Raw genomic sequence first — 115,343 nt, forward strand, 5'->3', positions numbered from 1 at the left:
TCCATGCAGTGCGCGGCGAAGGCAACTCGTCATTGTTGGGTTAACAAACTGTTTACGAGAACAGGTTGCTTTCGTCACTATAAATCAAATAATCACACACTTCATTCTAACGTGAATTTGTGATGACTGYCRCCTCGCCGGACTGATGTAAAAATCCATGCAGTGCGCGGCGAAGGCAACTCGTCATYGTTGGGTTAACAAACCAGGCAAGTAACATCCCGATGCACTCACCAAAAAATGCATACATTTCATCTTTACCAGGGACACATGTGATGACTGCCACCTCGCCGGACCGATGTCCACTTCATGCAGTACACGGCGGAGGTAACAGGTCATCGTTGGGTTAACACTAGCTACAGGATTATTCGGTACTTGAATATCTAAACAGAATAATATCATAATCATAAAGACATAATTTTATCAGTTATTATCTAACGAGTAGTTTTAAGTTCAATAACAATTAACTATCTGAAATAACCCATGCATACATACCACCTTTTCTGATTTAATGATAACCGCCTTACTGCCATACACAGCACAACATACTACACACAGTAAGGCGATACATCACTACTGGGCTAACAAAAGTTAATACTATAACTACAAAGACTATACGTAGTATGAATGGGACTATCACACATAACACTTCCCAATTCGCAATCCACTCAACGAATTAACTACAATGGTAATGGCATGAACATCACTATCACACATAGCACTTCCCTATCCGCGAATCACTCAACGAATCAACTACCGCAGTCACGGCATAAACATCACTATCACACATAGCACTTCCCTATCCGCGATCCACTCAACGAATCAACTACAACGGTCACGGCATGAACATCACTACCACACATAGCACTTCCTATCCGCGAATCACTCAACGAATCAACTACCGCAGTCATGGATATCCTACCTTATCAACGACAAGCACTATAAGCAGTGTATACCGAAAACTTTTGGATAGTCACCCATCAACTATGAAATGCTAACTTGATGATATCAGCCCTGGCTACATCTATACACCAATCCTTACCACATGCAGCACAGGGCTACACATCATCGTTGGGTTAACGAGGTCAAGTTGTTTAAAGTCAAATAATCTAAATACCGTGACAGTATTAATACAGTGTCTTTCTTTCTAAGTATTTTCATAACAATTATTTACATAGCTTTCATCAAGCCTGGCCTACGGGCTTCGCTAAATTTCCGGTCTTTCAAATGTAAAGAGATCCTCTTATTACGCTTGCTCAGCGTAGACTCATTCAGGCACTAAAAGGTGCTTGATAACTGGTCGATCAGGATACTTCCATACCACCTCATAATTTGATTTTGGTTGCATTAATTGCATTTTCGACAGATTGTACATTAAATTTTCGCCTTTTTTGGGTTACAAAAGCGCCAGAATACATATTCTTCTGAGGCTATCTATTATACTAAATTATGTCAGATCAATTACCTAACAATAATTTCAGGGATACGCTACTTTTTCGCCAAGGTTAACAAATGTCATACAACAACTACCTCTCCTTCCGTATCAGTAAGCGTAGCCGAACAGCCTACCTTACTAATATTTCCAAATGGCGTCTACAATAACGCTAACTATTCCATTTAGTTCACAATATCAATTTTCACGTCAACGTTAGTTAAGTTATTCCTTGATACGCATTCCCTATCAACCCAAAAAATATGATCAGATTTCTCTTCCCACGGCTCGTTTCAATGAGTCGAAAAAATATACAAACTACTTCCAGGTTTCCCTTTGGTTTGTCTGATACACATACATTGGCTAGCTGATGGAATGCTTGCTGCGATAAGAGCTTTGTCTTAAAAGCTCGCAGAATACAGGAGAATAAAAGATTATTCTCGTTTTTTATTGATGAGCGAAATTATATTTTTTTTCAACAAAACAAAAAACTTATAAAAAAATATTTCTCACCACAGACTATCCACACGATAAAAACCCAATACAGAAAAGGATTTCACAAGTATAAAAAAATATTTAAAATTTCAATAAAAGAATATTATTTAAAAATTTTAGGTAGGATTCTTAATTATTTTTTTTGAAAATAAAATTATTTACCTAATTTCGATTACATGTTTGTTTCCCAAACAACCATATCCTCTCCCAAAGAAATCCTCAAGCCTGTTAATCATCAAAACATGACCATATTCACGAAAACAACTGTATCTGTAGGAACGCAACAATTCGAACAATTCCAATTTCTTCACCTAAAACAATCCATGACAACGCATCATGAATTTGAACTGGGCATTGGATACGACTGGCTGTTCCAACAAGGATCAAATCCAATAGCAGCGGGAAAATCACTGCTTGGAAAGGAAATCAACATCAGCATTCAACCGATTGAAACTACCTTACATGTCAAACCGCTTTCATTCAACGGCATCATTACCAACGTAAGCGCCGGCAAAGAAAAAGATGGCATCACCGGTAGCTGTATTTTACGGGGAAACAGCCCAACTATTCTGCTTGCAGGGAATCCACATACTCAATCATTTGAAGAGCAAACACTATCAACGATTGTTCATGCCGTTTTTAAAACCAGCTACCCCGTACCAATGAACCCACATGTCAATCCTGTGATCATTCATCCACTAAAGTATACTGTACAATACAAAGAAACAGGGTTCGACTTCCTCCATCGCCTCTCCGCACGCTATGGAGAGCCATTCTTCTATAACGGGCAACAAATTATATTCGGACAATACAAACCTAAACGAACACTACTCACTCACCAGGAGGATCTCTCTGAATTTCAACTCGAATGCAAAATATTACCTGGTAAGCAATTACTTCATGCCTATGAATACAGGCTACAACAATTCCTGGAAGAAGAATCAGACAAACTTGATCTACCCTCCTGCAATACTTACTCACAACAGGCATATGATCTAAGTAATAAATTCTTTGCGCAACCTGGCTATTACAAAGTTCCGTTCGCGGTTTCAGGTAATGCCAGCGCCGAACTGACAGCGATTGCCAAACAATATCAGCAATCACGCCTATCTCAAATGGTTTTTATAAAAGGGCGTAGTAATAACACCAGTTTACAACCGGGGAACATCATCAATATACGCGAGAAGTGGATCACCAATGAAGACCACGGAGAATTTGTACTGACCACACTGGAACATCATTGCAATGGAAACGGGAACTACTACAATACCTTTGAAGGTATTCCTGCGGATGTAGCCACTCCCTCCATGCACCTGCATAATACACCTTACTGCGAAGCACAAAGTGCGATAGTAACCGACAACTTCGATCCTAAAGGACTTGGACGAATCCGGGTAAGATTCCAATGGCAAAACGGTGCTACACCCTGGATCAGGCTACATCAACCGCATGGTGGGCAAGACAAAGGCTTTTACTTCATTCCGGAAATAAATGAAGAAGTATGGGTCGACTTTGAAGGAGGAAATCCGGAAGCGCCCTACGCTACCGGTTGCGCCAGCAATGGAAACTCCAGGACCAATTATGGAGATGACATGAATAATGTAAAAGTAATTAAAACCCGTAGTGGCCATACTATTCGCCTTGATGACACCAGCCAGCAGGAACACATCATCATTTCCGACAAAGGAGGTAATACAATCACGATGGATACCCATGGCCAAAACATTTCCCTCTCCRCACCAGAAAATATTAAAATAACAGCGCGGAATATCAGCCTTTGCGCCCTTGAAAACATGGATGCTCAAGCCGGCTTTCACATGACACATACCGCCGGGCAAAATATGACCCACTGCGCGGGCGATTGCTTAAGCCAATATACCGTAAATGACTATCGGCTAACTGCTACTAATATCACGAAAACAGCACTGGAAAACATAAACATACAGGCTAGAGAAATAGAGAAAAATGCAGCAGCCATAACGGTAGCAAGCACCAAAGATGATATACTACTCCACGCGGAGCAAACTGTCAATATTCAAAGTAGCGAGAAATCTAAACTTTTCTAATCCCCAACATCATGCACCACAACCCCACTGGCAACATACTCGTAATCTGCAAAAATTATACAGAAACGGGTAGAAACATCCGCTGGCATAGCAGCGGAGAACTCTGTATTCATTCCGGAAAATCGGTTATCGTGAATGGCAGAAAGAATGGAATACGATTCCGAAAAAAACACCAATAATCCATTCTGTAAACTAACCATATCGTCATACTAATAACCTGTAAAATGGCTGATAAACATTTTGTAGTACAGGGAGCCATCTGTAAATGTAGTTTCGGCGACACCAGCAGCCAACTACAGGTGACTACTGCCACGGAATATATCAACGACTATAGCGGTACCACTAAAGCCGTTGCCAGTACTAAAGAAACGGGCCATCCGTTCCTGCCTCCCACATTTGGCATGTGTAAGCTGTCTCATAATACCTGCATCCCTGCTATCACAAAATGGCTGGATTATTCCTCCAATATTACACTTTCCAATAACGGACAAATACTCACGGAAGACAGTAAAGCCGTTTGCGCCGTATCCGGAAGTCCCTGTATCAGCATCCGCCATCACGGCCAAACCGTTACTGTAGACACGCTATCCGGACAAGAAACATCCAATGAAAGCACATCTGCCCTTAATCCACTGGTGCCGGTAAAAGCACCCGTACAGGAGCTGCCAGGAATACGCAGCATTAGCCTGGAACTGAAAAATCGTACTCCAGCAAATACTTATAGCAGTTGCAACATAAAAGACAACACGCCCCCGGAAGTCATCGTAAGAATTAACGAGTCCTTATTCTTCTATGTAAGCCAATATGATAATCCGGGGAAAGCGGACGAATCTTTGGTTAGCTGGAAAGTATACAACGATCATAACAACAATACCACATTACTTTCCTTTGAAAAGCATGGCCCCTCGTTAAACCTTACGCTAGACAAAGCAGGTAAATATCGTGTTACTGCTTACGGCGAAGAACAAAAAGGTAATAAGGCCTACCTGGATATTACTGCAACCCTTAATCACCTGAAAGATGAATTGATAATAACAGGCGGGATGTCAGATATACCGACAGACAAAACACATCTGTTGAAAAAAGGTACGCCGGTGAAAATAGCGGCGGTATATGAAATAACGCCTCCTATTCGGTCGGAGCGCCAAAGTGTTTCATTTCAGATTGCCGATACCTGCAACAATATCATCGCTATTTCAGCTACAGATAGTATAAATTTCACACCTCCCAATACCACTGCAACTTATTTCGTGAGTGCTATGATGTGTAGTGCTCAGTATACACAAACAATTACCCATACTTTAACCCCCGAAAAACAAACAACCATATCGAAAACCAATCATTTGATCAGACCCAGGACATCCCTTCAATTGCATGTCGATGCAGTTATACCTGGTCCCTTGCAATGTTTGGGTAACACTGCATCCACTCAATGGACGCTGAACGGAAAAAAACTAGGCATCGGTTCTTCCATCACAATGGACGGCGATACTCATTTTACTCTCCCAGGCAAATATCTTGTCGAAGCCCGTTTAAGTTACCCAACATCAGGGACTTGCTCCACCGAAATCGTAAAGCAAGGTTCCTGGAAGCTGGAAGTGAAAAACAACGAACTACTATCCATCAAAGTAATCAACGGTACGACCAACTGGATAGTCGGTAAATGCTATCAACTCTCCGTCAAAACATTAATGCCTTATGATGATACACTGGATGGTCCTATTATGTGGACACCATATGGTGCAGGTAGTACCATACTTCAAAATGCGATAGCTACGCAGCCCGGACATTTCTCCGTAACTGCGAGCCTGGGCGCGTCAAAACAATCACTGGAAATCAACGCCTGCTATGCCACCATCAGCCGTTGGTGCTTCGCAGATCTGGAAGGAATTTACAAACCATCCGCAGGATGGCGTGAAAATATCAATATTACGATTAGCGCCCCTATGGCCGCTAATGAAAAGATACGTATACATCTGCTGCAAGCCAATCTGGCCAACAGCATATACCACATCAAAGACCTTGGATCGGTCTCCTTTGATGGAACTGGCGAATTGAAACTGAATATCAGCATCTACAGCCTGAAACCATTACTAACCACACTGAGTTTTGAATGGGACACTTTCAACTTACTGTTTGCTATCGAACAGGTAGCAAACAGTATCCAGTTTTCTAATATGAAAACCATCCAATGCAACAACAAAAAGTACTGGTTTCCTGAAATACAGAGCAATAAACGAAATGCGGAAACAGGAAAATCCCTTCGCATAAAAGCGACGAAAGAAGTCATTGCCGTAACGCTATATGATAGTCATAACTATCCTGCCTATAAAGTATACAAATATGGAGAAAAGATAAAAATACATATACAAACCAGTAATCTGGCAGGTGAGAAACTACTATTACAAATATGGGAAAACAAATTTCTCGACGAAGACCAGTGCCGATACAGCAATAACATCACAATAAACAACGATGAGTTATGTAATGCTGTAATAGATACAGGCATACTAAAAACCGGCAACCCATTAGAAGACAATTTCTATCGTTGCTTCTATGTGGTAATCAAAACAACCGGCAGCAAATTCTTATATCCCGCCGAAATAGCGGATGCCAATATGTTAAACCCTAATAGTGTCAGCTTTTATMAGCATATTAAGCTGTCTGACAGGTTGGATCGACTTCTGAATCAACTTAGCCGGAAGAATGCACCAGCTATACTCGGGGAATCTTTAGCAGCGGATACGCTCCTCAAAGAATGTCCCGCATGTAATGAAAACATCACATTGGCACAATTGAAAACCATGTTTCCACAAGCTAACAATACAGACCTGTTAATGGTAGCAGATACTTACAACCGTTATATGAAAGCTACAGGAATGAATACCTGCTGGAATAAGGCGCATTTCTTTGCCCAGGTAGGTGTAGAAAGTGGTCGGGCACTTCATATCAGGCATGGAGAAAATTTCAATTGGTACTGGGAAGATTTATGCAAACATTTTTCCCCATTCAACACCGTCGAAGGAAAAAAGAAAGCGAAAGAATGGGGGAGGAGTGTAAGAAAACCAGCTATTCCCGGCGTAAGCGATGTAAATCAGGAAAACATCGCCAACTACGCATATGGCCCCGATACAGCTACCGGTAAAATGCTGGGTAATACCTCCAAAGGAGATGGATGGCATTTCAGAGGCCGTGGACTTATACAGATCACGGGTCGCGATGCCTATGCTTTTGCAAATACTTATACCAATAAAGAAGAAGCAGATATCATCAGACACCCTGATCTGGTATCTACAGACATGAAAATAGCAGTTCTTTCTGCCATGGCATTCTGGAAGTGGAAAGGCATACAACATCTGGCTAACCGCCAAAAAGAATCGACAGGAAAAATCAGCCAGGCAGTTGGCAAGAGAATTATATCAGGGGGAAAAAGCAATTATGAGGAAAAAAACGAGTTCTTCAAAAACAGTACTGCTATTGTGTTCCGGGTAAGGTCATGCCAGTTTTCAGAAGCTGCCGCAGGAAATTTGAACCGCTATGTTATACATGCGGATACCTTCTTCTATAAATGTGTCGAAGCTAATCCTGACAGCAACAAATATCAATACGATGTATACCAATCCAATCGCTTGATAAAATCATTCCATCTGGAGAAGAATAAACATGGTCTTCTCCCATTTCCGGAAACCGGCCCTAATTGGGGACGATATGGCGACAGAGATAGTGGTGGTGATAACTATATCGCTCCGCACATAGCAGCGCCACTGTTTGGATTTTTTTATTCTTTACCCAAAAACGGATACAAGGAAATGCTATATTACAATGATATTTCCGCGAGTAATAAACGGAATATTGGACACATAGGGCATATTGATGGCAATGATATTGATATTAGATATCCTGGCAGTAGCAACAGGAGAGGAGAAGTGCTATGGAGCGAAGCCAGGAAAGCGTACGGTTCCAAACAGGAGTTTATTAATGTTCTGGAGAATATACTTTCAATTGCTAAAAAATGGGATTTTGAAAAGAATTATGCCTTTACTGAAAAAATTAAAAATACTTTAGGTAAGTCAGTGGAAGTACACCAGAACCACTTTCATTTAGGGCTAAGAAAAACTACAGCAAAATGAAGTCATTACAAACAACGTTTACTTTTCTTGTAATATTCCTTTTAACTAATTGTCAACTGAGGAATAAAAAGGCTCCTGAAGCTATTGAGAAAGGAAATATTGCAATCCCCGAAACAACATACAGTATGAATATTGATACCATCAAGTCTCATATGGAGTTCCAAAAGCATATCGAAGCTACAGAAGATGGAAATCCTCCAACATACGTTTATACAGATAAGGATGTTGACATTGCATTTCCTATCATCTCTCAGGGCCTGAAAGATAATGGATTTAAAGTTCTGGACGACTCTAGCTTTCAAAATAAGATAATCAGCATTTTCKGAGATATTTTCAACCATAAAAATTCGTTGATTAAATTCCATAGCAGTTTCATAACAGTATTAGACACTACAGAAACTACTACTGGAGGGGAATTCGATTACACAGTCGAAAACATCTTTATTTCTCCGAAACATAAATGCCTAACGTGGGTTCCGCTTCTAGGCGACTTTGTAGAACTCACCGACAGTAATCACTATAAAATTGATCTTCATCCAAACATTATTGCCCGCAACAAATACCTTTTCAACAACAGTCAACCCGATCTTGCTCAACTCCTGCATGAAGACACATACTTCCTCAAAACACTGGTCAAATCATTCGGCTACACCAAAGAACCTAAAATCAACGACCTCGTCATGAAAGATTACCTCGACCTGGACGAGGATCGCAGGAGCTTCGTAGGAGAAATCATCTTTGTAAAAAACGCGGCCGGTGTACTGGAAGTAAAAGAAGAACTCTTACAATGGATTACAGATCATACTAGTATTAACGACAATAGAATGGCAGATGCGCTGAGTTCATATGCTATTGCACTATACGATGAGTCTTATAATACTTTTCTTAAAGTTAACGCCTATCATTTTTCCCGGGACGAAAAAAGAAAAATTGCTGCTTACATTGCCAATACATACGATCCGCTCTATCGCCGATTCGTAGTTCAAAACCCAAGAATATGGCCTGCGGATGGCGTATTAAACAGCTTCTTGATAGATGATAGCGGAATGGCCGACTACTTCAAACAACACGATTACTTCTCGTTACCTGCATTAAAAATGGAAATGGAATTACTGAATAATAATATTACGATTGATGCTACCCAATGATATAGCAGTTTCCGGTGCAAAGCAATACAGGGCGGAATAACAACGTCGTAGGGTAAAGAGCAATTGGTATCGGTTTAGTACATACTGCTGGAGCAACTGCGTGTACAGCGTAACAATCGAATATATAATTATATGTATTAGAAGTATATACAATACATTATAAACAAGTACGCCACGCTAATATCGCGTGGCGTAATTAATTTCTTTAAGGTTCCTTCCTGGCAGCTTTCTCTTTCTGATAAGTTTCAAACGACTGCTTAATATATAACATCAGGTCATATTCTGAAGCACTATTAAGAAACTGGTACCCCGGTCGGTATTTATACATAAAGGAATCCAGCTCGGGACTTTGTAATTTGGTCATTTTTTCCACTAATTCAGGAGAATAGCGATAATCAATATATTTTTCCTTCTCCCAATAAAGCAACTGCTCATGAAATTGCTCCTTCCGTTTACGGACCTTACTGGGCACCAGATAGGTCAATGCTGTAATAGGATTAGCTGGCAGGGTTTTCAATACATCCACAGCCCCCGGCTTGTGATAGTTGAAATAACGCCCATATTCATCACGTAAAGCCATCGAGTCATTACGATAGYTTTTTCMCCTCACATTTACCCCTTGTAACTCAAACAATCGCTTCTCCATGTATACGTTCTGCGTGGAAGATAACATCGGTACGATGATTAGTTTAGTCGCATAACTTAACATGGAAAACTCCAATGTATCCCCTGGGATAGCTTCCATATAATAACGGCCACTTTCATTACTGAGTGCTCCCGTCATGGTCCTTTTGTTTACGATGGAAACAAAAGGCAATCCCGTTTTAGTCTCTTGATCCGCCACCATACCAGACAACCGCACCTGTGCGACAGTGACCTGCATGCCAATGAAAAAGAAAAAAAACAGTGCTCCGATATATACTGTAAAACGAATCATGAATATAGTAATCCTTCAAATTTAATGTTCCACCCGCTAATGAAAAGTTAAAAAACAGGGGAAACGACAGTGCTCATGGACAAAAATATTAATTATCAACGTTATAAATATCCCTTCAATCACTTATTTTTACCATTATCACAGATATATCTGTAAAAGTCATGCCACAGAAGATCATTTTTGCCACACAACATTACCAGTATCTAAAAAACAAGATCCTGGCTATCACAGGAAATACCTGGGAAAATGGGGAATTAGAGATACGTGATTTCCCCGATGGGGAACATTATCACCGTATACTGAGTAATGTCAGCAATAAAGAAGTGATTTTAATTGGTGGTACTATTGACGATCAGGCTACCCTGGAGTTATATGATCTGGCCAGCGGATGTGTACAACTAGGTGCCTATTCGCTCACTATCATCATTCCTTTCTTCGGGTATTCTACTATGGAAAGGGCAGTGAAATACGGAGAAATCGTAAAAGCGAAAACGCGCGCCGTATTATTTTCTTCTCTTCCCAATACCTCACGGGGCAACAGGATCGTGATGATCGATCTCCATGTAGATGGCATCACCTGGTATTTCGAAAACGATGTACGCCCGGTTCATTTATATGCAAAAGAATTTGTCATGAATGCTGCATTAGAACTGGCTGCAGGCAACCCTTTCGTCCTCGCCAGCACAGACGCCGGCAGAGCAAAGTGGGTAGAATCTCTCGCCAACGATATGCACGTTCCTGCCGCCTTTGCTTTTAAACGCCGTCTTTCCGGCGACGAAACAGCCATCACCGCCATCAGCGCCGATGTGAAAGATAAAACGGTGATCATTTATGACGACATGATCCGCACCGGTGGCTCACTCATTCATGCCGCACAATCTTATCATGACGCTGGCGCCGCAGATATCTGTGTAATTACCACCCATGGCATATTTGCAGGTAATGGATTTGAAAAAATCAAACAAAGTGGCCTCATTAAAAAAGTCATTTGCACTGATACACATCCCAACGCACTCCGTATAAACGACGACATGTTACAGGTAAAATCAGTAGATCAACTCATTGTCAGCTACTTTAACTCCCAACATCCCTGATTCCCTGTTGGCAAGCTATTTGTCTTCCCGACAATTGTAAGTAAAGTACTGTAGCAAATCAACTACTCACTTTGTAATTGATTAAATTTCCGTACATAACAATAACAAAAAAATATGCTTGATTTTCGTATACTCGAGTACGGTAGTTGTGACTATCATACCATGCTGGATCTTCGTAATGAAGTACTCCGAAAACCACTGGGACTCAGCTTTACAGCAGAACAATTGCAGCAGGAAATAAATGATATTTTCATTGCAGGGTTCACTACCCTCAATGACAAAGAGATCCTGGCAGGTTGCTGCATACTTACACCAATAAGTGAAAACACTGTACAGCTGCGCCAGATGGCCGTTTCACCAGCCCTACAAGGAAAAGGAACCGGCAAAGAAATTATCTTGTTCGCAGAAGCATATGCACGTAAAAACAACTTCGATATACTTACCATGCATGCCCGCAAAGAAGCCACAGGCTTCTATCAGAAGCTTGGATACGATTTTTGTGGAGAAGAATTTACAGAGGTGGGCATTCCGCACTACGAAATGAGGAAAAACCTGAAATAATATTTTTTTTGCTTTTGCAACCCATTGTAGAAGCCCGTTTGATTGTATTGTTATATTGATGATCAAGCAATATAACAATAGACAGTATAGGATTCCTGTCAAAAAATTTTGTAACCAAATCTTTAATTATACAATGAGAAGCCATGTACTAGCCTGGTCGGGGCTGTGCTATGCCTTTTTCTGCTATACCTCCAGCAGCGCATACGCAAAACCCGAAGGGTATCTATCCGCCAAACTGCCAGCTGATACCACCGTTCCGGTAGTGATTAAGCCTGCTGCAGCTGATACCAGTGTAAAACCCAGGCAAGATACCGCTGCCAAAGCGGCTCCTGCACAGGATACCACTAAACCTAAACAGGACACTTCCAGCAAATCTGTTCCTGATACCACTAAAACTACTACTGCTAAACCGAAAGAGGATACCGCCCTCATCCTCCCTCCAGACCCAGCTACCGCAAAAAGTGAAGTGGGAAAATTCTCCCTCAGCGGAACTGTGAAGGATGATAAAGGCACCCCGATTCCAGGCGCTATTATCCGCAATAAAACAACTAAACTCAACGCACAATCAGATCCTGCAGGTAGCTATACTATCAAGGCGGGTATCAAAGATACCATCCTGGTAACAGCTCCCACTTTCGGCGAACAAACAATTCCCATCGAAAAAAGAGGCGAACTGAATATCACCATGGTGCCTTCTAATGCCACTAAAAAAGTGTTGGGAGAAGTAGTAGTCACCGCCCTCGGCATTAAAAAGAATCCCCGCTCAGTAGGCTATGCCATACAGGAAGTTAGCGGCAATGCGGTACAGGAAGCCAAAGAAGTCAACTTCGTCAATGCCCTTACCGGCAAAGTTCCTGGCGTACAAATCAGTAGTAACACCGGATCTATGGGTGGTGCCAGTAAAATCACTATCCGTGGCGTAAAGTCCATCCTGGGCGATAACAACGCCTTCTTCGTACTCGACGGTGTTCCCATGATGAATAACGTTACCAATGATCCCGGCCAGCAAAACGGTGGCGGTGGCTACGATTACGGTAGCCCCATGCAGGATATCAATCCGGAAGACATTGAAAATATCTCTGTCCTCAAAGGTGCTGCTGCGACAGCACTCTATGGAAGCCGCGGCGCCAACGGTGTGTTACAAATTACCACCAAAAAACGCCCGGATGTGGAAAAAGGAATTGGTGTTACCTACAGCCTCAATGCTCAAATTGACCAGGTAGCTGTTCTTCCAAAGTACCAGAATATGTACGGCGGTGGTAATGCCGGAAAATTCGATACCCTGTATTATAACAAACACCCTGAAGGGTTCCTCAATGAACAAAGCGCTACTTACGATGATAACAATGGCAAAGGACGTTATGACCTCATGCCACAATATGCAGTAGATGAATCTTGGGGACCAAAACTGAATGGACAAATCATCCGTCCTTATTGGTCATGGGATAAAAATAAAAACAACCCGAACTTCGGTAAAACCGATACCTGGTCAGCACATCCTAATAATGTAAAAGACTTTTACAAAACAGGTTTTACACTTACCAACAATATCGCTATGGCTGGTAGCAACGATAAAGGAAGCTTCCGCCTGTCATACGGTAATATGGATCAAACATTTGTTTTGCCGAACGCTACCAACAAAAGAAATAATCTTTCCTTCAATGGTAGCTACGAATTAACGAAAGGCGTGAGGGCAGTTGCCTCCATGAATTATACCTCCTTAAAGGTAAAGGGCCGCCCCGGCACCGGTTTTACTGGGCCCAATCCAACTTTACAATTTACCATGTATGGTCAACGCCAGCTGGATATAGCAAAAGAAAAGAACTACCAATACAGTGATGGTTCCCAGATTAGCTGGAACCGTCGCGCATGGGATGATCCAAGTATTTCATCCAGCAACGGTCCATACTGGAATCGCTACATGGATTACGAAACAGATAGTCGCAACAGACTGTTTGGATCTGTCGGCCTGGATGTAGATGCGACCAAATGGCTTTCCTTCTCCGGCCGCGTATTTATGGATGACTACAATACACTCGAAGAAGAAAGAACCGCAAAAGATTATTCAATTGGTGGATATATCAAACGCGTAAGAGGCAACCGCGAAATGAACTACCAGTTAACAGCAGATATCAAAAAAGACTTTGGTAAAGATTTCCAACTGAATGCTACCGTCGGCGGAAATATTATGCATCGTCAATGGACGGTTACTGGTGGTAGCACAGTCCAGGGCCTGATCACCAAAGGTGTGTATAACCTGCTCAACTCTGTACAACCAGCACAGGCGATTGATCAATTCTACGAGAAACAAATCAATTCCGTTTTCGCTACGGCCAACCTGGGATATAAAAATCTGCTGTTTCTCGACCTGACAGGACGTAGTGACTGGTCATCTACACTGGTAAAAGGTAATAACCAATATTTCTATCCTTCTACCTCCCTCTCTTTTGTTTTCTCAGACCTGTTGAAGGACTGGAAGTGGCTGTCATTCGGTAAATTAAGAGGTAGCCTGGCTGCAGTAGGTAATGATGCGGACCCTTATCGTATTTACAATACCTACGATTTCGTTCCGCCCTTCGGTAGCAATCCAATTTCTCAGTTCTCATACACTTTGTATAATCAGGATCTGAAACCAGAACGTACTACGGAAGTGGAAACCGGCGTAGAGTTGAAGTTCCTCGACAATCGCATCGGACTTGATTTAACTTACTACAGACGTGTCACTAAGGACCAGATCATTACATTGGCGTTACCCACCGCTACCGGATTCACGGGTGCTTATGTAAATGGTGGCAGCGTGGAAAACAAAGGAATTGAATTAGGCTTAAACCTAAATCCCATCCGCCTGAAAAATGGCTTCCGCTGGGATATCAATGCCAATATTGCCCGCAACAGAAACAAGGTGCTGGACCTGAATATCGCACAGTACAATACTTCCCTTTCCTTCCTGACCATTGGTACCGACCGTCGTACACAAAAGGTATCAGTGGTAGGACAGGTTGGGGAGCCACTGGGAACTATTCGCGGTACTGATTATACTTATCTCAACGGACAAAAAGTAGTGGATGCACTTGGACGTTATGTACCCAGTGCAATCAAACCTATCGGTAACGCCTATCCGGACTATGTAGGTGGTGTTACAAATACCTTCTCGTATAAAGGTATTTATCTGTCTGCGCTGGTTGATTTCCAACACGGAGGCGACTTCTTCTCCTACACTAACCTGTACGGAAACAAGTCAGGTTTGCTGGAATCTACTGTTGAAAACGGGATTCGTGAAAACGGGATTATCGTTCCGGGTGTAACCGCCGATGGTCATCCTAATACCACAAAAATTACAGCGCAGGATCATTTCAACTATAACGGAGGAAATGTAATTAGCAAGGCTAATTTGTATGATGCCAGCTATATCTACCTGAGAGAAGCTAAAATTGGTTATAACCTGCCGGAGTCATGGTATAAGAAAATTGGCGCTCAGGCGGCACGTCTTTCTGTATATGGCCGTAACCTTTGGTTAATTAAATCCAATGCACCTAATGTGGACCCGTCCAACATCCTCAACTCTGCATCTAATGTGCAGGGTATTGAAGGAGGGGCGTTGCCTTCACTCCGGTCTTATGGATTAAACCTGAACGTATCATTCTAAATTTTGTGACGATGACTAAAAAGATTTTAAAATATAGCAGCTTAGGAATCCTGATGGTTTCACTGGCAGTCACTGGTTGTAAAAAACTGGATGATATGAACCATGATCCTACCAAACCAACTACCGCTGAACCACAATATTTGCTCACCGGCGCGCAGAAAAGCACCATGGATATGCTTTATAGCGGATTACAGAATGGCTTCATCGCCATGAACTATGCGCAATACTGGACGGGCAATTCCAGAACCAATGATAGCCAGTTTAATCTTGATGAAGGTAACAACGCTGCTTTCTKGAACACATTGTACCGCGTATCATTGCATAATTTGGACGATCTGGTAAAACAAAATAATGCGAAAGCAGACCAAACCGGTGTGCCAAATCAGAATGCAATCGCCAAAATTACCAGCGCTTGGATTTACCAGATCCTGGCAGACACCTATGGTAATATTCCATATTCGCAGAGCTTCCAGAGTACTACGAACATTACGCCTAAATATGATGACGCTAAAACCGTTTATAGTGCCCTGATCGACACGTTGCAGGCCCAGATAAAAGTGCTGGATATTGCGCAGATCAGCTTCAATTCCGGAGATATTATTTACAAGGGAGACGTAGGAAAATGGAAAAAACTGGCTAATTCACTGTTGCTCAGAATGGCCATTCGCATGGTAGATGCCAACCCGGAAAAAGCCAAACAGATCATCGAAGCGCATTATAAAGATGCTTTCAGCAGCAACGATGATAACGCACAATTCCAATACCTGGATGCAGCGCCCAATCAATTTCCTTACAATGAGTCTGCTCGTGCTATTATTGATTTCTCTGTAAGTGCCACCCTGGTTAATTACATGAAAAGTGTAAACGATCCGCGTCTCAGCATTTACGCGCGTCCTTCTAAAGACGACAAAGTTTATAATGGAATGCCATACGGCTGGGCTGCATCAGATACCAACAGGCTTTCACAAGGTCGGTACTCGTTTCCTGGCACGCAGATCTATAGCGCTACAATGCCGGGTATCCTGATGGCCTATTCGGAGGTGGAATTCATTTTGGCTGAGGCTGCTGCAAGAGGCATGCAAGTAGGAGATGATGCTGCTACTCACTATGCAAAAGGTATCCGTTCTTCCATCAATTACTGGCGCCTGCTCTCTAACAACAAGGACATTACCGACGCGGCTGTTGAAACATATATTGCTAATGTGCCTTATGTAGCAGCTGACTGGAGAAATGTAATTGGTACGCAGAAATGGCTGGCGCTTTATCCGCAAGGCTTTCAGGCATGGTTTGAAAGAACCAGGCTCCATTTCAGCAAACCAGGCGGTCAACCCTTATTCATTGCACCTGTGTCTGGCTCACTGGACCCAAGTGTCACCATAGTGCCCTATCGCTTAACTTATCTGATATCTGAGCAAACACAGAATAAAACTAGCTACGACGCGGCGGCGGCAGCTATCGGAGGCGACAAAAAAGGGACAAAACTGTGGTACAATAAATTTTGATACAACAATCAACTATAGCTAAACAACAATCTATCGGCGCCTGCATCTGCAGGTGCCTTCTTTTTTTAGCCCCGGTTTGCTTATCTTTAACCCCTACCTATATTCAGCGATTATGAGGAAAGTACTGCTCACAATGGCTCTGATGGCCATTGCCCGTTTTGTATCAGCACAGGATGTCACACATGCCTACCAAAACTGGTATACCTATTTTGGTACCGCAAAAATCAACAGTAAATGGGCAGTTCCATTTGATGTACAGCTGCGTATCAGAGATGGTATCAGCAACAAAGGTCAACTCTTGATACGGGGAGGATTACAATATGCTGTCACCAAACAGGATTATATGCTATTAGGCTATGCCTATGTGCCCACTTATAATGGGGTTAGCAATACCTGGTTACCAGAACAGCGGATCTTTGAACAATATATTCATAAGGCCCAACACCTTGATATGACCCATCGCGTACGATTAGAGCAACGCTGGGTGTCTCAACCTTCCAAACCCGGCGCCCATGGTGCTATCGGCGATTGGAAATATGGTAACCGCGTCCGTTATTTCAACCGCACACAATTTGCTATTAAACATAAAAAGGAAACAACGCCCTTTTATGTTGCTCTGCAAGATGAAATTTTTCTGAATCTGTGGGGAAATGATATCAGCAACCTGTTATTCGATCAGAACCGCTTCCTGGCGGCATTCGGATATCAGTTTAATACCAAACTAAAAGCGGATATCGGGTATATGAATCAATTGGTACAAGTCACTTCCGGTGCCAAAACAATGAATCACATCCTTCATTTCAGCGTGTTTCAAACAATTGATCTATAACTTTATTTTAAAAATTTAGGGAGATGGATAACGCGTTTTAGCGAATCTTCCGCCGCAATCAGTTATCCATCTTTCTAAATTAAAAAATAAAAAATCAGTATAATCAGTCTGATTCTGTACAAAGACAAAATCCGCGCTGATCATCTACCATAATAGCTTTCTGCTTATTTGTAATTACTGAATTTGCCCTTTAGCATACCAATGAAATGCTGATACGCCTCCTCAGTGGGAAAGGCACTGATGGGAATCAAAAAGAAAGTTTTTTTGTCCCTGTATAGAAAGAAGAATTTCCTGGTTTCCACTACCTGGGAAAAATTGCTCCAACTAATGGCCCGCTGGTGCTCACTCGCACGCGTAGATATTAACAGTCCTTCGTCAGAATAATTAAGTTGTATACGGTCTTTAAAAGTAGCTGCTTTATTATAAATGGAAACGGGTAGGAGATACCAGAATACCCATCCTAATATTAGGATCATGAGTACAATACCTGTAAGGGCGCTGGGAGTTACTACGCGAAAGAAATAACCGGTTAAGGTGGCTAGCAGTAGTATAATGAGAGTATTGCGGAAGACTTTAATCTCTCCTCTCCGCATAAAATGATAGCGCAATGCATGCAGTACCTCCCTCTTATCGTAATTAAACTCTAAATGCATTATCGCCTGGCAAAACGATTTTATCTGTTAACTGAAATCGACATAGGATTATCCATTTCATCACGCACAGTAACAGGTGCTTCTTTCTTCCGGCCGCGTTTTACATTAGACAGGTCGTCTTCGCCGAAACCAGGGAAGTTTTTCTTGATGAACAGAAAATATTGTTGCAAGGTCTTGGGATCTACCTTAAAAGGGAAAGCCAATTCCTTACCGCTTCCTTTAAGGAAGTCGTTAGTATTTAATTTGGTTTCGTTTTGTAAATACCATTTGTACAAATCCACAATAGCTTTTTCCAACTCTCCCTCATCAACTTTCTCCGCTGTTTCAACCCGTGGAAACATTAACACAAATTCTTCTACCCGTACAGGCTTAGAGTTACTAGTGTTCTTAGAGTTATTCCGGTTATCGTTGTTGTCACCGTTTTTATCTCCGTTCTTATCCCCGTTATTGAAACCAGTGTTGGCATTTGCTGATGTGACTGCGGCCAAAACAACCAACAGCATTAACAACAGCTTTTTCATAAGGTGTCAAATTTTCGAGTCTAAAAATACAATTATATTTTGAGATTTCTAGCAGATAAAAAAATATGCGTAAAAACACGCAAAACCTCTTAAAAAAACAAAAGCAATGGGCKAACCATTGCTTTCGAGAGTCATTTACAGTGCATGAGGAGTCATGCGGTGTAGGAATATTTGGTTTTTCATAGGACAGTAACCATAATAAAAATTAATACAATAACAAATATAATAAAATTATATCGTGAGGTGGTAAAAAGTATAAATATTAGAAAAAATCAAATATTTGAGCGCGTAATTATAAAAGCTGCAACAAAATCGACTTAAACAGAAAAATATCAAATGAGAAATATGGACAGTGAAAATTAGAAGAGCTTCTTATGTCCAAAAAAGAGAGATAAAATCAGGTGTTTTCTAAAAAAAGTAAGGGCGCCTAGAAAAGCGCCCTCAATTTGTTACTATCCTATGAAAACCCTATTTGAATACAAAGGTAAGGGCATGTTATTTTTCTTTGAAATTTTAAAGGCACAATAACATATCATTAACAAGAAGTTGCAACATCAATCAGCTACAACCCATGCTGGTACCGCAATTCAAACATTTATAACAAGTTCCGGATCGCACTGTAATATGTCCGCAAGTATGACATGCAGGCGCATCGCTTTGCATACTTTTCAGATAATCCTGTGTAGTATTCTCCTGCTGAAACCCACTGACAGCCTGAGCTTTGGCTACACGCGGCACCGCTCTTGCGGCATTGTTTACCGGCGGTGGAGCAGGCGCGTCCTCCCCGTCATCTTCCCCCGTATTACCAGGTGCATCTAACACATGCACCAGATCCGTACGTCCCAGATACTCGTAGCCTAACACCCGGAAGATATAATCGATCAGTGAAGTAGCCGATTTAATATTGGGATGATCTACCATGCCAGCCGGCTCAAATCGGGTAAATACGAACTTGTCAACAAATTCTTCCAGCGGAACGCCATACTGCAGTCCCACAGAAACCGCTATTGCAAAGCAATTCATCAAACTACGCAAAGTAGACCCTTCTTTCGCCAGGTCAATAAAGATTTCTCCCAACGTACCATCGTTATATTCTCCGGTACGCACAAAAATTACCTGTCCACCTACATTCGCCTTCTGTGTAAAGCCGCCACGCTTCGACGGTAAAGCCTGCCGCTCCACAATCCTGGATAACTGACGTTTCAAGGTGGTATCTCTGCTGGCCAGCATCCGCTTATTCACTTCTTCCAACAATTCATCTATACTCAACTCATTCAAATCGGTCACTGTAGCGGATGTTGTCACATCTACCTTCTTTTTCTTATCACTCTTATTACTCAGTGGCTGACTTAATTTACTGCCATCCCGATATAATGCGCAAGCCTTCAACCCCAGCTGCCAGCTAAGCTGGTAAGCATCAGCTACCTCTTCTACCAATGCTTCATTAGGTAAATTGATGGTTTTGGAAATAGCTCCTGAAATAAAGGGCTGTACCGCCGCCATCATCCGGATATGCCCATGCGGGTGGATATAACGCACGCCATGCTTACCACATTTGTTGGCACAGTCAAACACCGGCAAATGCGCTTCTTTTAGATAAGGAGCGCCTTCTACCGTCATCGTACCACACACAAAGTCGTTGGCAGCATCCATTTGAGCATCTGTAAAACCAAGCTCATGCAGCAAACTGAATTCCAGGTTATAATATTCTTCCGCTTTGAATCCCAGCCGCTGCAAACATTCCTCCCCAAGGGTATAAACATTAAAAACAAAGGCGATATCAAAGGAAGAAGTGACTGCCGCATCCAGCTTCTTCAGCTCTTCTCCCATAAATCCCTTTTCACTGAGCGACTGATGATTAATATAAGGCGCTCCCGCGAAACTGCCGGTTCCCCTGGCATAATCCACAATCGCTTTGATTTCATGCGCCGTATAGCCCAGATTCTGTAAAGCAGTGGGGATAGATTGGTTGATAATTTTAAAATATCCACCACCAGAAAGCTTTTTGAACTTCACCAGGGCAAAGTCGGGCTCTACACCGGTAGTATCGCAGTCCATCACCAACCCGATAGTACCTGTAGGCGCTATAACAGTTGTCTGCGCATTGCGGTAACCATACTGTTCTCCCAGCTTCACCGCCTCATCCCAGGCTTTAGTGGCTGCTTTCAGCAAATAATCTGCACAATAGCGTGCGTTAATGCCTTTGGGCTTTATTTCCAGCCCATCGTAGGCCTCTACGGCATCATAAGCGGCTGCCCGGTGATTACGCATTACCCGCAACATATCAGCTTGATTGGCGGCATATTCCGGGAATGTACCGAGGTGTGCGGCCATCTCCGCAGAAGTAGTATAAGCCACACCGGTCATAATAGCGGAAATAGCGCCGGCGATCCCCCTTGCCTCCTCACTGTCGTAGGCAATGCCACTCACCATCAGCATAGAACCGAGGTTAGCGTAGCCCAAACCCAACGTGCGATAATCATAACTGAGCTGCGCTACCTCTTTAGATGGGAATTGCGCCATCAACACAGAAATCTCCAACACCACTGTCCACAATCTCACCGTGTACTCAAATCCGGGAACATCAAACAGGTTGCGCTTATCATCAAAGAATTGCCGCAAATTCACGGACGCCAGGTTACAAGCCGTATTGTCCAGAAACATATACTCTGAACAGGGATTAGAGGCATTAATACGCCCTCCCTGCGGACAAGTATGCCATTCGTTAATAGTCGTATCATATTGTGTACCTGGGTCAGCACAGCGCCACGCGGCGTAGGTAATCTGATCCCACAAATCCTTTGCCTTCACTGTTTTAACGGGTTTCCCGTTAGTGCGGGCCCTGAGGTCCCAGTCGCTGTCCGTTTCCAGCGCACGGAAAAAGGAATTAGGAACACGAACTGAATTATTTGAATTCTGGCCCGACACTGTTTTATACGCTTCTCCCTCATAATCGGCGGAATAGCCAGCTGCAATCAGTGCTGCCACTTTCTTCTCTTCTTCCACTTTCCAGTTCACAAAGTCCATGATCTCCGGATGATCCAGGTCAAGGCACACCATTTTAGCGGCACGCCGGGTGGTACCACCTGATTTAATAGCACCAGCTGCCCGGTCTCCTATCTTCAGAAAACTCATTAATCCACTGGAAGTTCCTCCTCCACTTAATTTCTCTCCATCAGCCCGTACCTGGGAATAATTGGTACCCACCCCGGACCCATATTTAAAAATACGTGCTTCCCGCATCCAGAGATCCATAATGCCACCGTCATTCACCAGGTCATCATTTACACTAAGAATAAAACAGGCATGCGGCTGAGGGCGCTCATAAGCAGAGGTAGATTTTTCCAGCTTTCCAGTGTGTTGCTCTACATAATAATGCCCCTGGGGCTTGCCTTTTATACCGTAGCTCTCAAATAATCCCGTATTGAACCATTGTGGGGAATTAGGCACACAAGATTGGTTCAACATGCTAAAGCTTAATTCTTCATAAAATATCCGGGCATCCTTTTCAGTAGCAAAATAACCATATCTCTCTCCCCAGGCACGCCAGCAGTTGGCCATCCGATGTACCACCTGCTTTACAGAAGTTTCCCGCCCCGATGTGCCATCGGCCTGCGGTACACCCGCTTTCCGGAAATATTTTTGCGCCAGAATATCAGTAGCTATCTGCGACCATGCCGCCGGGACTTCCACGTTGTTCATCTCAAATACAATGTCGCCACCAGGATTACGTATAACAGAGGAGCGGAGCTCATACTCAAATTGATCGTAAGGACTCACACCTTCTTTAGTAAAATGACGGGAGAACGCGAGACCACTAGTACTATTGACTGGATTTTTCATGCCCATGACTTTTTCTTAAGTGATACAAATGAGTTAGTAATGCGGAGTACTCTAAAATTAATTTTTAAATGTGGGGCTCATTCCATTTATTTTGCACAGATTGTGGATAATTGCTCAAACAGTTTGCCAACACGATTGTTATACCCTCAAAAGAAATCCGGCTTAAAATTTGCCCTTAACAAAAAAATTTGCAGTTGTATAACATATATGAAGTTCATGAATAGATAATGAATTGAATGCTTATTTATATAGCACTGTGTGTTATTAATAAAAATATTATACATTTGCGACAACCGGAACAATGCGCTATTGATGTACAATAACATATACACTTCGTTCATCGAAAGAAAGGCTAAAAAGGAAAAGGCATTCGCGGTTTTAATTGATCCGGATAAGGTTACACCTGCCGATATCATAGAAATTGCTGCCAAATGCACTGCTGCCAAAGTCGATTATATCTTCCTTGGAGGCAGCTTGGTGATTTCCGATCATCTGGATGAATGCGTACAACAGCTGAAAGCCAGCTGCGATATACCCGTTGTATTATTTCCCGGTAGCCCCTCTCAGGTATCAAAATATGCTGATGCCCTGCTTTACCTGTCTGTTATTTCCGGCAGAAACCCCGAATTGTTGATTGGCCAGCATGTGGTATCTGCAGCTGCCGTTAAGAAAAGTGGACTGGAAGTAATTTCCACCGGCTACATGGTAATCGATGGGGGAGCACCTACTACCGTATCTTATATCAGTAATACCACTCCCATTCCGGCAGACAAGGCAGATATTGCCATGTGTACCGCCATTGCGGGTGAAATGCTGGGAATGAAAGTAATATATATGGATGCTGGCAGCGGTGCCCGCGTACCCATTACCGAAAGCATGATTAGCCGCGTAGCCAGCCAGGTACAAGCCCCCATCATTGTAGGTGGTGGTATCAGAGACGCCGAAAAAGCCTACCTGAACTGCAAAGCCGGCGCCGATGTCATTGTGGTAGGTAACGCCATTGAAAAAGATCTCTCCCTGATAAAGGAACTTGCTGACGCCGTACATTCTGTAAGCAGAAAGCAGAAAGCGTAAAGCAAAAAGCTATTAAAGCGAATGACCAGAGCGGATAAGTATTCACAAATACTCGCTCTGGTCATTCGCTTTAATAGCTTTTTGCTTTACGCTTTCTGCTTTTAGCTCTTTTTAAAGACTCATCATTTCTTTGAACTTTACCGCCTGTCTGCGGCTCACTTCAATTTTTTCTCCCCCACGCATTTCCAACAGTAAGCCGCCATTGAAGTAAGTATCAATCTTTTCGATCATCCGCAGATTCACGATATGCTTACGGTTGGCACGGAAAAAAGTACGTTCATCCAGTCTTTCCTCCAGTGCATTCAGTGACTTCAGGATCAAAGGCTTGTTGGTTTCGAAATACACACGGGCATAGTTCCCTACGCTTTCAAACAAACGTATCTCCTGCAGTTTCACAAACCAGCAGCGATCCCCGTCTTTCACAAAAACCTGGTCATTTTCAGACAGTAAATTGCGAATTCCCCCGGTAGCAGCCAGGCGGTCCTTCTCATCCTGCTGATGCAGCTTATGAATGGCATCCGCTAAACGCTTGGGCTCTACCGGCTTTAACAGGTAGTCCAGCGCATTGTACTCAAATGCTTTCAAAGCATACTCATCATAGGCGGTAGTAAAAATCACCTGCGGTGTTTTCTCCAATTCTGCTAACAAGTCAAAACCAGTCTTGTCAGGCATCTGGATATCCAGAAACAGTAAATCAGGATGCAGCGTTTCTATCTTTTCTATACCATCCTTCGCATTCACAGCTTCTCCYACCACCACTATTTCCGGGTGATCTGCCAGCAATTTCTTCAATTCACTCCTGGCCAGGCGTTCATCATCTATTATCAATGCTTTTTTCATTGGCAATATGAAGTTTGGTTGATGATTTAATTAGTTAAATAATAATAGCCATATCCGCTTTGAAGCAGCTACAGCCGGTTATAACAAGTGATTTAGAGCAAAGGCATGACTACTGTAGCTTCTACCGTCCGCTCATCTTTATTCCTGATTTCAAAAGAGGCCCTGTTGCCAAACAAAAGACTTAACCTTTGCCGGGTGCTCTGTAAACCAAAGCCATGGCCATTGATACTATTTTCTACTATTTGCCCGGTATTCTCTATGGTAATGATATGATGCATACCCTTCAAAGAAGAGTTAATGTACACCGATCCTCCCATAATAACACGGGAAATCCCATGCTTAATGGCATTTTCCACCAATGTCTGTAACATCATCGGCGGTACCTGCAACTCCAACGTATCCGGATCAATCTCATACTTTACATTTAAACGCTCCTCAAAACGGATATGTTCCAATGCAAGGTAATCCTTTACAATGTTTAATTCGTTTTCCAGGCTCACCGTCTCCGCTTTCTCCGTTTGCATTGAACTCCGCAATATGTTGGAAAGCTCTGTAATAGCCGTTCTGGCACGTTGAGGGTTCTCATCTACCAATGCCCGGATACTATTCAATGCATTAAAAATGAAGTGCGGGTTCATCTGCGCCTTGATCGTTTTGAGTTCCAGTTCCTTCACCGTTGTTTCCAGCTTCAGCTGATCTACCTGCGCACTCCGGTTCCGCTCTATGTAATGCCAGATGTAATAGATCAACCACCAGATAAAAGAAACAAAGAAAGGAGACACCACCCCCTTGATAATACTGGAGAAAAGATCTTCCAGCTTATAGTTAAGCATAAAATACATCAGTGCATTAAATGAAATAAATAATGTCACTGCAGTACCGGTCACCATTGTAAAAAATAGAAAAACCTGCTGCTCAGAACTATAGGTTACCCAATTGCGCCTGTTAATTAATGTGCGAAAAAGATGTGTTATCAAAATCCCTAACGTTGTAAAAATCAACAGGTTAACAAAATCAATAAGCTTAACTATCGATTTGTCCTGGGTATAGTAGATAAAACAATTTAATACGCAATAGGTCATCCAGCCCAAAATCTGACACCACCAGTATTTGTTTATATGCTTAAACATTAAATCAAATTAGTAAACTTCACCTATATTCCAAAAATACCCTACCATACCCCCTGTTGAAACCTAAATGTTATAAATGGTGAATCAAAACCGGTAAATGGCAGATGCCTGTATCTGAATGGCGGGATATCACTTATCTGTACTACTTTCCTGAGCCGGGATCACTATTTACCACATATTTTTATGTATTTTTGTTACTTCATATAAACCCTGAGCCCAATTATGAATATAAAGGCAGGTCAACTGTTGAGCCAGATAGAATATCCCGCTGATTTGCGAAAGCTGAGTAAAGAACAGCTTCACCAGGTATGTGAGGAGCTGCGTCAGTATATTATTGACGTAGTAAGTGTGCATGGTGGCCACTTTGCGGCCAGTCTTGGTGTAGTTGAGCTTACAGTGGCTTTGCATTATGTTTTTAATACCCCGTACGACCAACTGGTATGGGATGTAGGCCATCAGGCATATGGCCACAAAATCCTGACCGGGCGCCGGGAAGCATTTCCGACCAACCGGAAATACAAAGGACTCAGTGGATTCCCTAAAAGAGACGAGAGCCGGTACGACACCTTCGGTGTAGGACACTCCTCTACCTCCATCTCCGCTGCACTGGGTATGGCCATGGCCTCCCATTACAAAGGCGAATTTGACCGTCAGCACATTGCCGTAATCGGCGATGGCGCCATGACAGCAGGTATGGCCTTTGAAGCACTAAACCACGCCGGCGTAGCCAATGCCAACGTACTGATTATCCTGAACGATAACTGCATGTCCATTGATCCTAATGTGGGCGCGCTGAAAGAATACCTGACAGATATCACCACTTCCCCCACCTACAACAAGGTAAGGGACGATGTGTGGAACCTGCTCGGAAAACTGCCGGTAGGCAAGAAATTCACCCGGGACATGGCCTCCAAACTGGAAGCCAGCCTCAAAGGAGTGGTATCCAAATCCAGTAACCTCTTCGAAGCACTGAAGATGCGCTATTTTGGCCCCATCGATGGCCATAATATCACCAAACTGGCCGATACCCTGCAGGACCTGAAAGATATCCCCGGTCCAAAACTGTTGCATATCGTTACCACGAAAGGTAAAGGCTATGCCCTCGCAGAAAAAGACCAAACCACCTGGCACGCACCAGGCCTGTTCGATAAAATCACCGGCGAAATATTCAAGAAACCAGTCACCAGCCCTCAACCTCCTAAATACCAGGATGTTTTTGGACATACCATCATCGAACTGGCGGAACAAAACGATAAAATCATCGGTATCACACCTGCCATGCCTTCCGGCTCCTCCCTCAAATTTATGATGGAGAAAATGCCGCACAGAGCCTTCGATGTAGGCATCTGTGAACAACATGCCGTTACCCTATCTGCGGGAATGGCTACTCAGGGTATGCGCGTATTCTGTACCATCTATTCCTCTTTCTTCCAACGCGCCTTCGATCAGGCGGTACACGATGTATTGATTCAGAAACTGCCCGTAATATTCTGCCTCGACAGAGCCGGACTGGTAGGAGAAGATGGACCAACACACCATGGTGCGTATGATATCGCCTATATGCGCGGTATTCCAAACGTCATCATCAGTGCGCCTATGAATGAGGAAGAATTGCGGAACCTGATGTACAGCGCACAATTACAGGAAAATGAGATGCCTTATGTAATCCGCTACCCACGCGGACAAGGTGTAATGCCTGAATGGCGTACTCCGTTTAAAGCAATCAAACCAGGTACCGGCCGCAAAATCCGCGATGGTAAGGACATAGCGATCCTTTCCCTCGGACATACCGGTAACTTCGTAACAGAAGCCTGCAAAGAATTAATAGGAGATGGGCTCCAACCCGCTCATTACGATATGCGCTTTGTAAAACCACTGGACGAAGCCCTCCTCCACGAAATATTCCAGTCTTTCGACAAGGTTATTACAGTGGAAGATGGTACCATAGTAGGTGGCTTCGGTAGCGCCGTAATAGAATTCATGGCCACCAATGGTTACAGCGCACAAATAAAAAGATTAGGCATTCCTGATAAATTGATAGAACATGGTAAACCGGAAGAACTCTACCGCGAATGCGGCTACGATGCCGCCGGTATTGCCCGCACTACCCGGGAAATGCTGAAAGAAAAAATTACGGTAACCATTTAGGAATTTAGTTATTTAGCTTAGCTATCTGAGTACTTCGTTTCTTTCGGAAACCAGGTGTACAGGTAGCTAAATTTTTTTATACTATGTACTTTCAGCTCAGGATTACGGATATCATACGCGAAACACCAGGTACTTACACCTATAAACTGGAAAATACCACCCCGGAACCACTGGAATACCACGCAGGCCAATTCCTGACCTTTCTCCTTACCCTTAACAACAAAGAATACAGACGATCCTATTCCTTTAGCTCTACTCCGGGCATAGATCCGTTTATGTCCGTGACCATCCGCGAAAAGGAAAACGGCGAAATATCCCGTCACCTGATCCACACCTGGAAAAAAGGAGACATCGTAACAGCACTGGAACCCTCCGGACGCTTCACGTACGAGCAACCGGTCATAGCGGAGAGAGATATCTTTCTGCTCGCAGCCGGCAGCGGCATCACGCCTGTATTTTCTCTGCTAAAACATATCCTGAAAAACGAGCCTGGCGCACATGTTAAACTGATCTATAGCAACCAAACACCGGCAACCACCATCTTTTACCAACAGCTACAACAATGGCAGGCTCGATATCCGGAACAGCTACAAATCCTCTTTCTTTTCAGTAATGATCCGGATAGCGATCATACTTACAGAAGACTCAATAACATGTTACTGGAGCAACTGGTAACAACACACCTGCGCTACGCCCGTAATGCTGCTGCATTCTTCCTTTGCGGCCCTCCTGACTATATGCGCATGATTCTGCTCACCCTCACGTTTATGGGGTTTCAGGAAACACAGCTGCACAAAGAAAACTTCGTGGTCAATACGGATGCACGCATCGCTAAAACGCCACCTCCACCTGACCACCAACCCAAAAAGGTATTGATACGATACCGTAATGAAGAACATCATCTCGAAATACCCGGAAATCAAACGATCCTGAGCTATGCGCTGGAAAATGAAATATTACTGCCTTATAGTTGTAAGGGAGGAGTATGTGGCTCCTGTACAGCACAGTGTGTAAGTGGCAAAGTATCCATGTCCGTAAATGAAGTACTCACCGATAAAGAACTGGCAGAAGGCCTGGTGCTGACTTGCGTTGGATATCCCGCCAGCGATAACATCATTCTCGAATTATAATCACTTATAATACAAAAAATACTACCAATCATAACTCCTTGAGATAATTTTTTCTGTTGCTCAAAATTTAGGTAAATTATCTGAAAATCAGGTCATGCGGAATGCCCCTTTAAAGATGGCTTGCTTAGTTTTATTATTCATTGTCATTGTAATTAACAGCTATCTCCTCATAAAAACCGATCCAGGCCAGCACACATTCTTGCTTGCCGGGAGCATCTTATTATCTGCTGGTATCTTCATATTATTCTTCTTCACTACTGGTTGGCGTAATTATCGTTCCCTTCAATTCGAACATCTGTTCAACGAATATCCCATTCCCATGTGGATTTACGAGAAAGCTACCATGCGCTTTCTGTCTGTAAATAATGCCGCACTGGAAAAATATGGTTATTCCAGGAAGGAATTCATGGCACTAACGCTAAAGGATATACGCAACAAGGAAGATATACCCCTGCTCATAGAAAATGTCCATGAACGCTGCAGCAGCGGTGAATACAGAGGAATATGGCGCCATCGCAAAAAAGACGGCAGCAACTTTTATGTAGAGATATATTCGTTGCCGGCCATTTACTACGGGAAAAACGCCCGCTTTATTATGTCGAAAGATGTAGATGCTGAAGTAAGAGCCAGCAAAGAAGCACAGGAATTGGGCATGCGTTATGAATTGCTGGCGCAGGCCACCAATGACGCCGTGTATGATAAAAATATGGCGACCAATAAAGTCACCTGGAACCACGGACTCGCTAATCTATTCCAGTATAACAATATTCAGGAAACTGATCTCGTACTATGGTGGCAGGCAAATATACATGCCAATGACCATGCAAGGGTAACAGCATCTCTCGCAGCCTGTATATCTGCCGGCTTTAACTATTGGTCTGAAGAATATCGCTTCCAATGCGCCAATGGCGAATACAAATATGTGGTTGACCGCGCTTACATTATTTATGAAAATGGCCAACCCCATCGTATGGTAGGCACCATACAGGATATCGACAAACATGTTAAACAAGCCATGTTACTGGAAGATCAAAACAGAACACTGAGAGAAATTGCCTGGATCAATTCACATGAAATACGTCGTCCAGTAGTATCCATACTAAGTATTACCGGGCTATTCGATAAAAGCAACCAGGACCGGCGTCTCAACTCCCAGCTAATGGAATGGTTGCATGAATCCACACAACAGCTGGACAGTATCATTCATAAAATAGAGCATAAAGTCAAGACCCTCGAATAATCATTTATGGCTCACAAGGCATAAAATGATTGAAGTCTTCCTTTAATGCCACATATAATTTCTGGAATATTTCCATACGGGTTTGTATGGTATCAAAGTCATCAACCGGACGGTCGTCATGCACTACAGTGACAGGCGTGTCTGCTAACTTTTTGGCACATTGCTTAATGTCGTGATGCATTTCATCTGCTACTTCCCGTTGGCGTAGTAAACGGTTTTCAAAGTGTTCTACTTTAGTCATTACTTCCCTGGAAGCTTTACTAAGACTAATCTGTTCCAATCTCTCGCGCATCATCTTCACTTCATTTCTTACCTCATTTACTTCTTCTTTCCAGGAATTAAGCTGCTGGTGCAGTTCTTCGGTGGGAGTTGTCATTTCCATGGTGTATTGATTTATCAATTTAAATGATGATTGAAAAGCTATTCATCATACCAAACGCTGTTGTCAATATCCATATCAAATTACTTGCAAAGACCTATTCTAAGGTACAATCTTTTTCTCTTCTGCCCATCATTTTTCACCCTTCTTTTTGCAGATAAATACCGAATTCCGGGAAATATTCCATCGCCTCCAGAATGCCACCGGCTCCTGCGCGCTGTGCCTGTAATACATGCGCCATGGCAGCAGTTTGCTTCACTAATTCGGGTTCCGAATCACCTACTACAACGCCTTTAAATCCAGTAGCATACATGGAATAATCATTCATGGAATCGCCGGCTACTAATACCTCTTGATGTGGCAATGCCAGCACTTCCAACAACTGCTGTAAGGTATATCCTTTGTTTACACCAGCAGGTAATACATCCAGGTATTTACCGGCAGACAATACCAGATCGCATCGCAGGGAGGTAGCCAGCAGTCGCGCGCCGTCAATATCTGTTCCCTCATCATAGTAGTAGGAACAACGATACTGCTGATGCGCTTCCTGGTGTAATAAACCCCTCACTGTTTTAAGCGTTTCTCTTACATGATCACCCGGCCATTTGGCTGCAATATTGGCCTGTACCGGTTCTACAGCGGAAAGGGTAGGAAGGTGGGTAACCGTGGCGCCTACATCGCAAATGATATACTCGGGACGGGGCAGTGCCTTATCTTCCAATAACTGTAATACGCTTCGTATACCCCTGCCTGTTACAAATACCAGCTGTATCTGCTTATTATGATGCAACAGGTTATATAGGCGATTCTTATCTTCCGGTGTACCTCCCAAAAAAGTACCATCCAGATCGGTGGCTAATAGCATGATGATTCCTCTGTAGTGGCTGTTAAATAATGACGTCAATAAAAATATAAAAAAAAGACCAGCCTTACCAGCTGATCTTTTATATAACGGGTTAGTATATAGTGATGTGTATGATTAGCCCAACATTGCTACATCTAGCAGCAAAAACTCTGCCGGTTTAATCACTTCGATGGTAGCTTTATCATAATCAGACAATCCAATAGCATCACGGGTTTGCAATACTTCACCGGCTATCTTTACTTCTCCGCTCAATAAAAACAAATAACTGCCTATACCTGCTGCTTTGGGTGTGATGTCCAGCGTTTTACCGGCATCAAATTTACCCAATGAAAACCAGGCATCCTGGTGCAACCACAGCCCATCGCCATTTTTATCCGGCGATACAATTACCTGCAACACATTTTCACGGGACGCAGGATCAAATGTTTTCTGATCATACCGCGGTGTTACGTTCCGTTCCGCCGGTATTACCCATATCTGCAGGAAACTTACATCTTCCGTTTTTGAAGCGTTAAATTCTGAGTGTATTACGCCGGTTCCGGCACTCATAATCTGTACATCATTCTTGCGAATAACTTCCTGTTTACCAGTATTATCACGATGCTCCAATGCACCATCCAATACAATAGACACAATCTCCATGTTATCATGCGGATGCGCACCAAATCCCATTCCTCCCTTCACTACATCATCATTCAACACACGCAACGCGCCGAAGTGAATTCGGTTAGGATCATAATAATTAGCAAAACTAAATGTATGATGACTCTTCAACCATCCATGGTTAGCATAACCTCTGGTATCTGCACGATGAATAACTTTTTTCATAACTACATCTCCTTTTTAATACCTCACAAATATCGCTATAAACACGCCGCCAGAGAATGGATCAACCGTTGAAAAGGATGGACAAAAAGCAAACAGCCTGTTGTATTACTACAACAGGCTGTCTGCAATATGCTATAGACTTAATTACACCAACTTCGCGTCAGTAGTAATAGCAGCATTCAGTACTTTGCTCACAGGGCAGTTAGCTTCTGCATCTGCTACAAATTCAGCAAATTTTGCTGCATCCAGTCCTTCTACGCTGGCAGTTACTTCCAGGTGACTGGTGGTGATAGCGCCATTTTCCAGGGTGATAGTGCATTTGGTATCAATGTTACCAGGCGTAAAACCAGCACCAGTGATTACAAAGCTCAGTTTCATGGTAAAGCAACCAGCATGTGCAGCTGCAATCAGTTCCTCAGGGTTAGTACCAATACCATCTTCAAAACGGCTGCTGTAGGAGTACTGAGTTTTGTTCAATACAGTTGACTGAGAAGTTAAAGTGCCTTTACCTTCTTTGCCGGTACCTTGCCAATTGGCAGATGCAAATCTTTTCATGTTAAATTTTTATTTTTTCTTGTTAGAAAAATCAGTGTGGAGGCCCAAATTACAAATTAATCGGCAATAAAAAACGCCGGAGCTTCCTGCAGTCAAAACCAGCTCACTTATTTCCACAAAAAAGCCGCGCAATCTCTTGCGCGGCTCTATACCTGTTTTCCTGTCAATTGATCCTTATATCGTTTCTACCAATTCTGCTATTGGCTTACGTACTTTCTTAGCATGTTGCATCACATCATCCGCCGCTCTGAATCCTACTGCAGCAATGACTACGGTAGCAAGTCCTTTATCTTTCAATCCTAAAATTTCATCGTATTTAGCTGCATCAAAGCCTTCCATTGGACACGCATCTACATTTTCAACGGCTGCGGCAGTGAGCAGGGTACCTAATGCCAGATACGCCTGTTTGGCGCTCCATATGGCAGTTCCAGCTGCTCCCAGGCGATTTACGGTACCTTTCATCATACCCGAAAAACCTTCCAGTTGCTCCTGGTCTATCTGACGTGTAGTAGCGATATTACTCGTATAATCATCCACGTGAGAGTCATTCAGGTCTGTATATCTCGCAAAAACAATCAGGTGCGAAGCATCTGTTATCTGCGACTGATTATTCGAAGCCAATTTCAGTTGCTCACGTACTGCKGGATTTTCCACAATCAGTATCTTATAGGGTTGTAATCCATAAGAAGACGCCGACAGTCTCGTGGCTGCAATCAGTTTCTCCAGTTGGGCTTCACTTAATTGTTTAGCCGGATCAAATTTCTTAACGGCATAACGCCATTCCAGTTTACTCAGAATATCCATTCTCCTCATATTGTAATCCAGATATGCTGTTCAGGATACAGGGCTGTAAATAAACAGCATATCTGAATAATTGTATAAAATGCTTATTGTTTAACCATTTGCACACTTGCCAGTAACTTCACTTCATCACTCAGCAATATGCCGCCGGTTTCAGTAGTGGCGTGGAAAGTAAGACCGAAATCTTTACGGTTAATTTTACCGGTTAATTCAAATCCGGCTTTAGTTTGACCATAAGGATCTACTACTTCACCACCAAATTCTACGCTCAGTTCTACCGGACGGGTGTTGTCGCGGATCGTTAAATCGCCTATCAGTTTATAATTCTCTGCGTCTACTTTCTTTACTTCTTTTGACACGAATGTGAGCTTAGGATATTTCTCTGACTCAAAGAAATCAGCTGCCTGCAGGTGTGCATCACGCTGCGCATTCTGTGTGGAAATACTGTTGATGTCTGCTTCGAAAGAGATGTTAGCAGTACTGAAATCGTTGTCAGTGGTCTGCATGGTACCTTCAAATTTTGCAAACTGACCGGTTACGGTCGTAATCATCAGGTGTTTCACTTTAAATTGTACATCACTGTGTGAAGGATCAATTTTCCAGGTTGTCATATAAATTTTAGTTTTAGTATTATTAATAAATGTGAGTGTGATTAGTGTAATTCGCCCATTTTACCGGCGTTGTAGTCGTTGATAGCTTGTCTGATATCCTCTTCCGTATTCATTACAAAAGGACCGTAAGCGAAAATGGGCTCATCTATCGGCTCTCCGCTCAATACTACCATACTGGTATCTTTCAGCGCAGTAATGGTAATTTCAGTGCCTTTGCGTTCGAATAAGGCCGTTTCTACGGCTTTCACCGGCTGACCATTAATATCCACTTCGCCCTGAAATACTACCGCTACGGTATTGAAATTTTCCGGTACGGAGAAGGTGATGCTGTCATCTTTCTTCAAACGCACATCCAGTACATTCACCGGAGAAAAAGTAGTAGCAGCGCCTTTGGTATCATTATACGTTCCGGCAATTACTCTTACATAACCTTCTTCGCTCACTTTTACTACCGGGATATCTGCTTTTGCCAGATTCTGATAAGACGGTGGATTATTTTTAAATGCTTTAGGAAGATTTACCCACAGCTGGGCAAATTCTGCTTTACCCCCTGTTTTGGTGAATGCTTCACTATATTTCTCTTCGTGTAAAATTCCGCCTGCTGCAGTCATCCATTGTACATCGCCAGGATACAGGAATCCATGACTACCGGTAGAATCCCGGTGTTCCAGTTCGCCCTGATACACGATGGTAACTGTTTCAAAACCTTTGTGCGGATGTTCGCCTACACCACGCGGCCTTGGGCTCGGTGGAATATAGTTAGGGGCCGCATAGTCCATCATAATGAATGGGCTGATCACGTTATTTTCAGAACGGGTACCACCTGGTAAGGTACTTTGTACCCGGAAGCCATCACCCACCATGTGGGGAGCAGCTGCTATAACTATCTGATTTACATGTTTTTTTGTGTTCATATTGTTTGCCTCCTTAAGACAACACAAAAATACATGTTGCAACACCATTCAAGAATGGATAAAACGTCGGTAGTGATGGACTTTTTTCAAATTCCGGGAAAAATCAGGCAGAAGGGCTCATAGAAGAGCGGGAAGCATCCTTAAACTCAGACGGGCTCTGGCTGGTATACTTCTTAAAAAAGCGGCTAAAATAATGGGGATCATCAAATCCCAGTTTATAAGCTATTTCTTTCGCGGTGAGATCAGTATTATATAAATAGCGCTGGGCTTCCAGGATCACCCGGTTACGGATATGTTCTCCGGCTGTAATGCCAGACAATTGCTTGCTGATTTCATTCAGCAACACGGGTTTAATATGCAGTAATCCGGCATAGTCAGACACGGTTTTGAGTGTCTGGTATTTTTCCTCTATCAGATTTTTGAATTTCAGGAAGATGGAACTATTGTGCATCGCATGCTGTTCAGGAGAAATGGCCACATTCTCTCCTTTAATGCGGGATGCCAGCACCAGGAAATAGCGGAGCAGTCCATGGATGGCCATTTCATATTCCGGCTCCTGTGTAGTCAGTTCCTTCATCATGAGGCGCACCACGGCGTCAATATCTTTCTCCTGCTCATCATTGAGATGTATCACGCTGCTGAACTGGCTGTTAAAAAACAAGCCGGAATTAATACCTGATACCTGCGTCTGATCTTTCAAACACATAAAAGCATCCCGGAAGGCAATCATATAACCTTCAATTCTCTCGGTTGCCTGTATATTATGCACCTGGCCAGGCGCAACAAAGAAAAGCGTATTCTGGGTTACTTCATAAGTAGTAGCATCAATGGTATGCAACAGCTTACCACTTTTGATCCAGTAAATGGTATAGAAATCATGTCGATGCGGCACACCAATCTGATCGAAAAAGGGATTGCCTAATTCGCAAAGACCAGATACCACAAAACTGGCATCCACCTGCGCGTATTCCGGTAAGGACACAATGCCTATATTTTCACGTTTCTCAGCCATCTATTAAGGTTCCTGCGGGTTCTTCCTCCCTCTCGGAAGGATCAATATACTCAATAATAAAGTTGTTTCTGCCTTCTCCCACCATAATACCCATATGCTTCATTTGTACCAGTTCCAACATACTCAGAAACAGGAAAATAGCATGTACTCTGTCTTTACAGTGATCGAATATTTTTTCGAAAGATAGGGTTCGCTCGGCTCTTGCTAATTCTTCCATATACATCCTGGAGCCTTCCATCGTGTAATCATATTTATACACTACGTGCTGGGGCTTATTATCGCGCTCTTTCATGCGCTGCATCACCTTTTCAAAGGTTTTGGTCAGCTTAAAGAGGGTAAGGGTTTGCACCTCCGTACCTTCACTCGTCACTTCTCCAATTTCCGCCAGTTCTTTTGCTATATTACCCCGTTTAATCTGCAGCATCCGGTCGGCCTCCATTTCGGCGAGTTCCGCTGCTGCCAGCTTATAACGCTTGTATTCCAGGATTTTGTCTATCAGCTCCATACGTGGATCAATCTCGTTACCTTGCTCATCCAGCTCCTTGCGTGGCAACAGCATCTTGGCTTTGATACGCATGAGGGTGGATACAAAGAGAATGAACTCACTGGCCAGTTCAATATTCAATGACTCTATATGGTGGATATATTCCAGGAAATCCTGCGTCAGACTATTGATAGGGATATTATAAATATCCAGCTCATCACGCTCAATGAAGAACAGCAACAGGTCGAAAGGACCTTCAAACTGCGGTAACTTAATTTTATATACAGGTGCTTGCTCGCTCACGTATTGCGTTTAATAGTTGTTTAAAAAAGAATTCGCACAGAGGCACTACGGAAAACGAATAACCGATGCTTTGTGACCGGCTTCTTTTACACAAGGTGCCTGTGTGCGATATCAAAAATAACAAAAATCCGGCGAATCAGAACTTCGCGGCAAAACCCACCCCTATAATCTGCTTAATCTGCAAACGGGGGCCCATTACGCCAGTCTTCTTATTCTCAAATACTTTTACATCATCATCATAAATCATATCTACCGTCAACATGGCTGAAATCCACTTATTTACTTTAAGCTCCAGCGCATTGTTAAACATCACATCAATATTTTGTGGATTATGTCTGTAGTCGGAGAAAAGATCTAACCGGCCTTTGTAGGTCATATTTTTCGCGAAAGTCTTCACATAATTAGCAGACAGATAAGCGCCTATTTCATACTTAAAATGACTACCGGTATCTACCCCATAAGCCCCTTGTTTGGAAAGAAAATCATCCATCACAAACACAAAACGGGAGGTAATAGGAGAGAGAAATAAAGAAAATGAATTATTCGGTTTATAGTCAAAACCCGGTGATACCAACACATACGCAGGTGAAAAGAACTTAGACGACAGCTGTTTCGACGTATCAGAAGGATACAGGAAACCATTTGCAAACTGTGTACGCAAGTTGAGTAATCCGCTTAAATACCAATGTCTGCCAATATCATAGCCATATTTGGTAGTGAGGTCAATACGGTCATCACTTTTACGGCCACCTAAACTGGTGGTATTGAGGTAACCATAAGCCAGGTCAGCTACGTTGTCCCAGGAGTTTCTTCCTTTTTTATAAAAAGCCCAGGCATAGAGGTTAGAACCAATAGAGAATGAAAAATTATCTCCACCGGCAGCCCAGTTGCTCAATGATCCCTGGTTAATATTCACATTGATGTTCATCCCTTTTCTCCATAGTTTGGGGATGGTGTCGCTATCATCTTTTTTGATTTTACCAGCAACTTCATCTCTCGACTTCTTCATCCAGTCATTTTGCGCGTGTACAGCTGTAAACAATAGCATACAGCAGGCAATGGATAAAGTAAATTTTTTCATCAATTTATTATTTAAGGTGAGTATACATATATACCATTCACCTATTACCTCCCGGTGGGAAGAAATAGGTGAATGGGGATTTTAGAGAAGATATACTTATCTGGATTTTTTAAGTTCGTCACGAATTTCCGTGAGTAATTTTTCTTGTGTAGATAATTCTGCTGGGGCAGGGGCTTCTTCTTTCTTCTTCGTCAGTTTATTCATGAATTTTACCAGCACGAAAATACAGAGCGCAATAATCAGAAAATCGATGATGCTTTGAATAAATGCACCATAAGCAAATACTGCGACACCCTTTGCTTTCGCATCGGCCAGCGTGGTCACTACTCCCTTGCTATCATCCAGTTGATAAAAGATGTCATTAAAGTTTTTTCCCTTGGTAAATATGCCCACAATCGGCATCAGAATATTATCAACCAAAGATGTAACGATCTTTCCAAACGCACCTCCAATAATCACACCCACAGCAAGATCCATTACATTGCCTTTCATGGCAAACTCTTTAAACTCTTTGATGAACGACATAATGCAAGGTTTTAGTAGTTAGAATTAAGTGAGCAAAATTAAAACATAATCCCCGAAGGCGTTAATTATTAATTGATTATTTCTTTAACCGGGGATATTTCATATCCAGTGATTTCAGTGTATCCCTTAACGTTAGCGCAATCAGGTACTCTTTATACCAATTTTGATCAGCCGGTACAATGAGCCATGGTACGTAGTTACAATGATTAATAGCATCTTCGTAAGCTTCCATATACTTATCCCATAGCTTCGCTTCTTTCAGATCATTCTCATTATACTTCCACATCTTGCGCGGATCTTCTGTTCGTTCAACCAAACGTTGTGTTTGTGCGTCTTTCGATACATGCAAATAACATTTGATGATGTGTGTATTGTTATGTACGGTCAACAGTTTTTCAAAATCATTGATGGCTTCCATTCTTTTATGCACCATCTTGTTATCAATCCATTTGTGTACACGCTGTATCAGGATATCCTCATAGTGGGAGCGGTTAAAAACCTGGATCATTCCTTTACCGGGCGCATGCTGGTGTACCCGCCATAAAAAATCATGTTCAGATTCTTCTGTGCTGGGCGCTTTAAAAGAGTGTACCGTACAGCCCTGTGGGTTCAGCGTACCTGTTACGTTTTTGATCACCCCATCTTTACCACTGGCATCCATTCCCTGCACTACCAATAGTATGCTGTGTTTGTGCTGCGCATATAGCAGGTTTTGCAGTTCGTCCAGTTCCTGCAATATCTCCTGGGTTTGGGCTTTTACTTTCTCTTTATCCAGCTTCTTAGGGGCTGCGGTGCTGATCGCGGACAACTTGATTTTACTCATGAAAATTGCATTCTTATAAATAAATTTAACAAAATCAAATCATAACTGTTGCAATAACACGATTTATATTTTGTTGAATGCCCTTGATACCTGCACCTTTGTAGTCGAAATTTGTAGTTATGCATCAACGTTTTGCCCATTGGGGAGTTTTTATTTTACTCTCGCTTACCTGGGGCAGTTCCTTTATATTAATGAAGATCGGACTGGAATCATTCACCTCCTACCAGGTAGCCAGCTTGAGATTGGTGGCCGCGGGTATTGCTTTAGCGCCCTTTTTACCTAAAGCATTACAACAAACCCCACGCAACAAAATACCCATCATATTGCTTTCGGGTATCCTGGGTAACGGGATTCCTGCCTTTCTTTTTTGTTTGGCAGAAACGGAAATAGACAGTTCCCTGGCGGGCATCTTAAATGCGCTTACCCCGCTGATGGCGCTATTATCTGGGATTATCCTCTTTAAAAGTCCTTTTAAAAAGGCGCAGCTCACCGGTATCTTCGTAGGGCTGTTAGGGGTAGTATTGTTATTCACATCCAAAGGCATTAATACCAATGGCCATTGGTATTATGCACTGCTGGTTATCCTGGCAACGATTAGTTATGGGGTTAATATCAGCCTGGTACATCACCAATTGAAGGGATTTTCTTCCCTGCAACTGGGATCTATTGCGATGGCCTTTTGTGGTATTTGCACATTTCCAATTCTGTGGTGTAGTAATTTCTTTCCACAGTTTACTCAGCCTAATGCGCCATGGCGGTCCCTCTCAGCGGGTTTAATATTAGGTGTGATGGGTACTGGTATTGCGGCGGTATTATTTTTTCTCCTAATAAAACGTGCCGGGTCTATGCTGGCTTCCATGGTAGCATATGCGTTGCCGTTAGTAGCAGTAGGTTGGGGGTTATTGGCGCATGAGTCTATTACCTGGATACAAGTGTTATGTATGGGGATTATTTTGGTGGGTGTATACCTCGTAAACCGTGCCAGTCAGCCTCCGGCAGAGAAGGCAGTGGAACAGGCCCGCTAAAAACAGGCATAAAAAAGCGGAGATATCAACTGGAACGCATCCAATGATATCTCCGCTTTAATTTTTAATGGCAATTGTGTCAGGCTGCGCCTGATATCACTAAATCGCCATGATTTCCTTCTCTTTCACTTCGCAGTGCCTATCGATCAGGAGAATATGCTTATCGGTCATGGCTTGAACATCTGCTTCGGCATCCTTAGCAGTATCTTCACTTAAACCGTCTTTTTGTAATTTTTTTACAGACTCAATGGCATCGCGGCGAATACTTCTCACTGCTACCTTTGCCTGCTCACCTTCGTTATTTACTCTCTTCACAAATTCCTTTCTGCGTTCTTCTGTTAACGGAGGGAGGAATAAACGGATAATAACACCGTCGTTTTGTGGGTTGAGTCCAATATTAGATGCGATAATAGCCCTTTCAATAGGCTGCAGCATGTTTTTTTCCCATGGCTGAATAGTGAGGGTACGTGCATCTGCAATGCTCACGTTAGCTACCTGGTTAAGTGCAGTTGGCGCACCATAATAGTCAACGAAAATACCATCCAGTATTTGCGGATTAGCTTTTCCCGCTCTGATTTTTGTAAGCTCCAATTCCAGGTGCCCGATAGCTTTTTTCATTGTGTCCGCTGCGTCATCAATGATAAGCGTTAGATCATCTTGCATAACATAAATAGTTAAGTGCGTGCAAACCTACAGGTTTTCTTTTAATCGTCAAAGTAACGCCCTGATAATAGCAGGAGAAATGCCTGTAATATGCCTTAGCAGGAAATTATCGGGTGATAATTACTTATCCTGCAACACACCATCTGTTGTAACACGCAATATTTTGGTGGATTCTTTTCCAGGAACAGCTGTGGCAATTGGCTGAATCACCGGCTCAGGTATAGCCTTGGTAGCCAGTTTCTTTCTGCGGGCAAGGTATAACATGCCGGTAAAGAAGGTAGCAGAGCCAATCACCGCCATCAATAATAAGGTAGCTCCCATTCCCTGTAAAACAAATGCTCCCAGTATATAGGAGGCGTTAATGCCTACTGATACAAGCGTAGTTTGTCTGTGATTCAGTTTCAGGTCAAGCAGGTAGTGATGGATGTGATTTCTGTCGGCCGAGAAAGGAGATCTTCCTTGCAACATGCGCACAGCAAATACACGCAGGGTATCGAATAACGGAACTATCAGGATGGCAAAGGCCACTGCCGGAGTAGCTGCCACTGGCATCTTACCAACAGGATTTCCTGCCACATCAATAAACTTAAGTATCAATACCGCATTTACCAGCCCTATCAGTAAGGACCCCGTATCGCCCATGAAAATACGGGCCGGAGAAATATTATAAATCAGGAAACTGGCCAAACCACCTGCCAGTGCGAAGCCTATTACCGCATAGGTAATTTCACCCACATGCAGGAAGTAAGCACCCAATACTGCACTCACCAGTAAACCAATGCTACCGGCATGCCCATCTACACCATCAATCAAATTAAAAGCATTAATGACAACAATGAAGGTGAAGTAGGTCAGCATAAGGCTGATATTGGGAGGAAGTGTATAAATTCCCATGAATCCATACATACTGGTAATCTGCAAATTGCCCAGGTAGATAATTGCAAAAGAAGCTGCCAGTTGTCCAATCAATTTTTTGAGTGGCGACAAACCAACAATATCATCTTTCATACCCACCATGAAAATGATGAAGAACGCAGCCATCATATACTGAAACGGCGAATTGGCCATTGCGGGCACACAAATAGCCGATGCAATAATAAATCCGGAGAAAAATCCAATTCCTCCGAGTGTGGGTATGCGCTGCTTATGCGTTTTTCTTTCGTCCGGTTCGTCGTAAAGATGCTTTAATTCCGCGACTCTGATTAGTATTGGAATCGAAAAATAGGTAACCACAAAACTTAGGACGGTAGCAATTAATACATTCTCCATTAGTGGGGCTTAATTGTGCAAAGATATTAATTTCAACGAAATGTGAAAAGAAACGTTAAAAAAATCAAGTTTTTTAATACATTGGAACCGCAAAAAAAACATTCAACAACCACAAATTCTACGAAATTCGATTAGTTTTGCGGTACAAAAATTAACAACTATCATGCCACAGCTCAAAGATATTGCTACTCAGGTCAGAAGAGATATTGTACGGATGGTACACGGGGTTCAAAGTGGACACCCCGGAGGTTCGTTAGGTTGCGCAGACTTTTTAACTGCACTGTATTTCAAAGTAATGGATCATACACCAGTACCTTTTGATATGGATGGTAAAAATCAGGATCTGTTTTTCCTTTCCAATGGTCACATATCTCCTGTTTTCTATAGCGCCCTGGCTCGTTCAGGATACTTCCCGGTACAGGAACTGAGTACTTTTCGTAAGCTGAACTCCCGCTTGCAGGGCCACCCCACTACACACGAACACTTACCAGGTGTACGTATTGCATCCGGCTCCCTCGGCCAGGGAATGAGCGTGGCCATCGGCGCAGCACTCGCAAAAAAATTAAACAACGATAAAAACCTGGTATTCTCTCTCCACGGCGATGGCGAACTGGAAGAAGGTCAAATCTGGGAATCTGTGATGTTTGCTCCACACCACAAAGTGGATAACCTCATCATCACTGTGGATCTTAATGGTCAACAAATTGATGGGACTACTGATGATGTGGCCGGACTCGGCGATGTAGGCGCAAAATTCGAAGTATTCGGATGGCACGTACTGCACATGAATGGTAATGATATGGACGATGTTGTTGCTACACTAGAAAAGGCTAAAGGTCTCACCGGTCAGGGCAAACCAATCGCCATTATCATGAAAACCGTAATGGGACAGGGTGTTGACTTCATGGAAGGGCATCACGAATGGCACGGTATCGCTCCAAGCGATGAACAATTAGCCAAAGCATTGGCACAATTACCGGAAACTTTAGGTGACTACTAATATTGTCAGTCTTTAAAAAAACTTAAAAAGGGAATGCTTAATTATTAAGCATTCCCTTTTTAAGTTTTTTTAAAGACTGACACCTCATATCAATATCCTAGGTAGATTTCAGCGTTATTCCTTCCACAGCCGCTCTCCGCGCAGGATACCAGCTGGCTGCCACGCCAATAATCATGATCGTAATAAATACCAGTAGAAAATCTTCTACATGCATACTTACTGGATAAGTATCTACCAGGAAAGAGGTTCCTTCCAGCTTAATAATCCCAAAGTGCTGCTGTAACAAGCAAAAAGAAATACCTAAGCCCAACCCGATCAGTGTACCAATACCAGCTATAATTAATCCCTCTGCCAGGAAAATGCGCATGATCAACGATCTACGCGCTCCCATAGCTTTGAGAATAGTAATATCTTTCTGCTTCTCCATCACCAACATATATAAAGACCCTATCATGTTGAAGGCTGCAATAATCATAATGAAACTCAGTATAACATATACCGCCCATTTCTCCGTTTGCATGATGGCATACAACGATTGATTTTGCTCATAACGCGTCTGCACCTTATAATCCTTCCCTAACAGTTGTGTCAGTTTCTCCTTCAGCAGCTTTTCGTTTACGCCTGCCCGTGCTCCTATCTCCAACGCCGACATTTCATGATCCCCCAGCTCCAGCAGCTTACGCATGAATTCAATATTGGTAATTACATATTTGCTGTTAAACTCCTGCTGGATAGCAAAAGTACCTGCAGGATACAATACCCCGTTATTCAGGGCATCTTCAGGTGTTACAAACGCATTGGCATTCCTGCGTGGCAGATATACTGTTACCGGCGCCAGACTATGTACTACATCCACTCCCAGCGCACCTTCCAGCTCCAAACCAAGTACAGCACGGTAAGCCACGCTATCGCCAGTATCAAAACGCCCTCTTACAATATTATTTTTAACATCCGTTACTTCGTTATAATTATCATCTACCCCTTTTAGAATAGCAATCGTAGGCTCATCACCGTAGCGCAACACTGCTTTTTCTTCTATAACTTCCGAAAAGTGGGCTACACCGGATATTTTCGATATCTGTTGTAACTGGGCAGGAGTGAGGAGAATTGTTTTCCCACTGGCGGGGGCAATTTTTATAGCAGGATAAAAAGAAGAGTAAAGGGATTTTACCAGGTCTTCAAAGCCATTAAATACACTTAATATCACAATCAGGGCGCCTGCCCCCACTGCAATGGCTACCACACTTACCCAGGCAATGATATTAATCGCATTGGTAGATTTTTTAGCCCGGAAGTAACGGGAAGCAAATTGCCAAACCATGTTTCTTTAATTACGGATTTTCAGATTTTTTGATGTTGGAGTATAGTTTTCGGGAGATATTAAACTACCGGGAACAACTGCCAACATCAAAAAATTCGCGGGTCCGGCATAATTTATTTATTGCCATCCTTAATATTTGCATCATCTTCCTTGATCTTTTTAAACAACTCCTCCATCTTGAAAACATAGTCCAGTGTGTCGTCTAAAAAGAAACTCAACTCAGGGATTCTGCGCAGTTGCTTGCCCAGTCCCATACCCAGGGCTTTCTTTATTTCACCCATTCTTTCCTTGATACGCTCCAGCATCTCTGCAGGCGCTTTTATCTGAAACATGCTCAGGTATACCTTCGCTTCCAACAGATCCGGCGTCATTTTTACGGCAGCAACAGATATCATTCCTCCTTCTACCACATTAAACCCCATCCGCTGAAGAATACCACTTAGTTCCTGTTGCACTAATTGTCCTATTTGCTTCTGCCTTTTAGTTTCCTGCATCTCATTCAATTTTAATCGTTAATAAAATGGGGGCCCCTGTACGATAATAACGTTTTTACAGCACAGCGCCAAACCATAACGGGCTGCCCAACAGCCCGCTAAATGCGAAATTAACCTTTTCCTGCAAAGAATCGTGGCAATTAGCCACCGGCATATAGTATTTATACTATTTTTGCAGGCAGTTTAAAAGCAAGAAGAATGAAGACATTCAAGCGATTATTGAAATTTGCCACCCCATTACATCATTATTTACCTGAATATGTTATATATACTTTGATCGGTATTATATTCGGTATGGTCAATTTTGCCATGCTGATACCACTATTGACGGTTATTTTTAACCAGGTAGACGAAGTCCCCAAGGTAGTAGCACAGCCACATTTCACCTTTTCCATCAATTATTTTATAGACCTGTTCTACTACTATTTCTACGACTTTATCAAGGCCAGCGGCTCAAAACTAAGCGCTTTATACTTTGTATGCGCAGTGATTGGCGTATGTGTGATCATTGCCAACTTTGGCCGGTACATGAGTGCCCGGGTAATGGTACGCCTCAAAATGGTGGTGCTGTCCCGGTTACGGGTGCGCTTATACGAAAGATTTACAGAGCAGTCTCTTTCTTTTTACAGCGAACAGCAAAAAGGAGATCTGTTGTCTTCCATGACCAACGATGTGCAGGAAATTGAAAACAGTGTGATCAATGCCATTCAAACCCTCCTGCGCGACCCTTTTATTATCATTGGTTACTTCGCTGCATTATTTTATATCTCCGTAAAGCTGACACTGTTTACCATCGTTTTTTTCCCTATTTCCGGTTTACTGATTTCCTATGTTTCCAAAAAGCTGAAGTTAAAAGGTAAGTTCAGCCAGGATCTGTTGGGAAAAATTCTTTCTGTTACGGAAGAAACACTCGGCGGAATAAGGATTATACAGTCTTTCACAGCAGAACGGTTTATGAAAAATAAATTCGGAGACGTCAATAACCGGTTCGTAAAAGTCAGCAAATCCATGTACAATCAACGGGAACTGGCATCTCCTATCTCTGAAATACTGGGAGTAATAGTGATTATCATCCTGGTGATTTATGGCGGATCATTGGTACTTTCCGGCAGCGAACTACTTACTGGCGCTACTTTCATGACTTATCTGGTTTTCTATTCCCAGATTATGACACCCGCTAAAAACGTATCCACCTCCATTACTACCATACAAAGAGGAATGGTATCCAGTGAACGGATATTCAAAATACTGGATGCACCCGTAACCATTGAAGAAAAGCCTCAGGCGCAGTCTATCGGGGAATTTAACAACAGCGTTGAATTCGATAACATCTCCTTTAAATACGAACAACAGTATGTGCTCAAAGACATTCAACTTCGCATTAATAAGGGACAAATGATTGCACTGGTTGGACGTAGCGGTGCAGGGAAATCCACGATGGCCGACCTTTTACCACGTTTTTATGATGTAAATAAAGGCGCCATTCGTATAGACGGTAAAGATGTACGCGATCTCAAAATAAAGGATCTCCGTGGCTTGATTGGCGTAGTATCACAGGAAGCAATTCTGTTTAATGATACCGTGATCAATAATATTGCATTTGGTCAGCTCAACCCCGACAGAGAGGCCATTATAGCCGCTGCTAAAATTGCCAATGCCCACGAATTCATTGAACAACTGGAGCAGGGTTATGATACTTCCATTGGCGATCGCGGGCTGAAACTCAGTGGGGGGCAACGTCAGCGGCTTACCATTGCAAGAGCGATCTTCAAAAATCCACCTATCCTCATTTTGGATGAAGCTACTTCTGCGTTGGATACCGAATCTGAAAAACTGGTACAGGCGGCACTGGATAAATTAATGCAAAACCGCACCACTATTGTGATTGCGCACCGTTTAAGTACCATACAACATGCCAATGAAATCATTGTCATGGACCAGGGAACAATCAAAGAACGCGGCACTCATGAACAATTGTTGCAGCAGCACGGCATCTATCACAAACTGGTGGAAATGCAGGAATTCAAATAAAGGAATCCTAACGTTTAAGCATATACGTAAACGAAGAAGGTCCCGCCAATGTGCGGGACCTTCTTCGTTTCGGGCAGTCTCCACGGGCGTTTCCAAAGTATTATCATTTCGAACTGCTCCGGTAACAGGTATGGTTTTTGTTATTATTGCGCCCTGACATGCCAATACCAGCTCTTTGCAGCACTATTTCTTAACCTTTTAACATAGCGAACTCCTATGATATCTATCGTAATTCCTGTATTAAACGAAGGTGCTACCATACGCCAGGTTATTAAAACCGTAAAAAAAACATCCCGCAAAATTGAGATCATCGTAGTGGACGATAATTCCATTGACAATACTGTAGAAGAAGCCATGAAAGAGCAGGTAAGAGTGATTACCAGCAGCCAGCGCGGCAAGGGGATTTCCATGCGCGAAGGAATGATGGCGGCTAAACATGATATTATCGCTTATGTTGATGGTGACATTCTCACCTACCCCGACAATATTGTAGACCTCTTAACTGGTCCTATTGAGAAAGATGAAGCTGACTTCGTCAAATCCTATTTTGAACGGCAGGCAGGCAGGGTCACCCAATTGGTGGCCAAGCCACTGCTAAGTATCTTATACCCGGAGTTGTCGCACTTTCAGCAGCCACTCAGCGGTATGATTGCAGCGCGAAAATCATTTCTGTCGCGTGTGCATTTTGAAAATGATTATGGTGTAGATATCGGCCTGTTGATAGATATGCATCACCTGGGTGCACGCATCACAGAAGCCAATATCGGCAAAGTAGAAAACGCCATGCAAACGTGGGAACAGCTGAGCAAAATGTCGAGAGAGGTATCCCGCACTATTCTTCGCAAAGCAGAAAATATACCGCAGGAAAACCTGGAAACACTGGGGAATATCAACCTGATACGGGAACAAATGGAATATTCCATCCTGGAGTCTATTGATAAGTTACAGAAGATGGTCATCTTTAACCTGGACCACGCCGTATTTACGCAGAGCTATTTGCAATGGGCTGCTATTGCATTTGACCAGGAAGATGCGCTGCAGCAGATATTAGCGGAACGGCATGATGACGTTACCCGTATGCAATTAACCGCTACACTATTTGAAGGACGCAATATTGCTGAAATGCTGGAAGTAGCAGATGCCATTCCACTAGTACCTGGCATCCGGGAAATTGTACGGGAACTGAAGAAGCGGGGATATGCCTGTGGCCTTATTACAGAGGGTTATGGCACGGTAGCTCGTCATATAAAAAATAAGCTGGGAATGGACTTCGTATTCGCTAATAAACTACACCTGGTGAATAGCGTAGCTACTGGTGAATTTTCTGTTGCTGATTATTTTCTGAAAGAAGGAGTGTACAGCAAAAGCCATATGTTCCCGCATATTGCACAGCAATATCAAATTAACCGGCAAAATATCATTTATGTGGGCGATGGAAAGCACGACAGCAACTTGTTAGCGGAAGCAGGTATCGGCGTTGCGTTTTGTCCACAGTACCGTGGTGAAATTGTAGAAAAGGTTGCCGATAAGATTATCAGTGGGCTATCGCTGGCGCCATTGCTGGATATTGCACAAGCGGGTCCTGGTAAGTTCAGGTTACCGGCTATCAGTAAAAAACAAGCAAGGAAAATTGGGGTCGGTAGTTTGGTGGGGCTGGCAGGTGCGGGGTTGATTTACCTGGCCGTTCGTCAGTTGCGCAACAAAAAGCAGGCGGCCTGCTGAAACCTGATTACAGTGAAATAAAAAAGGCGCCCCTGCAGTTCGCGGGAGCGCCTTTTTGTTAGGTCTTATGCAGACTATTTACTTTTAGCCAATTTAGCTTCGATGCTCAATGTAGCGTGAGGAACAGCTCTGAGACGCGCCTTGTCTATGAGTTTACCGGTTACACGGCAAATACCATAGGTTTTGTTTTCAATACGCATCATAGCTTTTTCCAGGTGGTCGATGAACTGAATCTGACGGCTGGCCATTTGGTTCAGCTGCTCTCTTTCCTGGGAGCCGCTACCATCTTCCATGCTCATGTATTTGTTTTCAGTATCATCAGTACCAGCTTCATCTTTACGAGTGATTAAGCCTTGCAGGTAGATGAGCTCCTTTTTAGCTGATTCCAGCTTCTTTTGGATCAGTTCTCTAAATTCCTGAAGGTCAGCATCACTGTATCTGTATACTGGGCCGGTGGGCGTAGCTGGTTGATCCAGCACTGATTTGGTAAACTCGGGTTGATAAGTTACCAAAGTAGCTTTTCCACCTTTTTTCTCGGTTTTTTCCGTTTTTTCGGGTTTATCGGCTTTCTCGGGCTTCTCGGATTTTTCAGCTTTTACTGATTTCTCAGCTTTAACAACTGGTTTTTCAGCTGCTTTTTTTGAGGATTCTTTTTCCTTAGCAACTTCTACCTTAGTATCTGCTTTCTTTACTGCCATCGTTTTAAGTTCTTTTTCTTCTGACTTAGAAATAAATGGTTTCTTTTTTTCAGCGGAAACACTTTTCGTAACCACTTGCTGCTTTACAGCAGGCTCTTTTTTAACGGTCGATTTTGCAGGTACAGCAACGCTCTTGACGGATGTTAATTTACTGTTTGGTAAGGCAGAAGCCTTTTTTACGGCTGCTTTAGGCGCCACGGGGGCGACTTTTTTAGCGGTACTTTTGGCTACCACGGCTTTTCCGGCTGCTGGTTTTGCTGCTGCTTTAGGGGCCGCCTTTGCAGGGGCGACTTTTTTCGCAGCGGCTTTCTTAGGCGCTGGTGCGGCTTTTTTTGCGGGAGCAGGTTTAGCAGTTTTTTTTGCTGCCGGAGCCTTTGCCACCGTTTTTTTCACCGGAGCGGCCTTTTGGGTCGTTTTACTAGCAACCTTCTTTTTTGTTGCCATGGGGGATTAGCTTTTTTTGTTAACTAATACATTAAATTTAAGGTCATTCACCTCTATTTCTGTACCATCGTGCAATCTCTCCACTAATTCCAGGCTATCTGCCAAAATTTCCGTGCAAATATAGTCATTATAGTTCACAATGGCCGATTTGAGCGTCTCCACGCTTTCAACGGCAACACTGATTCTATCTGTTAAAGCAAAGTCACTATCCTTACGGATTTTCTGTATCCGGTTTACCAGTTCGCGGGCGTTTCCTTCGTCCTGCAACTGAGGAGTAATAGTAATGTCAAGCGCTACCGTTAAAGCGCCTTTATTAGCTACTGTCCATCCCGGAATATCTTCGGAAATGATCTCAACATCAGAGAGTTGAATTTGCACTTGCTCTCCTTCTACAACCAGGTTGAAATGGCCGTCGCGTTCTATGGTGGCAATATCTGTCTCCGTGAACCCGCCGATAACGGCAGCTACAGATTTCATCTTTGCACCCATTTTACCACCAAGCGACTTGAAGTTCGGCTTAATCTTTTTCTTGATAAAACCTTCCGTTTCCGTAAGATAATCAATCCCTTTGACATTCACCTCACTTTTTATCAAGTCTGCTACCTTTTCCATTTGCTCCTGTATCCGAACATTGGTTACCGGAATTAAAATTTTCTGTAACGGCTGACGAACCTTGATATTCACCTTCTTACGCAAGGATAATACCAGTGATGAAATATCCTGGGCCAACTGCATTCTTTCTTCCAGATCTGCGTCAATAGCTTTCTCGTCGGCTACCGGGAAATCAGTATGGTGGATAGAAGCCGCCTTGTTACGCCCGCTTACACTGTTCAGGTTATTAAATAACCAATCGGTGAAAAATGGGGAAACCGGGGCCATCAATTGTGTAATTTTTTCCAAACATTCATATAATGTCTGGTAAGCGCTGATTTTATCGTGCTCATATTCTCCCTTCCAGAACCGGCGACGGCAAAGACGCACATACCAGTTGCTCAGTTGCTCATCCACAAAACGTTCGATCGCTCTGCCCGCCTGGGTAGGCTCGTAATCATCGAAGCTGGCAGTAACATCCTTCACCAGGGTGTTTAATACCGAAATGATCCAACGGTCAATTTCCGGACGCTCTTCTAACGGAATATATGCCTCCTTGAATGTAAAGTTATCAAGATTGGAATACATAGCAAAGAAGTTATATGTATTGTACAGGGTACCAAACAACTTACGCTGTGCTTCGCCAATACCTTTTACATCAAACTTCAGACTATCCCATGGAGACGCATTGGTGATCAGGTACCAGCGGGTAGCATCTGCACCATATTGCTCAATGGTGTCAAATGGATTCACCACGTTACCGAGGCGCTTACTCATTTTATTACCATTGCTATCCAATACTAAACCATTGGATACCACAGTCTTATATGCAACTTTATCAAAAAGCATTACACCCAGTACATGGAGGGTGTAAAACCAGCCACGGGTCTGGTCTACTCCTTCTGCGATAAAATCAGCAGGGAAAGATTCCCCTTTTTCTATTAATTCTCTATTCTCAAACGGATAATGCCACTGTGCATAAGGCATGGCACCACTGTCAAACCAAACATCCACCAGATCAGGTTCACGACGCATTGGTTGGCCGGAATCACTTACCAGTATGATCTCATCTACATAAGGTTTATGCAAATCCAGAATACCTTCGTGCAGGTACGACTTATTCACATCTCCTCCTAATACTTCACTTGCTTTGCGGATCTCCGCATTCAATTCCTCAATTCCACCAATACATTTCTCTTCGCTGCCATCTTCTGTACGCCAGATCGGTAACGGTGTTCCCCAATACCGGCTGCGGCTGAGGTTCCAGTCGACCATATTTTCCAGCCAGTTCCCAAAACGACCGGTTCCGGTAAACGCCGGCTTCCAGTTAATAGTCTTATTTAATTCCACCATTCTATCCTTCATGGCGGTGGTTTTAATAAACCACGCATCCAGCGGATAATATAAAACTGGTTTATCAGTACGCCAGCAGTGAGGATAAGTATGTTCGTATTTTTCTACTTTGAAGGCACGGTTTTCTTTCTTCAGTTTTACCGCAATATCCACATCCACATCTTTATACTCAGGATCATCCTTGTAGTTCTTCACGAATCTACCGGAAAACTCACCCACGTTATCTGTGAACTTACCTTCTCTATCTACCAGTGTTAAAATACCGATGTTGTTCTTTTTACCTACGCGGTTATCGTCCGCACCAAACGCAGGCGCCGTGTGTACGATACCAGTACCATCTTCAGTAGTGACAAAATCTCCCAGGATAACACGGAAAGGATCTCCCTCTTCAGGCTGTGCAAATGGCAACAGTTGCTCGTAGCGGATATTTTCCAGTTGGCTGCCTTTAAAGCTGCTCAGTATTTTCCATGGAATTACTTTATCGCCTTCTTTATAGGCATCGAAGTCTGCATTTTCTCCTTCAGGCTTAAAATACTTACCCAGCAATACTTTCGCCATTACTACATTCACCGGAAGGTGAGTGTATTGGTTGAAAGTACTTACCAGCACATATTCTATATTAGCTCCAACGGTTAATCCCAGATTGGAAGGTAATGTCCATGGGGTGGTAGTCCAGGCGAGGAAAAACACCTCAATGCTACCGGCAGCATCAAAAAGGAATTGAGAATTATCCGCCTGTAACGCTTTAAACATGGCCACTATAGTAGTGTCCTTTACATTCTTATAGGTACCTGGCTGGTTTAATTCTGCCGAGCTCAAACCTGTACCGGCAGCGGGGGAGTAGGGTTGGATACTCACGCTTTTATACAGCAAACCTTTTTTATACAGGGTTTGCATAGCCCACCATAAGGTTTCTATGTATTTATTCTCAAAGGTGATGTAGGGATCTTTCAAATCAACCCAGTAACCCATCTTACGGGTCAGGTCATCCCATTTATCTTTATATTTCAGTACTTCTTTACGGCAGGTTTCATTATAGTCTGCAATAGAGATTTTGGTACCAATATCTTTTTTAGTAATTCCCAGCATTTTTTCCACGCCCAGTTCAACCGGCAACCCGTGGGTATCCCAGCCTCCTTTACGTTTTACCTGGAAACCACGCATGGTTTTATAACGGCAAACGAGGTCTTTTAACGTACGTGAAATAACATGGTGAATGCCCGGCAAACCGTTGGCGCTTGGGGGACCTTCATAAAACACAAAAGGAGTGGCGCCTTCGCGCACTTCCACACTTTTTTCAAAAGTCTGGTACTGCTCCCAGTGCTGGAGTATATCTTTCTCGATCTGAGGTAAATTCAACTGGTTATATTCCTGATATTTGCTGGACATAAAACAATTCCCCGCCCTTTGATGTTATTTAGACAATAATTGATTAAAATTGTGCGAAGTTAAGAAAATACACTGGCTCCTAAAGGGAGAAGTTTACTAAAAACAAGCCTTTTTGAATATTTTTTATTGTTTTTTTCGTAATTTGCAATAAAGAGTATATAAATTACGTTTTTGGCATTGTTTTAGCGTATTTGCCAGGAAGATTAGAAAAACCTAGTAGTTAAATTTAACCCAACGGAAAAAACCATATCGAATATGAAAAAGTTGACGTTAATTTTTTGCGCGGTTCTATTCACTTCCGGCATAACTTTTGCACAGCAAAAAAAATCAATTAAAAAAACAAAAGTAGTTGCTAAAACGGTGCAAGCACCTGAAGCAGTTAAAAGTTCTTTTGATCAGAATTTTGCGGGAACAACAGCTGCCAAGTGGACGAAGACAAGTGCAGGACATTGGACAGCAAGTTTCCAAAAAGACAATATAAACACTATTGCAGAGTATGATGCGGATGGCAAATGGATTGCCACAAGAAGCGCTTATGATGCTCAAACTCTTCCGGAATCAGTGTCTGGTACACTGAAAACAAAATATCCGGCAGCAACCATAAAAGATGGCTGGAAAATTGAGAGATCAGATGTAGCTTCATACTACAAAATAAATATTCAGGACAACGGTACAGATAAAGCAGTGTTATTGAACGAAGCAGGTACCATTACTGAATAACACAAACACGTATTTCATAGGTATAGGGATAAATAGGACAGACCCTGCTCTTTTGGGCGGGGTTTTTCATTTTATATCTTCATCACGTCTTCCCTGGGACACAATAGCTCTGCCATTTTGCACCTGCTGTCATGAAAATATTTCACAAAAAAAAGTCGCCCGCAAAAGCGAACGACTTTATAAAAATCTGGTAGAAACTTTTCTGGCAAGATGCACTTAACTTCAATGGTGTTTGATATTTCATGCAAGTACATTTATGGCTTTACTTACTTTTGCCAGCAAAGCTTCTCCCATGGTCAAATCTAATAAGGAAGCTTATAGGAAGTGCAAATGGATATTTGCTTATCGTGCTACAAAGAAACACCTATATTTTATCTTCCACTTTTCAAATCGGGAAAACAAATGATCGAAAAAGGAAAATACATAAAGTTCCTTTACAGCAGCGGATTTACCGATACCATCTCCCTATAAATTATTCAGAAAAGTAAACGAATAGCGGCGTATTAACGCAACAGCAATTCACACGGCTTCAGACCGGTGTGCTTTTTAAAAGCAGTAGAGAAGTGAGAAATACAGGAATACCCCATCAACATAGCTACCTCTGAAACAGACATGCCTTTTTCATACAAGAGGCCTTTGGCTTTTTCCATTCTTTCTTTCTGGAAGTAGTCATATATAGTAGTACCATACATGGCCTTAAAACCTTTTTTCAGGTAACATTCATTCATAGCCACCCGACGCGCCAGATCCCTGATGGTAATAGGCGAATCCAATTGTTCCAGCAGAATGCTGCGGGCATTTTCTATTTTTTCGCGGTCTTCCAGGTGAGTCAGGAAGCGGCAACCATAGCGTTCATCGGTATCATTCTGCATAAACTGGTCGGAGCTGTATAACAACAGATCCAGCGCCCGGCTTTGCAGGAATATATTTTTCAGAATGCCCTCATAATCGTGATGCACCATGGTTTCCAGTACAGACTTTGATTTTGTACATGGTTGAATGGTTTTCACGAAAGGCTTTTGCGACTGATTTTCGAACAAAGAGAAAGTAGTGGTGCCTTTCTGCAATGATTGTATGAAGGCTGGCTGGAAACGCACACTGATAACGTCTACAGAGGGAACCCGATCTACGCAGGCCTCTTTATTGCCTTCTACACAAAGTTGATCCGTACAGGACGGATTTTTACAATATTTGCTGCCGGCCACACAGTACCGCAGTTCGATAGCAGCAGACTGGCCTCTTTTGGCGGGTTGATATATCACCATCGCCACATCTTCTACGGGCAACGGCTTATCATAGGTAAAACGCTGTAAAGTAAAGTCCAGGCAATCAGGGACCAACACGCTATCCTGCTCCGCCAGTTGTAGCTGGTCGCTCATCGCTGGCTGCGGAATGGCTAATGACAATATTTCCTGTATTTCTTTCACTTTAGCTATTTTTTTAATGCCGTGCTGTTATCGAAGTCACAAATTTAGGGATTCATTTTTTAAACAAATACGTTTTTGACAATACACTTACAATGCCACTGGACCATTTAATGCCTGCCAACCGGCTGCAGTGCCCCATAGCAGAACTTATTGGTATAAATTTCGTTTATGCTTTACAGATATGGCCCTAAAAGGATTTAACATACGCAGACTCCTAAAAATCGTGTTGATCACGTTCGGTATACTGACTTTATTGGTGATGGCCACCGGCTGGTACCTCAACCGTTATTGGAACAAGCTGTTGAAACAGGAACTACAGGGCTATGTAACGGATCTATCTGATAGTCTTTATACCATCAAATTCCAGGACCTTCGGCTGGACGTACTCTCAGGTAGCCTCGTGCTGGAAAAGGCGGTCATGATGCCCGACACCACTATCTACCAGCGGCTGCTAGCTCAACAACGGGCCCCATCAGCGTTGTACACCATTAGTGTAGACAAAATAGCCCTCCGGTATTTCAAACCGTGGCGATATTTCATCGGAAAAGAATTCAATGCCGCCGTTCTTACAGTGAGTAGCCCCAGCATCGTGATGGAGCAAAATGCCACTGTCAGAGATACCAGTGCGCCTAAAACGGCGTATGAACATATATCAGCCAAGATGAAGTCCATTTTCATCGGCAAGCTAACATTGGACAGTACCAATTTTAAATACATTTTTACGCGGAAAGATTCTTCCCGCGTCATTCACCAATTTCACAATCTCCGCGTGCGCGTCAATGATTTTCTGATAGACTCCCTGGCGCTGGATGATCCTACCCGCTTTTTATATGCCCACAACTACGAAATCGGGATGAAAGATTATATGAATCGTACCAGGGACAGCCTTTACTGGTTGAATGTACGGGGAATCCGCTATGATGCGGCGTTACGTACCCTGCATATTGGCAGGTTTGAAGTGCAGCCCCGCTACGAAAAGGCCAACTTTCAACAAAAAACCGGGGTACAACAAGACCGCTTTGATATAGTATTGAATGATATCAGCCTGTACAACCTTAATCCGCGCCTGCTATTGCAGGAACAGCAAATATGGGCGCAGCGGGTCAACATCAGGGGAGGCAGTGTGGAGATATACCGGGATCGTACCTTGCCCATGCCACCAGGCAATAAGTTGGGCCAATTTCCCAGCCAACTGCTCCATAAGCTGAAGATTCCAGTGAGCTTAGATAGCCTGGTGGCCAATAACGTTAATTTACAGTACCTGGAAATGAATCCTGTTACCGGCCAATCCGGTCATATTAACTTCAGCCATGTACATGGGCTGTTCACCCATATTACCAATGTAGATAGCCTGGTGGCTAAAAACAGGCATATGGTGGCCAACTTTGACGCTGTTTTTATGCAAAGCGGGAAGCTCACCGCCAGGTTTGATTTCACGCTGAATGATAACGCCGGACACTTTGCCGTGTCGGGAGCACTGAAAAACATGAACGGCAAAGACCTGAATGTGGTGACCCAACCGCTTGGAAAAATCGAAATCCGTTCCTGTGATATCCAGGAATTACTCTTTCATATTAAAGGAGATGAGCGGAAAGCAGAGGGGCAGATAAAAATGCGTTACCAGCACCTGAAAATAGCCGTGCTTACACAAGATAAGGAGCAGCGACAATTTAAACGGAAAGGCCTGGCCAGTTTCCTTGCTAATACACTGATTATCAGAGAATCTAATCCCCTGGAAGGTGAAAAAGAACGTACGGCAACGGTGGTTTACCAACGGGACGTGCAGCGATCTTACTTTCACCTGGTGTGGAAAACTTTATTTACCGGGGTAAAAGACATAGCCGGCGCCGGAAATCTATAAAGATAAAATTGGCCTGTCCTCACCTCTTAAAAACAGGCATTCTTTTGTGGAAATAAGGCTTATTTTTCGTATTTTTGCATGATTGTCTACCGTTTTTATTTCTAATAGATTTTACACCAACATATGAGCGAAGAATTAGTGCAAGCACCCAGCCCCAGCAGCAACGGATATGATGCAGGGAGTATTCAGGTATTGGAAGGACTGGAAGCCGTACGTAAGCGTCCAGCCATGTATATCGGCGATATCGGCATTAAGGGACTTCACCACCTGGTTTATGAGGTGGTAGATAACTCTATTGATGAAGCCCTTGCCGGATACTGCAAAAACATTGACGTAACTATCCTGGAAGACAACTCTATCCGGGTAAAGGATGATGGACGTGGTATCCCCACCGGCATTATCCCTAAGGAAGGTCGTTCTGCACTGGAAGTTGTTATGACTGTACTCCACGCCGGTGGTAAATTTGACAAGAATACGTATAAGGTATCCGGAGGTTTGCACGGTGTGGGTGTAAGCTGCGTGAACGCCCTGAGTGACAAGTTATATGTAACAGTAGAACGTGAAGGCAAGTTATTTGAACAGGAGTATCACCGTGGCGTACCACAGTATGCTGTTCGCGAAATAGGCAACAGCGAAGTCACCGGCACTACTGTACATTTCAAACCAGATGGTGAAATTTTCAAGGAAACGACTTACAACCGCGAAATCCTCGCCGGCCGTTTACGTGAATTGTCTTACCTGAACCGTAAGATCAACATCACCCTGACCGATGAACGCGAAAAAGATGAAGCAGGCAACTTCTTCACCGAAAATTTCTATAGCGAAGGCGGTATCAAGGAGTTTATACAGATGCTCGATAAAAATGGTCGCCGTAACCCACTGTTACCAGCGCCTATTTATGTAGAAACACATGATCCTGCTTCCAACGTAGCAGTAGAAGTGGCATTGGTATATAATGATGCTTTCAGTGAAAACATCTTCTCTTATGTAAATAACATCAACACCATTGAAGGAGGTACGCACGTAGCTGGTTTCCGCCGTGCTATTACCCGCGTATTCAAATCTTATGGTGATAAAAATAAGATGTTTGAAAAATCGAAGGTAGAAGTTACCGGAGATGACTTCCGCGAAGGATTGAGCGCCATTATCAGCGTGAAAGTACCTGAGCCTCAGTTTGAAGGACAAACCAAAACCAAACTCGGTAACTCCGATGTAATGGGAGTGGTAGATAGTTCTGTAGCAGCTGTATTAGATGCGTTCCTGGAAGAAAATCCACGCGAAGCTAAAACGGTGATCAACAAGGTAGTATTGGCAGCGCAGGCACGTGAAGCAGCCCGTAAAGCACGGCAGCTGGTTCAACGTAAAAGCGTGATGACCGGTAGCGGTTTACCAGGTAAACTGGCCGATTGCTCCGACAACGATCCTACCAAATGTGAACTGTACCTTGTCGAAGGAGACTCCGCGGGTGGTACTGCCAAACAAGGCCGTAACCGTAACTACCAGGCTATTTTGCCATTACGTGGTAAGATCCTGAACGTAGAAAAAGCCATGGAGCACAAAATCTACGAGGATAACGAAATCAAAAACATCTTTACTGCATTGGGTGTAACCATCGGTACAGAAGAAGATGATAAAGCACTGAACCTTTCCAAACTGCGCTATCACAAGCTCATCATCATGACGGATGCCGACGTGGATGGTAGTCACATTGCGACATTGATCCTGACCTTCATTTTCCGTTACATGAAAGCGATGGTAGAACAGGGTTACGTGTACATTGCACAACCACCACTGTACCTCGTGAAAAAAGGAAAGGAACAAGTATACGCCTGGACAGAAGAACAGCGTAAAGCTGCTACTGTGAAATTAGCTGGCGGTGGTAAGGAAGACAGCGTTACCATTCAGCGTTATAAGGGTTTGGGAGAGATGAACGCAGAGCAACTGTGGGATACTACCATGAACCCTGAACATCGCACCCTGAAACAAGTAACCATTGAAAGCGCTGCAGAAGCAGATCGCGTATTCAGTATGCTGATGGGTGACGAAGTTCCGCCACGCAGAGCATTCATCGAATCTCACGCGAAGTATGCAAAGATCGATGCTTAATTACGTATATACGTTTAGGTTATAAACAGAAAAGGCTTCCGTAAACCGGAAGCCTTTTCTGTTTATAACAGCTTTTTTTATTTTTCTTTCGTCAGTATAAAATTCGCTAAAATCTGGTAGCCGAAGACGCCTATCAACATAACGGTAACGAATATATTAAATGGTTCGTTTGTCATAAAAGTAAAGCAGGTTCCCAATACTCCCAATGCCGCAAGTGCCAGCACATACCACTTTGTGAAATTACGGTACTTCTTTCCTTCGGCTACATATAGCCCGGCGGAAGGTAATAACATTACGCCGCTGCAAATACACAAGGCCAACAATCCGTTTATACCAGTGAGCAGGAATGCAACGCCTGTGAGTAGCGTGGCGCCCAGCAGGATACCTACAATATTGGATACCTTGGTTTGTTCCGGGCTCAAAGCATATCTGCCGTAGGGGTTCAGGCGAAGAAACAGGTTACTCACCGGTGTAATCAACCACGTAGAAACAGCAATCAACGCCAGTATTACATATAGCGGGAAATAATACTGATTAGCCACCTGCGTGAGCACAAAAATCGCAATGATAATTCCCCACTGCGTGCTTGCTTTCTGGCGACTCATAAAGAAAGAGTAATTCAGGAACTGCCGGTATAGCCAGTATTTTGCCTTCATGGCCTGTACCATGCCGTTGCGGGCCAGTTCATTATTGGGATCTATCTTCAAAGACTCTCTAAAATGCTCCAGCGCTTTGCGGTGATCGCGTACTTCCAGCCATTTCCAGCCAAGATTGGCGTGGGTATAGGCATTTTCCGGATTATGCTCCAGGGCTTCATGCAAATTGGAGAACGCTTCTTCTTTTCTGCCCAGGCTAAATAGTGCATGGGAGCGCAGATTCAAACAAACTTCATCTTCCGGATTCAATGCCAGGCCTTCTTCTGCTTTTTGCAGCGCCGCCTCATACTCCTTTTTATTCAGCAGTATCTGGCTCCACATGGCAAAATAATGCGCATAGCCGGGATTGATAGCTACCGCGCTGCTAATAGCACGGATAGCCTCGTTATATTGATTTTTAATGAAGGCAATTCTTGACTGCAGATACAAAAACCGGTCGTCGTAAGGGGCGAAGCTAAGGGTGTTAGCCGCTACCTGTTCTGCTTCCACGATATTGCCTGTTTCCAGGTAACAGATGGTAAGCAGGTAAAGGCCTTCCGTATCATGTGCATTGGTGCTCAGGTGCTGCCGCAAGGCAGTAAACGCATCATCGAAGCGACCTTGTTGTAACAAAATATGAGCGCGCTGAATTAATACAGCCATAAACGTTATTTCTTAATATCCAGATATTTCAGAACATCATCATAAAGACCGGTTTCATTTGAATACAACGCGTAGTTACGGGCGGTATTAAACCATTCCCTGGTGGTAGGCTTATGTATTTTAGCGGCTTTTAATAATTCTTTCTGTGTGATGGGTTGTGGTGCGCCTTTCTGCAATGCTTCGAGCAGTTTTTCTTCTATGGCAATGTCTACAATGGCTTTGAGATCGGCGCCGGAATAGCCGGCAGTAACTTTCGCCAAAGCGTTGTAGTTGATATCGCTCACAGGTTTATCCCGCAGTTGCAGCTTCAGTATTTCTTCGCGGCCATCTGCTTCCGGAGGCGCAACAAAAATGATTCTGTCGAAACGGCCGGGGCGGCGGAATGCCGGGTCCAGGCTCCAGGGGGCGTTGGTAGCGCCAATGATGAGAATGTTTTCATTGTTGGCGGCGATGCCATCCATTTCAGCGAGGAACTGGTTAATAATATGCGTTGCGCCGGACTGCCGGAGTGCGGAACGATTAGCGCCTAATGCGTCTACCTCATCAAAAAACAACACACAGGGCTTACTTTGCCTGGCCAGTTCAAACAGGCTGTGGAGGTTCTTTTCACTGGTGCCTACCCACATATCCAACACATCATGGATGCCAACGTTAATGAACTCTGCCTGTATTTGTCCGGCAGTAGCTTTGGCCAGATAGGTTTTTCCACAGCCAGGAGGACCATATAATAAGATACCACCACCTGCTTTTTTACCGTAGGCTTTATAGAGATCCGGGAATTGCAGGGGCTTAATGATCTTCAGATCTATTTCCTGCTTTTCTCTTTCCATACCACCTACATCAGAGAAATTGATTTCCGGTTTTTCCAGCATGAACAGGTTTTCGCTTTCTTCGTCTTCTTCGTCGTCATCGTTAAATGAAACAGGAGCGGACTGAGCAACGCGGAAAAGGCTGTCCAGGGCTTCATCGCGGAAACCGGGGTTTATTTGTAATAAATGCTGATAGATCTCTTTTGCGGGTGGCATGGATTGTTCCTTCACCAAAATGCGGCAATGTAACAGCAATGCGTCAAAGTGGTCTGGTTCGCGGTGTTCCAATTGTTCCAGTACTACGATGGCTGCAGAGAATTTCTGCTGGTGATAAAAGGTACGCGCCAGGCCAAGCTGGGCGGCAGTATTAGTGGAAGAAAGCTCTAGTACTTTCCTGTATTGCTCTTCCGCTGCTATATATTCATAGTCTTGCAGTAATACCTGCGCCAGATGCATACGTAAGGGCACATTCTCTGGTGAAAACTGCACCGCCTCCTGTAATTGCTTGATTACTTCCGATGACATAATGTGCTTTTAAATATTCAGTAACGCCGTAATAATACGTAATTCGGGCCCAAAAAAATTGTTAATTATGGTGTGTAGTCCGTGTTACATGATACCAGGACGAAAAAAACATCTCCCAGAGATAGTAATATATTAAAGGTGTAGGTTCATGATATGTTGAAGGAGAACAATTTCCCGGTTTACTTTCCGGGGAAATAGCCTGTGTTGGTGGAGGGAATGTTTTGAAGGCCATCTCACCATATATACATTTTTTTAATTCGTATTTTTTTATATATATTGCACCCACATTATCCCTATGCCAACAGTCTTGACCAGTATCCTATGTTAATTTAAATTATCGCTGGCCGCCACCATAGCGGCCGGCACTGGTTTTCCTGATAAAAAGCGGCATACCAAACAAAAACAATTACGTAATGCGTATTACATTATTATTGGTAGCCATCATTACCGTATTGGGCTTTAGTGCCTGCAATCCTAAGAAAGAAGACGTAAAACCTAATGGTAGTTTTTCCTTTAAGCTGGATAAGGATACTTATCAATCCAACGCTACAGAAGCTTATGTTACCGACACTGTATATGCAGGAAAGAAGACCCTGGTAGTAGACGGCGTTACCAACAACTTCGGTTACCACATGGAACTGATGATTACCTTTCCCAAGGATAGCCTTACCACTGGCGCATTTGACGGCGTAGAAATGTCGCTCATGCAGATCCAGCAAAAGGCAATGGGATACACCAGTCAAAATATCAAAGTAAATATAACGAGCATTAATAGTAAGCATGCAGAGGGTACATTCTCTGGTGTATTATCAAATGGTGATACTGAAAAACCTTTAACGGACGGGACTTTCAAAGTCGAAATTAATTAACATCATTTTCTGATGACATTTCACATCAGCCCTGCCTTTACAGGCGGGGCTTTTTCGTATATACATTAAGGTTATATTATGTTGTTTATTGTTTACCGCCAGTTAACAATTAATTTGTACCCCCTTTTTCCGGCGCTGTTAACATTAAGGTTAAATTGGAGCGCAAAACCAATGTTATTTTAACCCAAAAAACAAACACAGCCCTTTTTTAAGCTCACTTTATGCACTCCTTAACAATTCCGTAATAATCTGTTAACATTCTGGTTGTTTTAGACTGTTTCCTTTGCACCTGTAAATACTTACAAAACAGTTTATGAAATCATTCTTTACGCTATTAGCTAGCTTTCTTGTAATTCTTTTTTACAACAACGCGCAGGCACAGGTAACTACTTCCGTTATATCGGGTAAGGTATCCGATCCGGGTGGTCAGGCTATCCCTGGCGTTACAGTAGTAATAGTAAACAACAGTACCGGCGCAAAATCCGGCGTTCAGACCAACACAGACGGCCGTTATATCTTGCCGAACCTGAATCCAGGTGGTCCTTATACCATCACTGTTTCATTCATTGGATATAAAAAAGAAATTAAATCAGACGTTAACCTCGGATTGGGTACCACCAATTTCAACTTTAAATTAGCCGAAGAATCTACTGCACTGAGTGAAGTAGTAGTAACCGGAACGCCTGGTGCTGGTAAAGCCGGCGGTACAAGAGTAGGACAAGAGCAAATCAAAACGCTCCCTTCTATGAGCCGCAGCCTGCAGGATCTGACGAAAGTAACCCCACAGAGCAACAACAACTCTTTCCTGGGTACTAACTATCGTTATAACAACGTAACCCTGGATGGTGCTATCAACAATGACGCGATTGGTTTCAGCCCTTCCTTAGGTGGACAGAGCAGCACCAGCGGTCAGCCAGGTAGCTCTACCCGTACTAACCCCGTATCTCTGGATGCGATCCAGGATGTACAGGTATTACTGGCTCCATTTGATGTGAAAGTAGGTAACTTCCTCGGTGGTAGCGTAAACGCTGTAACCCGCAGCGGTACCAACGAAGTACACGGTTCCGTGTATGGTTTTGGCCGTAACGCTTCTATGATCGGTAAAAACAATGCCGGTGATGGTTCTAAATTGCCTAGCGACTTCCACGAATACCAAACAGGTGTACGTGTTGGTTTCCCTATCATCAAAAACAAATTGTTCTTCTTCACCAACGAAGAAATCACCCGTCGTGTAGATCCGGTTATCCTCGGTGCAGGTTCGGCTGATAACGGTGGTATCTTAACTGAACAAGATGCTATTAAAATCACCGATTTAATGAAAACCTACGGCGTAGACGCAGGTACTGCAGGTAACACCAGCATCTATTCTAATTCCAACAAATTCTTCAACAGAATTGACTGGCATATCAACGCGAAACATCAGTTATCTGTTCGTAACAATACCATTACTTCTGAAGCTACCAACCTGGAACGCGATCAACAAAACTTCCGTTTCAAAGGTATCGACTTCAAACAGACCAATAACCAGTCTTCTACAGTAGCAGAACTGAAGAGCAACTTCAACAACACCCTGTCTAACAGCTTGATCCTGGGTTATTCTTCTGTGCACGATTTCAGAGATCCATTGTCTGACCCTGCAACACCACAAATTCAGATTAAAGGAAGAACCCCGGGTTCTACTATCTTCCTCGGTACTGACCGTGAAGCAAGTATCTTTAATATGAAACAAAAGACGTTTGAAATCACTGATAACGTCACTATATTCAAAGGTAACCACACCATCACTGTAGGTACACACAACGAGTTCTACAACATCACTTACGGTTTCGTAAACTCATGGAACGGTCGTCTGGATTACGACAGCATCCAGGCTTTCCTGGATAACAATCCTTCCCGTGTACGTGGTAACTTCAACTACGCTAACAACTCACGTGATAACATCATGGCTAATCCGCCAGCACAGTTTAAAGTAAACCTGCTGAGCTTATATGGCCAGGATGAAATTCAACTGACTGATCGTTTCCGTATCACTCCAGGTTTACGTTTAGACTACACCGGTATTCCGAACAAACAACCACTGAGCGATAAAACTATCAAGGCACCAGAAGATCCTAACTACGGAACTACTTATACCTACACTAAACCAAAGGATATCAAAAACGATTTCCTGAATAACGTACAGTTCTCTCCACGCTTAGGTTTCAACTACGATATCAAAGGTGATAACAGCCTGGTATTACGTGGTGGTAGCGGCTTGTTCACTGGTCGTATTCCTTTTGCATGGATTGGTTATGCTTACTATAATAATGGTGTTACTTACGGTGCATATGATAACAAAGCATCCAGCAAACCATTCGTAAACGGTCCGTTACCTGCAGCTAAACCTTCTGCAAATGGTATCGCTGATTTCGCCAAACAAAATGGTGTAGACGTTAATAATGCAACTGGTCCTACTCAGGTAGATATGATCGACAACAACTTCAAAATGCCACAGGTATGGAGAAGCAGTCTCGCCCTGGATTACACCACTCATGATCAGTGGAAATTCAGCATCGAAGGTATCTATACCAAAGTAGTAAAGGATCTGCAGTTCCAACAGGTGAACCTGGTAGATAACCCTACTTACTATGCTTACGACGTAAACAAACAACAGCCGATCTTCTCCGGTAAAAAAATCAACCCGTCATATACTAACGCTTACCTGCTGTCTAACACCGACAAAGGTTACCGTTACAGCATCACTGGTCAGATCTCTAAATCTTTCCCATTCGGTCTGAACTTCATGACGGCTTATACTTATGGTCAAGCTAAAGATATCACCAATGGTATCCGTAACTCCATGGAGTCTAACTGGCAGCTGAACCAGGCCCTGAATCCTAACAACCCAGGTCTGGCTTACTCTAACTTTGATGTTCGCCACCGTATCGTAGCTACTGTTAGCTACAAACAAGATTGGGGTTCTAAAGGTAAATGGGTATCTACTTTCTCTGCCTTCTTTAATACCTCTTCCGGTTTACCATTCACTTACGGTTTCGTAAATGCTACTGTACAGGGTACTCCACAGCAGGTGAGCCTGGCTTACATCCCGAAAGATGTAGCTGAAGCCACTAACTTCTTCGCTGATAAAGGTGGTGTTACTGCCGCTCAACAAGCAACTGCTTTCATGGATCACGTAAACAGCGATAAATATCTGAGCAGCCGCAAAGGTGACTTCACTGAGCGTAACGGTGGTCGTACTCCGTGGAATACTCAAGCTGACTTCCGTTTTGCACAGGACTTCAACATTAAAACACACAAGAGAGTACACACGATCACGTTTACTTATGACATCGTGAATGTTACTAACCTGTTGAACAAAAACTGGGGTATCCAATACTTCTCACCAAACACTTTCAACTCTTCTGCGAGTGTTGGTCTGACACCTACTGGTAAAGCGGTTAACAATTATCCAACTTACACTTATACCAACCCAGGTACTCCTTATTCCAAAGACTTCTTTGGCTCCCGTCATCAAATGCAGATGGGTCTGAGATACAGCTTCTAATTTAACTGGATCTTTATAAACGAAAATCGCCCCCCGCTATATAGCAGGGGGCGATTTTTTTTTATTACATCTCCAGTGTAATTATTTTATCTCAAATACTGCTCTTACTTCTGCACGCACTTTAATGGTTTTGAATTCGATATCAGAACCCGCATCATCCGCAGCAGCTGCAGATTTAAAGTTAGCCATCATCATCGGACGTACATCGGTGTAGTTATCAGTATTCATTTCCTGGATTTCGATCACACTATATACTTTGTTACCGATAGCCGCCAGCATATATTCAGCTTTTTCTTTTGCGGCCAGCAATGCTTTAATTTTTACTTCTTTACGGTATGCTTCCATTTTGCTGGAAGAGTAAGAAGCCACTCTGGTATTTTCAATTCCTTCCGCATCTACTGCACCCAGGATTTGATTGATTTTATCCAGCTTGGTTAATTTCAGGCGATACTGTTTGCGCGCCATAAATTCCTGTGGATCTTTCTTTTTACGTAATATCTCAAAGTTGTTACCATACACGTTTTCAACAGTCAAATCATTTTTGGAGATGCCTGCTTCCGCTACTGCTTTTTCCAATTGTTTTTCCAATGTGCTGATGTCTACTTTGGTTTTACCTTTCAGGTATTCACGGAGAGAGATGTCGAAATAAATTTCATCTGGTGTTATTTCTATTTCTGCAGAACCATTTACTTCAATCTTTTTTACCGGTGGTTTATTATCGGCCTGTTGTGCAAAAGTGCTCAGGGCAAAAAATAAACTAGCTGCTAATAACATTACCTTTTTCATGTGTCGATGTTTTTCTATTGTTTAAAAAATTTAGTTTTCGTTGTTGTTTACGCCCTCATGATGCGTGGTTAGAAAGTGATTCCACAAATGGGATTTTATAAAATTTTGTTAACGCTCAGTTACAGAAATAGAATTATACATTTCATGTTATAAATGAAACGATTACAAAGAGATTATGTTACAGGGAAATTATTTCCGGCTATCAGTCATGGCCTTGAGGAAGTCGTATAAATCATTCATATGGCGGATGCGGGAAGCCACCAGCATGAAGTTTTTGCCTACCTGTTTGAGTTTGGCGTTATTAGTACGGGTTTGTATATACGTTAATATATGATTGAACGTAGGGGATTCAAAGTAAGGGGAGTCGGGGTTATTGATAAAGTAGCAACGCAGGTTTTCTTCTTTCAGCATCATTTTCTCGAAGCCCAGTTGTATAGCCATCCAGCGGCAACGGATCATGGTGAGCAGGTCTTTTACCGGCTCAGGGAGCGGACCAAAACGATCGGCCATATCCACTTCAAAAGCCTGCAGCTTGCCTTCTTCCATGATATTATCCAGTTCCTGATACAGGTTTAAACGTTCCTGGATGCTTTCTATATAAGTATCCGGGATGAGTATTTCCAGGTCGGTGTCAATGGTACAGTCGCTAACGAAATCTTTCTTCTCTTCCAGCTGATCTTTAAACAGATCGCGGAATTCATTTTGTTTCAGTTCCCGGATGGCTTCGTCCAGGATTTTCTGGTACATATCGAAACCTATTTCGGCCATGAAACCGCTTTGTTCACCACCCAGCAGGTTACCGGCGCCGCGGATATCCAGGTCGCGCATGGCAATCTGGAAGCCGCTTCCCAGCTCACTATGTTGTTCGAGTGTTTGCAGGCGTTTCCGGCTATCAGAAGGCAGCGTGCTCATAGGCGGCGCCAGCAGATAACAGAAAGCCTTTTTATTACTGCGTCCTACGCGGCCACGCAGCTGGTGCAGGTCGCTCAGTCCGAAGTGATGTGCGTTATTAATGATGATGGTATTGGCATTGGGAATATCCACGCCACTTTCCACGATATTGGTACATACCAGTACATCGTATTTACGGTCGATGAAATCAAGGATCACTTCTTCCAGCTGATGGCCTTCCAACTGCCCGTGTGCGGTGGCAATAGACAGATCGGGGCATAATCCCTGAATCAGCCCAGCCATTTCCTTCAGTCCTTTTACCCGGTTGTGGATAAAGTACACCTGACCGCCACGTTCTGCCTCAAAGTAAATAGCATCACGGATCAGGTCCTGGTTAAACACCTGTACTTCTGTTTCAATGGCCTGCCTGTTGGGCGGAGGTGTATTGATGACAGAAAGGTCACGGGCACCCATCAACGAAAACTGGAGCGTACGCGGTATAGGCGTTGCCGTTAGTGTGAGGGTGTCTACGTTGTGTTTTATTTGTTTCAGTTTTTCTTTGGCAGAAACACCGAATTTTTGCTCTTCATCTACCACCAGTACGCCAAGGTCTTTGAACTTCACTTCCTTACCCAGCAAGGCGTGGGTGCCGATAATGATGTCAATTTTTCCTTCTTCGAGGCGCTTGAGTGTTTCTTTTTTCTCTTTGGAAGATTTGAACCTGTTCAGATAATCCACTGTGCAGGGGAAATCTTTCAGACGATCTGCGAAAGTTTTATAGTGCTGGAAAGCCAGGATGGTAGTAGGCACCAGTACGGCAGCCTGTTTACCATCTACAATTGATTTAAAAGCGGCACGGATGGCTACTTCTGTTTTACCAAAGCCCACGTCGCCACATACCAGCCGATCCATTGGAGCGGGTGATTCCATGTCGCGTTTTACGTCGGCAGTAGCTTTGCTTTGATCCGGGGTATCTTCATAAATGAAGGAGGCTTCCAGTTCTGTTTGCAGGTAGGTATCCGGGGTATGTGCAAAGCCTTGCTGGGCTTTACGTACCGCATACAACTGTATCAGGTCTTTCGCAATATCTTTTACCTGCGTTTTGGCCTTCTCCTTGAGTTTATCCCAGGCATCGCTACCCAGTTTATTCACTTTAGGTTCTACGCCTTCTTTGCCGGTGTATTTGCTGATTTTGTGCAGGGAGTTGATATTTACATACAACAGGTCGTTGTTTTTGTAAATGATGCGGATGGCTTCCTGCATTTTTCCTCCTACCTCAATTTTTTGCAGACCGCTGTACATGCCCACGCCATGATCAATATGCGTCACAAAATCTCCGGATTGCAGCTCCCGCAAGGTTTTCATGGTAATTGCCTTATTCTTGTTGTAGGCTTGTTTTACCTTGTATTTGTGGAAGCGCTGGAAGATCTGGTGATCGGTATAACATACCAGTTTCAGCGAATGATCAATAAATCCGTTGCTGATGGCTACGGGAATCGGGAAGAATACGAAATCTGCTTTGAGGTCTTCGAAAATACTCCGCAAGCGTTCCAGCTGGCGGGGATTGTCGGAGAATATAAAGAGAGAATATTTACCGCTATTATGTTTGCCCAGATCTTTGATCAATAAATCAAACTGTCTGTTAAACACGGGTTGTTCCTGGGTATCGAATACAATGTCAGTGGGGGAGTAGCCTTTATCGCTTAACCAGTCTTTGTTACCAAAAACGATGGTGGGCTTTTCCAGCAGCTGTTGCAGCAGTGGGGCGGCTTTCACGAAATCGTCTTCTTTCAGCACCATTTCGTCGTCTTCATCCACTTTTACCTTCTGACCGGTGAGCAGGAAGTCGTCCAGGCGTTGTTCCAGCTGTTCTATCACACCTTGTACATAACCAGGATCTTTCATCCACACCACGGTGTTAGCGGGGAGGAAGCTGGTAAGGGGTGTTTTGCCGTGATCTGTGCTGGTGCCATGGGTATCCATGTTAGCGATCAGCGTCACCTGGGTGAGTTTGCGTTCACTCAGCTGAGACTCAGGATCAAACAGGCGTATAGAGTCTATATCTTCCCCAAATAATTCAATACGGTAAGGCTTTTCATTACCAAAAGAGTAGATATCGAGGATACCTCCTCTTACGGCGTACTGGCCGGGTTCATACACAAAATCGGTGGCATGAAAGCCCCAGGATACCAGTTGTTCCAGCAGGGGATCTACTTTCAGTACATCGCCTACTTTCAACTGCACCATATTGGCGCTGAAAGCCTGATTGCCGGCCACTTTTTCCCAGAGTGCTTCCGGATAGGTGACCAGTATTTTTTTATGGACTTTATCTCCGGAAAACTTCATGAGGGCTTCTGTCCGCAGCATACTGTGACTGCTGTTGATTTCGTGAAACTGCCCTACTTTTTTGAAGGAATCCGGGAAATAGAAAATGTCCAGTGCCTGGCTGAGTTGTTCCAGATCGTTATGGAAATAGGCTGCCTCCTCTTTATCGTTTAAGATGAAGAGATGGTTCGCATCTGCATGCGCCCAGGTGCTAACTGCCACAAAGTTTATTGCACTCCCACTAATGGAGGAAAGCTGAAAGTATTGTGGGGTGGGTGATTGTATCCCCTTCACCAGCGACTGCAGGCGAGCATCACGTTGAAATAATTGTAATACAGCCTGTAAATTCATGAAGAATGCAAAGGTAAAGAAGATTTACCGATTTTGATATTGGCGGATCAAGATATTTAGAGAAGGAGGGGCTGGTATAATCAAATAATGAAATATCCAAATAATAAAAATGCCAGATTTTTACTATATTCAGTAATACCAAAATTCAACTTCCATGCTGGACCTATGGCATACAGGCATCGTTACAAAGTTGGTGGATGAAACCCACAATACCCGCCGCTTTTGGATCCAGGTACCGGACATGGATCGTTTCGACTTCAAACCCGGACAGTTTGTTACGCTGGACCTGCCTATTCACGAGAAAAAAAACAAGCGCTGGCGTAGTTATTCCATTGCCTCTCATCCTGTTGGCAGCAATGAATTTGAGCTGGTGATTGTATTGCTGGAAGGCGGCCTTGGCAGCACATATCTGTTCAACGAAATAAAAGTGGGCAGCGAATTACTGTTGCGTGGACCGCAGGGTATTTTCGTACTACCGGAACCGTTAGATAAAGAATTATTTCTGATCTGTACCGGTACCGGCATTGCGCCTTTCCGTTCTATGGCGCATTACATACAGGAGCATCAGATTCCACATGCGCCTATACATCTGATTTTTGGTGTACGGTATCAGCATGACCTCCTATATGCAGCCGAAATGCAGCAGCTGGCAGCATCGCTACCCAACTTCAATTACATTCCTACCTTATCGCGCGAAGAAAACTGGAGCGGCAGAAAAGGCTATGTACACAACGTGTATGAAGAATTATTGCAAAATGATAAACGGCCAGCCAATTTCTTTCTGTGTGGCTGGAAAGCCATGATAGATGAAGCCAAGCAACGCATACAGGCGATGGGCTACGACCGGCACGCTATTCACCAGGAGTTGTACGGATAATTAAAAGCGATATCCCAGGCTCCACTCGGGCGTGGGGAAGTTTGCTATATAACGCTTTGAGCCTACAATGGATGCACCCACTCTCATCAGCAAACGCTTCCCGATAGTACGGCGATAGTTGGCAGAAATCCAGCCCAATACGGCGTAACTGGTAGTAATATCATCGTACCATAGCGAATCTCCGAATAGATAGGTAGCACCAGCGCCAAATTCCACCATATTTTTGGAGTTGGGAGTAGGTGCCAGCACATAGTTGAGGCCCAGCAATACCGTGGGTTTACCATCATACCATCTATAATATACGGGAACATCCCCGGTGCCCTTCCATGAGTCTTCGTATGGAGGCACATATGCAACAGCTGCCCTGGCGCCTAATCCGGTATGACCGCTATTGAAACGGATATCATATTGCAATGATATACCACAGGCCGGGCCGGCGAAAGCTACAGAGGCAACCTGATTATAATTGCCGGAAGTTTTCTTTGAAGTATTTACTGTGGAAGACGAGGTTTGTGCAGCAGCATACAAACCGGACATAGCAAGGGCTATGACAGTTACAAAAGTACGTATAGGCATAACAGTGGTTGCTTTTTGTACTTATTTAACGGCCATAGCCCTTAAAAGTTACTAGAGTATTTTGCTTAATACCAGTGCTTTCACTTCAGACAGTGGGATACGCTCCTGTTCCATGCTGTCGCGGTGACGGATGGTAACAGTGCCATCTTCTTTGGTCTGGTGATCAATGGTTACGCAGAACGGTGTACCAATGGCATCCTGGCGACGGTAGCGTCTTCCAATCGCATCTTTTTCTTCATAGAAGCAATGGAATGCCTGTTTACATTCGTTCATTAATATTTTAGCTGCTTCTGGTAAACCATCTTTTTTGGTGAGCGGGAAGATCGCCAGTTTAATTGGCGCCAGTTTAGCAGGTAAGCGCAGTACCACGCGGCTATCCTGTTTATCAGCAGTGCTCAGGTCTTCTTCTGCATAAGCATTACAGATAGTCAGCAGGAACATACGATCCAGACCGATAGAAGTTTCTATCACATAAGGCACGTAGTTCTGATTGATTTCTGTATCGAAGTACTGAATTTTCTTCTTGCTAAATTCCTGGTGTTGTTTCAGGTCAAAATCACCACGGGAGTGAATACCTTCTACTTCTTTGAAGCCGAATGGGAATTCGTATTCAATATCCACTGCCGCATCTGCGTAGTGTGCTAATTTTACGTGGTCTTTGAAATGGTATTTCGCAGGATCTGTGCCCAGGCTCAGGTGCCATTGCATACGTTCTGCTTTCCATTTCTCGTACCATTCCTGTTGGGTGCCAGGGCGTACAAAGAATTGCATTTCCATCTGCTCAAATTCGCGCATACGGAAAATAAACTGGCGGGCTACGATTTCATTTCTGAAAGCCTTACCAATTTGTGCTATACCGAAAGGCACTTTCATCCTACCGGTTTTCTGTACGTTCAGGAAGTTCACGAAGATACCCTGTGCAGTTTCAGGACGCAGGTATATTTCGCTGGCTTCGTCGGTTACGCTACCCAGCTGGGTGGAGAACATCAGGTTAAACTGACGTACCTCTGTCCAGTTAACAGTTCCGCTAACGGAGCATTTTATTTTGTTAGATTCTATTAATGTTTTGAGGCCTGCGAAGTCGTTTTCCTTCAGCAGTTCATCCATCTGTGCCAGGAGGGCGTCGCCGGCTTCTTTGGATAATGTTTCTGCGTGACCTTCGATGAGGTGATCCACCCGGTAGCGTTTTTTGCTATCCTTGTTATCAATCATGGGGTCGCTGAAATTATCCACGTGTCCGGATGCCTTCCAGGTAGTAGGATGCATAAAGATGGCAGCGTCAATCCCCACGATATCTTCGTGTAATTGCGTCATGCTTTTCCACCAATAATCCTTGATGTTTTTCTTCAGTTCTGCCCCGTATTGACCGTAGTCATATACTGCACTGAGTCCATCGTAAATTTCGCTGGACTGAAAAACAAAACCATATTCTTTACAATGCGATATGATCGCCTGGAATTTATTCTGATCTGTAGACATAGTGGCGCAAAGATAAATGCCAATTTTGAAAATACGTATGCGATTATTAAATTATATTTAAGGAGATGGATAACAAATTATTTATCCTTCTTCTACGGTTTGTGGCTCGTGGGGTACCTCTATTTGTTTGATCCAAACGGCATATTCGTTGGGATAAATCTGTGCCCCGGAATGCTGTACATATACCCGTGTAAACACCGCCCCAAAATAGAGGATGGCCGCGGAATAGTATACCCAAAGCAATATGATCACAATAGATCCTGCAGCGCCATAAGTAGAACTTACTTTGCTGGCTCCCAGGTAGTACCCGATAGCAAATTTACCCAGCATAAAAAGAATGGCCGTGGCAATAGCGCCTACCCGCACATCTTTCCATCGGATGCGTGCATCTGGCAGCACTTTAAAGATGATGGCAAACAAGCAGGCGATCACTAAAAATGGTACTACAAAATCGGCCAGTGAAAATAAGATGCCGGAGGTGACCTTTCCCGGCAGTAATCGCACCACCAAAGCAGAAAATAATTCTACCAGGCCATTCACCGCCAGTGATACCAGCAGGATGAAACCCAGGCTCACCACCAGTGAGAAGGAGAGGAGCCGGTTCAGGATCATGCGTAACAAGCCATTCTTTTTAGGCTTTGATTTCAAGCGCCAGATGTGATTAATAGAATCCTGTATTTCGGCGAAAACCCCGGTGGCACCAATGATTAAAGTAACGAAACCTACTATGGTAGCCCAGCTCATATCACCGGACAGCGAGGCATTTTTGATCATATCCTGGATTTGCGTTGCCGCATTACTGCCTACCAGGCCGCTGATTTGTCCATAGATATTGCCTTCTATCGCATCTTTACCTAAAAACAAGTCGCAGAAGAAAATAATAATGATCAGCATGGGCGCCACGGAAAAGATCGTGTAATAGGCCAATGCAGCACTCAGTTTCAATACTTTATCGTCTATAAATTCGCTACCAGATTGCTTTAGTATCTGCCATAAGGTTTTTAGTCTTCCCTGTTTTCGCATAACTGTATTTTAGAAGCTGTACACAAAAAGCGTGCGTACCGCATCAGGGTTTTAGTTTGGGGTTATTATGATGCCGCTGAGCATCGCGGATATTTTTCTTTTCGAAGTTCTTTTCGAGGGCTACGGTCATGTCAATACCGGTTTGATTAGCGATGCAGAGTAACACCCACATCACATCGGCTAACTCGTCTGCCAGCAGTTTTTTGTTATCGCTTTCCTTCGATGACTGGTCCCCATATTTACGGGCCATTACACGGGCTACTTCACCAACTTCTTCAGTAAGAATGGCCATATTGGTCAACTCACTGAAATAACGCACGCCGGTGGTGTTGATCCAGTTGTCTATTTTTTCCTGGGCTTCCTGAATGGTCATGGGTTTTATTTATTTTATTAAAGATAATGGATTGACTTCATTGCCACCGGGTTTATTCCCGCTGCTGGGAATCGATGATAATGGTAACAGGGCCATCATTTACCAGCGCTACTTTCATATCTGCCCCAAAAATCCCTCTTTGAATAGTTGTCCCTAAATCTTCTTCCAGTTGCCCGATCATTTTTTCATACATCGGGATAGCGATATCCGGCTTACTGGCACGGATATACGAAGGACGATTTCCTTTTTTGGTAGCAGCGTGTAAGGTGAACTGGCTCACCAATAAAATATCGCCATGTATATCTTTTACAGAAACATTCATGACACCCGCATCATCATTGAAAATGCGGAGGTTCACTATTTTACTGCTTAACCACTGTATATCTTCGATGGTATCTGCATCTTCTATTCCCAACAGTATCATTAACCCCTGTTGAATTTGCCCGGTCACCGCCCCATCTACTGTTACAGAGGCGGAGCTAACCCGTTGTATAACTACTCTCATGGCGCCATTTTAGTGCCGGGAAATTAACGCAAATCGGGCGAATCTGTAACTTTTCTCTGTTACAGCCCGTTTAATGGAAACCAAAATCAATTGTTTATGTCCCAAAGAACTTATCTGCTTCTAGCAGGGTTCATGCTATTTATCTCTTGCGACCCCTGGGGTTACAAACCCACTTGTGAGGGTACCCCTTGTCCGGCTGTTTATAATCCGCCCACTTACGCTTTCAGATTGATAGATCCCGTTACCAGCCATGATCTTGTTTATGGTCCTCATGCACAGATTCCACTGGATAGTATCAAGATCCTGATGACGGACACTGTGCGACAGGTGGGCCAACTCATAGATACACCTCACCAGACAGCAGTATTAACGTTCTACGCAGAAGGACCGGAAACCTTACGGGTTGGCAGACCAGGTAAGATTATAACAGATAAATTAAATTTCACTACCAGGCCCAAAGGCTGCTGTTTTAAAGAAGTATCCGGTCTTACCTTGAACGACAACCCCGTTCCTATAAAACAGGATAGCGCTGGTGTATTCCTGATTCCTTATCCTTTGTAAGCGCTGCTTTAATGCATATCACCTATCCGGCGCCTCACGGTTGCCGGATAGCTTTGTTGCCCTCCTATATTGTTAAAAAGTGGCTCCTGCTCCGCATATTCGCTACAGTTTTAATAAATTGCCCTTCCTAAGTACTTTTTTATATTAAAATTTAAATTCAAATGAACATTAATGTGACCACTGAAATCACGTTCCGTACAGCCCGCAGCGGCGGTAGCGGCGGACAAAACGTGAATAAAGTGGAAACCATGGTAGAAGGTTACTTTGCCGTAATGACTTCTGCCCTGTTAACCCCCGAACAAAAAGCAGTGCTGATGGAAAAGTTAGCCAACCGAATTAATGCTGACGGCCTGCTTCAGGTGAAATCCCAAACTGCGCGGACCCAATTGGGGAACAAGCAGGAGGTGATTACCAAAATGAACGATTTGATCAACAAGGCGTTGATACCGCGCAAAAAGCGGGTGCCTACCCGGCCATCCAAAGCGGCCAGGGAGAAAAGGATCGAATCCAAAAAACGGTTGTCTGACAAGAAACAACAGCGCAGGGGCGGCTTTGAGTAGCCCGGAGTGGGGAATCACTCCCCATAAATCTGGCATTCATAATCCGTAATTCGTAATTTGCATCAAAATATCTGGGAATTGAGTATCAAGAAACTGGCAGGCCAAACGATGTATTATGGGTTGAGTAATATTGTGAGCAAATTGCTCAACTATTTCCTGACCCCTTTTTATCTGACAATTTTAACCCGTGCATCTTTCGGGGAAATGTCTAACGTTTATGCCTATATACCTTTTGCCAATATCGTGTTGACCTATGGCATGGAAACGGCATTTTTCCGTTTTGCCAAAAAGGAAAACAAAACGCATGTATTGGGTACCACTACCATTTCCCTGCTATTATCTACCATCAGTATCACCATTTTATTACTACTGTTGAGATCTCCGGTGATTAATTCCTATGCCGGAGAGTTGGCGGGCCTCAGTGGGCATCCTACCTATTATACGTATGTGGTGCTACTCATGGCCTTTGATGCGCTCACAGCCATTCCTTTTGCACAACTGCGACTGGAAGACAGGCCCGTTAAATATGCCGCCATTCGTATAGCCGGAATCGTTACCACTATCTTTTTCAATATTTTTTTCCTGGTGATTTGCCCGAAACTATATGCATCTGGCATCCACTGGTTACCAGACGTTCAAAACAGCAGCGACCAAACGGGGTATATCTACCTGAGTAATATGCTGGGCAGTGGTGTTACCTTGCTGTTGTTCCTCCCCCAAATCCGCAAAATTGAATGGAAATTTGATATGGGGCTGTGGAAGCAGATGTTGCACTATGCCTTGCCGCTGATTATAGTGGGCATGGCCGGCATGGTGAATGAAACTTTCGACAGAGCCTGGTTTTTACCTCAGTTTCTGCCAGGGAATGATATGGAAGCCAAAAAAGAAATCATTGCCTTATATAGTGCCAATTACAAGCTAGCCATCCTGATTACCATGTTCATACAGGCATTCCGGTTAGGAGCCGAACCATTCTTCTTTAAGCAGGCGGAAAGCGGTGACCCACGGAAAATGTATGCGCGCATCATGAAGCTGTTTGTGATCATGCTCTGCTTTATGTTCCTGTTTGTAAGCCTCTACCTGAGTATCTGGAAGGCTTTTCTCCGGGTACCGTTTTATTACCAGGGGATGCGCATTGTGCCGGTATTGTTACTGGCTAACATGTTCCTGGGCATTTATTATAACCTCAACATCTGGTTCAAACTCACAGACCGCACCAAAATGGGCGCGGTAATTACCATTATAACCGCCGTTATGGCGTTCCTGCTCAATTACTGGTGGATTCCGGTGATGGGTTACTATGGAGCGGCACTGGCTACTATGGTATGTTACTTTATTCAGATGGTGGTGTGTTATGTTTTGGGGCAGAAGTACTACCCAATTCCTTACCATCTCCCCAAACTAATTACCTACGTAGGACTGGCAGTAGGCATCTACTATGTATTCAACTGGCTGAATGTGCTGGTATTATCTCCTAAAGACATATACGCCCTCAAACCCCTTCCCCTCGCAGTAGCAACTGCGTTCTTTGCAGCTTATGCCTGGTTTATTTTCCGGATGGAGAAGAAGGAGTTTGCCCGGTTGCCGGTAATCGGGAAGTATATCTCGAAATAGCGATTAGCCGCTGCTGTTAGGGCCCCAATATGGTTAGACTAAGAAAGGATTATGTTTCTTTTCGAAGCCAATAGTCGTAGCCGGACCATGACCAGGGAATACCCTTACCTCGTCTGGCAGCACAAACAGCTTTTCCCGGATGCTTTTCAGCAGGGTGCTGTGATTACCACCGGGCAGGTCGGTACGGCCAATGCTCTGGTAAAACAATACATCTCCACCTATGACAAATTGCTGGTCGGCGCAATAGAAAGACACACTACCAGGGGAATGGCCCGGTGTAAGCAATACCGTTAGTTCGTTGGTTCCAAAGGGAATGATTTCGCCTTCCTGCAGGTAGCGGCCAGGCATGGGAGAGGGGTCAAAAGGAATGTTGTAGAGGGCGGCAGCATTCTGGGAATTGTCCAACACTGGCTGTTCCAGCTCATGGAACTCCGGACGCACTTTATACGTATCTGCTACGAGCTTATTACCAAATATATGATCAAAGTGACAGTGCGTATTCAATAATCTTATAACATTTAACTCGTGCGTTTGTATATATTGTAATAATTCTTTTCTTTCGTCCTGAAAATAACATCCTGGGTCTATAATTATACAATCCTTTTTACCGTTAATAAGCAGAAAGGTGTTTTCTTGTAATGGACCAAAAGTGAATTGTTGTATTTCAATCATTGTTACCCGGTTTTTTTAGGCTAATTTTAAAACAGATCACAATATTATCAATACTTTCTGTATGAACAGATTTATTACCAGGTTATTATTCCACGGTACCCTATTACTTGGAACGATAGTATCGCAAGCCCAGACTAATACAGTAGAATTCGGCCAAAATCGTGTGCAGTTCAAGAACTTTAAGTGGAGATACTATCAAAGCCGGCATTTCAATACCTATTTTAGTCAGAACGGACTTGAACTTGGTAAGTATGCCGCCCAGGTAGCCGAAAAGGAACTACCCCAGCTGGAACAGTTCATGGAAAGTAACCCCAGACAACGCATCAATATTGTGGTCTACAATTCGTTTGGGGAAATGAAGCAATCCAATATAGGGATTGGCGTAGAATGGCAGAATACCGGCGGCGTAACGAAGCTGGTAGGCAACAAAATGATCGTTTACTTTGATGGCAACCATGAGCACCTGCGCCGGCAAATAAGACAGGGTATAGCCCGTATTATGCTGGAAACATTGCTTTTTGGGGAAGATATCGGCGAATTTGCCGGTAACGCCGCCCTTATAGATTTCCCGAAATGGTTTACGGACGGCTTTATAGGGTATGCTGCCGAAAACTGGACCGCGGAGCAGGATGAAGAGCTGAAACTGATCATTATGTCGGGCAAATACAGCAACTTCAATGCCCTCGCCTATGATCATCCCTTTCTGGCAGGTCAGGCTTTCTGGTATTATGTAGAGAGCAAATATGGGAAAGATGCCGTACCCTATCTCATGTATATCACCCGTATTAACCGCGGACTGAAAAAAGGATTTGAGCAGGTACTGAACAAAACCCCTAAAAAAGCAACACAGGACTTCTTTGTTTTCTACCAGAAACGCTTCCAGGAAGATAACCGTAGAAGAAAAACATCTGCTAAAGGCCGCACCATTGTGGCACAGGAAATAACTCCCAAATCAGAATTCTATCGTTTCAATCCCAACCCTAAAAATAATTCCTACGCAGCAGTAGAGTTTAAGAAGGGTGTTTACCGGGTACAAATACAACTTGGCTGGAACAAGCCTAAAGTATTGCTTCGCAGCGGCGTGATGCAACTGGCCAACCAGGTGGACCCCAACTATCCACAGATGGCCTGGAACACCAAAGGCAATCGCCTGGCGGTGATCTATGAACATGAAGGCAAAACCAAACTGATGATCTATGACCTGGTGACCCGTACCACACTACGGCAGGAGCTGAACCAGTTTGACCGGGTAATTGACTTCAAATACATGCCAATACAGGAAAATACGTTGTTACTCTCTGCCGTGAAAAATGGCCACACCGATATTTTCACCTATAATATCAGCAATTCCAAAACAGATCAGATCACCAACGACGTATACGATGACCTGGACCCTTCTTTTGCCGCCTTCCCTGGTAAAAGCGGTATCCTCTACTCTTCCAACCGGCCTTCGCCCAAAGGAAGAGGCTCAGATACTTCGCTGATGAATCGTCCATTCAATATTTTCATGGTGGATAACTGGAATAAAAGCGCAGAAAAGCAAATCACTCAGCTGACTGATCTCCAGTATGGTAATGCTAAACTGCCCATGCAGTACAATACCACCCACTTCACCTTTGTGTCTGATGCTAACGGTATCCGTAACCGTTATGCCGGATTCTTTAAATCACAGGCCGACGGTGTGGACTCCCTGTTCTATGTAGGATCAGAAATTTTACATAACCCCGAACCGGAAGAACTGGATTCTGCCCTCGCAGCCTATGGCGCCACCGCGCCGGATTCTGTAGAAGCAGTCATGCTGACAAAAGATTCCAGCTATACTTTCCCTATTTCCAACTACCCTTATGGTATACAGGAATCCCGCATTACCGGCGAAAAGGGAGAAGTATCTGAAGTAGTGCAATACGCCAACATCAAACGCCTCATGAAACTGAAGGTAGATACAGTGGTGCTGAAGAAAAGAAATATCAATGCCCGTGCTACCAACTTCAGACGCGCTCAGATGCACGCTGACAGCCTTCGTTTAGGTTTGCCTACCTATATGGCGCCAACAAAAGACACCACAACGCACAACAATTTCTTCCAGAACGAATTTGGGAATGAGCCTGCCGATACCAGTACCGCGATGGCTATAAAGGAACCTGCCTTATTTGAAAAACGGAAAGAAGAAGAACCGCTACTGAAGAAAATGAAGCTCTTCCCGTATAAATTCAAGTTTGCTTCCGACTACCTGATTTTACAATTGGACAACTCCATATTGATCAATAAGTATCAGCCATTCACCGGGCAGCCCAATGGGCCAATCCGCCTTACCAATCCGGTGAACGGATTAATTAAGATTGGCGTGAGCGATTTATTTGAAGACCTGAAATTCAATGGTGGCTTCCGTATTCCGTCTTCCCTGCAAGGGTCTGAATACTTCTTTACGGCCAACTACCTGAAGAAGCGTTTTGATTATAAATTCACTTACTACCGTAAAGTAGATAAGAACCTCGCGCTCATTCTGACTGATCCCACTGATCCTTCGCCGATTAAGATGATCACTAACATTTACCAGGGCGAAATGCGCTATCCATTTGATCAGGTACGGAGTATCCGTTTATCAGCTGGTATCCGCACGGACAAAATGGTGGTACAGGCTAACAATAAACCAGCTTTACAGGTACCAGACAAGAGTGAAACCTACGCATTAGGGCGCCTGGAATATGTGTATGATAATACCATCAACCCGGCCATTAATATCTGGAATGGTACCCGCTATAAAATATATGGAGAAACGAATGCGCAACTCACCAATGGTGGATTGAATGAGTGGGCTTATCCGCCAGGAACAGCGTTTGCACAGGGTCGGTTTACCTATAACATGGGCGTAGATATTCGTCACTACGAGAAAATTTACCGCAACTTCATCTGGGCTACCCGCTTTGCGATGGATATGTCGTGGGGAACACGTAAGCTGCTGTATTACCTGGGAGGTGTTGATAACTGGTTAAACCCACAAATCAACGACAAAAGACCAGTCAACCTGAGCGAGAACTATGCGTTCCAGACATTAGCCGAAAACCTGCGTGGATACAAGCAAAATGCGAGAAATGGTAACAATGTGATGGTATTGAATACAGAACTTCGTTTGCCTGTATTTGCCACTTTTATCGACAAGCCTATCAACTCCGCATTCCTGCGTAATTTCCAGGTGACTTCCTTTATTGATATTGGAACTGCCTGGAATAAAAAGCTGACCTTCAAGGATGCTAACTATGGCTACTACGACGATGGAACGGGTGTTGTTACCCGTATCAAGGAAGGCATCCTGGGACCATTTGTGGGAGGTTATGGCTTTGGCGCCCGTACCACCATTGCAGGTTACTTCCTTCGCGCAGATGCAGGATGGCCAGCCATCGCATTTTTCAGAGGCAGCCCAATTTGGTATTTCGGTATGGGAGTAGATTTCTAAGCACATAAAGCGAAAAACATAAAAGAAAAAGCCATTGCGTAGTATTTGCTACACAATGGCTTTTTCTTTTATGCCTTTCGCTTTATTTTCTTTTAGCCATGTTGTTTCTTCACTAACGGATACATCAAACTGAGGAAAACGCCCATACAGATGGTAAACGCCCAGGCATGGCGATTATCCCAGGGGTGCAGAAAGATATCTCTCATATCTCCCAACAGCATCAGTGGGTCCTTCACCACGTCCCAGCTATTATATCTTAGAAAACGGCCAATATATACGCCTAATCCGCAGAGGAGCATCACAGGAAAAGTAAACAACCAGGCTGGCCAGCGGGAATAGCGCTGGCTCCACATATTTTCCATACTACGAATAGAAACATATCCGAGTATCATACCATTCCAGGCAAAAGAAAAAATCAGAAACAGATCGAACCATAAAGGTACTCCTCCATCAAAGAGGTGAAAGAGGTCTGTAAGTATATAAGGCGCGTTAGGAATGAACAGCAGCCAGCAAACAAAGCAGCCGTACCAGTTATAGCGGTTTTTCATTTGCTCCGGATGCCGCTCCATCCAACGGGTAATGGCAAATGGCACATAAGCCAGGAAGAGGTTCCATATCAGCGTAACCCTGAGGTAGGTTCCACTATGTATAACGCGACATAAAAGCAACGCCAGGCTAAACAGTACAGAGGCGTACAGCGTGTATTGCGGCCGGGAACGGCTGATACGGTATTGTGCTAAACGCAGGATTCTTTTCAATTGCATATGATGTGGTTAAATGGTTTTTAAAATGTACGGGATAAATACGACAGCCCCTATGATGGCGGCAGCGATGGCGGCAATGAGTGTTGCGCCGGCAGCTACATCTTTGACGAACTTCACTGTCGGATGTATTTGCGGTGAAAGGTGATCCATTATTTTTTCAATAGCCGTATTCAGCATTTCTGTGGCCCAAACCAGTGCTATAGATAGTATAATCCATATCCACTCCGGCGTTGCTATTTTATACCAGCAACCGGCTGCTATTACTATTACAGTAGCAACAGCGTGAATGCGTGCATGTGGTTCACTGCGCAGGAAAGCGCCGATACCATTGAATGCATATCCGAAGCTGGCCAACCGTTTGCTGATATAAGAATTTCCCATGTTCGTGTTTATTGAGTAATAGTGTCCGTGTTTTTATGTCCTAATTTATCCCATTTGATGGTGGTGCTGAAGTACATGATCAGGGCCAGGATAATAAAGAGTCCTAAGCTTCCCATCAACAATGCCTGATCTTCCGCACTGATGATCACATAAATAAATCCGTAAACGATGGCGAGTGTAGCGCCAATGCCTGCTGCAATACGGGTGCTTTTAAAGGCAGCAGCCGTATATGCAATAATCAGACCTATCGTTAAGATACTGGCAATAAGGTAAGCCATAATAAAGTTAATTTGTTCTGAAATAGAGATGAGCAAGGTATAAAAAATACAAAGGGCTAAGCCGATGAGGGCATATTGTATTGGATGAAGGGCGCGGCGCTGTGACAATTCGATAAAATAAAATATAAAGAAAGTAAGTCCTATGATGAGAATGGCATATTTCACCGCTCGCATCGACATCTGGTAACTTTCTGCAGGCATAAATAATTTAATACCGAAATCGGCAGAATGGATATTGTACTTTTTGCCTTCCCAGCTCTGGGGGAAGCTACGGCTCAGGTTTTGTACCTGCCAGGTAGCGGCAAATCCTTTATCATCTACGCGTCTTGTTTTAGGAGGAAAGGCTTCGTCAAAGCTGGGGTTCGCCCAGTTGGAATTGATGGCCACGGTAGTAGATTTACCAATGGGAGAGAAAGAGATCCTGCCAGATCCTTTTATGCTCAGTTCCAGTGAGAAGTGGGAAGACAAAGCGCCGGTGTCTCCTGGCGTAATAGCCACTGGCGCCTGAATCCCATTGGCAAACAAATCGTTGCTGACTACTCCCGCAGTGAACACGTAGTTTTTGCTATTCCATGCCATCTGCACCTGGTTGTCGATACCGTGTAAATCGCTGACGCCAATGAGTAAAGTCGCATGTTCCCAGTCTAAGGCGGAAGAAGAGGTGTTGAGCGCGGCGATGTCGGCGCCATTGAAGGCGCCACTCAATTGCAGTTTGGCGTTGTACACGGCTACGTTGAAAATACCACGTTGTAATTTCTCCGGAAGCAATTCTCCGTTAATTTTAAGATTCTCCGGCAGCACGTATAGGTAATTGGTCTCACTTGCGGTCTTGCTTTTATAGGGAATAGCCAGCACCGGACCTGTTATATTTTGTTCATTTCCCCAGCGGCTGGTTACTTCTTTGACCGCTTCCTCCTGCCTGTCGCGACGCTCCAGGATGAGGTTTTGTATCATGTTGGTGGGGATCAGCAATATCATGATCATTACTACAATAATACCTGCTTTAAAGGCGTAGGCGTACCGGTCAAAAAAAGACAGTGGTTCTTGTGTTGAAGGTTCCATATTTTTATTTTTTAAAAAGCACTTTGTATTTCAAAGTAAAAAGACAAAAAAAATTTACTTAGTGAATTTTATCATGTGTTCCAGGGCCGCCAGATGCCCTTTAAAGGCTTTTTCACCGGCAGCGGTAATGGCGTAAGTGGTATTGGTTTTTCGGCCAATAAAACCCTTATGCACCTTCAGATAACCGTTTTCTTCGAGTGTATTGAGATGGGAAGCCAGATTACCATCTGTTACTTCCAGCATTTGTTTAAGGTCGTTGAAATTAACTTCCTCATTCACCATCAACACACTCATAACGCCCAGGCGTATACGGCTCTCGAATACTTTATTTAAATTACCAATTGGGTTCATGCTATTGATTAAATAGTCTTTTTCCGTTCATATTTCCACCACATCAACGCTCCATAAATAATGTGAAGCAATCCGAAGCCCACTGCCCAAAAATAAAGGCCTTTACGCAAAATGAAAAGATTAACTATACCGAGGATGGTTTCACAGATACCCAGGTACCGCACATCTGGTAACGTATATTTACTGGCGTTAATGATAGCCAACCCATAAAACACCAAACAGGTAGGTGCTACCAGCGTTTCCAGGTGATTAAATAACAACCCTGCAATAAAGGCGCCGCCTGCCGCCAGTGGAATAGCGGTATTAATCAGCACTTTCCTCGCAGTCAAATCCCAAATCGGTAAATTATTCTGTCTCGCTTTGCGCCAGGTGAAAAAGGTACCCGCCGCCAGGGCTGCTGCCAACACAGCCAATGCCAATGCTATTAAACGATATTTTAAAATACGGAAATCTGTATCACTATAAGCGCCGGAAATTTCCCACCGGGTATAATATTCCACCAGCCAGACACGCGCTATATAAGCGCCAATCAGTCCGCTGATACCAGCAGATATTCCACTCAATCCACTTAGCGAAATGAAACGGCTGCTCCGCTCCATGAGGCGCTTTATATCTGTTAATGCTTGCAGATGTTGTTGGTCTGTCATACAGAAAAGTACTTTGCAATACAAAGCTAAGAGAAATATTTGAATCTTAAAATATAATTTTTTGTTATAACTGCGTTACCTAAAAGAAAGCAGGCGCTTAGAATAGCGATAAATAATATAATATTGTTGTCAGATATGGTTGGCTGGAAAAGAATATTAGCAATAATCATCGGCGTAAGCGTTTGGTGTTCGGGTTTGATGGCGCAGCAGTACAAGGTTAGTGGAGTGGTTAGGGATGCGCACTCACAGGAAATCATTCCCTTCGCCACTCTTCAATTTGCCCATACCCAAACCGGTATGGTAAGCAACGCGGAAGGTAAATACCTCTTCGAACTAAATGTTATCCCATCAGATTCATTACTGGTAAGGGTAATGGGGTATACCATTCTTCAACTCCCCGTTAACAAAACCCTGAAAGAACAAACTATTAACTTCGACGTAACCCGCTCCGATGTTTCACTGAAAACATATGAAATAAAAGCCAACGTAAACTGGGCACTCATTCTGCTCAAACAAATTATTAAACACAAACCGGAAAATAACTACAATCGCCTCGACAACTACAAATACGAGGTATATAATAAGCTGGAACTGGACATGAAGAATCTCAACAAAGAGAAACTTGGCCGGAACCGCTTCACCAAACCATTTGCGTTCATCCTGGAGAACATCGACAGTACCTCGGAAGACAAGCCCTTTCTACCCATCTTCCTCACAGAAACCTTGTCTGATTATTATTTCCAGTCGAGCCCGCGCAGAACAAAAGAAATTATCAAAGCCGCCCGCACCTCCGGAATCGACAATGAAAGCGTCACAAAATTCCTGGGAAGTATGTATCAGAACATCAACGTATACAACAACTTCATCCCGGTATTTGATAAACAATTTGTAAGCCCGATACACCACAACGGCGCCTTCTACTACGATTACTCTATTGCCGATACCCAATACATCAGCGGGCAACGGTTTATAAAACTAAACTTTACGCCTAAACGAAAAGGAGAGAACACCTTTATCGGCGACCTGTGGGTACACGACACCACCTATGCCGTACAAAAAACCACCCTGTCCGTTCCCAAAGATGCGAATATCAACTTCGTACATAAAGTGAGCATGGTACAGGAATTCCGGCAACTGCACGATAGTTCCTGGTTTCTGTATAAAGATAAATTCATCGCCGACTTCTGGGCGCCAAGCCCCAGACCGGGAAAAACATTTGATTTCATTGGCCGGAAGACAACGACCTATGACAACGTAGTAACGAATGATACCGCCGCCACCAACATCTTCAGTGACAAAAGATACCCGGAACCAGTGGTAGTACTGGATAGCGCCCGCATACGGAAAGACTCCTTCTGGATGGATAATCGCCCCGAAGATCTTAGCAAAAATGAGGAAGGCATTTATAAAATGGTGGATACCCTCCAGAAAATGCCGCTATTCCGGACTTATTCCAATACCATCCGTTTCCTGGCCACTGGCTATAAACCAGTAGGTCCCATTGAATTTGGCCCGTATTACTACCTGTTTTCCCAAAACAGGCTGGAAGGATTCCGCCTGAGAATGGACCTCGGTACCACCCCTAAATTCAATAAAGATTTATACCTCTACGGCTACCTGGCCTATGGCTTCAAAGACCAGGTATATAAAGGAAAAATATCTGCACTCTGGCTGCTGAAAAGACATCCGCGTACGTATATTTACGCCGCTTTCACCAAGGATCTTGACAACGGTACCCACTACTACGACGAGGTAGGTACAGACAACATCTTCACGCTGGCCATCCGCAAAGGCGGTGTTCCACAGAAATTTTTAATGGTAGATGAAAAACGCGTGGAATTCTTTAAAGAATATTACAGCGGATTTTCGCACCAACTGAACCTGATATACAAACAGGTAAGACCTTATGAACCACTGCCCACAGCAGCGTCTTACCCGAAGCTGTCTAACAACCGTGACCCGCTCACCAGCATGGAAGTGGAAGTGAAATTACGCTACGCTTTCCACGAACAATTCCTGGAAGGTAATTACTATCGCATCAGCCTGGGTAGTAAATATCCTATTGCAGAACTGAAACTGGCAGCAGGTATACCCGGCATCGGCAACAGTGGCCAACAATATCAACGCGCTACCCTAAGTGTATCTGACTACGTGAAACTGCCGCCTTTTGGCTCCTTCTACTACAACGTATTTGGTGGTAAAATTTTTGGTACCGTGCCTTATACTTCCCTGGAAGTACATCCKGGTAATGAAATTTACTATTACAACAAGTACGCTTTTAACATGATGAATCGCTTCGAGTTTCTCAGCGATCAATATGCAGGCTTCAACGTGGAACATACTATTGGCAATGGCATATTTGGCTATATCCCCCTGATCAAAAAACTAAAATGGCGCCAGTTCTGGACCGCTAAAGGTGTTATTGGTTCTCTTTCTCCCTCCAATCAACAGCTGAACCTGCACAACGGATACGCCTTCAAAACACTGGAAGGTAATCCTTATCTGGAATTAGGTACTGGTATAGAAAACATTTTCAAATTCCTGCGGGTAGACTTTATCTGGAGAGTAACACCGGATGTAACACCGGGAGAACCTGCCAACAAACGTTTTGGCGTGTTTGGTAGCTTCAAACTACAGTTTTAATTGTTTGCTCATGAAAGATGTAACGCATACACCATTGCTGGAAAGCATCACCCGGGGAGAGATAGATGGCTATCCTTACGATCTGCAACACGACTTCCAATGCATCAAAATACAATTGGATGCAGCCGAAAAAAAGCTGCAACTAAGATTTACCAACGATGACTTTAAAGTGATTATAGACTTTCACCAGGTAACGATGACCAACTTTTCCATCCATCCGGAGAAGACTGGTAGCAGTAGCATATTGGAGCATTTCTACCGTGGAAAATTCAAGTATAATAACAACTTTCATGAAATGACTTCCCAGGGTAAATACTATTATTACCTGGCAATAGGGGAGCAGGATACGATAGAGTTATTTGCTAAAAGTGTTACACTGTCTTTAAGCCGGTTGAACTCCTGATATTAACCAGTAAATAACTAAAAAAAAAGGGGTAACAATTGTTACCTCTTTTTTTAAATAGTATCTGCCGCTTCGCAAATCAGCTTACAGGCCCATACAATTTCTTCCGGTGTAATAATGAGTGGAGGCACAATGCGCATACATTCTGCCGCAAAGAGGAACCAGTCCGTTACCATGCCATTGGCAATGCAATAATCAATTACTTTTTTATTGACAGGGAAATTTTCAAACTCAACAGCGATCATCAATCCAAGTGAGCGCACTGATTTAATGGCTGGATGTTGCAGATGCTGCAGAAATAATTGCTCCTTTGCTTTCACATCTTTCAGTAAATCCTCATCCAGCAAAGCTTTAAAGCCGGCAAGACCTGCGGCACAATTCACCGGATGCCCACCAAATGTGGTGATATGTCCAAGCACCGGACTGTTGGTGAGTGACCACATGATATCGCGGGAAGCAATGAAAGCGCCTAATGGCATACCACCGCCTAATGCTTTTCCCAACAGTAGAACATCGGGGACAATACCGAATTGTTCAAATGCCCACAGCGTACCATTTCTCCCGAATCCACATTGAATTTCATCCAATATCAACAGGGCGCCGGTAGCAGTACATTTATCACGAAGTGCGTGTAGCCATTTCCGTTGTGGAACGTTTACGCCGCCTTCTGCCTGCACCGTTTCTGCTATCACTGCCGCTGTACGCTCCGTGATTAATTCCAGCGACTCAAAATTATTATACTCCAGGTGTTGTATGCCTGGCAACAAGGGCCGGTACGCATTGCGCCAGTACTCGTCGCCCAGGATACTTAAGGCGCCTTGAGTTGAGCCATGATAGCTGCGGTTAAAAGCGGCGATTTCCGTTCTGCCGGTATAGCGCTTAGCCAGCTTCATAGCTCCTTCTACCGCTTCTGCACCGGAGTTGGTGAAATATACACAGTTCAGTTGTTCCGGAAGATGTTGCGTGAGCAGCGTAGCAAAAGCTACCTGTGGCGATTGCACAAATTCTCCATATACCAACAGGTGCATATATTGCTGCGCCTGTTCCTGTATGGCCTTTACCACTGCGGGATGGCAATGTCCCACATTACATACACTGATGCCGGCAATAAGATCCAGGTATCGCTTGCCATTTACATCCCACATATACATGCCGGCTGCTTTCACTATTTCCAATGCCAGCGGAGCATCGGATGTTTGCGCTACGTGCTGCAAAAAAAGTTGCCTGTTATTCATATCACTAACTACTCTGTTCTTTGCGAAGTTAGAAAACAACTGCTAATTAGTAATTGTTATATTTGTAACATAAGCATTAAAACACATTATTATGGCGCACATTATACCACTCAGAGGCATCACTCCTCAATTTCCTGAAGACTGTTTCATTGCCCCCAATGCTACCATAGTAGGGGATGTAGTAATGGGTAAAGGTTGCACAGTATGGTTCAATGCTGTGGTTCGCGGCGATGTAAACAGTATCCGCCTGGGCGAGAATGTAAACGTACAAGACGGAGCAGTGATTCACTGTACTTATCAGAAATCTAAAACCATTGTTGGTAATAATGTGTCTATTGGCCACAACGCTATCCTGCATGGCTGTACGGTAGATGATAATGTATTGATTGGCATGGGTGCTATTGTAATGGATAATGCGCATATCAGCAGTAATAGTATTATTGCCGCAGGAGCCGTAGTACTGGCTGGTACGAATGTAGAACCTGGTACTATCTACGCCGGAGTTCCCGCCAAAAAAGTAAAAGATATTGATATGGCCCTGATTAACGGGGAAATTAACCGTATTTCTAAAAACTATAGCATGTACGCCTCCTGGTACGAGGAAGCACAAGAAGTAAAATAACCGCCTTCACATGTTATAAAAAAATATTATATTGCAGGCAAATTACCCTCCCTATGAAACCTATTTTGTGCCTGCTCCTATTAGGCAGCATCCTGTTTACCGGCTGTTCATCGCAGAAAACAGGATGCCCCGCTTCCAACTACTACACGAAAGATATCAAGCAAAGCAACCGCAAGGCGGGTAAACAAATGAGTCGTTTATTCTAAAAAAATTCCTCATGCGTAAAGCCCTTCCTATTGCCTTATTGCTGACTATAATCCTGTTAGGGGCCTGTCGTACCCAAAAGAAAGGTTGTCCGCAGCCCAGACGTAACTGGGGCGCAGAAAAAGTATTGGACGAATTAGGTAAGCCGGGGAAAGGATAATCAGTATTGTTCTTCTTCGATGGTTTCCAGGATGGTAGCATAGCTAATGTACCGGTCTGCATCAATATCACCTTCCTCTACAGCAGCTTTCACCGCGCAGCCAGGCTCATTGATGTGCAAACAGTTATTGAACTGACACTGGCTCAGATAGGGTTGCATTTCCAGGAAATAATGGGATAACTCTGCCTTGGCAATATCTACGATACCAAATTCCCGTACACCAGGGGTATCTATTAAACAACCGCCAAAAGGCAGGTCGTACATTTCAGCAGAAGTAGTGGTGTGTAATCCTTTGCCACTCCAGCCACTCACGGCCTTGGTGCGCAGATCCAATCCCGGCATCAGCACATTGATCAGGGAAGATTTTCCTACCCCGGAATGCCCGGACATCAGCGTGGTTTTATCTTTCAGCAGTGCTCTTACGTCATCCACTCCTTCTTCTTTGGATGCAGATATTAACAGTACCTGGTAGCCGATACTTTCGTATAGGGCTGCCAGTTCTTCGAACTTTTCTAATTCTTTCTGTTTGTAAATATCCTTTTTGTTGAATACCAGTATTACCGGGATGTGATAAGCAGCTGCGGTAACCAGGAAACGGTCAATGAAACCCTGAGAGGTACGGGGCTCCTTCACCGTACAGATCAGCATAGCCTGATCCATATTAGCGGCTACAATATGTTTTTTGTTTTTCCCATGTGGAGAGCTACGCACAATATAGTTCTTACGGTCGCCGATGGCAGTAATCATCGCGTTCTTGGCATTGGCATCGCTATCATCCGGCGTGATGGTAACCCTATCGCCCACGGCAATAGGATTGGTAGAAGTGATGTCTTCATCTTTTTTGAAGATTCCTTTCATCCTTGCCTGAAATGTTTCGCCTGTGGCAGTTTTTACCACGTACCAGCTTCCCGTTGATTTATATACTATAGCTTCTTGCATAAGAAGCCCAAAGGTAAGACAAAACCCACTATGGTAAGCTTTTGAAAACGCTATACCGTAACACCACTTCCAGCAAAATACATCCCAGCGCAATCATGGCCAGGAGGAAGAAATGTTCTGCAAAGCGTTTATAAGAAGTGATTTCCACCTTGGTTTTCTCCAGCTGATCAATTTCACTATAAATACTTTTCAGATCAGTGGTATTGGTAGCACGGAAATATTTTCCGCCGGTTTCTTTAGATATTTTCTTCATCAGCGGCTCATCAATCTGTACATCCTGCATCACCATTTGCACGCTACCATCCGCCATAGGCATGGGGAAAGGCGCTTTACCAATGGTACCCACCCCGATGGTGTATACCCTGATTTTAAATGCTTTGGCAATATCCAGTGCCGTCAACGGATCTATGAGACCGGTGTTGTTAACTCCATCTGTAAGCAGAATGATGACTTTACTTTTCGCATGACTATTACGTAAACGATCTACAGAGGTAGCCAGTCCCATACCGATGGCGGTACCATCTTGCAGCATACCGCTTTTCACCTGCATGATCTGGTTTTTCAATACCGCATGATCTGTGGTAATAGGGCATTGCGTAAAGCTTTCTCCGGAGAAAACGACCAGGCCTATACGATCGCTGATACGTTTATCCACAAAGTCGGCGGCCACTCTTTTAGCGGCTTCCATCCGATTGGGTTGCAGGTCTTCCGCCAGCATACTACCGGAGATATCTATTGCCATTACGATATCAATACCCTCGCTATCGATACTTTCAGAGGTATTGGATGTTTGCGGCCGGGCCAGTGCTACTATTAGTGCAATGATGGCCAGGAGACGCAGCACCAGTAACAAGGGTCTGAAACGCACTTTCCAGGATACCGGCAAGCCTTTCAATCCTTCCAGGGAAGAAATCATCATCACACTTTGCCGGCCTTTGCGTCGGGCGAAGTACCAGTATATCAGCACCGGCACCAGCAGCAATAGCCACAGGAAAACCGGGTAGGCAAATTCAATATTTTTCCACGTTGAAAAATCCATCAATTTTCTAATTAAGATCCATTCTGGCTTTATGCTTGTTGTTTTTCACCTGCTGCTGCATCTTCTGCAGGACCTGTTTTCGGTTTGGTCCACTCCAGAATCTCTTCTGCCATATGCATACAATCCTCATGCTCATCAGCAGTAGGCTGCAACTTGGCGAACTTTGCCAGGTCAGCGATAGCCAGCAGGCTACGCAGTTTGTCTCTTTGCTGATTCAGCTTGGTTACTGGTTTAATATTCTGCAGCAGTTCCTCGCTGGTTTGCTCCAGCGCAGCAATGTTAAACTGATGCTCAAAGTAGGTGCGCAGAATATCCGTTAACCGGGTATAATATTGTTTAATATCCCCTTGTTGCCATAATTGTTGCTCCTTCAGTGCTTTCAATTCCTGGGAAGCAATTTCATATGGAGATACCGTAGGGACATATACTATTTTTTCTTTCAAAGGCCTTGACCGGATATACCATACCACGCCGATAGCCACCAATACAATCACCACCGGGATGAGCATAAACAGCCAGTAATCCCAGATACTCCAGGGCGCTGCCTGCACCGCTTTAATGGGTTTAAATGCTTTAGACGTATCTACCGCTACAGTATTTACATCTATTCCTATGGGCAGGGTAATGGCAGAATCGGAAGCTGCATTGGCGCCAGTAATGACTTCAAACCGCATAGGAGGAATTTCCCAGTGGCCGGAATCAAAGCTGGTGAGTGTAAATGTTTGGTGAAGAATATGCTGATCCTGGTTTACTGACGTATCTACAGAAGTACGGGTAACCACATCAAAATGGTCCAGGGAATCCGGCAATACAGGGAACAGTATTTTAAAATTAGCGTCCTTAAACTGTGCCGGCGTAAGCGTGGCGGTAAGCTGTAGTTTTATCTGCTCGCCAAGCCGGATACTGTTAGTATCTGCTTTAGCCGTTACATCTACCACCTGCTGCGCCAGCAGGCTGAAAGGATACAACAACCCCAGTAAGCAACATAAAAATATACGTCTTATAACTTGTGGTTTATACATGTTTAATTTGCGCTCCATTATAACTTAGGCCCTCTTAAGGAAAAATGTTTGTAATGCTTTCACGTAATCTTCATCCGTGCGTACACTTACCAGTTCAGCGCCACTTTTCAGGAACGCATTTTTGCAATACTGTGCATGCTGCAGGAACTGCTGTTCATAATACTGACGTACCCGGCGGTCGGCGGTATCTACCCATTGGGTAGCGCCTGTTTCCGCATCGGCCACCTGTATTAATCCAACGGGTGGTAAATCTTTATCGCGCTGATCGTATACCTGAATGCCTACTACATCGTGTCGTTTAGCAGCGATGTTTAAGGCATCCTGATAGTTGCCGGAAAGAAAATCACTCAGCATAAAAACGATGCTGCGCTTTTTAGTGGCATTATTAAAGAAACGAAGTGTTTCGTTAATATTGGTTCCCTTGCGTTTAGGCGTGAACGATAGCAATTCCCGGATAATAAAGAGTATATGTGACTTTCCTTTTTTAGGTGGAATATATTTCTCCATTCCATCGCTGAAAAAGATAACACCTACCTTATCATTATTTTTGATAGCAGAGAAAGCCAATACAGCGCAGAGTTCTGTGATCAGATCACGTTTATCCTGCTTTTGGGTACCGAAGGAAGAGCTTTCGCTCATATCCACCAATAACATCACAGTCAGCTCTCTTTCTTCTTCAAAAACTTTAACAAAAGGGTGATTGAATCGTGCTGTTACATTCCAGTCGATAGACCTTACATCATCTCCGAAATGATAATCTCTCACTTCGCTGAATGACATACCACGTCCTTTGAAGGCGCTATGATATTCGCCTGCAAAAATGTGGTTGGTAAGCCCTTTTGTTTTTATTTCTATCTGTCTTACCTTTTTTAATATTTCAGCCGTATCCATCATGAGAAATTACGAATTACAAATTACGAATAACTTTTAGCGCTTAGACTGGCTGCCAACAGCTACTATGGCACTTCTACAGCGTTCAGTATTTCGCTCAGGATGTTTACGCTGGTTACATTTTCAGCTTCCGCTTCATAGGTTAAACCAACGCGGTGACGCATTACATCGAAGCATACATTACGTACGTCTTCCGGAATTACATAACCACGGCGTTTCATGAACGCATATGACTTAGCCGCCCAGGCCAGGTTGATGCTGGCTCTCGGAGAACCGCCGTAAGCGATTAACGGCTTCAATTTATTCAGTTTATAATCTTCCGGATTACGGGTAGCAAAAACGATATCGAGAATATACTTCTCAATTTTCTCATCCATATACACTTCTTTCACGAGCTTGCGGGCTTCAGTGATATCAGAGGTCTGTATAACAGGACGGATAGGCGTAGCGGCTTCCGGATTGAGATTCTGACGAACAATCAGTTTTTCCTCTTCTTTGGTAGGGTAACCGATCACTACTTTGAGCATAAAACGGTCCACCTGCGCCTCCGGGAGGGTATAAGTACCTTCCTGTTCAATAGGGTTCTGGGTAGCCAGTACCAGGAAGGGATCATCCAGTTTAAAAGTGGTATCGCCGATGGTGATTTGTCTTTCCTGCATGGCTTCCAGCAGGGCACTCTGTACTTTTGCCGGGGCACGGTTGATTTCATCTGCCAGGATAAAGTTAGCGAAGATGGGACCTTTGCGTACCACAAACTCGTTCTTTTGCTGGTTATAAATCATAGTACCTACCACATCCGCGGGTAAGAGGTCAGGCGTAAACTGGATACGGCTGAATTTGGCGTTGATAGCGGATGACAGGGACTTGATAGACAAGGTTTTTGCCAGACCGGGTACGCCTTCCAGCAGCACGTGGCCCTGGGCCAGCAAACCGATGAGCAGTCTTTCCACCATATAACGCTGGCCAACAATTACTTTACCTAACTCCATTGTGAGCAGGTCCACGAAAGCGCTTGCCTGGTGGATCTTCTCATTCAGTTGCCGGATGTCGGACGATGTATTTTCCATGCTAATAATTTTTCAGGTGTGCTAAAATAAACATTCTCTGGTCAAATAAAACTTATCACTATGTGAACGAGCCGTTAAAGTGCTGTTAAACTTGCCACTGTGGCCATTTTAGGTCACTTATCCCTTTTTTTAGCGGGCTGGAAGCTTACAACAGCAAGCAAAAAGCTAACTTAGCGGATCATTTTGGCGGCTGATTTAGCGGATAAAGATAAAAAAGATGTTCATCCGCCAAAATACCTTTTTGCTTTAAGCTTACCGCTTTCAGCTCCACCTATAAAACAAACAGAATATGGAAGATTTCGAACAGCGCTGGCGGCCGATAGAAGATATGCTTACCGAAAGATTTGGCAAGAAACCCAATATGGAAGCCATTCTTTTCATGATCGGCGTCAATGAATTAAATAACCTGACGAAGAAAAAATACACCAAAGAACAGAAGCAGGACCTCATGCACATCGCGGTATGTACGCTCCTGAGCCAAAGTGGCTATTTTGAATTAGAGGGCCTGGATAACGAAGGATGGCCACACTTTAAAGAATTACAACCCGTCCCAAAAATGGAAATGGAAGAACAGGAAGTATTCCTGAAAGAGCATATTATTGCTTACTTTACTGACCACGAAGAAGCGTAAAAATATTTTATGAAGAAACTATTACCCCTGAGCATCCTTTTGTTGTTCTTTGTTTACGCAAGTACCGCCAAAGACAGAAGAGTGAAAATGATTACCCCTTATGGTACCATGATTATTAAATTGTATGACCAAACCCCGAAACATCGCAATAACTTCATAAAGCTGGCTAAAAAGCATTATTATGATAGTACCCTGTTTCACCGGGTGATCAATAATTTTATGATACAGGGGGGTGATCCGGATTCAAAATATGCGCATCCTGGCGATACGCTGGGCGAAGGGGATATAGGTTATACGATTCCTCCGGAATTTCAACTCGACTTATACCATCGCAAAGGAGCATTGGCTGCGGCCCGGGAAGATCGGCCAGACAAGGCTTCTTCCGGTTGCCAATTTTACATTGTGCAAGGCAAAGTATTTACAGACGAGCAATTAGATAAGCTGGAGAAAACAAAACTGGGCGGCCGCAAAATACCGGTAGATCAGCGTAGGGTATACAAAACAGAAGGAGGCACGCCTCACCTGGATCAAAACTATACCGTATTTGGACAAGTGATTAAAGGCATGGATGTAATCGATAAAATTGCAGCACTGAAAACGGATAGCCACGACAGACCACTCGAAGATGTACGGATAAAAGTGAAGGTGCTGAAAAAGTGGTGGCTATTTTAAAACCGTAACTATTCCAATTGTCAAATTCATAATACTTTCTGTATTTTTACGGCTCAAAATCAAACTTGATATGAATTTTCCGTCAAACCTGCGCTACACAAAGGACCACGAATGGGTTTTATTAGAAGGTAACGTAGCTACCATCGGTATAACTGAATTTGCACAGCGTGAATTAGGCGATATCGTTTTTGTTGACATTCCTACTGCTGGCAAAGACATCGCTGCTGAAGAAGTATTTGGTACCGTAGAAGCAGTAAAAACAGTATCTGATCTGTTTATGCCTGTTGCTGGTACTGTTAATGAAGTGAATCCTGAACTGGAGAGTTCACCAGAACTGGTAAACACAGACCCATATGGCGATGGCTGGATGGTGAAAATAACCGTTAAGAATCCTGCTGATGTAGCTGGCCTGTTAGACGCAGCTGCATACCAGGCTCTGGTAGGTGAATAATTACACCCATAACTTATTTATATACAAAAAGGACAACAGGCCACGTTATCTGCGATAGGCCTGTTGTCCTTTTTTACTAATTGCCAGCAAGTGCATATAAGATGAAACACTTTAGATATTATATTCCTGCCATACTTTGGATACTCCTGATTCTTTTTTTGTGTACCCTACCGGGAAAAGATATTCCATCCAGTTCGTTTTTAGATAAAATTCATTTCGATAAGTTTGTTCACTTTGGCTTGTTTGGAGGTATTGTATTACTCCTCAGTCTGGCCATCTACTGGCAAAAGAAATTCATTTCTCCGCTTACCCTGGTGATACTGGTAATAATGACAGCGGCTTATGGCCTTGCTATTGAGTATATACAGAAATACTGGGTAATAGGACGCAGCTTCGATATGTTTGATGTATTAGCAGATACCCTGGGGGCTATTGCAGGTGTATGGGTATTCCATATAGTACGGCGCTGGTTTCTTGCTGATAAGAAATAAAAAATCCCCCCCGCTAAAGCGGGAGGGAATGTATATCTGCTTATGAGAAATAAGTGTTCTTAATATGGATTATTGCTGACCAGCTTCTTTCTTAGCGTCGGATTTCATCTTGTCATTTGCAAAGATAGAGAACTCACAACGACGGTTAATAGCGCGGTTAGCATCTGAATCGTTTGGTACTTTAGGCTGAGATTTACCATACCAGAAGCCTTGAATACGGCTGGCAGCAATACCCTGCGCCTGCAGGAACGCCATCACCGTTTTAGTTCTTCTTTCAGATAATCCCATGTTGTATTCATCTGTACCCTTATCGTCTGTATGACCTTCCACACGTACGTAAGTATCAGGGTATTTGTTCAGAATAACAGCCAGTTGTTTGATGTTGTCCTGTGCTACAGAAGACAGATTTGATTTATCGAAACCAAATAATACGCCTGCATCAAAAGTTACGTTAATACCTTCACCTACACGTTCTACGGTAGCATTAGGCACTTCTGTTTTAATTTCCTGCGCCTGCTTATCCATTTTCTTTCCAATCAAAGCTCCACCAGCGCCACCAACTACGGCACCAATAATGGCACCCAGTGCAGTGTTACCTGCTACTTTACCGATGATAGCACCAGCTGCAGCACCACCACCTACTCCAATAGCAGCACCTTTTTTTGTATTGTCCGCGCTCTGCCAGGTTTTACAACTGAACAACATGGTTACAGATAAGACTAAAGCTACCAGAACATTGAAATTTTTCATCATAATAATTTTAAACATGAAGGTTTTTAAGCATTAGTTCCGTTGACAAAACTAATTGAAAAACTTGTAATCAAATATGTTGCCAACTTGATTTAACATTCACAACTTATTGATTGGTACTAATAAACAGGCAACAAAAATTTTGCAAGTTTTTAACACATGACAAATAGGTCATATACAATCAACACGACTGTTAACTAATAAACAATGCAAACGCCCAAAAAGATTAACCTAACAGATTTTTTAATAATCCGCCTATACCACCGCCCGTATTCGCTTGCTGCTGTTGTTGGGCGCCATTGGATAACAGGCTTTTTAAATCTTCCAGATCTACGTGTCCATCACCGTTTTTATCTAACCCACCGGATAACTGTCCCAGTATACCCTGCAAATTGATGCCCTGTGCAGAGCCACCAGTCAATGAATTGAGAATACCATCCAGGCTGAAGCTACCATTGGAAGAATCCTGTGTTTTGCTAGCCAGAGAACCTAACACAGTTGGGATTAATGAAGAAGCCAGTTGCGTAGCCACACCTTTATCCAGGTTGAATTTTTCCAACAAAGTACCTACCAGGTTATTGGAAATATTGCCTACTACGGGATTGCTGGCATCAGCAGCGCTATTGCCACCCAGTAAAGACAGTACGCCTTCGGTATTACCGTTAGCCAGTTCCTGTTGTAAACCGGATGCAATAGATTCAGTAGCGGCGCCGATAACGGCTTCATTGTGTTCATTAGGAACATCAGGGTTGTTCACCACAGCGCCCTGTGCATGTTCCCGAACGAGGTCCATTAATTGCTCTAACATTTGAAGATGATTTAGGGGGAAGAAAAGGTTTTCTATTTCCTTAGTGCTGTCACGTAAAATGAGACCGCTAACTAAATGTAGGATATTTTGAGAAATTAGCGGGCCATTGCAGAAAGATAACACAGCATTCATCTCGCTGGTATCTTTCTGCAATAACATGGCTGGTATCCCCTTAGTTTCCTTGCTTTAACTTCTCTGCGTTTTCAGCGAAGGAGAGGGCATCAATCATATCTTTGATTTCACCGTTCATGAAGGCATCCATGTTGTATACCGTCATACCAATACGGTGATCGGTAACCCGTCCCTGAGGATAGTTATAGGTACGGATTTTAGCGGAACGATCGCCGGTAGACACCAAACTTTTACGCTGGGAGGCGATGGCGTCTTCATGTTTGCGTACCGCTGCTTCATAGATGCGGGTACGTAACATTTTCATGGCGATTTCCCTGTTGGAGTGCTGGCTACGTCCTTCCTGGCACTCTACCACCACGCCGGTAGGAAGATGCGTTAACCTTACCGCCGATTCGGTTTTATTTACGTGCTGACCACCCGCACCGGAAGAGCGGAAGGTATCCATCTTAATATCTGCTTCGCGTACGTCTACGTCTACTTCTTCTGCTTCTGGTAATACCGCCACGGTAGCCGCAGAGGTATGTACACGGCCCGAGGCCTCTGTTGCCGGTACACGCTGTACACGGTGAACGCCTGATTCAAATTTCAGGGTACCATATACATCGTCGCCGCTTACTTCCATGACAATTTCCTTGTAACCACCTGCAGAACCGGGGTTTTCACTCAGCAAACTGGTGGTCCAGCCTTTCAGCTCACAAAAACGCAGATACATGCGGAACAGGTCGCCCGCAAAGAGGCTGGCCTCATCACCACCGGTACCGGCGCGGATTTCAAGAATGGCATTCTTCTCATCCTGGGGATCTTTTGGTATCAACAGGTTGCGAATGTCTTCTTCCAGCGCGGTTTTCTGCTCCTGCAGTTCTTCCGTTTCCGCTTTCGCCAGTTCGCGCATTTCGTCATCGCCACTGTCCAGCACTTCTTTATTGAATGCAATATTGTCCAGTAGTTTCAGGTAGGCGTCATATGCCTTCACGATCTTTTCCAGCTGGCGGTATTCTTTGCTCAGCTGACCAAATTTCTTGTTATCACTAACAACATCAGGGTTGGTGAGCGCCATTGATACCTGCTCGAAACGACCTTTTATAGCTTCCAGTTTGTCTATCATAATTATATTTGACTTTTGAGTATCCCTTCCCAACCGGAAAAAGATACTGCCAATCGGGTTGCAAAATTAACACCATTAACTTAATTAAACAGCAGGTAATTGAAACAGATCAAATTAAAGGGAAAAGATATATTTAACGGCACCCAATTATTGGGGCCGGACAAAGTACTCATCCTGCAGGAAGATGGCTTAGTAGTGGGCATTGTAGCCGATTCCCAGGCAGGAACCGGCGTGCAGGAACTGGACGGAATTTTATGCCCCGGCTTCATAAATACCCACTGCCACCTGGAATTATCGCATATGAAAGGGGCTATTCCGGAAAAAACCGGCCTGCCCACCTTCCTCACCCAGGTGATGCAATCCAGGAATAATCATACCGGCGACCTGAACGCAGCCATTGATGCCGCCGAACAAGCCATGTGGGAAAGCGGTATCTCCGCGGTGGGCGATATTTGTAATGGCACCGCCACCCTGGTAAAAAAGCAGCAAGGCAGAATGTATTACCACTCTTTTATAGAATGCATGGGCGTTGCAGCTGCTGGCGCCAATAGCCGCTACCAATACAGCATGGATGTACTGGCCGCCTTCCGGGAAATCAATAGTTCCAGACACCAATGCTCTATTGTTCCGCACGCACCATATTCTGTGAGTGCCACACTCTTTGAGCTGCTGGCCAATACCCCCGCCAATACTCCGGTATCTATCCATAACCAGGAAACGGCCGCAGAAAATGAATTGTTCCAACAAAAAACCGGCGATTTCCTGGCCTTTTATCAACAGTTCGGGATGGACGTCAGCGGCTTCCAACCTAGCGGAACAAACAGCCTGGAGGCCTATTTGCCTTACTTCTCCCAAAACAAAATACTACTCGTACACAATACCTTTACTACGGAACAGGATATACGCTTTGCGCAGCAACAACCGCTGGAAACCTGGTGGTGCCTTTGCCCGCAGGCCAACCTTTATATAGAAAACCGGCTGCCGGATATTCGCCTGCTACGGCGCCAGCAATGCCAGATCACCCTGGGTACAGACAGCCTGGCATCCAACCATTCCTTATCTATCTGGGAAGAAATAAAAACCATCCGTCAGCATTTTCCGGAAATTCCGTTGGCAGAAATCCTGCAATGGGCTACTTTTAATGGCGCAAAGGCCCTGGGTATATCCGATACCTATGGTAGTTTTAATATCGGTAGTCAGCCTGGCGTAATATTGATTAACCAGGAAAGTAGCAGAATTATTTAGCCATCATTTTATGAATGAATTTTTGAATCAGGTTTTTTTAGACAACTCCGTGCGGGATTATATGATCCTGGTGGGTGTATTGTTATTTGTGTGGATTGTAAAGCGGTATATCTCCAAAGGGGTTGCCGCCATCCTATTCCGGCTGGTGAAGCACTGGTCGCCACAGATTGACGAAAAAGATTTTGTGAACCTGCTGTTGCGGCCACTGGAATACTTTCTGTTGCTCATCACCTTCATGCTCACCATTGACCGGTTTACCTTTCCAAGGCTCCTCAATGTACATGTATATGGTAAAGCTACGCTGCAAAATGTAACAGATACGTTGCTGGAGCTGTCGCTCAGTATGAGCATTATCTGGATTATATTACGGCTGATTGATTTCATCGCCCTGGTACTGGAAAAGAAAGCGGATCTGACAGAAGATAAAACGGATAATCAATTCATCATTTTCTTCCGCGACTTCTTCAAGGCCATAATATTCATCATGGGGGCCATTGCGTTTATCCGCATCCTGTTTGGGGTTGGCCTGGTGAATAAAATCATTGCTGGTCTTGGTATTGGTGCGGCGGCCCTGGCCCTCGCTGCCAAAGAAAGTATTGAAAACCTGATTGGCTCCTTCATTATCTTCTTTGATAAACCGTTCCGTGTAGGCGACAGCGTTAAAGTAGATGCCTACCAGGGATCTGTGGAAAAAATAGGGTTACGCAGTACGCGTATACGTACACTGGAAAAGACTTTCGTGACGGTGCCTAACAAAAAAATGGTAGATAGCATACTGGATAACCTTTCGCTTCGCACCCAGCAGCGGGTGGCATTAAAGCTGGAACTGGGTACGGATACCCCGGCTGACGCCGTATTATCATTCTTGCAGGATGTAAGACAGTCTTTAAAAAACAATGAAAGCGTGCTGGATAACTTCACCGTAAACCTGAATGATTTTACGAAGGATACCTACGTTATTCAAATCATTTTCAACACGTATATCATTGATGGTACGCGGTATGCCGCATTAAGAGAAAGCGTGAATCTCACGGTGATAAAGCTGCTGGAGGCACGGGGTATTAAATTGCCTACTACTTCTACTAATGTAACGATTACGGATCAACGCCCTTAGCAATTGATGTTAGTTATAAAGAGATGAGCGAAGAAAGAAGCATGCACTGCTTCGATCTTCGCTCATCTTTTATAAATATCTTTTTCCGTCCTGAGAAAAACTATATTCCTGATTACTCTTTATCTTTCTTTTCTTTTTGGCTGCTGGCCAGCAGAATGCGGGACAGATCAGCTTCGATAGACTCTTTAGGAGTGCCTACAATGCGGCCTTCTTCTTTACCATCTTTAAATACAATGATAGTAGGCAATCTCTTTACTTTATAGTCAACGGGAGCATCTGACTGTAATTTTTCATCTGCTGCAAACATCACAATCTGCTCTTCCGGGCTACCGCCGGTAATCATCACTTTGTAGAGTGCAGGTATTACTTCGCGGCTGGTTTCGTCCCAGGTACCCATTACCACTACCATGTTGAAGTTGGAGCGATTTGTTTTAATATAGTTCAACATATTGTCATTAGGCTGGTAGCTGTTTACACCTTTGTAGAACCACGTGGTGGAGGTATCATTCATCAGTGTTTTCATATCTATCTTGCCCTTCAATACCTTTCCACTCTGAGCCCAGGCCAGGGAGGAGAATAATAAGCCGCCGCCCAATAGTAATGTTTTCAATCGCATAATGATGTTTTTATAATTGATCTTTCAGTTCCGTTAAGAAACCCCGTACCTTCAGCAAAGCCTGTACCATTTCGAAATTGCGGGCTGCCAGTTTATGATCTTCTTTTAATTTTTGTTTGGCTCCTTCAATGGTATACTTTCTTTCGCGCAGCAGGTGGTAAATTAATTTGAGGTGCTGAATATCTTCCTGCCGGAAAAGCCGGTCGCCTTTTCGGTTCTTTTTGGGTTGCAGTATATCAAATTCATTTTCCCAATAGCGTATCAGCGAGGTGTTCACCTTAAACATGGCTGCTACCTCACTAATTGAATAATACTGCTTATCTAGTACCAATTTATCCAATTCCATAATCAGATCCGGGTCCTCCGATAACTCTTTCAATGATTTACGTCCCCGTTTTTTCCCATTTATAATGGGTGCTACGGCAGCTTTTGGGCTGCTTGCCTTTACTTTTACTTTAGCTGGTTTTGTTACCGCAACTTCAGCAGGATGCGGTATTCCAGGTGTCGAAAAAAGGTCTAGCTGGTGCATCGTAGTAAAAAACGAGGTGACAAATATCTTTTACGAAGATGAAGTTAAGCTTTTAGCCTTTAGATTTCCGCTTTTTAGTATTGGATTTTTTAGTTTGGTATGATTAGTAAGGACATATAACTTACTAAAAACTAATGATTAACAGTTCTGGGTTAGTCGAACGACTGATTTCCGGATCTGGCCATTTTCAGCATACGATCAAATTGTTCAGGAGTAAGGTCGTTAAAGAAGAAGTACACCGGATCTACTTTTTCACCGTTTTTCATTACTTCGTAGTGGCAGTGAGGTCCGGTAGATTTACCGGTACTACCTACCCATCCCAGCACATCTCCGCGTTTCACCACCTGGCCGGCTTTCACTTTCATCCGTAACATGTGGCCATACAAAGTTTTATAACCGTATCCATGGCGGATTACCACGTGGTTGCCGTAGCCTACATCGCTCAGGCTGGCTTCTTCCACGGTACCATCACCGGTGGAATAGATGGGGGTACCGCTGGGAGCCGCAAAGTCGAGGCCCGCATGGTACTTCATAGTTTTATAGATGGGATCTATACGATATCCGAAACCGGAGGCAATATGCTTAAGATCTTTATTAGATACGGGTTGTATAGCGGGGATAGAGGCCAGCATCTGCTGTTTATTCTTCACCATTTTATCAATTTCATCATAAGAGGCTTCCTGTGCTTTTACCCGGTTATTGAGTTCTTTCAGCAAAACGGCGGTAGAGGCAATGATTTCGCTGCTGGCAAAAGATTGCAGCTGGGCTGCTTCTTCATCCCGCTTTATTTTACCCATACGGCTGCTATCAGGAATAGGGGAGGCTTCAAAGATGACCCGATAAATTTCATTATCACGGTCTTCCAGCTCGGCCAGTTTGCCCTTTACTTCCTTCATACGGCCCTGTAAGGCGTCATATCTTTCCTTCATGCCTTCCAGGTCACGCCGGAGCGATTTCTCCTTGGGAGAGTCTACCAAGCGGTAGGCCACAGACAGGAAAATGGCACCAGTAACGATGGCCGCAGACACAAACCCCAGTATTCGCAGGACTTTAACCCGCAGTGATACTACGAGCTTCTCGTATTTTAATGTTTGGGTGTTGTAAAAATATTTAACCTTCTTCATGCACCAGGGTGTACTTTATGCGCCATAGTGCAGTGAACGCTATGACAACAGATTTATTTCACATGGGTACAAACTTATGGATGGTTTCGTTGGCATTTCTTTTCCCATAAAACTATTTTTGCCGGGTTATACATCCTGTTTTGCATAATCATACCAGTTTCGATATTTTTGCACTCCCTTTAACACGGCGGGAAAATAAGGCGCACAAACCTAATGTAATTAGATTAAAACATCAACCTTTTGAATGTCAATTTTCTAACTACTTTATAAGGGCTTGAAACACAAGTACAAGCCCAAAGCTGGTTGAAACGCCTTTATAAGATATAAAATACATATTAATTCGCATCAATATTTATGACAGCATCTGAAATAAGACAGCAATTCCTGGACTTTTTTGCGTCAAAAGGGCACCAGATCGTCCCATCTGCCCCCATCGTTATTAAAAACGACCCCACCCTGATGTTCACCAATGCGGGTATGAACCAGTTTAAGGATTATTTCCTTGGAAACCGGGTTCCACCGCACAAAAGAGTGGTAGATACGCAAAAGTGCCTGCGGGTAAGCGGCAAGCACAATGACCTGGAAGAAGTAGGTATTGATACTTACCACCACACTATGTTCGAAATGCTCGGTAACTGGAGCTTTGGCGACTATTTTAAGAAAGAAGCCATTGCCTGGAGCTGGGAATTACTGACAGAGGTATATAAAATCCCTAAAGACAAGCTCTATGTAACTGTTTTTCAGGGAGATGCAAGCGAAAACCTGCCAAAAGACGAGGAAGCATATAATTTCTGGAAAGAACATATTGCAGAAGACCGTATCCTGTTAGGTAACAAAAAGGATAATTTTTGGGAGATGGGAGATACTGGTCCATGTGGCCCTTGCTCCGAAATCCATGTCGATTGCCGCCCAGATGAAGAAAAAAAGCTGGTAGATGGTAAAACATTGGTGAATGCAGACCATCCCCAGGTGATTGAAATCTGGAACAACGTATTCATGCAGTTCAACCGCCTGAAGGATAAATCCCTGGAACCTCTGCCAGCACAACACGTAGATACCGGTATGGGACTCGAACGCCTGGTAAGAGTATTACAAGGCAAGACCTCTAACTACGATACTGACCTGTTTATGGGTACCATCCATACCACGGAAGGACTCAGCGGAAAAAAATATACAGGCACTGATGAGAAAAAAGATGTGGCTTTCCGCGTAATAGCAGACCATATCCGCGCAATCTCCTTTACCATCGCGGATGGACAGTTACCATCCAATACCGGTGCTGGCTACGTTATTCGTCGTATTCTGCGCAGGGCAGTACGCTACTATTACTCCTTCCTGGATATGAAAAAACCGCTGCTGCATGACCTTGTACCTGTACTTGCTGCTCAGTTTTCACATGTGTTCCCGGAACTCCAACAACAAGTGGATTTCGTGAGGAAAGTAGTTTTTGAAGAAGAAAACAACTTCCTCCGTACGCTGGAAAGTGGAATACGCCGGATTGAAGATTTTATTCAACATGCCGCTGTTAAAGCAGTTGACGGTAAAACCGCCTTCGAATTATATGATACCTACGGTTTCCCTTATGACCTTACCAGCCTGATTGCTGCAGAAAATAGTTTTTCTGTAGATGAAAAAGGATTCGAGGCTGCTATGAAAGAACAGAAAGACCGTTCCCGCGCCGCTACAGAGCTGGATATGGGCGACTGGGTAGTACTGGACGAAACCCCTAATTCTGTTTTCATTGGCTACGAACAACTGGAAAGCACTACCAAACTGCTGAAATACCGTACTGTAAAAGCTAAAGGAAAGGAACAATTCCAGCTTGTACTGGGCCAAACACCTTTCTACGCTGAAAGCGGCGGACAGGTAGGTGATACCGGTACCCTGCATTTTGGAGAAGAAGTGATTCATGTTACCGACACCAAAAAAGAAAATAATCTCACTATCCATTTTGCGGATAAGTTGCCAACACAACCCAACGCGGTTGTAAAAGCTGCCGTAGCAAAGGATAAACGTCATAATACCGAGCGTCATCACTCCGCTACTCACTTGCTCCATGCAGCCCTGCGCCAGGTATTAGGTACCCACGTAGCGCAGAAAGGATCACTCGTGAACGCTGAAGCGCTACGCTTCGACTTCTCGCATTTTGCGAAAGTAACCGATGAGGAAATGGCACAGATAGAAGCCATCGTAAATCAGAAAATCCGGGAAAACATTCCCGTAGTAATCCGCGAACTGCCTAAGGAAGAAGCCCTGAAACTGGGTGCTATGGCATTATTCGGTGAAAAATATGGTGATGTGGTACGCGTGGTAGTGATCGACCCTGCTTACAGTGTTGAGTTGTGCGGTGGTACCCACATCAGCAATACCGGCGAACTGGGCCAGTTTAAATTCGTAGCTGAAAGTGCAGTAGCTGCCGGCGTACGCCGTGTGGAAGCTGTTACTGGTGTTAAAGCGGAAGCTTTTGTGAATGAGCAATTGCTGCAACTGAAAGAAATTAAGGCAGCATTGAAAAATCCGAAAGAAATCGTTAAAACAGTAGAAACATTACTGCAAGATAAAGCTGCCCTGGAAAAACAACTGGAAGCGCTGGAACTTGAAAAAGTACGTGCACTGGCTACCAGCCTGCGTTCACAGGCAGAGTCAATCAACGGTATTAACTTCCTCGGACAAATTGTATMTGTCAGCAATGCAGAAGGATTAAAACAGTTGTCTTTCCAACTGAAAAACGATATCCCGGATCATGTGCTGTTATTTGTAGCTAATATCGGCGGCAAAGCCAGTGTAGCATTAACGATCGACGAATCAATAGTAGCTGCCAAAGGATTGGAAGCCACCAAACTAATCAAAGAATATATTGCACCATTGATCAAAGGTGGTGGCGGCGGTCAGAAAACCTTTGCCACAGCCGGCGGACAAGATACCGATAAATTAGATCAGGCTATTGCCGCAGTGAAGAAAGTACTGCAACAAGCATAAAGCAAAAAGCGTAAAGCAAAAAGCTATAAAAGCGAATGACCAGAGCGAGTATTTAAATTACTCATCCGCTCTGGTCATTCGCTTTTATAGCTTTTTGCTTTACACTTTCTGCTTTATGCTCCCTTTTTTAACTTTTTCTTTCCTCCCTCACTCTTTAATTTTGCCTCATTAGCTTACATTTAGTAAACAAAAACCATGAAGTGATATGACCAGGTTACTGCAAATCCTCACACTGGCAGGTTTTTCCAGCCTTATTACGGGCGCGGTATCTGCGCAAATAGCTAAAACGCCCAGAGATCAAATGGGAGAGTTTGATGAAATTGTGATTAAGCACAAAAATGATAAGGACAGTAAGGTGACCGTGGAAATCAAAAACGGCGATATCTTACTCGATGGTAAAAAAATAGATGAATACAGGGACCCTAACCTTTCTGTTTTTCGCAGAAAAATTATCCCGCGCGATGGCAATTCCCTCAGCTTTGATAGCGATAATCTCCCCGACAATTTTGATCTGTTTAATGGCGACGATGATGACGCGATAGCTCCACCCACCAACAAGGCCATGCTGGGCGTTATCACAGAAAAGAAAGGAGCTACCGGTGTTACTGTAAAAACAGTGGCTAAGGGTACTGCGGCTGATAAAGCAGGCATCAAAGTAGGAGATGTTATTACCGCTATTGATCAGGAAAAAGTGAATGAACCGGCGGAACTGTTTGAAATTATTAGTAAACATCAGCCGGCAGATAAAATAACGGTTTCGTATATACGTAATTCAAAATCCAGTAAAGTAACTGTTACGCTGGATGAAAGAAAAGACCCTGGTATTAATAGCTGGAATGACCGTTCGCCTTTTGGTCAGCCCAAAAATGGTCCTCGCATGTTTACCTTCCCGGCTCCTCCGTCACGCGGTGGCCAGGACTTCGGAAATGGTTGGTACAACCGGCGGGAAGAAGGCGTAAAGCTGGGCCTGCAGGTACAGGACACTGAAAATAACGAAGGTGCACAGGTGATTGATATTGCCACTGCCTCCGTTGCCGAAAAAGCAGGATTCCAAAAGGATGACATCGTAACTGACCTCGCCGGCACACCGGTTAAATCCGCTGCTGATTTATCTAAAGCATACCGTGAAAACCGCAGCAAAGGTACTATAACGGAAACGGTTAAACGAAATGGACAAACACAATCCATATCCGTAAAAATACCAAAGCAATTAAATAAGGCGGACTTGTAGAAGAAAGCTGAAAGCTATAAAAGCAAATGACCTGAGCGAGTATTAAAAATTACTCATTCGCTCAGGTCATTGCTTTTATAGCTTTTTGTGTTATACTTATTTCATAATCATTTTCATCAGCTTCAGCTTATTCTTAAATGGAGGATACTTYGTGGGTACATCCAGCCAGGTAGCTGTTTTCAGCATTCCCTTCTGGTGTGTAAACGTATCGAAACTGTATTTACCATGATACTTGCCCATACCACTGTAACCGGCTCCTCCAAAGGGTAATTCCGGATTTGTAAGATGTACTAATGCATTGTTCACACAACCTCCGCCAAAACGCACTTGCTCTATCAGCATTTTTTCTGTTTTCTTACTTTTCGTAAATACATACAATGCCAGCGGGTAAGGAAGCTGTTTAATGGCTTGTATCGCTTGCGGTAAATCAGTGTAAGTCAGAATAGGTAATACTGGTCCGAATATTTCATCCTGCATCACCGGATCGGTCCATTCCACATCATCCAGCAGGGTAGGGGCAATATATAATTGATCCCGGTTGGTTTGGCCACCATGCAAGACATGTCCTTCCTTTAAGTAGTCCGCTACCGTATCAAAGCGTTTGCTATTGATCATGCGGGCATAATCGCCACTGGCCGCGGGGTCATCTCCAAAAAATTCTGTAATAGTGGCTTTAAGTGCCGCTACCAGCGCTTCCTTTACATTTTGATGCACCAGCAAATAATCAGGCGCCACGCAGGTTTGGCCGGCATTCCAGAACTTGCCCCATACAATGCGTTTAGCCGCTACGGTTACATTCACATTTTCATCTACCACGCAGGGGGATTTACCACCCAGCTCCAGCGTTACCGGCGTCAGATGAGGAACCGCCATCTCCATGATTTTTTTGCCTACAGGAATACTGCCGGTGAAAAATACATGGTCAAAGCGGAAGCTCATCAGCATAGGAATCACGTCCATACCATCACCGGGTATAACGGTAACATAAGCCGGATCAAAAGTATCGGCAATTAAATCGGCTACTACGGCAGCTGTATGTGGCGCCATCTCCGAAGGCTTAATAATAGCACAGTTACCACCCGCAATAGCACCCAATAGTGGGCTGATCAACAACATAAACGGATAATTCCAGGGGCCAATGATCAACGTGAGGCCGAGAGGCTGTTTATATACCCTGCTGCTGCTGGGATACGTCACAAAGGGAGAGGTCACCACTTCCGGTTCCATCCACTGTTTAAGTCCATCCAGTATATAGCTGATTTCTTCATATAAGAATCCTACCTCGCTGCCATACGCTTCCATGGGATGCTTGTGCAGATCGGCATGTAAGGCCGCAATGATTTTTTCCTCATATTTCTGAATGGCTTTCTTCAACTTTTTTAACTGGGTTTTCCGGAAGGAATACGGAAGTGTGGCGCCAGAGTCGAAATACACCTGTTGCGCCTGATAAAGCTGACTTGCCTGGGCCTTACTGATCATAGGGAAGCTTTTTAGTTGTTGCTGACCTCAATTTAGGATTTTATTGGCACCCAATAGCCTGAAATCACGGCATTATTTGAATATATTTGTGGGAATCAGCATGGAATATGAGCGACATATACAGCAAATATGAAACAGTAATTGGGCTGGAAGTACATGCCCAGTTGCTTACTGAAAGTAAATTATTTTGCAGCGATAGCGCAGCCTTTGGCGGCGCGCCCAATACGCATATCAGCCCTATTACGATGGCACATCCGGGCACTTTGCCCCGCATGAACCGTAAAGCGGCAGAATATGCCATCAAACTAGGCCTGGCCTGTCATTGCGAAATTGAAAAAGATAATTATTTCGCCAGAAAGAACTACTTCTACCCGGATTTGCCAAAAGGCTACCAGGTATCCCAACATACTGCACCCATCTGTAAAGGTGGCTATATTGCCATTGTTACGGATGCCGGCGCCCGCCAGGTACAATTAAACCGCATTCACCTGGAAGAAGATGCCGGCAAACTGCTGCATGATCAGGACCCTCATAACAGCTACGTAGATTATAACCGCGCTGGCGTACCACTGGTCGAAATTGTGACCGAGCCAGACATGCACAACAGTGATGAAGCCTACGCCTACCTGACAGAAATGCGCCGCCTGGTACGTTACCTGGGCGTATGTGACGGAAATATGGAAGAAGGGAGTATGCGCTGTGATGCTAATATCTCCGTTCGCCTGAAAGGCACCACCACCCTGGGGACCAAGGTGGAAGTGAAAAATATGAACTCTATCCGCAACGTAAAGCGGGCCATAGATAATGAAGTAAAGCGGCAGATAGATCTGATTGAAAGCGGAGGCACGCTGATACAGGAAACCCGCAGTTTTGACGCCTCCAACGGCAGCTCTTTTTCACTACGCTCCAAAGAAGAGGCTAATGATTACCGTTACTTCCCGGAACCAGATCTGGCGCCATTCCGCCTCACAGATGCCTTCATTGACGGCATCCGGGCTACGCTACCAGCCCTACCGGAAGAACTGATCCGCAAGTATACTACTGAGTTTGGCTTACCGGAATACGATGCCCGCGTAATTTGTGATGACAAGTCTACCGCAGATTATTATGAGAGCCTGATTGCGGTAACTGCGCAGTATAAAGCAGCCGCTAACTGGATGCTGGGACCCGTAAAATCCTGGCTAAATGAAAATTCGGCGGATATCAGCGCTTTCCCGGTAACACCGGCGGCACTGGCGGCATTGATTACCTTAACAGATGCCGGTAAAGTAAGCTTCTCTATCGCTTCTTCCCGCATATTGCCGGAAATGATACAGTCGCCTGCCGATCCGATGGAAATAGCCACCAGACTCAATTTATTGCAAGATAATAACGCCGATAATATTGCGCCTATCATAGACGAAGTGCTGGCTAAATATCCAGACAAAGTAGCCGCTTTCAAAGGGGGTAAAAAAGGTCTGATGTCCTTGTTTGTGGGAGAGGTCATGAAACTCTCCAAAGGCAAGGCTGATCCTCGTCTTACTAACGAATTACTGGCTGAAAAGCTCAAGGGCTGAAAAACCATTACTTATAATTAACCTATATTGGGTAGCATTGGTCAGATGAATGTTCAAAAAAACAACAGCATGAAAAAACACTTATTATGGATTTCCGCCGGGGCTTTCCTGGCAGGATGTGCCGGACAAACGGAAAATGGCGCTTTTAAGATAGATGGGCATTTTAACAATCTTCCATTGGGCCCGGTGGTATTGGAAGAGCTCACCCTGGATAATGTGAAAGTGGTAGATTCTGCCAATGTGAAAGATGCCAGTGGAAAATTTTCGCTGAAGGGAATGGTCGCTGAACAGGGCCTGTACCGCATCCGCTTCGACAATGGCAAATTTGTATTGTTGGCGCTCGATGCTGGTGATATGAAACTGGATGGTGATATAGATAAACTGGAAGACGTTAAAGTAACCGGTTCTGAGCCTACAGCCGAACTGCAACAGTTCCTGGGCGATATCAGCAAACAATCTATTTCACTCACGGAAGAAATGCGTCAGCTGGACAGTCTGCACGGCGCCCTGCCAGACAGTGTATTCCAACCTAAGCTGGTGGCTTTCCAGAAAAAAGAAAAAGATTTCGAGAGCAGCTTTTTCCTGATGGCAGATAAAACAAAAAATCCCGCCAATGCGGTATTTGCGATCAGCCAGGTAAGAAGTCCGGAATCAATCATCGCACACAAACAAGTGTTCACTAACCTCACCACCCGTTTCCCTAAGAATACGCTGGTGAAAAGCATGACCGATAAAATTGCAGAACTGGAAAAATCGCACCAGGATGGTGGCAGCGATGCCGCCGGTGGTGAAGAACCCACTGCTGTTAAAGTAGGCCAGGTAGCGCCCGACTTTACCCTTCCTGATCCTACCGGTAAAATGGTTAGCCTCAGTTCTTTCCGTGGTAAATATGTACTGGTAGATTTCTGGGCCAGCTGGTGTGGGCCCTGCCGTCAGGAAAACCCGAATGTAGTGAAAGCTTATCAGCAATATAAAGGTAAAAACTTCACGGTACTGGGCGTATCACTGGATAAAACAAAAGATAAATGGCAACAGGCGATTAAAGAAGACGGTTTGGCCTGGAACCACGTAAGTGATCTTAAATTCTGGGATTCTGCAGTAGTGCCATTGTATGGTATCAATGCCATTCCTACTAATTTCCTGCTGGACCCTCAGGGCAAAATAATTGCGGCTAATCTGAGAGGCCCTGCGCTGGAAGCGAAGTTAAGAGAGGTACTGAAATAAGGTATTCATCTTCATAAACAAAAAACCTCACTGGAAATATCCAGTGAGGTTTTTTTATACAGGTGGTTATTTCACAATTATTATGGGTTCTGTGTAATCTTAGGATTCGCATTGATCTCATCCTGAGGGAACAGCCATTGCCATCTTATGTCACCAACAGGTATAGTCATTGCCACTGAAGATGCAAGGGAAGGATTATGATTTGAACCATTTCTATTAACACCTTCATTTTTACGTTTCAGATCAAAGAAACGGAAACCTTCCCCCCACAGTTCCAAACGACGTTGAGTAGAAATTTCATCTTTCAGTGCCTGGCCGGTATTACCTGATTTTACATATTTAACATCACGGCTATAGGCCACAGCAAACAAGGCATCCTGTGCTGCACCATCCTGCAACAATTGAGCTTTTGCCTCTGCATCAATCAGGTACATTTCTGATAAACGCATGTAAGGCACATCGCCTACACTGCTACCTGTTCCTTTAGCCAGGAACTTCTGGTTCATGTACTTGAATGCTTTAAAATTAGGAGCTGGTAACGTATATGCCTTTCCAGTAGAGTCCCACAATTGCGAGCGTATATCCGTTGCTGTTAACTTGTCATACAACAGTTTACTGATAGCTTTAGGATTACTACGGATATTGGTAGAACTAAAGTTGAAAGACATGTAGGCAAAGAATCCGTTGAATGATGT

At 43.8% G+C, this 115,343-nt stretch carries 93 protein-coding genes and 2 pseudogenes (1 of these 95 running past the window's edge); 41 read left to right on the forward strand and 54 right to left on the reverse strand.

What is annotated here, in order from left to right; genetic code table 11:
- The first annotated feature begins 2,166 nt into the window (after nucleotides 1-2,166).
- The 3 genes from AC1DFM_RS26130 (at nucleotide 2,167) to AC1DFM_RS26140 (ending at nucleotide 9,268) form a co-directional block, all read left to right on the forward strand.
- On the forward strand, nucleotides 2,167-3,990 hold the full coding sequence (locus AC1DFM_RS26130; RefSeq protein WP_477079713.1) for a type VI secretion system Vgr family protein: 1,824 nt from the start codon (nucleotides 2,167-2,169) through the stop codon (nucleotides 3,988-3,990).
- Between the two features lie 224 nt (nucleotides 3,991-4,214).
- Entirely contained in the window at nucleotides 4,215-8,120 is a 3,906-nt protein-coding gene (locus AC1DFM_RS26135; protein ID WP_477079714.1) for a PAAR-like protein, read from the forward strand.
- Nucleotides 8,117-9,268, forward strand: a complete 1,152-nt coding sequence (locus AC1DFM_RS26140) for a hypothetical protein (protein WP_477079715.1) — start codon at nucleotides 8,117-8,119, stop codon at nucleotides 9,266-9,268. The genes AC1DFM_RS26135 and AC1DFM_RS26140 overlap by 4 nt, the downstream gene beginning before the upstream one ends.
- A 205-nt stretch (nucleotides 9,269-9,473) precedes the next feature.
- On the opposite strand, the gene AC1DFM_RS26145 is transcribed toward AC1DFM_RS26140, so the two are convergent.
- The gene (locus AC1DFM_RS26145) at nucleotides 9,474-10,205 is read right to left on the reverse strand and encodes a carboxypeptidase-like regulatory domain-containing protein (RefSeq protein ID WP_477079716.1); all 732 of its coding nucleotides are present in this window, start codon (nucleotides 10,203-10,205) and stop codon (nucleotides 9,474-9,476) included.
- 161 nt (nucleotides 10,206-10,366) lie between these two features.
- Here AC1DFM_RS26145 and prs point away from each other — a divergent pair, with 161 nt between their 5' ends.
- The 5 genes from prs to AC1DFM_RS26170 all read left to right on the forward strand — a co-directional run bounded on the left by prs (nucleotide 10,367) and on the right by AC1DFM_RS26170 (nucleotide 17,837).
- Nucleotides 10,367-11,299, forward strand: a complete 933-nt coding sequence (gene prs / locus AC1DFM_RS26150) for a ribose-phosphate diphosphokinase (RefSeq protein WP_477079717.1) — start codon at nucleotides 10,367-10,369, stop codon at nucleotides 11,297-11,299.
- A gap of 114 nt (nucleotides 11,300-11,413) precedes the next feature.
- Entirely contained in the window at nucleotides 11,414-11,860 is a 447-nt protein-coding gene (locus AC1DFM_RS26155) for a GNAT family N-acetyltransferase (protein ID WP_477079718.1), read from the forward strand.
- A 133-nt stretch (nucleotides 11,861-11,993) separates the two neighbouring features.
- Nucleotides 11,994-15,506 carry a SusC/RagA family TonB-linked outer membrane protein gene (locus AC1DFM_RS26160; RefSeq protein ID WP_477079719.1) on the forward strand — a complete coding sequence of 1,171 codons (3,513 nt, stop codon included), beginning with the start codon at nucleotides 11,994-11,996 and terminating at the stop codon, nucleotides 15,504-15,506.
- Nucleotides 15,507-15,517: 11 nt separating this feature from the next.
- The gene (locus AC1DFM_RS26165) at nucleotides 15,518-17,008 is read left to right on the forward strand and encodes a SusD/RagB family nutrient-binding outer membrane lipoprotein (RefSeq protein WP_477079720.1); all 1,491 of its coding nucleotides are present in this window, start codon (nucleotides 15,518-15,520) and stop codon (nucleotides 17,006-17,008) included.
- A gap of 112 nt (nucleotides 17,009-17,120) precedes the next feature.
- Entirely contained in the window at nucleotides 17,121-17,837 is a 717-nt protein-coding gene (locus AC1DFM_RS26170; protein ID WP_477079721.1) for a DUF2490 domain-containing protein, read from the forward strand.
- A 164-nt stretch (nucleotides 17,838-18,001) separates the two neighbouring features.
- Here AC1DFM_RS26170 and AC1DFM_RS26175 read toward each other — a convergent pair whose 3' ends face one another.
- The 3 genes from AC1DFM_RS26175 to AC1DFM_RS26185 all read right to left on the reverse strand — a co-directional run bounded on the left by AC1DFM_RS26175 (nucleotide 18,002) and on the right by AC1DFM_RS26185 (nucleotide 22,854).
- Nucleotides 18,002-18,490 carry a YcxB family protein gene (locus AC1DFM_RS26175; protein ID WP_477079722.1) on the reverse strand — a complete coding sequence of 163 codons (489 nt, stop codon included), beginning with the start codon at nucleotides 18,488-18,490 and terminating at the stop codon, nucleotides 18,002-18,004.
- A 20-nt stretch (nucleotides 18,491-18,510) separates the two neighbouring features.
- The gene (locus tag AC1DFM_RS26180; protein ID WP_477079723.1) at nucleotides 18,511-19,011 is read right to left on the reverse strand and encodes a hypothetical protein; all 501 of its coding nucleotides are present in this window, start codon (nucleotides 19,009-19,011) and stop codon (nucleotides 18,511-18,513) included.
- 558 nt (nucleotides 19,012-19,569) lie between these two features.
- A complete protein-coding gene (locus AC1DFM_RS26185; protein ID WP_477079724.1) occupies nucleotides 19,570-22,854 on the reverse strand; it encodes a vitamin B12-dependent ribonucleotide reductase in 3,285 nt (1,094 codons plus the stop codon).
- Nucleotides 22,855-23,166: 312 nt separating this feature from the next.
- Between AC1DFM_RS26185 and AC1DFM_RS26190 the strand changes: the two genes are divergently transcribed.
- Complete coding sequence (locus tag AC1DFM_RS26190; protein WP_477079725.1) at nucleotides 23,167-23,928, forward strand: phosphoglycerol geranylgeranyltransferase; 762 nt, start codon at nucleotides 23,167-23,169, stop codon at nucleotides 23,926-23,928.
- Between the two features lie 111 nt (nucleotides 23,929-24,039).
- Here the strand turns inward: AC1DFM_RS26190 and AC1DFM_RS26195 are convergent, their stop codons facing one another.
- Both AC1DFM_RS26195 and AC1DFM_RS26200 read right to left on the reverse strand, forming a co-directional pair.
- The gene (locus tag AC1DFM_RS26195) at nucleotides 24,040-24,768 is read right to left on the reverse strand and encodes a LytR/AlgR family response regulator transcription factor (RefSeq protein ID WP_291920193.1); all 729 of its coding nucleotides are present in this window, start codon (nucleotides 24,766-24,768) and stop codon (nucleotides 24,040-24,042) included.
- Nucleotides 24,769-24,860: 92 nt separating this feature from the next.
- Nucleotides 24,861-25,601: a sensor histidine kinase gene (locus tag AC1DFM_RS26200; protein WP_477079726.1), complete on the reverse strand. Its 741-nt coding sequence runs from the start codon at nucleotides 25,599-25,601 to the stop codon at nucleotides 24,861-24,863.
- Between the two features lie 519 nt (nucleotides 25,602-26,120).
- Between AC1DFM_RS26200 and dxs the strand changes: the two genes are divergently transcribed.
- The 3 genes from dxs (at nucleotide 26,121) to AC1DFM_RS26215 (ending at nucleotide 30,416) form a co-directional block, all read left to right on the forward strand.
- Nucleotides 26,121-28,046 (forward strand): 1-deoxy-D-xylulose-5-phosphate synthase, encoded by a 1,926-nt coding sequence (gene dxs / locus AC1DFM_RS26205; protein ID WP_477079727.1) that lies wholly within the window; start codon nucleotides 26,121-26,123, stop codon nucleotides 28,044-28,046.
- An 83-nt stretch (nucleotides 28,047-28,129) separates the two neighbouring features.
- Nucleotides 28,130-29,176: a 2Fe-2S iron-sulfur cluster-binding protein gene (locus tag AC1DFM_RS26210; protein WP_477079728.1), complete on the forward strand. Its 1,047-nt coding sequence runs from the start codon at nucleotides 28,130-28,132 to the stop codon at nucleotides 29,174-29,176.
- A gap of 115 nt (nucleotides 29,177-29,291) precedes the next feature.
- A complete protein-coding gene (locus AC1DFM_RS26215) occupies nucleotides 29,292-30,416 on the forward strand; it encodes a PAS domain-containing protein (protein ID WP_477079729.1) in 1,125 nt (374 codons plus the stop codon).
- A 4-nt stretch (nucleotides 30,417-30,420) separates the two neighbouring features.
- On the opposite strand, the gene AC1DFM_RS26220 is transcribed toward AC1DFM_RS26215, so the two are convergent.
- From AC1DFM_RS26220 to AC1DFM_RS26275, 12 genes are all read right to left on the reverse strand, one after another.
- On the reverse strand, nucleotides 30,421-30,798 hold the full coding sequence (locus tag AC1DFM_RS26220; protein WP_477079730.1) for a hypothetical protein: 378 nt from the start codon (nucleotides 30,796-30,798) through the stop codon (nucleotides 30,421-30,423).
- 136 nt (nucleotides 30,799-30,934) lie between these two features.
- Complete coding sequence (locus tag AC1DFM_RS26225; protein ID WP_477079731.1) at nucleotides 30,935-31,660, reverse strand: HAD-IIB family hydrolase; 726 nt, start codon at nucleotides 31,658-31,660, stop codon at nucleotides 30,935-30,937.
- Nucleotides 31,661-31,774: 114 nt separating this feature from the next.
- Nucleotides 31,775-32,488 carry a pirin family protein gene (locus AC1DFM_RS26230; RefSeq protein WP_477079732.1) on the reverse strand — a complete coding sequence of 238 codons (714 nt, stop codon included), beginning with the start codon at nucleotides 32,486-32,488 and terminating at the stop codon, nucleotides 31,775-31,777.
- 144 nt (nucleotides 32,489-32,632) lie between these two features.
- Nucleotides 32,633-33,043 carry an OsmC family protein gene (locus AC1DFM_RS26235; RefSeq protein ID WP_477079733.1) on the reverse strand — a complete coding sequence of 137 codons (411 nt, stop codon included), beginning with the start codon at nucleotides 33,041-33,043 and terminating at the stop codon, nucleotides 32,633-32,635.
- A 174-nt stretch (nucleotides 33,044-33,217) separates the two neighbouring features.
- Nucleotides 33,218-33,847 carry an NAD(P)H-dependent oxidoreductase gene (locus AC1DFM_RS26240; protein ID WP_477079734.1) on the reverse strand — a complete coding sequence of 210 codons (630 nt, stop codon included), beginning with the start codon at nucleotides 33,845-33,847 and terminating at the stop codon, nucleotides 33,218-33,220.
- Between the two features lie 83 nt (nucleotides 33,848-33,930).
- Nucleotides 33,931-34,455, reverse strand: a complete 525-nt coding sequence (locus AC1DFM_RS26245) for a YceI family protein (protein WP_477079735.1) — start codon at nucleotides 34,453-34,455, stop codon at nucleotides 33,931-33,933.
- Nucleotides 34,456-34,496: 41 nt separating this feature from the next.
- Entirely contained in the window at nucleotides 34,497-35,369 is an 873-nt protein-coding gene (locus AC1DFM_RS26250; RefSeq protein WP_477079736.1) for a pirin family protein, read from the reverse strand.
- A 103-nt stretch (nucleotides 35,370-35,472) separates the two neighbouring features.
- Nucleotides 35,473-36,381, reverse strand: coding sequence for a helix-turn-helix domain-containing protein (locus AC1DFM_RS26255; protein ID WP_477079737.1), 909 nt, complete (start codon nucleotides 36,379-36,381; stop codon nucleotides 35,473-35,475).
- Nucleotides 36,374-37,168: a segregation and condensation protein A gene (locus AC1DFM_RS26260; protein ID WP_477079738.1), complete on the reverse strand. Its 795-nt coding sequence runs from the start codon at nucleotides 37,166-37,168 to the stop codon at nucleotides 36,374-36,376. Before AC1DFM_RS26260 ends, AC1DFM_RS26255 begins: the two co-directional genes overlap by 8 nt.
- Before the next feature lie 136 nt (nucleotides 37,169-37,304).
- Nucleotides 37,305-38,249 carry a DUF3078 domain-containing protein gene (locus AC1DFM_RS26265; protein WP_477079739.1) on the reverse strand — a complete coding sequence of 315 codons (945 nt, stop codon included), beginning with the start codon at nucleotides 38,247-38,249 and terminating at the stop codon, nucleotides 37,305-37,307.
- A 96-nt stretch (nucleotides 38,250-38,345) separates the two neighbouring features.
- Complete coding sequence (mscL, locus tag AC1DFM_RS26270; RefSeq protein WP_477079740.1) at nucleotides 38,346-38,774, reverse strand: large conductance mechanosensitive channel protein MscL; 429 nt, start codon at nucleotides 38,772-38,774, stop codon at nucleotides 38,346-38,348.
- A gap of 76 nt (nucleotides 38,775-38,850) precedes the next feature.
- A complete protein-coding gene (locus tag AC1DFM_RS26275) occupies nucleotides 38,851-39,597 on the reverse strand; it encodes a PPK2 family polyphosphate kinase (RefSeq protein ID WP_477079741.1) in 747 nt (248 codons plus the stop codon).
- 119 nt (nucleotides 39,598-39,716) lie between these two features.
- On the opposite strand from AC1DFM_RS26275, the gene AC1DFM_RS26280 reads away from it, so the two are divergent.
- The gene (locus AC1DFM_RS26280) at nucleotides 39,717-40,622 is read left to right on the forward strand and encodes a DMT family transporter (RefSeq protein ID WP_477079742.1); all 906 of its coding nucleotides are present in this window, start codon (nucleotides 39,717-39,719) and stop codon (nucleotides 40,620-40,622) included.
- Nucleotides 40,623-40,721: 99 nt separating this feature from the next.
- On the opposite strand, the gene frr is transcribed toward AC1DFM_RS26280, so the two are convergent.
- Entirely contained in the window at nucleotides 40,722-41,285 is a 564-nt protein-coding gene (gene frr, locus AC1DFM_RS26285) for a ribosome recycling factor (protein ID WP_477079743.1), read from the reverse strand.
- Between the two features lie 120 nt (nucleotides 41,286-41,405).
- Nucleotides 41,406-42,554 (reverse strand): glycosyltransferase family 4 protein, encoded by a 1,149-nt coding sequence (locus AC1DFM_RS26290; RefSeq protein ID WP_477079744.1) that lies wholly within the window; start codon nucleotides 42,552-42,554, stop codon nucleotides 41,406-41,408.
- 163 nt (nucleotides 42,555-42,717) lie between these two features.
- On the opposite strand from AC1DFM_RS26290, the gene AC1DFM_RS26295 reads away from it, so the two are divergent.
- A complete protein-coding gene (locus AC1DFM_RS26295) occupies nucleotides 42,718-43,554 on the forward strand; it encodes a transketolase (RefSeq protein ID WP_477079745.1) in 837 nt (278 codons plus the stop codon).
- Between the two features lie 97 nt (nucleotides 43,555-43,651).
- Here the strand turns inward: AC1DFM_RS26295 and AC1DFM_RS26300 are convergent, their stop codons facing one another.
- Complete coding sequence (locus tag AC1DFM_RS26300; RefSeq protein WP_477079746.1) at nucleotides 43,652-44,875, reverse strand: FtsX-like permease family protein; 1,224 nt, start codon at nucleotides 44,873-44,875, stop codon at nucleotides 43,652-43,654.
- Between the two features lie 113 nt (nucleotides 44,876-44,988).
- Entirely contained in the window at nucleotides 44,989-45,369 is a 381-nt protein-coding gene (rbfA, locus tag AC1DFM_RS26305; protein WP_477079747.1) for a 30S ribosome-binding factor RbfA, read from the reverse strand.
- Nucleotides 45,370-45,567: 198 nt separating this feature from the next.
- On the opposite strand from rbfA, the gene AC1DFM_RS26310 reads away from it, so the two are divergent.
- Together AC1DFM_RS26310 and AC1DFM_RS26315 are read left to right on the forward strand one after the other, a co-directional pair.
- The gene (locus AC1DFM_RS26310; RefSeq protein ID WP_477079748.1) at nucleotides 45,568-47,400 is read left to right on the forward strand and encodes an ABC transporter ATP-binding protein; all 1,833 of its coding nucleotides are present in this window, start codon (nucleotides 45,568-45,570) and stop codon (nucleotides 47,398-47,400) included.
- 216 nt (nucleotides 47,401-47,616) lie between these two features.
- Entirely contained in the window at nucleotides 47,617-49,122 is a 1,506-nt protein-coding gene (locus tag AC1DFM_RS26315; protein ID WP_477079749.1) for a glycosyltransferase, read from the forward strand.
- Nucleotides 49,123-49,196: 74 nt separating this feature from the next.
- Here AC1DFM_RS26315 and AC1DFM_RS26320 read toward each other — a convergent pair whose 3' ends face one another.
- Both AC1DFM_RS26320 and ileS read right to left on the reverse strand, forming a co-directional pair.
- Nucleotides 49,197-50,264, reverse strand: a complete 1,068-nt coding sequence (locus AC1DFM_RS26320) for a TraR/DksA C4-type zinc finger protein (RefSeq protein WP_477079750.1) — start codon at nucleotides 50,262-50,264, stop codon at nucleotides 49,197-49,199.
- A gap of 6 nt (nucleotides 50,265-50,270) precedes the next feature.
- Nucleotides 50,271-53,597, reverse strand: coding sequence for an isoleucine--tRNA ligase (gene ileS, locus AC1DFM_RS26325; protein ID WP_477079751.1), 3,327 nt, complete (start codon nucleotides 53,595-53,597; stop codon nucleotides 50,271-50,273).
- 255 nt (nucleotides 53,598-53,852) lie between these two features.
- Here ileS and AC1DFM_RS26330 point away from each other — a divergent pair, with 255 nt between their 5' ends.
- Nucleotides 53,853-54,317, forward strand: coding sequence for a PepSY-like domain-containing protein (locus AC1DFM_RS26330; RefSeq protein WP_477079752.1), 465 nt, complete (start codon nucleotides 53,853-53,855; stop codon nucleotides 54,315-54,317).
- 503 nt (nucleotides 54,318-54,820) lie between these two features.
- Here AC1DFM_RS26330 and AC1DFM_RS26335 read toward each other — a convergent pair.
- Complete coding sequence (locus AC1DFM_RS26335) at nucleotides 54,821-55,744, reverse strand: helix-turn-helix domain-containing protein (RefSeq protein WP_477079753.1); 924 nt, start codon at nucleotides 55,742-55,744, stop codon at nucleotides 54,821-54,823.
- A 223-nt stretch (nucleotides 55,745-55,967) separates the two neighbouring features.
- Between AC1DFM_RS26335 and AC1DFM_RS26340 the strand changes: the two genes are divergently transcribed.
- Together AC1DFM_RS26340 and gyrB are read left to right on the forward strand one after the other, a co-directional pair.
- Nucleotides 55,968-57,605, forward strand: a complete 1,638-nt coding sequence (locus AC1DFM_RS26340) for a hypothetical protein (RefSeq protein ID WP_477079754.1) — start codon at nucleotides 55,968-55,970, stop codon at nucleotides 57,603-57,605.
- 123 nt (nucleotides 57,606-57,728) lie between these two features.
- Nucleotides 57,729-59,711, forward strand: coding sequence for a DNA topoisomerase (ATP-hydrolyzing) subunit B (gene gyrB / locus AC1DFM_RS26345; RefSeq protein ID WP_477079755.1), 1,983 nt, complete (start codon nucleotides 57,729-57,731; stop codon nucleotides 59,709-59,711).
- Nucleotides 59,712-59,788: 77 nt separating this feature from the next.
- Here gyrB and AC1DFM_RS26350 read toward each other — a convergent pair whose 3' ends face one another.
- Nucleotides 59,789-61,009, reverse strand: a complete 1,221-nt coding sequence (locus AC1DFM_RS26350) for a tetratricopeptide repeat protein (RefSeq protein WP_477079756.1) — start codon at nucleotides 61,007-61,009, stop codon at nucleotides 59,789-59,791.
- A 5-nt stretch (nucleotides 61,010-61,014) separates the two neighbouring features.
- A complete protein-coding gene (locus tag AC1DFM_RS26355) occupies nucleotides 61,015-62,343 on the reverse strand; it encodes an AAA family ATPase (protein ID WP_477079757.1) in 1,329 nt (442 codons plus the stop codon).
- A gap of 413 nt (nucleotides 62,344-62,756) precedes the next feature.
- Between AC1DFM_RS26355 and AC1DFM_RS26360 the strand changes: the two genes are divergently transcribed.
- Both AC1DFM_RS26360 and AC1DFM_RS26365 read left to right on the forward strand, forming a co-directional pair.
- Nucleotides 62,757-63,212 carry a hypothetical protein gene (locus AC1DFM_RS26360; protein WP_477079758.1) on the forward strand — a complete coding sequence of 152 codons (456 nt, stop codon included), beginning with the start codon at nucleotides 62,757-62,759 and terminating at the stop codon, nucleotides 63,210-63,212.
- Between the two features lie 313 nt (nucleotides 63,213-63,525).
- A complete protein-coding gene (locus AC1DFM_RS26365) occupies nucleotides 63,526-66,756 on the forward strand; it encodes a TonB-dependent receptor (RefSeq protein WP_477079759.1) in 3,231 nt (1,076 codons plus the stop codon).
- Nucleotides 66,757-66,837: 81 nt separating this feature from the next.
- Here AC1DFM_RS26365 and AC1DFM_RS26370 read toward each other — a convergent pair whose 3' ends face one another.
- Both AC1DFM_RS26370 and mfd read right to left on the reverse strand, forming a co-directional pair.
- On the reverse strand, nucleotides 66,838-67,542 hold the full coding sequence (locus tag AC1DFM_RS26370) for an SIMPL domain-containing protein (protein ID WP_477079760.1): 705 nt from the start codon (nucleotides 67,540-67,542) through the stop codon (nucleotides 66,838-66,840).
- A 189-nt stretch (nucleotides 67,543-67,731) separates the two neighbouring features.
- Nucleotides 67,732-71,109 (reverse strand): transcription-repair coupling factor, encoded by a 3,378-nt coding sequence (mfd, locus tag AC1DFM_RS26375; protein WP_477079761.1) that lies wholly within the window; start codon nucleotides 71,107-71,109, stop codon nucleotides 67,732-67,734.
- Between the two features lie 154 nt (nucleotides 71,110-71,263).
- Between mfd and AC1DFM_RS26380 the strand changes: the two genes are divergently transcribed.
- Nucleotides 71,264-71,986, forward strand: coding sequence for a ferredoxin--NADP reductase (locus tag AC1DFM_RS26380; protein WP_477079762.1), 723 nt, complete (start codon nucleotides 71,264-71,266; stop codon nucleotides 71,984-71,986).
- On the opposite strand, the gene AC1DFM_RS26385 is transcribed toward AC1DFM_RS26380, so the two are convergent.
- The 5 genes from AC1DFM_RS26385 to dtd form a co-directional block, all read right to left on the reverse strand.
- Complete coding sequence (locus AC1DFM_RS26385) at nucleotides 71,987-72,562, reverse strand: hypothetical protein (protein ID WP_477079763.1); 576 nt, start codon at nucleotides 72,560-72,562, stop codon at nucleotides 71,987-71,989.
- Between the two features lie 51 nt (nucleotides 72,563-72,613).
- The gene (locus tag AC1DFM_RS26390; protein WP_477079764.1) at nucleotides 72,614-74,041 is read right to left on the reverse strand and encodes a glycine--tRNA ligase; all 1,428 of its coding nucleotides are present in this window, start codon (nucleotides 74,039-74,041) and stop codon (nucleotides 72,614-72,616) included.
- An 81-nt stretch (nucleotides 74,042-74,122) separates the two neighbouring features.
- Complete coding sequence (locus tag AC1DFM_RS26395; RefSeq protein WP_477079765.1) at nucleotides 74,123-75,064, reverse strand: YihY/virulence factor BrkB family protein; 942 nt, start codon at nucleotides 75,062-75,064, stop codon at nucleotides 74,123-74,125.
- 43 nt (nucleotides 75,065-75,107) lie between these two features.
- Nucleotides 75,108-75,437 carry a nucleotide pyrophosphohydrolase gene (locus AC1DFM_RS26400; RefSeq protein ID WP_477079766.1) on the reverse strand — a complete coding sequence of 110 codons (330 nt, stop codon included), beginning with the start codon at nucleotides 75,435-75,437 and terminating at the stop codon, nucleotides 75,108-75,110.
- Nucleotides 75,438-75,489: 52 nt separating this feature from the next.
- Nucleotides 75,490-75,942, reverse strand: coding sequence for a D-aminoacyl-tRNA deacylase (gene dtd, locus AC1DFM_RS26405; RefSeq protein ID WP_477079767.1), 453 nt, complete (start codon nucleotides 75,940-75,942; stop codon nucleotides 75,490-75,492).
- Nucleotides 75,943-76,038: 96 nt separating this feature from the next.
- Between dtd and AC1DFM_RS26410 the strand changes: the two genes are divergently transcribed.
- The 3 genes and pseudogenes from AC1DFM_RS26410 to AC1DFM_RS26420 all read left to right on the forward strand — a co-directional run bounded on the left by AC1DFM_RS26410 (nucleotide 76,039) and on the right by AC1DFM_RS26420 (nucleotide 78,677).
- Nucleotides 76,039-76,503: a hypothetical protein gene (locus tag AC1DFM_RS26410; RefSeq protein WP_477079768.1), complete on the forward strand. Its 465-nt coding sequence runs from the start codon at nucleotides 76,039-76,041 to the stop codon at nucleotides 76,501-76,503.
- A 176-nt stretch (nucleotides 76,504-76,679) separates the two neighbouring features.
- Nucleotides 76,680-77,063, forward strand: a pseudogene (arfB, locus tag AC1DFM_RS26415) (alternative ribosome rescue aminoacyl-tRNA hydrolase ArfB); the annotation flags it as partial.
- Between the two features lie 78 nt (nucleotides 77,064-77,141).
- Nucleotides 77,142-78,677: a lipopolysaccharide biosynthesis protein gene (locus AC1DFM_RS26420; RefSeq protein WP_477079769.1), complete on the forward strand. Its 1,536-nt coding sequence runs from the start codon at nucleotides 77,142-77,144 to the stop codon at nucleotides 78,675-78,677.
- A 33-nt stretch (nucleotides 78,678-78,710) separates the two neighbouring features.
- Here the strand turns inward: AC1DFM_RS26420 and AC1DFM_RS26425 are convergent, their stop codons facing one another.
- Nucleotides 78,711-79,349 (reverse strand): MBL fold metallo-hydrolase, encoded by a 639-nt coding sequence (locus AC1DFM_RS26425; RefSeq protein ID WP_477079770.1) that lies wholly within the window; start codon nucleotides 79,347-79,349, stop codon nucleotides 78,711-78,713.
- A 61-nt stretch (nucleotides 79,350-79,410) separates the two neighbouring features.
- On the opposite strand from AC1DFM_RS26425, the gene AC1DFM_RS26430 reads away from it, so the two are divergent.
- Nucleotides 79,411-82,803, forward strand: a complete 3,393-nt coding sequence (locus AC1DFM_RS26430; protein WP_477079771.1) for a hypothetical protein — start codon at nucleotides 79,411-79,413, stop codon at nucleotides 82,801-82,803.
- 92 nt (nucleotides 82,804-82,895) lie between these two features.
- On the opposite strand, the gene AC1DFM_RS26435 is transcribed toward AC1DFM_RS26430, so the two are convergent.
- The 5 genes from AC1DFM_RS26435 to AC1DFM_RS26455 are packed head-to-tail and all read right to left on the reverse strand — an operon-like array spanning nucleotide 82,896 to nucleotide 86,286.
- Complete coding sequence (locus tag AC1DFM_RS26435; RefSeq protein WP_477079772.1) at nucleotides 82,896-83,567, reverse strand: DUF1361 domain-containing protein; 672 nt, start codon at nucleotides 83,565-83,567, stop codon at nucleotides 82,896-82,898.
- Between the two features lie 9 nt (nucleotides 83,568-83,576).
- The gene (locus AC1DFM_RS26440) at nucleotides 83,577-83,948 is read right to left on the reverse strand and encodes a diacylglycerol kinase family protein (RefSeq protein ID WP_477079773.1); all 372 of its coding nucleotides are present in this window, start codon (nucleotides 83,946-83,948) and stop codon (nucleotides 83,577-83,579) included.
- A gap of 8 nt (nucleotides 83,949-83,956) precedes the next feature.
- Nucleotides 83,957-85,288, reverse strand: a complete 1,332-nt coding sequence (gene creD / locus AC1DFM_RS26445) for a cell envelope integrity protein CreD (protein ID WP_477079774.1) — start codon at nucleotides 85,286-85,288, stop codon at nucleotides 83,957-83,959.
- Between the two features lie 54 nt (nucleotides 85,289-85,342).
- Nucleotides 85,343-85,639, reverse strand: coding sequence for a winged helix-turn-helix domain-containing protein (locus tag AC1DFM_RS26450; RefSeq protein WP_291920103.1), 297 nt, complete (start codon nucleotides 85,637-85,639; stop codon nucleotides 85,343-85,345).
- An 8-nt stretch (nucleotides 85,640-85,647) separates the two neighbouring features.
- Nucleotides 85,648-86,286: a hypothetical protein gene (locus AC1DFM_RS26455; RefSeq protein ID WP_477079775.1), complete on the reverse strand. Its 639-nt coding sequence runs from the start codon at nucleotides 86,284-86,286 to the stop codon at nucleotides 85,648-85,650.
- Between the two features lie 135 nt (nucleotides 86,287-86,421).
- Between AC1DFM_RS26455 and AC1DFM_RS26460 the strand changes: the two genes are divergently transcribed.
- Nucleotides 86,422-88,929, forward strand: a complete 2,508-nt coding sequence (locus AC1DFM_RS26460) for a DUF5686 family protein (RefSeq protein ID WP_477079776.1) — start codon at nucleotides 86,422-86,424, stop codon at nucleotides 88,927-88,929.
- A gap of 10 nt (nucleotides 88,930-88,939) precedes the next feature.
- The gene (locus AC1DFM_RS26465) at nucleotides 88,940-89,332 is read left to right on the forward strand and encodes a hypothetical protein (RefSeq protein ID WP_477079777.1); all 393 of its coding nucleotides are present in this window, start codon (nucleotides 88,940-88,942) and stop codon (nucleotides 89,330-89,332) included.
- Nucleotides 89,333-89,385: 53 nt separating this feature from the next.
- Here the strand turns inward: AC1DFM_RS26465 and AC1DFM_RS26470 are convergent, their stop codons facing one another.
- Nucleotides 89,386-90,567 (reverse strand): aspartate aminotransferase family protein, encoded by a 1,182-nt coding sequence (locus tag AC1DFM_RS26470; protein WP_477079778.1) that lies wholly within the window; start codon nucleotides 90,565-90,567, stop codon nucleotides 89,386-89,388.
- Between the two features lie 91 nt (nucleotides 90,568-90,658).
- On the opposite strand from AC1DFM_RS26470, the gene AC1DFM_RS26475 reads away from it, so the two are divergent.
- The 3 genes from AC1DFM_RS26475 to AC1DFM_RS26485 are packed head-to-tail and all read left to right on the forward strand — an operon-like array spanning nucleotide 90,659 to nucleotide 91,553.
- Nucleotides 90,659-91,189, forward strand: coding sequence for a gamma carbonic anhydrase family protein (locus tag AC1DFM_RS26475; protein WP_477079779.1), 531 nt, complete (start codon nucleotides 90,659-90,661; stop codon nucleotides 91,187-91,189).
- Between the two features lie 53 nt (nucleotides 91,190-91,242).
- Nucleotides 91,243-91,395 (forward strand): hypothetical protein, encoded by a 153-nt coding sequence (locus AC1DFM_RS26480; RefSeq protein ID WP_477079780.1) that lies wholly within the window; start codon nucleotides 91,243-91,245, stop codon nucleotides 91,393-91,395.
- An 11-nt stretch (nucleotides 91,396-91,406) separates the two neighbouring features.
- Entirely contained in the window at nucleotides 91,407-91,553 is a 147-nt protein-coding gene (locus tag AC1DFM_RS26485; RefSeq protein ID WP_477079781.1) for a hypothetical protein, read from the forward strand.
- On the opposite strand, the gene rsgA is transcribed toward AC1DFM_RS26485, so the two are convergent.
- From rsgA to AC1DFM_RS26510, 5 genes are all read right to left on the reverse strand, one after another.
- Nucleotides 91,554-92,492, reverse strand: a complete 939-nt coding sequence (gene rsgA / locus AC1DFM_RS26490; protein WP_477079782.1) for a ribosome small subunit-dependent GTPase A — start codon at nucleotides 92,490-92,492, stop codon at nucleotides 91,554-91,556.
- Nucleotides 92,493-92,520: 28 nt separating this feature from the next.
- Nucleotides 92,521-93,531, reverse strand: a complete 1,011-nt coding sequence (locus tag AC1DFM_RS26495; RefSeq protein WP_477079783.1) for a vWA domain-containing protein — start codon at nucleotides 93,529-93,531, stop codon at nucleotides 92,521-92,523.
- Between the two features lie 29 nt (nucleotides 93,532-93,560).
- Entirely contained in the window at nucleotides 93,561-94,553 is a 993-nt protein-coding gene (locus tag AC1DFM_RS26500) for a BatD family protein (protein ID WP_477079784.1), read from the reverse strand.
- A gap of 24 nt (nucleotides 94,554-94,577) precedes the next feature.
- Nucleotides 94,578-95,447 (reverse strand): DUF58 domain-containing protein, encoded by an 870-nt coding sequence (locus AC1DFM_RS26505; protein ID WP_477079785.1) that lies wholly within the window; start codon nucleotides 95,445-95,447, stop codon nucleotides 94,578-94,580.
- A gap of 62 nt (nucleotides 95,448-95,509) precedes the next feature.
- Nucleotides 95,510-96,511: an AAA family ATPase gene (locus AC1DFM_RS26510; RefSeq protein ID WP_477079786.1), complete on the reverse strand. Its 1,002-nt coding sequence runs from the start codon at nucleotides 96,509-96,511 to the stop codon at nucleotides 95,510-95,512.
- Between the two features lie 289 nt (nucleotides 96,512-96,800).
- On the opposite strand from AC1DFM_RS26510, the gene AC1DFM_RS26515 reads away from it, so the two are divergent.
- The 4 genes from AC1DFM_RS26515 to AC1DFM_RS26530 all read left to right on the forward strand — a co-directional run bounded on the left by AC1DFM_RS26515 (nucleotide 96,801) and on the right by AC1DFM_RS26530 (nucleotide 98,756).
- Complete coding sequence (locus AC1DFM_RS26515; protein WP_477079787.1) at nucleotides 96,801-97,142, forward strand: hypothetical protein; 342 nt, start codon at nucleotides 96,801-96,803, stop codon at nucleotides 97,140-97,142.
- A 9-nt stretch (nucleotides 97,143-97,151) separates the two neighbouring features.
- A complete protein-coding gene (locus tag AC1DFM_RS26520) occupies nucleotides 97,152-97,814 on the forward strand; it encodes a peptidylprolyl isomerase (RefSeq protein WP_477079788.1) in 663 nt (220 codons plus the stop codon).
- Between the two features lie 70 nt (nucleotides 97,815-97,884).
- Nucleotides 97,885-98,265, forward strand: coding sequence for a glycine cleavage system protein GcvH (gene gcvH, locus AC1DFM_RS26525; protein ID WP_477079789.1), 381 nt, complete (start codon nucleotides 97,885-97,887; stop codon nucleotides 98,263-98,265).
- A gap of 101 nt (nucleotides 98,266-98,366) precedes the next feature.
- Nucleotides 98,367-98,756: a VanZ family protein gene (locus AC1DFM_RS26530; protein ID WP_477079790.1), complete on the forward strand. Its 390-nt coding sequence runs from the start codon at nucleotides 98,367-98,369 to the stop codon at nucleotides 98,754-98,756.
- Between the two features lie 69 nt (nucleotides 98,757-98,825).
- Here the strand turns inward: AC1DFM_RS26530 and AC1DFM_RS26535 are convergent, their stop codons facing one another.
- The 3 genes from AC1DFM_RS26535 to prfA form a co-directional block, all read right to left on the reverse strand.
- Entirely contained in the window at nucleotides 98,826-99,506 is a 681-nt protein-coding gene (locus AC1DFM_RS26535; RefSeq protein ID WP_477079791.1) for a YiaD family glycine zipper/OmpA-like lipoprotein, read from the reverse strand.
- A 226-nt stretch (nucleotides 99,507-99,732) separates the two neighbouring features.
- Entirely contained in the window at nucleotides 99,733-100,314 is a 582-nt protein-coding gene (locus AC1DFM_RS26540) for a hypothetical protein (protein ID WP_477079792.1), read from the reverse strand.
- 172 nt (nucleotides 100,315-100,486) lie between these two features.
- Nucleotides 100,487-101,551: a peptide chain release factor 1 gene (gene prfA / locus AC1DFM_RS26545; RefSeq protein WP_477079793.1), complete on the reverse strand. Its 1,065-nt coding sequence runs from the start codon at nucleotides 101,549-101,551 to the stop codon at nucleotides 100,487-100,489.
- Nucleotides 101,552-101,650: 99 nt separating this feature from the next.
- Between prfA and AC1DFM_RS26550 the strand changes: the two genes are divergently transcribed.
- Nucleotides 101,651-102,796 (forward strand): amidohydrolase family protein, encoded by a 1,146-nt coding sequence (locus AC1DFM_RS26550; protein ID WP_477079794.1) that lies wholly within the window; start codon nucleotides 101,651-101,653, stop codon nucleotides 102,794-102,796.
- Nucleotides 102,797-102,806: 10 nt separating this feature from the next.
- Complete coding sequence (locus AC1DFM_RS26555; protein WP_477079795.1) at nucleotides 102,807-103,910, forward strand: mechanosensitive ion channel family protein; 1,104 nt, start codon at nucleotides 102,807-102,809, stop codon at nucleotides 103,908-103,910.
- Nucleotides 103,911-104,022: 112 nt separating this feature from the next.
- Here the strand turns inward: AC1DFM_RS26555 and AC1DFM_RS26560 are convergent, their stop codons facing one another.
- From AC1DFM_RS26560 to AC1DFM_RS26570, 3 genes are all read right to left on the reverse strand, one after another.
- Nucleotides 104,023-104,526 carry a thioredoxin domain-containing protein gene (locus tag AC1DFM_RS26560; RefSeq protein WP_477079796.1) on the reverse strand — a complete coding sequence of 168 codons (504 nt, stop codon included), beginning with the start codon at nucleotides 104,524-104,526 and terminating at the stop codon, nucleotides 104,023-104,025.
- A gap of 10 nt (nucleotides 104,527-104,536) precedes the next feature.
- Nucleotides 104,537-105,055: a MerR family transcriptional regulator gene (locus AC1DFM_RS26565; protein WP_477079797.1), complete on the reverse strand. Its 519-nt coding sequence runs from the start codon at nucleotides 105,053-105,055 to the stop codon at nucleotides 104,537-104,539.
- A gap of 152 nt (nucleotides 105,056-105,207) precedes the next feature.
- On the reverse strand, nucleotides 105,208-106,179 hold the full coding sequence (locus tag AC1DFM_RS26570) for a peptidoglycan DD-metalloendopeptidase family protein (protein WP_477079798.1): 972 nt from the start codon (nucleotides 106,177-106,179) through the stop codon (nucleotides 105,208-105,210).
- Between the two features lie 354 nt (nucleotides 106,180-106,533).
- On the opposite strand from AC1DFM_RS26570, the gene alaS reads away from it, so the two are divergent.
- On the forward strand, nucleotides 106,534-109,158 hold the full coding sequence (gene alaS, locus AC1DFM_RS26575; RefSeq protein ID WP_477079799.1) for an alanine--tRNA ligase: 2,625 nt from the start codon (nucleotides 106,534-106,536) through the stop codon (nucleotides 109,156-109,158).
- Nucleotides 109,159-109,363: 205 nt separating this feature from the next.
- On the forward strand, nucleotides 109,364-110,389 hold the full coding sequence (locus AC1DFM_RS26580; protein WP_477079800.1) for a PDZ domain-containing protein: 1,026 nt from the start codon (nucleotides 109,364-109,366) through the stop codon (nucleotides 110,387-110,389).
- Between the two features lie 96 nt (nucleotides 110,390-110,485).
- Here AC1DFM_RS26580 and AC1DFM_RS26585 read toward each other — a convergent pair.
- Nucleotides 110,486-111,880, reverse strand: a pseudogene (locus AC1DFM_RS26585) (aldehyde dehydrogenase); the annotation flags it as partial.
- A gap of 95 nt (nucleotides 111,881-111,975) precedes the next feature.
- Here AC1DFM_RS26585 and gatB point away from each other — a divergent pair.
- A complete protein-coding gene (gatB, locus tag AC1DFM_RS26590; RefSeq protein ID WP_477079801.1) occupies nucleotides 111,976-113,424 on the forward strand; it encodes an Asp-tRNA(Asn)/Glu-tRNA(Gln) amidotransferase subunit GatB in 1,449 nt (482 codons plus the stop codon).
- 69 nt (nucleotides 113,425-113,493) lie between these two features.
- A complete protein-coding gene (locus tag AC1DFM_RS26595; RefSeq protein WP_477079802.1) occupies nucleotides 113,494-114,648 on the forward strand; it encodes a redoxin domain-containing protein in 1,155 nt (384 codons plus the stop codon).
- 80 nt (nucleotides 114,649-114,728) lie between these two features.
- Here the strand turns inward: AC1DFM_RS26595 and AC1DFM_RS26600 are convergent, their stop codons facing one another.
- Nucleotides 114,729-115,343: the 3' end of a RagB/SusD family nutrient uptake outer membrane protein gene (locus AC1DFM_RS26600; RefSeq protein ID WP_477079803.1), read on the reverse strand. Its footprint extends 873 nt past the window's final position; only the last 615 of its 1,488 coding nucleotides appear in the window; the start codon falls outside the window, past its right edge; it ends in the stop codon at nucleotides 114,729-114,731.

Source organism: Chitinophaga sp. 05T412 (assembly GCF_056396465.1).

Bases quoted from the DNA above. Each gene is read 5' to 3' on its own strand.
- prs (WP_477079717.1), top strand. From the start codon at position 10,367: ATGCCACAGAAGATCATTTTTGCCACACAACATTACCAGTATCTAAAA.
- AC1DFM_RS26155 (WP_477079718.1), top strand. From the start codon at position 11,414: ATGCTTGATTTTCGTATACTCGAGTACGGTAGTTGTGACTATCATACC.
- AC1DFM_RS26160 (WP_477079719.1), top strand. From the start codon at position 11,994: ATGAGAAGCCATGTACTAGCCTGGTCGGGGCTGTGCTATGCCTTTTTC.
- AC1DFM_RS26170 (WP_477079721.1), top strand. From the start codon at position 17,121: ATGAGGAAAGTACTGCTCACAATGGCTCTGATGGCCATTGCCCGTTTT.
- AC1DFM_RS26175 (WP_477079722.1), bottom strand. From the start codon at position 18,490: ATGCATTTAGAGTTTAATTACGATAAGAGGGAGGTACTGCATGCATTG.
- AC1DFM_RS26180 (WP_477079723.1), bottom strand. From the start codon at position 19,011: ATGAAAAAGCTGTTGTTAATGCTGTTGGTTGTTTTGGCCGCAGTCACA.
- AC1DFM_RS26185 (WP_477079724.1), bottom strand. From the start codon at position 22,854: ATGAAAAATCCAGTCAATAGTACTAGTGGTCTCGCGTTCTCCCGTCAT.
- AC1DFM_RS26190 (WP_477079725.1), top strand. From the start codon at position 23,167: ATGTACAATAACATATACACTTCGTTCATCGAAAGAAAGGCTAAAAAG.
- AC1DFM_RS26200 (WP_477079726.1), bottom strand. From the start codon at position 25,601: ATGCTTAACTATAAGCTGGAAGATCTTTTCTCCAGTATTATCAAGGGG.
- dxs (WP_477079727.1), top strand. From the start codon at position 26,121: ATGAATATAAAGGCAGGTCAACTGTTGAGCCAGATAGAATATCCCGCT.
- AC1DFM_RS26210 (WP_477079728.1), top strand. From the start codon at position 28,130: ATGTACTTTCAGCTCAGGATTACGGATATCATACGCGAAACACCAGGT.
- AC1DFM_RS26215 (WP_477079729.1), top strand. From the start codon at position 29,292: ATGGCTTGCTTAGTTTTATTATTCATTGTCATTGTAATTAACAGCTAT.
- AC1DFM_RS26220 (WP_477079730.1), bottom strand. From the start codon at position 30,798: ATGGAAATGACAACTCCCACCGAAGAACTGCACCAGCAGCTTAATTCC.
- AC1DFM_RS26225 (WP_477079731.1), bottom strand. From the start codon at position 31,660: ATGCTATTAGCCACCGATCTGGATGGTACTTTTTTGGGAGGTACACCG.
- AC1DFM_RS26230 (WP_477079732.1), bottom strand. From the start codon at position 32,488: ATGAAAAAAGTTATTCATCGTGCAGATACCAGAGGTTATGCTAACCAT.
- AC1DFM_RS26235 (WP_477079733.1), bottom strand. From the start codon at position 33,043: ATGAAAAGATTTGCATCTGCCAATTGGCAAGGTACCGGCAAAGAAGGT.
- AC1DFM_RS26245 (WP_477079735.1), bottom strand. From the start codon at position 34,455: ATGACAACCTGGAAAATTGATCCTTCACACAGTGATGTACAATTTAAA.
- AC1DFM_RS26250 (WP_477079736.1), bottom strand. From the start codon at position 35,369: ATGAACACAAAAAAACATGTAAATCAGATAGTTATAGCAGCTGCTCCC.
- AC1DFM_RS26255 (WP_477079737.1), bottom strand. From the start codon at position 36,381: ATGGCTGAGAAACGTGAAAATATAGGCATTGTGTCCTTACCGGAATAC.
- AC1DFM_RS26265 (WP_477079739.1), bottom strand. From the start codon at position 38,249: ATGAAAAAATTTACTTTATCCATTGCCTGCTGTATGCTATTGTTTACA.
- mscL (WP_477079740.1), bottom strand. From the start codon at position 38,774: ATGTCGTTCATCAAAGAGTTTAAAGAGTTTGCCATGAAAGGCAATGTA.
- AC1DFM_RS26275 (WP_477079741.1), bottom strand. From the start codon at position 39,597: ATGAGTAAAATCAAGTTGTCCGCGATCAGCACCGCAGCCCCTAAGAAG.
- AC1DFM_RS26280 (WP_477079742.1), top strand. From the start codon at position 39,717: ATGCATCAACGTTTTGCCCATTGGGGAGTTTTTATTTTACTCTCGCTT.
- frr (WP_477079743.1), bottom strand. From the start codon at position 41,285: ATGCAAGATGATCTAACGCTTATCATTGATGACGCAGCGGACACAATG.
- AC1DFM_RS26290 (WP_477079744.1), bottom strand. From the start codon at position 42,554: ATGGAGAATGTATTAATTGCTACCGTCCTAAGTTTTGTGGTTACCTAT.
- AC1DFM_RS26295 (WP_477079745.1), top strand. From the start codon at position 42,718: ATGCCACAGCTCAAAGATATTGCTACTCAGGTCAGAAGAGATATTGTA.
- AC1DFM_RS26300 (WP_477079746.1), bottom strand. From the start codon at position 44,875: ATGGTTTGGCAATTTGCTTCCCGTTACTTCCGGGCTAAAAAATCTACC.
- rbfA (WP_477079747.1), bottom strand. From the start codon at position 45,369: ATGCAGGAAACTAAAAGGCAGAAGCAAATAGGACAATTAGTGCAACAG.
- AC1DFM_RS26310 (WP_477079748.1), top strand. From the start codon at position 45,568: ATGAAGACATTCAAGCGATTATTGAAATTTGCCACCCCATTACATCAT.
- AC1DFM_RS26315 (WP_477079749.1), top strand. From the start codon at position 47,617: ATGATATCTATCGTAATTCCTGTATTAAACGAAGGTGCTACCATACGC.
- AC1DFM_RS26320 (WP_477079750.1), bottom strand. From the start codon at position 50,264: ATGGCAACAAAAAAGAAGGTTGCTAGTAAAACGACCCAAAAGGCCGCT.
- ileS (WP_477079751.1), bottom strand. From the start codon at position 53,597: ATGTCCAGCAAATATCAGGAATATAACCAGTTGAATTTACCTCAGATC.
- AC1DFM_RS26330 (WP_477079752.1), top strand. From the start codon at position 53,853: ATGAAAAAGTTGACGTTAATTTTTTGCGCGGTTCTATTCACTTCCGGC.
- gyrB (WP_477079755.1), top strand. From the start codon at position 57,729: ATGAGCGAAGAATTAGTGCAAGCACCCAGCCCCAGCAGCAACGGATAT.
- AC1DFM_RS26350 (WP_477079756.1), bottom strand. From the start codon at position 61,009: ATGGCTGTATTAATTCAGCGCGCTCATATTTTGTTACAACAAGGTCGC.
- AC1DFM_RS26355 (WP_477079757.1), bottom strand. From the start codon at position 62,343: ATGTCATCGGAAGTAATCAAGCAATTACAGGAGGCGGTGCAGTTTTCA.
- AC1DFM_RS26360 (WP_477079758.1), top strand. From the start codon at position 62,757: ATGCGTATTACATTATTATTGGTAGCCATCATTACCGTATTGGGCTTT.
- AC1DFM_RS26365 (WP_477079759.1), top strand. From the start codon at position 63,526: ATGAAATCATTCTTTACGCTATTAGCTAGCTTTCTTGTAATTCTTTTT.
- AC1DFM_RS26370 (WP_477079760.1), bottom strand. From the start codon at position 67,542: ATGAAAAAGGTAATGTTATTAGCAGCTAGTTTATTTTTTGCCCTGAGC.
- mfd (WP_477079761.1), bottom strand. From the start codon at position 71,109: ATGAATTTACAGGCTGTATTACAATTATTTCAACGTGATGCTCGCCTG.
- AC1DFM_RS26380 (WP_477079762.1), top strand. From the start codon at position 71,264: ATGCTGGACCTATGGCATACAGGCATCGTTACAAAGTTGGTGGATGAA.
- AC1DFM_RS26385 (WP_477079763.1), bottom strand. From the start codon at position 72,562: ATGCCTATACGTACTTTTGTAACTGTCATAGCCCTTGCTATGTCCGGT.
- AC1DFM_RS26390 (WP_477079764.1), bottom strand. From the start codon at position 74,041: ATGTCTACAGATCAGAATAAATTCCAGGCGATCATATCGCATTGTAAA.
- AC1DFM_RS26395 (WP_477079765.1), bottom strand. From the start codon at position 75,064: ATGCGAAAACAGGGAAGACTAAAAACCTTATGGCAGATACTAAAGCAA.
- AC1DFM_RS26400 (WP_477079766.1), bottom strand. From the start codon at position 75,437: ATGACCATTCAGGAAGCCCAGGAAAAAATAGACAACTGGATCAACACC.
- dtd (WP_477079767.1), bottom strand. From the start codon at position 75,942: ATGAGAGTAGTTATACAACGGGTTAGCTCCGCCTCTGTAACAGTAGAT.
- AC1DFM_RS26410 (WP_477079768.1), top strand. From the start codon at position 76,039: ATGTCCCAAAGAACTTATCTGCTTCTAGCAGGGTTCATGCTATTTATC.
- AC1DFM_RS26425 (WP_477079770.1), bottom strand. From the start codon at position 79,349: ATGATTGAAATACAACAATTCACTTTTGGTCCATTACAAGAAAACACC.
- AC1DFM_RS26430 (WP_477079771.1), top strand. From the start codon at position 79,411: ATGAACAGATTTATTACCAGGTTATTATTCCACGGTACCCTATTACTT.
- AC1DFM_RS26435 (WP_477079772.1), bottom strand. From the start codon at position 83,567: ATGCAATTGAAAAGAATCCTGCGTTTAGCACAATACCGTATCAGCCGT.
- AC1DFM_RS26440 (WP_477079773.1), bottom strand. From the start codon at position 83,948: ATGGGAAATTCTTATATCAGCAAACGGTTGGCCAGCTTCGGATATGCA.
- creD (WP_477079774.1), bottom strand. From the start codon at position 85,288: ATGGAACCTTCAACACAAGAACCACTGTCTTTTTTTGACCGGTACGCC.
- AC1DFM_RS26450 (WP_291920103.1), bottom strand. From the start codon at position 85,639: ATGAACCCAATTGGTAATTTAAATAAAGTATTCGAGAGCCGTATACGC.
- AC1DFM_RS26455 (WP_477079775.1), bottom strand. From the start codon at position 86,286: ATGACAGACCAACAACATCTGCAAGCATTAACAGATATAAAGCGCCTC.
- AC1DFM_RS26465 (WP_477079777.1), top strand. From the start codon at position 88,940: ATGAAAGATGTAACGCATACACCATTGCTGGAAAGCATCACCCGGGGA.
- AC1DFM_RS26470 (WP_477079778.1), bottom strand. From the start codon at position 90,567: ATGAATAACAGGCAACTTTTTTTGCAGCACGTAGCGCAAACATCCGAT.
- AC1DFM_RS26475 (WP_477079779.1), top strand. From the start codon at position 90,659: ATGGCGCACATTATACCACTCAGAGGCATCACTCCTCAATTTCCTGAA.
- AC1DFM_RS26480 (WP_477079780.1), top strand. From the start codon at position 91,243: ATGAAACCTATTTTGTGCCTGCTCCTATTAGGCAGCATCCTGTTTACC.
- AC1DFM_RS26485 (WP_477079781.1), top strand. From the start codon at position 91,407: ATGCGTAAAGCCCTTCCTATTGCCTTATTGCTGACTATAATCCTGTTA.
- rsgA (WP_477079782.1), bottom strand. From the start codon at position 92,492: ATGCAAGAAGCTATAGTATATAAATCAACGGGAAGCTGGTACGTGGTA.
- AC1DFM_RS26495 (WP_477079783.1), bottom strand. From the start codon at position 93,531: ATGGATTTTTCAACGTGGAAAAATATTGAATTTGCCTACCCGGTTTTC.
- AC1DFM_RS26500 (WP_477079784.1), bottom strand. From the start codon at position 94,553: ATGTATAAACCACAAGTTATAAGACGTATATTTTTATGTTGCTTACTG.
- AC1DFM_RS26505 (WP_477079785.1), bottom strand. From the start codon at position 95,447: ATGATGGATACGGCTGAAATATTAAAAAAGGTAAGACAGATAGAAATA.
- AC1DFM_RS26510 (WP_477079786.1), bottom strand. From the start codon at position 96,511: ATGGAAAATACATCGTCCGACATCCGGCAACTGAATGAGAAGATCCAC.
- AC1DFM_RS26515 (WP_477079787.1), top strand. From the start codon at position 96,801: ATGGAAGATTTCGAACAGCGCTGGCGGCCGATAGAAGATATGCTTACC.
- AC1DFM_RS26520 (WP_477079788.1), top strand. From the start codon at position 97,152: ATGAAGAAACTATTACCCCTGAGCATCCTTTTGTTGTTCTTTGTTTAC.
- gcvH (WP_477079789.1), top strand. From the start codon at position 97,885: ATGAATTTTCCGTCAAACCTGCGCTACACAAAGGACCACGAATGGGTT.
- AC1DFM_RS26530 (WP_477079790.1), top strand. From the start codon at position 98,367: ATGAAACACTTTAGATATTATATTCCTGCCATACTTTGGATACTCCTG.
- AC1DFM_RS26535 (WP_477079791.1), bottom strand. From the start codon at position 99,506: ATGAAAAATTTCAATGTTCTGGTAGCTTTAGTCTTATCTGTAACCATG.
- AC1DFM_RS26540 (WP_477079792.1), bottom strand. From the start codon at position 100,314: ATGTTAGAGCAATTAATGGACCTCGTTCGGGAACATGCACAGGGCGCT.
- prfA (WP_477079793.1), bottom strand. From the start codon at position 101,551: ATGATAGACAAACTGGAAGCTATAAAAGGTCGTTTCGAGCAGGTATCA.
- AC1DFM_RS26555 (WP_477079795.1), top strand. From the start codon at position 102,807: ATGAATGAATTTTTGAATCAGGTTTTTTTAGACAACTCCGTGCGGGAT.
- AC1DFM_RS26560 (WP_477079796.1), bottom strand. From the start codon at position 104,526: ATGCGATTGAAAACATTACTATTGGGCGGCGGCTTATTATTCTCCTCC.
- AC1DFM_RS26565 (WP_477079797.1), bottom strand. From the start codon at position 105,055: ATGCACCAGCTAGACCTTTTTTCGACACCTGGAATACCGCATCCTGCT.
- AC1DFM_RS26570 (WP_477079798.1), bottom strand. From the start codon at position 106,179: ATGAAGAAGGTTAAATATTTTTACAACACCCAAACATTAAAATACGAG.
- AC1DFM_RS26580 (WP_477079800.1), top strand. From the start codon at position 109,364: ATGACCAGGTTACTGCAAATCCTCACACTGGCAGGTTTTTCCAGCCTT.
- gatB (WP_477079801.1), top strand. From the start codon at position 111,976: ATGAGCGACATATACAGCAAATATGAAACAGTAATTGGGCTGGAAGTA.
- AC1DFM_RS26595 (WP_477079802.1), top strand. From the start codon at position 113,494: ATGAAAAAACACTTATTATGGATTTCCGCCGGGGCTTTCCTGGCAGGA.